This is a genomic window from Arthrobacter glycogeni (genome assembly GCF_054510815.1).
The window spans coordinates 230,686-344,593 of the sequence record NZ_JBTNDV010000002.1 but is presented as its reverse complement, the minus strand read 5'-3'; the positions used below and the strand labels follow the sequence as shown (position 1 = coordinate 344,593).

Sequence of the window (113,908 nt, the reverse complement as noted above, 5' to 3'; positions counted from 1 at the left end):
CCCCGTTGCTGCCTGTCTCCGGATAGCCAAAGCAGGAAACGCCGTCGTCGAGCTCATCGCCGACAACGCCCATGTAGACCCACAGACCGTTCTTACCGTTTTTGCGCTGGTCGGCAGCGACAACATTTCGCTGGTCTCCGACTCCATGGCGGCCACTGGCCTTCCCGACGGCGCGTACCACCTTGGACCATCGGCGGTAACCGTCAGGGACGGCGTTGCAACGCTCGACCGCACCGGCTCCCTGGCCGGTGGCACGGCGGTGCTGCTCGACATCGTCCGTCGGACTGTCGCCGCAGGGGTTTCACTCGACGACGCAGTGGCCTCGGCTACTACCGTTCCGGCGAACGTGCTGGGACTCGCTGACGAATTGGGCAGCCTGCGACTGGGACTTAGAGCGGACGCTCTGGTAGTCACAGCCGACCTTCGCCTTCTCGCCGTTCTCCGTGAAGGCACTTGGCTCGATCCCCTCTAAATTTCTCCCCAGAATCCGCCGAAAGTCCGTTGACCAGATCGGGCCCCTATGTGATGCTTATTTCAGTCTTTGTGTACGTGTTTTAGCATGCTCGCAAGACCGAGTTGCGAGCGTGTAACTTCCGAACGGAACCGAAATAGCCGGGTGCCGCTAGGTTGTTCCCGTGGAGTGACCCCGGGCCCGCACACAGTGTGTGAGCCTGAACATTTCATTATGGAGGAGAAACAAATGGCACAGGGAACAGTGAAGTGGTTCAACGCTGAAAAGGGCTTCGGCTTTATCACCCCGGATGACTCAGACGGTGATGTATTTGTGCATTACTCCGAGATCCAGACCGGCGGGTTCAAAACCCTCGATGAGAACCAGCGTGTTCAGTTCGAAATCGGACAGGGCGCAAAGGGCCCCCAGGCCACTGGGGTCACAGCCCTGTAACAACCAGGCTTTCAGCAACTCAACAAGTGAGGCCCCCGCGTTCAACGTGGGGGCCTCACTTGCTATCCATGGCGTTAACGCCAGGTGCCGATACCGATCACCGGTCCGGCCTCCAACCAAGAACATAACCCGGCGTAGACGTCAAACTTCATGGCCAGCAACACTTCCTCACCCTCGTAGTCAAGACACACCACGACGGCGCCGGGCTGGATCCTGTGCTTCTCCGCTTCAGTAGGCTGCCGCCATTCCCTAAGCTCCAGAGAACTACGCAGGTACCGATGACGGGGGCGAGGGCTCAGGGACACCATCCTCAACCACTCGAGGTGATGGTCCGTATAGCGACAAACCCCCATCTGCCATCCCTCGGGAGGGAAGCAGATGGAGGCGTCAAAAGTGCCAAGCGCTCCACGGAGCTGAAAACGGCGTAGACCTACTGCCAGAATGGCGAGCACCAGCAGCAGGAACACCGCTGCGAGCGTGATGAAGGCTATACCGAGACCGTCCATCACTGATTCTGTCAGCGAGTCTCCGCGGACACAGGGCCGCCGATCTTCGCATTGTCGGCGACGATGACCACCCGATTGCTGTCAACCGAAAAGAATCCTCCGTCAACTGATACCAGCAGACGTTCGCCTGATACGGGTTCGATAGCCATCTCGCCCTCGGCCAGGATGGCTAGCATCGGAGCGTGCCCGGGCAGGATGCCAATTTCGCCATCGCTGGTGCGGGCCCTGACCATGGTCGCCGCGCCAGACCACACGAAGTGGTCTGCCGCAACGATTTCTACTTCGAGTTCTGCCATGAGAATTACTTCCCGGTCTGCTCTTGGATCTTGGCCCACTGGCGCTCGACGTCGTCAAGCCCGCCAATATTGAAGAACGCCTGCTCAGCAATGTGGTCAAGGTCGCCGTTGGCGATGGCGTTGAAGCCCTCGATGGTGTCCTTGATGCCTACAGTCGAACCCTCGACGCCGGTGAATTGCTTCGCCGTGTAGGTGTTCTGTGACAGGAACTGCTGGATGCGGCGTGCCCGGGAGACAACAATCTTGTCTTCTTCAGAGAGTTCGTCGACACCGAGGATGGCAATGATGTCCTGCAGTTCCTTGTTTTTCTGAAGGATCTGCTTGACGCGCACCGCGGTGTTGTAGTGATCCTGACCGATGTACTGCGGGTCAAGGATCCGCGAGGTTGAGGTCAACGGGTCAATGGCTGGGTACAGGCCTCGGGACGCGATTTCACGGGACAGCTCGGTGGTTGCATCGAGGTGCGCGAAGGTCGCGGCGGGCGCCGGGTCGGTGTAGTCATCAGCGGGCACGTATACGGCCTGCATCGACGTGATCGAGTGACCCTTGGTCGAGGTGATGCGCTCCTGCAAGAGGCCCATCTCGTCCGCAAGGTTCGGCTGGTAGCCCACTGCCGACGGCATCCGGCCCAGCAGGGTCGACACCTCGGACCCGGCCTGGGTGAAGCGGAAGATGTTGTCAACGAACAACAGCACATCTTGCTTCTGGACATCTCTGAAGTACTCAGCCATGGTCAGCGCTGACAGGGCCACCCGGAGGCGCGTTCCTGGTGGCTCATCCATCTGGCCGAATACAAGGGCGGTGTCCTTGAGGACTCCTGCCTCTTCCATCTCAACCCAGAGGTCGTTACCCTCACGGGTACGCTCGCCAACCCCAGCGAACACCGAGGTGCCACCGAAGTTACGGGCAACACGGGTGATCATTTCCTGGATCAGCACCGTCTTGCCGACGCCTGCACCACCGAACAGTCCGATCTTGCCACCCTTGATGTACGGGGTGAGGAGGTCGATGCTCTTGATACCGGTTTCCAGCATCTCGGTGGAACCCTCAAGCTGGGCGAAAGCCGGTGGCTTGCGGTGGATGGGCCACCGTTCGGTGATCTCCAGCGAGGACTCTTCGACGTCGAGCGGCTTGCCCAGGACGTTGAAGATGTGACCCTTGACGACGTCGCCGACGGGTACCGAAATGGCGCTGCCGGTGTCGTGGACAACGGTTCCGCGAACCAGTCCGTCGGTGGCCTGGAGCGAAATAGCACGCACCAGGTTGTCACCGAGGTGCTGCGAGGTCTCGAAGGTGATGGTGTGCGTCTCACCATTGAGTGTGATCTCAGTGGTCAGGGCGTTATAGATGGCGGGAATGGCGTCAGCCGGGAACTCGACGTCGACAACCGGGCCAATGACACGGGCGATTCGACCGGTGCCGCCGGATGCAACTGAGTCACTACCGTGCTCAATAGTCTGGGCAGTCATCTCTCTCACTTCACTAACGTAGATGGCGTGGGGCTAAGTCTAACTAGGATGGAGCGTGTTCAGAAACCTGGGTGATGCAACCGGCTAGGAGGCGCTGAGCGCGTCCGCACCTGCCACGATCTCCGACAGTTCCTGAGTGATCTCCGCCTGGCGCGCAGTGTTGCGGAGCCGGGTGTATTTCTTGATCAGGTCCGTCGCGTTGTCGCCTGCGGACTTCATCGCCCGCTGACGGGCGGCGAGTTCGCTGGCTGCTGCCTGCAGGAGAGCCGCGAAAATCCGGGACTCGATGTAGCGCGGCAGCAGTGCGTCCAGGACCATTTCCGGTTCCGGCTCATACTCGTACAACGGCAGCAGATCCGACTCGGATACTGCTTCCTCTTCGACGACCTCGAGCGGGAGCAGACGGATGACCGTAGGTTCCTGCAACACCATCGACCGGAAGCGGGTGTAGACAACGTGGATTTCGTCGACGCCGCCGTCATCGAACCCCGTGTTGAATTCGGCGAGCAATGCTTTGCCGATCTCACGCGCAGTTTCGAACTCAGGGGCGTCAGTTCCACCAATCCACACGTTCTCAAACGGGCGGTTGCGGAAGTCGAAGTAGGCCTGGGCCTTCCGACCAACAAGGTAGGTCTTGACTTCCTTGCCCTCTTCCCGCAGCAGCTCGATGAGTGACTCGGCCTGCTTCAGAACGCTTGCCGAATACGATCCCGCAAGACCGCGGTCCGAGGTCATGACCAGAACCGCCGACCGGCGGATCTGCTCCGGCTCGGTGGTCAGCGGGTGATCGATCTCCGACTGCGATGCCACTGCTGAGACGGCACGGGTGATCGCATTGGCGTACGGCAGGGACGAGGATACTCGTGCCCTGGCCTTACCAATGCGAGAAGTCGCGATCAGCTCCATCGCCTTAAAGATCTTCCTCATCGACGTGGTCGACGTGATCTTCTGGCGGTAGACCCGGATCTGGGCTCCCATACTTGTCCTTTCCTTCGTAGTCCACCTGGGGATTACGGCTAAGGCTGGGGTGGCACCGGGGCGCCAGAAGCGCCCCGGTGCCGGTTTCCCTAGCGCTTCTGCTTGACGATCTTCTCCTGGTCAACCTCGTCCTCGGAGAGAGCGCTGTACTCTTCGTGCCCTGCGACCAGGCCGTCGTGGCCCTCGCCGAAGAAGCCCTGCTTGAAGTCGGTGATCTGCTTCTTCAGCTCGTCAACGGTGGAGTCTTCAAGGAGGTTGGTCTCCGCCAGGGTAGTCAGCACCGATGACTTGTGGCGCAGGTGTTCGAGGAACTGGCCCTCGAACTTCCTGACGTCTTCAACCGGTACATCGTCCAGGTAGCCGTTGGTACCGGCCCAGATGGACACCACCTGATCCTCAATGGGGAATGGCGCGTACTGACCCTGCTTGAGCAGTTCCATCAGGCGTGCCCCACGGGTGAGCTGCTGGCGTGACGCGGCATCCAGGTCGGACGCGAACATCGCGAAGGCCTGCATGTCGCGGTACTGCGCAAGGTCCAGCTTCAACGTACCGGAAACCTTTTTCATGGCCTTGACCTGTGCCGAACCGCCAACGCGGGACACCGAGACACCGACGTCCACTGCTGGACGCTGGTTGGCGTTGAAGAGGTCCGACTGCAGGAAGATCTGCCCGTCGGTGATCGAGATGACGTTGGTCGGGATGAAGGCCGAGACGTCGTTGGCCTTGGTCTCGACGATCGGCAGACCGGTCATCGAACCCGCACCGAGCTCGTCGGAGAGCTTTGCGCAACGCTCGAGCAGACGGGAGTGCAGGTAGAACACGTCGCCCGGGTAGGCTTCGCGTCCTGGCGGGCGGCGCAGCAGCAGTGAAACTGCGCGGTACGCCTCGGCCTGCTTGGAGAGATCATCGAAGATGACCAGAACGTGCTTACCAGCGTACATCCAGTGCTGGCCAATAGCCGAGCCCGCGTAGGGGGCCAGGTACTTGAACCCTGAGGGGTCGGACGCTGGTGACGCCACAATTGTGGTGTACTCCAGCGCGCCCTTGTCCTCAAGGGTCTGGCGAACAGCAGCGATCGTTGAAGCCTTCTGGCCGATAGCAACGTAGATGCAGCGAACCTGCTTCTTCACGTCGCCGGATTCCCAGTTGGCCTTCTGGTTGATGATGGTATCGACGGCGATAGCCGTCTTGCCGGTCTGGCGGTCACCAATGATCAGCTGGCGCTGGCCACGGCCGATCGGAATCATTGCGTCGATGGCCTTGAGGCCGGTCTGCATTGGCTCGTGGACTGACTTGCGCTCGGTGACACCGGGAGCCTGAAGCTCCAATGCACGCCGCCCTTCAGCCTTGATCTCGCCCAGCTCGTCGATGGGCTGGCCCAGTGGATCAACCACACGGCCAAGGAAGGCGTCGCCCACGGGTACGGAGAGGATTTCTCCGGTGCGGTGAACTTCCTGGCCTTCTTCGATGCCGGTGAAGTCACCGAGGATGACGACGCCGATTTCGCGGGTGTCGAGGTTCTGGGCGAGGCCCAGAGTGCCATCTTCGAAACGCAGCAATTCATTGGCCATCACCGAGGGCAGACCCTCAACCTTGGCGATGCCATCGCTGGCAGTACTTACGCGGCCCACTTCAACGCGCTCTGCGTTGCCGGGTTCGTAGGATGCCGCAAACTCGTTCAACGCATTACGGACGTCTTCGGCGTTGATGGTCAATTCGGCCATCTGCAGTCCCTGCTCTCCTGTGTTGTGATCGCCACTACTTCGCGGCAACCGGTGTGTGATTGAAGTCTGTTGTATGTCTAGGATAGGGCGGCGGACCGTCCTACACCGCAAGCTTTCGCCGCAGTTCAGACAGCCTGGCAATGACAGTGGAATCGACCACTTCATCGCCAACCTGAACGCGGACCCCGCCGATCAGCGACGGCTCCACGGTGACATTGGTCCTGAGCTCGCGTCCAAACAGAGAGTTCAGGCCCTGCTGCAACCGCAGGAACTGCTCATCAGTCAGCGGACGGGTAACACTGACGTTCGCAATCCAACGATCGTGCCGCTTGGCGACGAGTTCAACGAACCGCTTCACCAAGTGGGTGGGCTTGATACCGCGGGGTGCCTGCACTGCCTGGCGCACCAACAGCCGTGCCTCGGCTCCGGCGTTCGGCACCAGTTTCAACGCCAGGTTCACCCTGGCATCGTCACTGGCCTGCCGTTCGGACAGAGCACGCTGCAACTCATGGCTTGACTCGACGGTCCTGATGAAGTCAAAGAGATCGTTTTCGAGACCCTCAAGACTTTCGGCTCCGTAGCCCCGGTTCTCTGCCACCGCAATCGCTGCAGTGGCGCCGAGGGTTTCCAGCGCGTCTCCAAGGTCGCGGGCCGCGGCCCACCGCATGGAGACCAGTTCCCTGACCACCGACGCGGTCTGTTCCGATACCTTGCCGGCTACCAGAGTCGAAACCAGAGCGGCTTTGTCCCTGCCTTCGCGGGATGGGTCGGTCAGTGCGCGGCGGAGTCCGGCGTTGCTGTCCAGCATGTCGAGGACTCCGAAGAGTTCCTCGGCAAGGGTCAGCGGTGCGCCGGGCAGACGGGTTTCGAGATCTTTGAGTGCCGTTACCAGGGACTGGCTGGATACACCTGCCATTACTTCGATGCACCTGCGCTCTGAGTTTCGAGGTCGGCCAGGAATCGGTCAACCACTCGTGCGGACCGCTGATCGTCGGACAGTGACTCTCCGACAATGCGGCTGGCGAGGTCGGTAGCCAGCGTGCCAACTTCGGCGCGGAGCGAGACGACAGCTGCCTGACGTTCTGCTTCAATCTGGACGTGGGCCTGCTCAGTGATGCGAGCTGACTCTGCTGCAGCCTTTTCCTTTAGTTCCGCGAGGATTTGCGCACCTTCGGCGCGTGCTTCCTCCCGGATGCGGTTGGCTTCGGTGCGAGCATCGACCAATTGCTGCTTGTACTCGTCAAGCGCTGCATTCGCTTCGGCCTGTGCTGCTTCGGCCTTGGCGATGCCGCCTTCGATGGCTTCGGTGCGCTCAGCAAACGTCTTTTCGAACGCCGGCATCACGAACTTTTTGACGATGAACATCAGCACCGCGAAGCCCACCAAGGTAACGAGCAGTTCCCACAGGTTCGGGACAAGCGGACTTGAGCCCTCTTCTGCGGCCATAATCGCTGCGTTAAGCATGTTTCACCCGTCTTTCTTTAGCTTGTCTATGGACCGTCTCGGACGCGTAACTACGCGCCGATAACGAACGCGAAGACCAGGCCGAGGATGGCGAGTGCTTCAGTCAGTGCCAGTCCGAGGAAGGCGATGGGCTGGAGTACCCGCTGGGCTTCCGGCTGGCGCGCTACACCGTTGATGTATGCGGCGAAGACGAGTCCCACACCGATACCACCGCCGATTGCGGAGAGACCGTATCCAACGAGGTTGAGGCTACCCTGTACTTCCATTGTGTTCCTTTCAAGATGCCGCTTGCTGCGACAGGTTGTTTGGGATCATCCCCGACGGGGAAGTCTGTATTTGTTTGTCGTGAAATTAGTGTGCGTCGGCGTGGAGTGCGCCTTCGATGTAGATGGCCGCCAGCAGTGTGAACACATACGCCTGAAGGAGCATGATCAGAACCTCGAGCATGTACATCGCTACTGCTCCTACCAGGACCAGCACGCTGGTTCCCTGCAGCAGGATGTTGCCGGTCATTACCATGTACTCGATGGCCGAACCGGCCAGCGTCACGATGAGGTGGCCTGCGAGCATAGTGGCGAACAGTCGGAGGGAGTGAGTGACCGGACGGACGAGGAAGTTCGAAATAATCTCGATCGGGACCACGATCGGCAGGATGTACCAGGGCACCCCAGACGGGACAACAGCCAGTTTGAAGTAGCGAAGCCCATGCTTTTTGATACCAATGCCGACCCAGAGCACGTAAAAAATCGCGGCAATGGCATATGCACTACCTGGGTGGGAGAAACTCGGCAGCTGCAAACCCGGAATCGCACCGAAAATGTTGTTTACCAGGACGAAGAAGAATGCCGTGAAAAGCCACGGCACGTACTTCATGAAGTCCTTGCCACCGATAATGTCCTTACCGATCGAGTTCCGGACAAATCCGTAAGCGGACTCCCCCAGAAACTGCATCTTGCCAGGGACCATCTTCCCCTTGCGGGAGGCAATGACGAAGAAGACGGCAATAAAGATGACTGACAGGATGAGCATCAGCATCTGCTTGCCGAAGCCACCTTCGAACCAGACGCCGTATTCACCGCCCCACGGGAGAATATCCCGATAGTGGGTGTCGTCAATAGTGGGGGCTACGAAACCCTCATCCGTTGTAGTGGCCGGGAGCGCAAGCGCGATCAACGCGTTTCCTCTCTGCAGTGTCCATCATTGGGCAAATTCTGATCGGGCATGGGATTACTGCTCCGACTCATTAAGTTTTTCGACGATCACAAGGGTTTCTCTCCAGCTTTCCCGCCGCTGTCCCGCGGCGTCGAACCGGGATCAGCTGTACTTGAGCGGGTGAGGTTATGCATGTGGGAGAGGTAAAAACCCCCGGTTGCACCCAAGAGACCTCCAGCGAGCACTATCCATTGTGTCCCCAGGAGGTTGTCCAGCCCCCAGCCTATCAAACTCCAGACAACGATCCCGCCAATAATGTAGCTGAAGACTGCCAACCCGGCGTTATAACCACCCTCCCCATACCTGCCCCGGTCGTCGCTGCCAGCAGCATTCGCGGAAGGGGCCTGATGGGGCTCATGTGGGTGGGGTTCAGCCATGGTGATCCTCATTTCCTGGGACCGGCTTGGCCGGCTCCGGGTCGTTGTAGAGCTGGTGCCGGGCTTTGGAGAAAACATACAACTCCACCGTCTGCCAGAGAATTACCGTTCCGACGGCCCCGGCAAAGAACCAGTTCGGATCGAGCCAGGGTGGGGTGCCAAGGACAAACAGAACCACAGCGAACCCAACGACCTTGATCGCGTACGTCACGGCGAAGAGCCCGATGGCCCCCGAGGGGTTGTTGCGCCCCGCGAAATGGCCAACGGCCAGGCTGATCCCAAAGAACGCGACCACCACCAGATACCCGAAAAGTGCGCTCAGCGCATCGGCCGGACCGGAAACCAGCAGGGCGACGATCGCTGCCACCGCAATGAGAGCGCCGGTGACCGCCATGCACATCTTCAGGATTCCCAGCCACAGAGACCCCGATGGGTCTGCGGCAGGGTGGGCGTTGCTGCCGGGGGCACCGACGCCCCGGGGGTCAGGTGTACCCATAGGGAATCCGTTCGTAGATTCGATGTGAGGGAAGTCCCCGGCTCAGCCCCGGAACGATAACCGCGGACTGCCGTCCAATTCTACCGTACAGAGAATTTGCCCTCGGACCCCTGGGAAACACTGGCGTCCGTTCAGCGCGTCTGTTTGGCCTTCAACCGGCCGGCCAGGAGACGCGGAGAGTAGAGGTAGAGCGCCACCACCGCTGCCGCGAGCAGCGAAAAGGCCACCGCGACGAGCGGCGGGGCAGTCGCAGCAACAAAACCGGCAGCACCGGTCAGCACGGAGGCGCCTGTGACCACCAGTGCCGACTGAACATGTGTTAACCCGATGTCAGTCAAACGCTGGTAAACGTGTTCCCGATGGGAGGCATACCACCGGTCGCCGGCCCTGACCCGACGAAGGAAGGTAGTGAACGTGTCGGCGAGGTAGATCAAAACGGGCGAAAGTAGATATTCGAGGTACACACCGGCCAGCAGGCCGGCGACGGCGATAGCTGCAATCGAGGCACCAAGAAGGTAGCTGCCGACGTCGCCGAGGAAAACGAACCCACGGCCCAGATTCCAGGGCAGGAAACCGGCGAAGGCGGCCGCCACGACGAGCCCGGCCACAGTCAGCCACGGCTGGGTACTGAGTACCCCGGCTGCCGCATAGAAGATGCCGACAGCTACTCCGTGCAGGCCGGAGATGCCGTTGATTCCGTCCATGAAGTTTGCTGCGTTGATGTAGGCAGCAACCGCCAGCGCGCCCACCGGAACCCACCAGAAGCTTTGCCCAATGGTCCAGGCCAGTGCTGCGGTTCCCACCGCCCCAATGGCCAGTTGCAGAAGTGCACGCACCTGGATCGAAATCCCCCGGTAGTCTTCGATCCAGCCGAGTAGTGCGGCGGCTGACAGCATCGTGAGGATGATCAGGATCAGCGAGCGATCCACTGCCACGAGGCCGGTGGCCAAAGAGAGCACCAGTCCCCCGGCAATCCCCATCGCGACAGTGATACCGACGCCGCGGATCACGACGGCGGTGTGTGAGGAGCGCTCATTAGGAACGTCCAGCACGCCAAGCCGGGCCAGCAGCGGCTTGAGGGCAAACGGCAGGACTCCGCTCAGCGCCAACGCCACACCAACCACCAGGGCCAGCCGCAGATCAATCACTGGCAATGCCGCCCTTGCGCTTCCAGTCGATCAGGTTGAGCTGGCACGGGTCCAGAGCGGACACGGAGGTGTGCGAGATCTTTGGATGCAGGGGCCGGGCGCCATCCTCGCCGAAGCCGACCAGGTCCTCGTGCATCTTCTCCCCCGGCCGAAGACCGGTGAAAACCACTTCAATGTCCTTGCCTGACATAGCGATCATCCGCCGGGCGACGTCGAGAATCTTGACTGCCTCGCCCATGTCCAGGATGAGGACCTCGCCCGGGCGGCCAATGGCCCCGGCCTGGATTACCAGCTGGCAGGCTTCCGGGATGGTCATAAAGAAGCGGGTGACCTCGGGATCAGTCACGGTAATGGGCCCGCCGACCCGGATCTGTTCGGTGAAAAGCGGCAACATTGAGCCTCGGCTGCCAATCACGTTCCCAAACCGAACCGATACGTAGCTCCTGGCGGTTTGAGTAGCCTGCCAGGCCGTGAGTTTCTCTGCGACCCGCTTGGAATGACCGAGGACGCTGGTGGGCTTCGCTGCCTTGTCGGTCGAAATGTTCACGAAGTGCTCAACCCCTGCAGCCTTGGCCGCGTTGAGCACATTCTGGGTGCCGAGGACGTTGGTCTTCCAGGCCTCTTCAGGGTACTGCTCCAGGAGCGATACATGTTTAAGAGCAGCGGCATGGAAGACCACCTCCGGCGTACGCTCCGCAAAGATGCCAAGCAGGGTCTCGGCGTCACGGATGTCGGCAAGCACCGTGTCCTTGCCGGTCAGCAGACCGCGGCCCGTCATCGACAGCTGGGTGGTTTGCAGCCCGGTTTCGTCGCGATCCAGCATGATCAGCTCGGCTGGGTTGAACTGCGCCAGTTGGCGGCACAGTTCGGACCCGATGGACCCGCCAGCCCCCGTCACGAGGACCTTCCTCCCAGTGATGTACCCGGCCACCTCATCGGCGTGGATGTCTACCGGTCGACGGCCAATCAGGTCCTCGACGGCAACTTCGCGGAAATCGGAGAACCCGGCGCCGGAACCTCCCGTGGCGAGCATGTCGCGTAGCGGTGGGAGCACCAGGACCCGGATATTCATCCCCGCCACCAGGTCCGAGACCTTGCGGACCTGGGCGGCCTCGACGTCGGCGAAGGCAATGACGAGCACGGACGCGCGGGTGCGGGCGATGATGCTCGGAAGATCTTCGAGGCGGCCCAGCACGGGAACAGTTGCCAGGCGCAGGTGTTTCTTGGCCGGATCGTCGTCGATCAACCCGACAGGGAAGTACGGGGATTCGCGGTCCTGGATCATCCGCCCCACCAGGGAACTGCCGAGGAAACCGGCGCCGTAAATCAGCGTGCGCTGAGCGTCCTCCCCCGGTTTGGCTTTACTTTCCACGAACATGCGCTTGAGGTACCGGGTGGATGCCATGAACATACAGGCGAAAGGGAAAGCGATGATGGCGATGCTGCGCGGAATCTCGATGATGGAGAAAAACACAACGCTCACCAGCAGCAGGATGACGGAAACGATGACGGTCACGATGACCAGTAGCTTCGCCTCATGGAAACTGCCGAAACTATAGCGTCCGCGGTAGAGCGCGAAGCTCAGACCGACCGCCAGCTGCGCGGCGAGGGCCACTGCGCAGAACGCCACGACGCCGGCCATGTTGATCTGGTTGATCAGCAATTCGTACCGGAGCACCAGTGCCAGAAGAATTGCGACAACCCAGGCCACCGAGTCGAAAATGAACTGCGACCACAGCCACAGTGCTGGCTTCTCCGAACGGGTCGTGGTGCTGTCTCCGGACCCGTCCCGGGCTGGATCCACGCGGTCAGCGGGTTTCATGGTTCCTAACAACGGGTCGACGATGATGGCAGACGTGCTGTTCGAGTCCGCACGGCCAACTCTCAGCTCGTGCTGGTGTAATAGACTTTCTCTACCCGAGAATACTAACCTCACTACCCGGCCCCGACCGCTTTCAAGGCGTGTGGTGAGTGGACCGGAAAGGACTGACTTGCAGGATACCGTGGCCGTTGCGGCAGTAACATTTGACCGCCCCGACGACCTCCGTACCCTCCTGCTGGCACTGTCCCAGCAGAGTGTCCCCCTCACATCGGTTGCGCTGGTAGATTCCGGAACGCAGAGTGTTGAGGCAATCGCCACTGAGTCCGCTGCGCCCGTCAATTACATCCGCTCCCTGAGCAACCTCGGTGGCGCAGGCGGTTTCTCGCTAGCAATACTTTCGGCCATGGCGAGCGGTGCCGAGTGGGTCTGGATCATGGACGATGACGCCCATCCCGAGGACCCCGAGGCGCTCGCCACGCTGATGGCTGCCGCGAAAACCGAGGGCCTCGACGTCGTCGTCCCGCTGATTGTGGCGCCGGGCGAACCGACCAGGCTGTCATTCCCTTTCCGGGTCGGCGGTCGTTCGGTCCATGACCGGGCAGAAGTGGAGAAGCTGGGGATCATCCCCGGCGTCGGCCAATTCTTCAACGGCGCACTGATCCGCACTGAGGTGTTTTTTCGGGTCGGGCTTCCTGACCTGCGGCTGTTCATCCGCGGGGACGAGACCGACTTCATGCTGCGCCTGCGCCGGGCCGGGATCCCGTTCGGCACGGTCACGACCGTTGCGCTCAGTCATCCTCCCGGCTGGGCCGAAACACAGCAGGTCCTTGGTGACCGGCTGCACGTGCTGGTCCCCGAGACGGCGTTCAAACGGTTCTACTACTACCGCAACCGCGGATACCTCACCCGCCGGTATGGGCGCGTGAAATCCCTCGTTGCGGACGGCGTGGGCTACCCGCTGTACTTCCTCAAGCGCCGCGACCCGCGCGGGCTCGCCGAATGGTTTGCCGCGTACTCCACTGGAGTACGCGCGCGCGGCTTCGGACCGCCGTCGGACCGGGGTTTTTGACATGTCTGCAGCCGACGTGACCTTGGTGGTGACAACGTTCAATCGTGCCAGGTATCTGCGCGTCCTGTTGCAGACGATCTCGCGGCTGGACCCGGCGCCCCGCGGCGTCATCGTGGTGAACAACGCAAGCACCGACGACACTGATGAGGTCATCGCCGCCGCCAATCTCCCGGTTCCGCTGATTCACCACCGGCTGCAGAAAAACGTTGGCGGGTCCGGCGGATTCTCCGTGGGTGCTGACCGCGCTCTCGCCGAAGGAGCGGAATGGCTGTGGCTGATGGACGACGACGTCGAGGTGCTACCCAACGCGCTTGCGGCGTTCCAGCCCTGGATGGATACCTACCGGTGCCTTCATGGCCGCCGCTACGACCACGCGGGCAAGCCGTTCTTCTGGCAGCACCGCTTCAACGCCTTCCTGGGCGTCCACTTCCCGGTTCGGGGGAACGTCTTCCGTCACCGTCCGGTATTCCACACCAACGTTGGCTGTTTCGAAGGAATGCTGGTGCATGCCGATGTGGTGCGCCTCGTGGGTCTGCCCGACCCCCGCTTCTTCCTCAATGGTGACGACACCACGTACGGCTGGCTGATCGCGCAGTCCGAACCCGTCGCCTACATCAATCAGTACGTGCTGAAAAAGGCCCGGGAGCAGAAACAGATCGACCTCGGCGTCCGCCACCTCAATGACTCAAACGACCTTGGCCGCTACTGCGGCATGCGCAACCGGGGACACCTGGCCCGCTATCTGGTAGTCAACGGCCAGTTCAATCGTTGGGGATTCGGACTGGGAACCCTGCTCACCGCGGCAAAGGAGGTCCTGCGCCTGGTGGCAGTTGAACACTCCCTCTCCGGGCTGGCCCCACTCTGGCGTGGCTGGCGGGAATCGCGCGGCATCCTGAGGGATCCCGAGTGGCAGCCGATGCCGCGGCTGGATTCCGATCGGTCCGAAAGTCTGAAGGGAACCCACTGACGATGTCCTGGCTGATCCTGGGTGCCACCGGCTTCGTCGGTTCAGCGGTACTGCGGGCCGCCGAGGCGGCGGGCCTCAACGTCACTGCCCTCCCGGCGCCCCGACTCACCACCGACGCCACAACGGTCGCCGACATTGCGCGTGAAGCCGCCGCCCACCCCGCCCTGGCCGGTCTCACCACCGCACTGGCTGGCGCGTCGGTGGTGGTCAACGCTGCTGGCCTTGCCGTTCCCCGAAGCGGCGACACGGCGGCCCTGCGGGGTGCCAACGCACTGCTGCCCGCCCTCCTGGCCCAGGCCTGCGCTGCGGCAGGGGTCGGGCGCCTGATTCAGCTGAGCAGCGCCGCCGTTCAGGGCCAGCGCGATGTGCTCGACGAAACCCTGGATGTTTCCCCCTTCTCGGCCTACTCCCGGAGCAAAGCGCTGGGCGAACAGGCCCTCCAGGTTGCACCGCCCGGCCCCTCCACTGTGGTGGTTCGGGCCACCTCGGTGCAGGGCATCGACCGTCCGACGACGACGGCGCTTGCCAGACTGGCCGCCTCTCCGCTGGCTTCGGTCGCAGCTCCCGGCACAGCCGCAACGCCGGTGACGTCAGTCCAATCGCTGGCCGATTTTGTCGTCACGGTGGGCACTTTCGATGGGCCCGTCCCGGGTGTGGTGCTGCAGCCATCCGAGGGGATGACCGTCCGATCCGTTCTCGAGGCCTCGGGTGGTACCCCCATCGTGTTGCCGCGGCTGCTGTGCCGTGGGTTACTGCGGGCCGGTTACGCCGTGTCGGCGTTGGCTGGGGAGCGCCTGCACGGCAGCCTGCGCCGGGTGGAACTGATGTGGTTCGGGCAGGCGCAGGAGCCGGGCTGGGCCGAGGCACAGGGAATCCAGGTCGAGCAAAGGGTCAGCGCGGTGCTGGAGAGTGCTGCGTCCCGGCGTCGTCGGGGTCGGGCTGGGCGTCAGGCGACCCGGTAGCATTTTCGGCATCATCATCGGCTGGGCCTCTTAACCCCGGAACAACCTCCCGCAGCTGGTCAAGAGTAATGCTGCCCGCACGGACCAGGGTAAGCTCCTGTCCGGTCGCGTCGACGATGGTCGACGAGGTGGCACTGCGTGGCCCGCCGTCCAGGTAGACCTCCACCGCGTCGGCGAGCTGCTTGAACGCTTCCGCTCCAGTGGTTGCCGCTGACGCGCCAGTGCGGTTGGCGGAGGAGACTGCCAGCGGGCCGGTAAGGATCAGCAGGTCAAGGGCCAACCGATCGTCGGGTACGCGCAGCGCCACGGTGCCGAGGGTGTCGCCGAGGTCCCAGGTCAGTGAAGGCTGTGCCCGGAAGATCAAGGTCAGCCCGCCGGGCCAGAACGCCTCGGCCAGCTTCCTGGCATCGGGGTGAACCTCGGCTGCCAGTCCATCCATCGTCTGGATCCGGGGAATCAGCACCGGCGGGGGCATACTCCGGCCCCGCCCTTTCGAAGCCAGCAGCGTAGCAACAGCCTGGGGTGAGAAGGCGTCGGCGGCGATGCCGTAGACCGTGTCGGTGGGAATCACCACGCACTGGTGGGCGGCCAGCGCGCGTTGGGCATGCGCCAATCCGTCGCTGCGCCGGGCCGGGTCTGAGCAGTCGTAGCTGGTGGTCACAGGATTATTCTTTCACTGGAGCGTCAGGATTGGCACGTTGGCTGCGCAGGGCCGAGGTGGAGCGGTCACGACCGGTGAGGTCCTGGTGGGTCCGCACTGTTGACCACCGAGGGTCGGACCTCATCAGGGCCGCCATCGCCGGGGCCTGCACCTCGGCGTGTTCCAGTACAAAGTACCCGCCGGCAACAAGCAGCCGGGCGGCACTGAGCATGGCGGCGACCGGCAGTTCGAGCCCGTCCTCGCCCCCACCATACAGGGCAATCTTTGGGTCGTGATCGGCCACTTCGGGTTCGCGGGGTACGGCCGCCGAGGGGATGTAGGGCGGGTTGGACACGACGACGTCGAACGTCCCGTCCTCGTCCCCCAACGCGTCCCGCAGGTCTCCCAGGATGAGCGTCACCCCCCGGCCGGCAAGGTTGCGTTCGGCCCACGCGTGAGCCAACGGGCTGTACTCCACCGCGTACACGTCGGCCGACGGCACCTCATCGGCGATGGCGGCGGCAATCGCGCCGCTTCCCGTTCCCAGGTCAACCACCCTGGGCCGGGCCACTGTCAGCGCGTGATCGATCGCGAGCTGCGCCACGGACTCCGTTTCGGGCCGCGGAATGAACGCACCGGGCCCCACCTCTAGCGCCACCCGCCGGAAGTGGGCGATGCCGGTGATGTGCTGCAGCGGGATCCTGCGGCACCGCTCCGCCACCAGATCGAAATAGCCGTCCGGGGGTGCGGCCCCAATCAGGGAGAGAGTCTTGACGCGGCCCACCGCTTCCCCGAGCAGATGGGCGGCGAGGAGGTGGGCGTCGACGCCGGGGCTGGGCACACCGGCGTCAGTTAGTAAGGCAGTGGCCCGCCGCAGGGCGTCCTCAAGGGACTCGGCCGGGTCCTGGCTGTCGGGCGCCGTTACGTCAGAGTTCACCGTGTGCTCGTTCAGTCGTCCTCGCCGATCGCATCCAACCGGGACTGCTCGTCCATTTCGATGCCCGCCTGGACCACCGCTTCGAGGTCGCCGTTCATCACTGCGTCAAGGTTGTAGGCCTTGTAGCCGGTGCGGTGATCGGCGACGCGGTTTTCGGGGTAATTATAGGTACGGATGCGCTCGGAGCGGTCCATGGTACGGATCTGCGACTTGCGGATATCGGAGTTCGCTGCGTCGATCAGTGCCTGTTGGTGGGCGAGGATACGGGATCGGAGCACCCGCATGCCCGCTTCGCGGTTCTGCAGCTGCGACTTTTCGTTCTGCATGGCCACCACAATGCCGGTCGGGAGGTGGGTGATCCGCACCGCGGAGTCGGTGGTGTTCACTGACTGGCCGCCGGGGCCTGAGGAGCGGTAGACGTCGATCTTGAGATCGTTCTGGCTGATCTCCACTTCCTCGGGTTCGTCGACCTCTGGAAGGATGAGAACCCCAGCCGCTGACGTGTGGATCCTGCCCTGCGATTCGGTGACCGGGACCCGCTGGACCCGGTGCACACCTCCTTCGAACTTGAGACGGGCGTAGACACCCTCCCCCGGCTCGTTGGAGGAGCTTTTGATCGCCATCTGGACGTCCTTGTACCCGCCGAGGTCTGACTCGTTGGCCGAGATGATCTCGGTCTTCCAACCGCGCGACTCTGCGTAACGGGTGTACATGCGCAACAGGTCCCCGGCGAACAGCGCTGCCTCATCGCCGCCTTCGCCGCCCTTGACCTCAATGATGACGTCGCGGCTATCGTTGGGGTCGCGCGGGATCAGCAGCCGGCGTAGCCGTTCCTGGGCGGTGGCGAGCTGTTCCTCCAGCACCGGGACTTCGGCGGCGAACTCGGGGTCATCAGCCATTTCCTGAGCTGCTTCCAGGTCGTCCTTGAGCGCTTCCCACTTGGTGTGCGCGTCGACAATACCGCTCAACTCGGCGTACCTGCGGCCGAGCTTGCGGGCCAGCACCTGATCGGAGTGCACTGCCGGGTCGGAGAGCCGTAGCTGCAGCTCGGCGTGCTCGTCGAGCAGGTTCTGGATCGACTCAAACATCAGGGAAATACCTCTTTCACACGAATTCCATTCAACAGATATGACCGATATTGGGTGGTTTGCCCGTCATTTCTGTTGACTCGATGGGTTAAGCACAGCCGCCCACGCACCGTCCGGCGGACCGGTAGGGCGTGGGCGGCGGGTGGTTTGCTAGTCGTCGTCGTTCTTGGAACCCAGCGTGGTCTTCTGCACCTGCATCAGGAACTCGACGTTTGACTGGGTTTCCCGGATCTTGTTGGTGAGCAGCTCAAGGGACTGCTGTTCGCCCAGTCCGGAAAGGACCCGGCGCAGCTTCCACATGATCTTGACCTCGTCCGGGGAGAGCAGCTTCTCTTCGCGACGGGTACCTGACGCGTTGACGTCCACCGCTGGGAAGATCCGCTTGTCAGCGAGGTTCCGGGACAGGCGGAGCTCCATGTTGCCGGTGCCCTTGAACTCCTCGAAGATGACCTCGTCCATTTTGGATCCGGTCTCGACGAGTGCGGTGGCGAGAATGGTGAGCGAGCCACCGTTCTCGATGTTGCGTGCTGCACCGAAGAAGCGCTTCGGCGGGTAGAGCGCTGCCGAGTCAACACCACCGGAAAGGATACGTCCCGAGGCCGGCGCCGCCAGGTTGTAGGCACGGCCCAGGCGGGTCATCGAATCGAGGAGCACCACCACGTCCATTCCCATCTCGACGAGGCGCTTGGCGCGTTCGATCGAGAGTTCGGCGACAGTGGTGTGGTCATCGGCCGGACGGTCGAAGGTGGAGGCAATGACCTCACCCTTGACCGTGCGCTGCATGTCGGTGACTTCCTCGGGGCGTTCGTCGACCAGCACCATCATGAGGTGGACCTCAGGATTGTTGATGGTGATCGCGTTGGCGATGGCCTGCAGGATGAGCGTCTTGCCAGCCTTCGGCGGGGAGACGATCAGGCCACGCTGGCCCTTGCCGATGGGCGCCACCAGGTCGATAACGCGGGGGCCGATCTTCTTGGCCTCGGTTTCGAGGCGCAGGCGCTCGGTTGGGTACAGCGGAACCAGCTTGGCGAACTCCACCCGGTCCTTGAGTTCCTCGGCTGGCTTGCCATTGACCGAGGTCACGCGGATCAGCGCGTTGAACTTTTGGCGGGTGTTGTTCTGGTTCTCCCCGTCGCGGGGAGCGCGGATGGCACCCACCACTGCGTCGCCCTTACGCAGATTATGCTTCTTGACCTGTGCCAGGGAAACGTAGACGTCGTTGGGGCCGGGCAGGTAGCCGGAGGTCCTGACGAACGCATAGTTTTCGAGGACGTCCAGGATGCCCGCGACCGGCAGCAGAACGTCGTCCTCGGTGACCTCGACGTCATCGACCTCAGGGTTCTGGCTACGGTTACGCCGACGGTCGTTCCGGTCGTTGCGGTCACGGAACCGGCTGCCGCGGTCGTTCCCGTTGCTGCGGTCATTGCCACGATCATTCCCGCGGTCGTTTCCACGATCATTCCCGCGGTCATTCCCGTTGGTACTGCCGTTGTCATCGCGGGAGTTGCGGTTACGGCGGTTGCGGTTGCGTCCGCGGCTGTCATCGTCCCGGTTGTCGTTATTCCGGTTGTCGGTGTTCTCGCTCCGGCTGTTCTCGGTCCGGTTCTCGTTGCGACCGCGACCGCCGCGATCGTTACGACTGTTCGACTCATTCTGCTCGGAGGACTCAGTGGTTGAATCTCCCGCTCCTTGGTTGGCTCGATCGCCGCCGCGTGAGGAATCGTCAGACGAGACCGCCTCCGGGGATTCGTTCGCTGCGGCGTCGGAGCGTTCTTCGCCACGACGGCCACGTCGGTTTTCTCGGGGTGCGCGGCCACGGGACCGCTCGCTGCTGTTTTCACGACCGCCGTTGTCCCGACTGTCGTTGTCCCGGCTGTCATTGCCTGGGCTGTCATTGTCCCGGGACTCGTCGCCAGTGGGCGCGTCAGTCGACTCCGACTGCGTGTCAGCAGCGGGCAGGCTCACGACGCCGTCGGAGCCGGCGCGCCGGTTCCGGTTCCGGGTGCGCGATGGACGTTCGGTCTGCTCCGGTGCAGTGTCCTCGCTGCCCTGCGGAGTCTCAGCATCGCTGCTTGCTGGGCGGCCTGATGACCGGGTGGAACCGTTCGACTGGCCGGAGTCCGCCGGGGCAGCTCCGTTTCCCTCGGCCGGTGCGGCGTCTTTGGGGCGGTCGGCAACCGCTGAACCACGCTGATGATCGGAGATGGCTGAGACCAGGTCGCCTTTGCGCATTCTGGATCCGCCGGTGATACCAAGCTGTCCGGCAAGAGCCTGGAGCTGGGCTAGCTTCAGTCCGGCAAGGCCGGAGCTTTTGGAAGCGGGAGCGTCGGCTGCGCCGGCGTTTGATGTATCCACACCTGATAACAGGTCAGTGGTTTCAGTCACGAAGGATCCTTCCCCCTCGTCGGGCGGTCCAACTCTGATGTGGACCGCGTTTGGTTAGCCCCTCCGCCGTAGACGAACTGGGCGGATAGGGTTCGGTCCTGCCGGAAGAGTCCGGCCTGGCCGTGTGTGCTTGGAACCTTCGGAAGTAAGCAGACTTCGGTTTATCTTCAAACCGCTGGTGCTTTTTAGTTCTGGGAGGTTACACCGGAGGTGACGCGACTGCTGAAAACCGTGCAGCTTTGCGGCGGTCCAAAAGGAAATGACGGCCAAATCAGCAGGTTACGGTTCATTCCGTTGGTGCACCACCAGTTTAGCACCCTCAAAGGTCCCGTCTACCCGATGAACACGCCGGCGACGCAGCACTTCGCGCGGTAGCGAAGGGGGTCATCGGCTTCCGATCCTCACCGGTCGGTGGATTCATCGAGCACGGTCCTCACTTTCGGGAGTGCAATCTTCACCCGATCAGCAAGGCTTAGACCATCCTCGACCTCCAACCACTCCAACATCTGGCTCCGGAAGAGAGCAAACCCTATCGATGACAACACCGCGGAGGCAGTCGTCTCAAATCCCCGTGAGACCAGCGCCGCTGCTATCTCCTTTTGCCAGCGGGCCTGCTTGGCCAATTCCCTTCCGGTCAAGGACAGCTCTGAATCAATGATCTGCTGTCGACGCCGCAACGAAACCCGCGCCGGCTCTACCGTCTGAGCCAAACTCACCAGCACCTGATCCATCAGCGTCCCGGCTGACACCGGCCCCGTGGAAGCCGCAATGGTATCGAGCATCAAGGGTAGGAGCTCGTCGTCGTCGGCAAACAAGACCTCGTCTTTGTCCGGAAAATACCGAAAGAAGGTACGTGCAGTCACTCCTGCCCGAGCGGCAATGTCGTCGACAGTCGTCGCCGTGTACCCATCCCTGTCGAAGAGGACAAGTGCGGCGTCGACCAGGCGACGTCGGGAATCTTCGGGCCAGCGGGGCATTCACCCACCCTACCCTTGTGTCATAAACTGACATCACCTACCATGAGGTTATGGCAGTTTCTGACATCACTTCTCCAGTGGTTCTACTGACCGGTCCTACCAGCGGGATCGGTGCAGCCATGCTCAACCACCTCAAGTCACATCCAACCCGGCCCGTGATCCTCCTCCTATCGAGGGATGGTCCGGCGCTGAAGGAAGCCGCCGCCAAAGTGCGCAGTGCCGGTCTCACCGCCCGCAGCATTCCGGTCGACCTTGCCGACTTTGACAGCGTCCGGCGCGCTACGGACCAGGTGGCAGCCTTGGTCCGCTCGGGAGGCATCCCACCGATCGACGCTGCAATCCTTAATGCTGGAACACAGTTCAGCGACCGTCGGCACACCGGCGCGCAAGGGTATGAGCTGACGTTCACTATCAACGTGATTGCCCAACATTTACTGCTCCTTGGACTCCAGCCATTACTTGCCGCTGCGGGTCACACGGTGCTGCTGGGATCGACCACCCATCGTGGCAAACGCGAATCCTTCAACCTTGTGCCCGATCCGCACTGGCAAAAACCCCACCTGATGGCCACCGCGACCCAGCCGTCGGCGGAAGACACCCGCCCTTCGCTTGAGCGGGAGCAGGGTGGCGTCGCCTACGCGACAAGCAAACTCGCTCTCGTTACGCTCTCCCACGTTTGGGCTGCACGGCTCGCAAAGGAGGGGCAGCGGCTCAATACCTATGATCCAGGACTTGTTCCCGGCACCGGATTGGGCAAAGACATGCCCGGGTATCGGTACTGGGTGTGGAAACATCTCATGCCCGCCATGAGTATCCTCCCAGGCGCGGCACGCCCTATGACCACGGCGCGGCATGCCGTCGCTCTCGCCCTCAGCGATGCGCACGCTACAGTTTCCGGCGGATACCTGGAGATTGGGAGGCTGGCGCAGGCTGCGTCCACCACTCTCTACGCGTCGAGGCAACAGGACCTATGGGACTGGCTTAGCCTCGCCGTCGCGCCCTATGTCGAGGCACCGTCCGAGCGCTAGCGGTGCGCAGGCTGGAGGGTGGCGCCGTCCGGCTCTACGGCCAGACGAAGGACGCGCCAGTCCTGATCCTGCCCGGGAGCAGTAGTCAGCTCCGCGATCAGCCGCTCAACAGCCGCCGCCTGCTGCTCGCCGACAGCAAGGGTCATCACGGTTGGACCGGCACCCGAGATGACCGCCGGATAGCCCTGCGCTCGGAGTTGGCGCATCAGCGTGGCGCTGGGCAGCATCACCTGGGCCCGATAGTCCTGATGCAGCGCGTCCTGCGTGGCGTCCAGCAGGAATTCCGGCTTCCTGGACAGCGCATGGACCAGCAGCGCGGCGCGACCGGCATTCGAGGCAGCGCTCGAATGGGCGACCGAGGCAGGAAGGAGGGCACGTGCCGTCTCGGTCGACAGACCGGTGGCCGGAATCGCCGCGACGGGGATGATCGAGGGGTGCACCGGAACACTGGCGCTGTGAAAGACCCTGCCCGTCTCCCAGGAGATAGCCAGCGAGCCCAGCAGGGCGGGCGCGACGTTGTCAGGGTGACCCTCGAGGGTGGAGCACAGCTGCAGTAGCCCCGCCGGATCCATCCGATCGGTGTCGGGCAGCAGGAAGTTGGCTGCCAGGACCGCAGAGACAATCGCTGCCGCGGAGGAACCCAGTCCCCTGCCATGCGGGATGAGGTTCTGTGTTTCGAGTTCAAGCCCCGGGCAGCCGAACCCTGAGCGTTCGAGCGTATCCAGCAGCGTGCGTGCCACCAGGTGGGTTTCGTCAGTCGGGAGGTCATCGGCTCCCTCGCCGGTGACCCGCACGGTGACGATGCCGCTCGTGGTGGTCCTCACCCTGACCGTGTCGAATAGTGACACCGAGAGGCCCAGGGTGTCGAAGCCAGGGCCCAGGTTGGCGCTGGTGGCGGGCACCCGGATGGTTGCCTCCTGACCAGTGGCAACCATCCGGCTCCCACTGGTCAGCCGGCTGATCTCCGCGGGGGGCACCAGGTCACTCACCGGCTGTGCCTTCAAGGCCCAGCGCCGTGGCGACACTGACGACGTCGAAATCCACTGTAGTGGGCTCAACGTCGGACCCGTCGGCAGCCTTTAACGCCCACTGCGGGTCCTTGAGGCCATGGCCCGTCACAGTGATCACGATGGTCTTGCCGACCGGCGCCAACCCTGCGGCATGCTTTTTCAGAAGCCCCGCCACCCCGGCTGCCGACGCCGGCTCGACGAAAACGCCTTCGCGTGCCGACAGCCAGCGGTGCGCGTCAAGAATTTCGTCGTCGGTGACTGCTTCAATCAGCCCGCCGGATTCGTCCCGGGCCGCGATGGCCTGGTCCCAGGACGCCGGGTTGCCGATCCTGATTGCCGTCGCAATGGTGTCGGGTTCGCTCACCGGGTGGCCCTTGACCAGCGGCGAGGCGCCTTCGGCCTGGAAGCCCCACATCACCGGGCGCCTGGTGGCCACCGGCGGGAGCACGGCGCCGCCGTCGGGACCGTGCGGGTTGGTGTACGGCTCGGAGTATTCCCGATAACCCTTCCAGTAGGCGGTGATATTGCCTGCGTTTCCGACGGGCAGCAGGTGGTAATCAGGCGCGTCCCCCAGGACGTCGACCACCTCGAAGGCCGCGGTCTTCTGGCCCTCGATGCGGGCCGGGTTCACTGAGTTGACCAGGAAGACCGGGTACGCCTCGGCCAGCTTCCGTGCGACGTCGAGACAGTTGTCGAAGTTGCCGTTGACCTGCAGCAGTTCGGCACCGTGAGCGATCGCCTGGCTGAGCTTGCCCAGAGAGATTTTGCCCTCCGGGACCAGCACGGCGCAGGTAATGCCCGCCTTGGTGGCATAGGCAGCGGCGGACGCTGACGTGTTACCCGTGGAGGCGCAGACCACTGCCTTCGCCCCCGACTCGATGGCAGCGGTGATGGCCATGGTCATCCCCCGGTCCTTGAAGGACCCGGTGGGGTTCATCCCTTCCACCTTGAGGTAGACCTCCGACCCGGTAAGTTCGGACAACGCCGTCGCATGGACCAGTGGTGTCCCGCCCTCCCCCAGGGTGATGATCTCCGTGGTGTCCGAAACGGGCAGCCGGTCGGCGTATTCGCGGATAACGCCGCGCCATTGGTGAGCCACTTAGGCCCCTTCCACTCGGAGGACACTCGTCACCGAATTGATGACGGCGAGATCCTGGATCTGTTCAACTGTCGCGGCAAGGGCCGCCTCGGTGGCACGGTGCGTCACGATGCGCAGTTCCGCTGTGGCCTGGCCCGGAGTGTCGGAGGGGTGAATGCTTTGGCGCAGAGTCTCGATCGACACGCCCTGCTCAGCGAACAGCTGCGCGATCCGCGCAAGGACACCCGGCTGATCGGCCACATCAAGTCCGATCGAATAGCTGGTCCGCACGGCGTCGATACTCATCGACGGGACATGGCCGGTGGTCGTTTCGGTGCGGCCGGGCCCGCCGAGCACCATGCGGCGCGCGGCGCTGACGACGTCGCCCAGCACCGCCGAGGCGGTGGGTGTGCCGCCAGCGCCCTGGCCGTAGAACATCAGTTCGCCGGCGTTCTCGGCCTCGATGAACACGGCGTTGAACGCACCGTGGACCGCGGCCAAGGGATGATCGCGTGGCAGCAGGGTGGGGTGGACCCTGACGCTGACGCCCTCGGTGCCCGCGCCGTCGGCGTTCTCCCGCGGCAGCAGCTCGGCGATGGCCAGCAGCTTGATCACGAACCCGGCATCCTTGGCCGCTACGATATCCGCAGCGGTGACCTTGGTGATGCCTTCGCAGTAGACATCCTCCAGCGCGAAGCGGGTGTGGAAGGACAGCGACGCGAGGATGGCGCCCTTCGCGGCGGCGTCGTGACCTTCGACGTCGGCGGTGGGATCCGCCTCCGCGTAACCCAGGCGCTGCGCTTCGGCCAGGGCGTCGTCGAACTGGGCGCCGGTGGTGTCCATCTGGTCGAGGATGAAGTTGGTGGTGCCGTTGACGATGCCAAGGACCCGGGTGATGCGATCGCCGGACAGACTGTCCCTGATCGGGCGCAGGATGGGGATGGCGCCCGCCACCGCCGCCTCGTAGGAGAGCTGGACCTTTGCGGCGTCGGCCTTCTCGTAGAGGGTGGGGCCGTCCAGCGCCAACAGCGCCTTGTTGCCGCTGATCACTGTTGCTCCATGGTCGATGGAGCGCAGGATCAGCGATCGGGCGGGTTCGATCCCGCCCATCAGCTCAATCACGATGTCGGCGTCTTCAACCAGGGAGTCCGCGTCGGTGGTGAAGAGCTCCCGCGGCAGATCGACGTCGCGGGGTGCATCGATGGTGCGCACGGCGATGCCGGTCAGTTCCAGGCGTGCCCCGGTGCGGGCTGCGAGCGCCTCGGCGTCCTCAAGGAGGATCCGTGCCACTTGTGACCCCACGTTGCCGCAGCCCAGCAGGGCGACCCTCAGTGTGGACATGGCGCCGGTGTTCGAGGCTGTATCAGGTGAAATGGTGTCGCTCCTGCAATCAGTTGGTGGTGCGGGGGATGTCGCGTGCCAGCAGGTCGTCCTCGGTTTCGCCGCGCACAATCAGTCGTGCGCGGCCGTCCCGGACGGCGACCACGGGTGGCCGGGCCACCCAGTTGTAGTTACTCGAGAGCGCCCAGCAGTAGGCGCCGGTGCCGGGAACGGCAACAAGGTCACCCGCGTCGGTATCCTCGGGGAGGTAGACATCCCTGACCACGATGTCGCCGCTTTCGCAGTGCTTTCCCACCACCCGCGACAGTACGGGGGTGGCAGCCGAGACGCGTGATGCCAGCACCGCCGAATAGTCAGCGTCGTAGAGGACCGGCCGGGGGTTATCGCTCATCCCGCCGTCCACCGACACATATCGGCGGGGTTGGGTTTCAGCACCGTCGACGTCGACCTGAACCGTTTTGGTGGTCCCGGCCGTGTACAGGCTGAAGGTCGATGATCCAACGATCGCCCGGCCCGGTTCAATGGAGATCCGCGGGACGCTCAGTCCGAGCTCGGCGCAGGTCGAGCGGACGACGGCGGCCATCGCCGCGGCGATCTCTGCCGGCGGGCGCGGCTTGTCTGTCTCGGTGTAGGCGATGCCGTAGCCGCCGCCGAGGTCCAGTTCGGGGAGTTCAACGCCGTGACCATCACGAACCTGTGCCAGGAAGACCAACAGCCGGCGGGCGGCAAGTTCAAAGCCTTCGGACTCGAAGATCTGCGACCCGATGTGGCAGTGGACGCCCAGCAGGTTGACCGACCGGTGCTGGAGCGCCGCGGCGACGGCCTGGGCAGCGGGTGAGGCGTTGCCGTCGGCCAGGGAAAGCCCGAACTTCTGGTCCTCGTGGGCGGTCGCAATGAACTCGTGGGTCGAGGCGTGGACGCCTGGGGTGAGCCGGAGCATCACGTTCGCTGTAGTGCCGCGGGCGGCAGCAAGGGCAGCGACCCGTTCCAGTTCGGGGAGGCTGTCCACCACGATGCGACCCAGGTTCAGGTCGAGCGCCCGGCCCAGCTCCGCGTCGGATTTGTTGTTCCCGTGCAGCCCGAGATGTTCGCCGGGGATTCCGGCGCGCATGGCGATCGCGAGCTCCCCGCCGGAACAGGTGTCGAGGCGCAGTCCTTCTTCGGCCACCCAGTGGGCTATTTCGGTGCAGAGGAAAGATTTGCCTGCGTAGTAGACGTCCACTCCTCCACACAGGTCCGCGAAGGCAGCGTTGAACGCGTCCCTGAAGCTCCGGGCACGGGTTCGAAAGTCCTCCTCGGACACGACAAACAGGGGCGTGCCGAACCGCTCAGCGAGGTCACTGACGTGCAGACCGCTGATTCTCAACTCGTCGCGATGACGGTCGACGTCGCGCGCCCACAGGTCGCTGTTCAGCCGGTTGACGTCGTCGGGGTAGCTCAGCCAGCCAGGAGCCAGCGGCGAAGCCTTCGTCCCGCTCACATCCGCTCCGGTGCCGAGACACCGAGCAGGCCCAGGCCGTTGGCAAGGACCTGCTGGGTGGCGTTGTTGAGCCACAGCCGGGTGCGGTGCAGGTCGGTGACCGGCTCACCGCCGAGCGGCGCGATCCGGCAGGCGTCATACCAGCGGTGGTACGTGCCGGCGATGACCTCGATGTGGCGGGCGACGCGGTGTGGTTCGCGGAAGGCCGCGGCCTGCGCCACCATGCCGGGGAACTGGCCGAGCGCTGCCAGTAGTTCACCCTCGGTGGCGTGGCTGAGCTCCGAGGCGTCGAAAGCGCTGGTCTCCACCCCTGCTGCGGCCGCGTTGCGCTCCACTGCGTGGGTCCTGGCGTGGGCATATTGGACGTAGAAGACCGGGTTGTCGTTGGTGCGCCGGGTCAACAGGTCAAGGTCGATGTCGATGTTGGAATCGGCCGAGAAGCGGGCAAGGGTGTAGCGGGCGGCGTCGACCCCGACGGCGTCGACCAGGTCCTCCAGCGTGACGACGGTTCCGGCCCGCTTGGACATCCGCACCGGGACACCATCCCTCATCAGGTTGACCATCTGGCCGATGAGGACCTCGACGGTGTCCGGGTCATCCCCGAGTGCCGCGGCGGCGGCCTTCAGCCGGGCCACGTAGCCGTGGTGGTCGGCGCCGAGCATGATGATATTCAGGTCGAAGCCGCGGCGGCGTTTGTTCACGAAGTAGCCGATGTCGCCGGCAATGTAGGCGGGGGCACCGTCGGACTTGATGACCACCCTGTCCTTGTCGTCGCCGAACTCGGTGGACCGCAGCCACCACGCGCCGTCTTCAAGGAACAGGTTCCCTGAGGTTTTCAACTTCTCCAGCAGGCCCTCGACAAAGCCATCCTGGAAGAGGGAATGCTCGTGAAAGTAGACGTCAAAGTCCACGCCGAAGTCGTGCAGGGACTTCTTGATGTCACCGAACATCAGATCGACGCCGAGTTCGCGGAAGCGCTCAACCGATTCGGCCTGGTCGAGCTCAAGGATCGCTGGGTCGAGGATCAGGACGCGGGAGGCGATGTCATCAATGTAGGCGCCGCCGTAGCCGTCCTCGGGCGACGGTTCGCCCTTGGCGCTGGCCCAGAGGGACCGTGCGAAGCGTTCGACCTGGGCGCCGTGGTCGTTGAAGTAGTACTCGCGGGTCACGTCGGCACCCTGGGACTGGAACAGCCGGGCCAGCGCGTCGCCGACGGCTGCCCAGCGGGTGCCACCCAGGTGGATGGGGCCGGTGGGGTTCGCCGACACAAATTCGAGGTTGATTTTGGTGCCAGCCATGAGGGCGCTCGTACCGAAGGCGGGGCCGGCTTCAACAATGGAGCGCGCCAGTTCACCGGCGGCGGCGGCATCGAGGGTGATATTCAAAAAACCCGGGCCGGCGATCGCGACGCTCGTGACGCCGTCGAGCTGCTCCAGGCGGCTGCTGAGAATCTGGGCGAACTCGCGGGGGTTCATCCCAGCCTGTTTGGAGAGCTGGAGTGCGATGTTGGTGGCCCAGTCCCCGTGTTCCCGGCTCCTGGGTCGCTCAACCCGCACCTCCGACGGAAGGTCGACGTCGAAGTCGCCAGCGGCGACCGCGTCTTTCAGGCATGAGGAAATGGCAGCAGAGAGTTCTTCAGGAGTCACCCGTCCAGCATAACGGGGCGCGCCGCCGCGGCAGTTTCTGTGACGCAACAGCCCCCGGGCACAGCTACCTCACAGGACGGGTCCGTGGCGGTTTTCGTCAAGGGGCGCTTCCCTGATAAGCTCAGTGAGTCCCAATTCGGGGCCGGTCTAACCGGTTTTCCGCCTTCGTAGCTCAGGGGATAGAGCGTCTGCCTCCGGCGCAGAAGGTCGTAGGTTCGAATCCTATCGAGGGCACAGCACAACCCCCGGATTTCAATGAAATCTGGGGGTTGACTGCGTTAACCGAGCGGAATCCCAACCGTCCGCCGGGTGTAGAGGTCCCTCAGGAGGGCAATCTCGGCCAGGTGATGGATCATTTCCCGGTTGATGTGGAGAATGAGGGATCCCATCGGCGCCGCCGCGAAATCGTGCTCCGCCGGTCCGACGGGCCGGTCCAGCCCGGCAGCATCAAGCGACGCGACGCCGGCCATCCACTGGGAGTACAACCCATCCAGCCGCTCCAGCGCCCCGGCCGCAGTTCCGGGAAAGTCAAACGTTTCATAGTCAATCGGCTCACCGCCGAAGTGGTATTCCACCCGCGCTCCGAGCACTCCCACCATCAGGTGACCCAGCCGCCAGGCAATGGTGGTCACCGGCGCCGGCACCGGCTCCGGATACTCGAAGTCAAGGGTGAGGTCGCCGCCACCCAACTGCCGGGCCGCGGTTCCGGCGCCGCGTGGGCGCAAACTCCAGCAGCCAGCCACCGGTTCCCACAAATATTCGTCGTCGGTGAGGCCCACCAGCCGCGGGCGCGCCTGCTCCTCCCAGTGCCACTGCAGCTGCCTCATGAGTTCGTCCTTGATGTCCATGTGCCCAGCATAGAAGCGATTCAGGACAGCTCCTGACCTCATCGAGGAGTAGCTTGGTGACATGTTGGAAACCTCGGCACGACTGCTCCAGCTACTCTCCCTGCTTCAGCTACGCCGCGAATGGACCGGTTCCGCGCTTGCGGGCCGCATGGAAGTCACTGAGCGCACCGTTCGGCGGGACATCGGCAAGCTCCGCACGCTTGGCTATCCCATCCATGCATCTCCGGGGGTGGCCGGCGGTTATCAGCTCGGCGCCGGCGCGCAACTGCCTCCCCTCCTGCTTGACGACGACGAGGCGCTCGCCGTCGCCCTCGGCCTGAGCGCCGTCACGGCAAGCCCCGTCGCCGGGATCGGGGAGGCATCCGTGCGGGCGCTGACCAAACTGGAGCAGGTGCTCCCCAGCCGGCTTCGTCCCCGGTTCGCGGGGCTGCGCAGCGCAGTCACCCGGATGGCGGCCGTCAGCACCCCCGTCCGGCCGGAGATTCTCACCGCCCTGTCCGCCGCGATCACTGAACGCCGCACCGTCGTCTTCAGGTATGCCCGCCAGGATGGGAAATCCTCTCGACGGATCGTCGAACCCTACCGGCTCGTTGACACCGGCAGGCGGTGGTATCTGGTGGCTTGGGACGCCACCCGCGAGGACTGGCGGACGTTCCGCGTGGACCGCTGCCAGAGCGTTCCAGCCCAGCGGGTCCGGTTCACTCCCCGCCCTCTCCCTGCCCGGGATCTGGCCCTGTACGTGCAGCAATCGATTACGCGTTCGCCGTACACGTACGACGTCGTCGTCCGGCTCACGGGGAACATCAGCGACGTCTCGCAGAAAGTGTCGCCGGACACCGCGGAACTACAGAGCGACGGCGATGCGCATACGCTCATGCGGGCGGGCTTTGACTCCCTCGACTGGCCGCTGATGCATCTGGTGGCACTGGACCTCGAATTCGAGATTCTTGAGCCGCCGCTGATGCGTGAACGGGCCCGGATGGCAGCGGAACGACTCACCCGGGCAGCCGGTGATAGTCCTACCGCCTAGAATTGGTACCAACCATGGCACTGACTATTTCCTATCCCCCTGAACTCCCGGTTTCCGAGCGCCGCGCCGACATTATGGCTGCCATCGCCGCCAACCAGGTGACGATTATCGCTGGCGAAACCGGGTCCGGTAAGACCACCCAGATTCCGAAGATGTGCGTGGAGCTGGGACTTGCCGACAGGGGCTTGATCGGCCACACCCAGCCCCGCCGTCTCGCCGCCCGCACGGTGGCCGAGCGCATCGCCGAGGAGCTGGACGTCAAGGTGGGCGCCGAAGTCGGCTTCCAGGTGCGGTTCACCGGCGAGGTCAGCCGCAGCACCAAGATCAAGCTGATGACTGACGGCATCCTGCTGGCGGAAATCCAGCACGATCGGTTGCTGAATAAGTACAGCACCATCATCATCGATGAGGCCCACGAGCGCAGCCTGAACATCGACTTCATCCTCGGATACCTGAAACGGATCCTGCCGCAGCGGCCCGACCTGAAGCTCATCATCACCTCGGCCACCATCGACCCCGAACGCTTCGCCGCACACTTCGCCGCCGACGAGGCAGTAACCGTCAAGCAGCCGGCGCCGATCATCGAGGTTTCGGGCCGCACCTACCCGGTGGAGATCCGGTACCGCCCCCTGAGCCAGCCGGCCGGCGAGGCCGACGACACCGCCGACCCGGGCGACCAGGAGGAAGACCGCGACCCGCTGGACGCCGTCTGCGACGCCGTCGACGAACTGGCCAGGGAAGCCCCCGGCGACATTCTGGTGTTCTTTTCCGGCGAGCGCGAAATCCGCGACGCGGCCGATGCCCTCCGCGCCCGGGTCCAGGTCAATCCCCGTCTGAAGGGCACCGACATCCTGCCGCTGTTCGCCCGGCTGTCCCTCCAGGAGCAGCACCGGGTGTTCCGACCGTCCGGACCGGGCCGGCGCATCATCCTCGCCACGAACGTCGCCGAAACCTCGCTCACCGTCCCCGGTATCAAGTACGTCATCGACACCGGCACCGCCCGTATTTCACGGTATTCGCATCGCACCAAGGTGCAGCGGCTACCGATCGAGCGCGTCTCCCAGGCTTCGGCCAACCAACGCTCCGGCCGCTGCGGCAGGGTCTCGGACGGCATCGCCATCCGCCTCTACTCCCAGGAGGACTTCGAGGCCCGCCGCCCGTTCACCGACCCGGAGATTCTGCGCACCAACCTGGCCGCGGTGATCCTGCAGATGACCGCCATGGGGGTCACCCGTGGACCCAAGGACGTCGCCGACTTCCCCTTCGTCGAGCCGCCGGACTCCAAGGCCATCAACGACGGCGTGACCCTCCTGAAGGAGCTCGGCGCGTTGGAGCCCTCAGGTGGGATCTCGCCGGTTGGCCGCAAACTCGCCCAACTCCCGGTGGACCCCCGACTGGGCCGCATGATCGTCGAGGCGGGGCAGCGCGGCTGCGCCAAGGAAGTGATGGTGCTCGCCGCGGCCCTCACCATCCAGGATCCGCGGGAGCGACCGCAGGCCGATCAGGGCGCGAAGCTCCAGACGGCCACGGCGATGCACAAGCGGTTCCTCGATGAGAACTCGGATTTCACCGGATATCTGAACCTGTGGCGGTATCTGCAAGAACAACAGAAAGAGCTTTCCTCTACCCAGTTCCGCAAGCTGTGCCGCAACGAGTTCATCAACTACCTGCGGGTCCGCGAATGGCAGGATCTCTTCGCGCAGCTCCGGCAGCTCGCCAAACCGCTGGGCATCACTCTCTCCCCCGACCCGGTGGATCCCGTCGGCAACGACACAGCCATCCACATCAGCCTGCTCGCCGGGCTACTCAGCCACATCGGGCTCTACGACCAGCGCAAGCGCGAGTACACCGGAGCGCGCGGCACCCGCTTCGCCGTTTTCCCCGGTAGCGCCCTGTTCAAAAAATCCCCGGACTGGGTGATGGCTGCCGAACTGGTGGAGACGTCGAGGCTCTGGGCGCGGGTCGCGGCGAAGTTCGATCCGCTATGGGCCGAGGAGGTGGCGCCGCACCTGGTGAAGCGCAGCTACAGCGAGCCACACTGGTCCCGCAAGATGGGCGCCGTCATGGCCCACGAGAAGGTCACCCTCTACGGCGTGCCGATCATCCCGCAGCGTCGAATCAACTACGGCCGAATTGATCGTGAACTAGCCCGGGAATTGTTCATCAGGCATGCCCTGGTGGAGGGCGACTGGACAACGCACCACAAATTCTTCCATCGCAACAAGGCGCGCCTTGCTGAGATCGAGGAGCTGGAGAACCGGCTGCGGCGCCGCGACCTGATGGTCGACGACGAGACCCTCTTCGAGTTCTACGACACGCGGGTGGGCCCCGAGGTGGTGTCCGAACGGCACTTCGACTCATGGTGGAAGGAGACCCGCCACCGGCAGCCCGACCTGCTCGACTTCTTACCGGGCGACCTGCTCGCTGAGAACAGTGACCTGGACGAATCGGCGTTCCCGAAGACCTGGCACCAGGGTAGCTTCGAACTCCCCCTGAGCTACGAGTTCTCCCCCGGTGTGCAGGGCGCGTCCGACGGCGTCACGGTCGCGATACCGGTAGTGTTCCTGAACCAGCTCGACGCCAGACCATTCCACTGGCAGATCCCCGGGCTGCGGGTGGAACTGGTGACCGCCCTGATCAAGTCGCTACCCAAACAGGTCCGCAAAAATTTCATTCCCGCCCCCGATGTGGCCCGCAGTGCCGTCGCCGCACTGAATACCGACTTCGACCCGACGAGCGACGATCTTGAGCAGTCCCTTGAGCTGGTGCTACGCCGGATGAAGGGACACATCATCGCGCCGGGGGCGTGGAACCGCGGCACCCTGCCCGAGCACCTGCTGATGAGCTTCCAGGTGGTTGACGGAAAAGGGCAGATCCTCGATGAGGGCACCGATCTGCTGGTCCTCCAGGAGAGGCTCGCCCCCCAAACACGCCGAGCCATCGCCGAGTCGCTCGGCGCCACGCCGGCCACCACCCGGCCAGCGAGGGAACCCGCTCAGGCTTCGTCGGCAGCGACGTCCCCGCCGGCGAAATCCCAGCCGGACAGCCCGGTGGACATCGGGATCACCGAACGCTCCAGCCTCACAGCGTGGACCGTCGGCGACATCCCCCGCCAAGTGACCCGACTGGTGAACGGACACACGGTGACCGGCTATCCGGCGCTGACCGATGAGGGCGCCACCGCAGGGCTCGCCGTGTTCCCCAATCCCGCCGAGCAGGGCGCCGCCATGCGCGACGGGATCATCAGACTTCTCGCCGTGCGCGTACCCAGCCCCGCCAAATACGTCCTTGAGCACCTCAGCAACGCCGAGAAGCTCACGTTCAGCCAGAACCCGCACGGCAGCGTCGCAGGATTGATCGAGGACTGCACGCTCGCCGCCGTCGACAAGCTGACGCCCGAAGCCCTGCCGTGGACCGAGGCGGAGTTCAACTCACTCTACGAAACGGTCCGCGCAGAACTCATCGACACCGTGTTCACTGTCACGGCCACGGTCGAGAAGATCCTCTCCAGCACCCGCAGGGTCGAGAAACTCCTCAAGGGCGCCACCAGCCTGGCCCTGATCACCGCCCTGAACGATGTCAGAAGCCAGCTGGAACAACTGGTCTACCCCGGCTTCGTGGCGAAGACCGGGTACGCCCAGCTGAGCCACCTGCCCCGCTATCTGGCGGGAATCGAGACGCGCCTCGCGAAGCTGGCCGGAAACGTCCAGCGCGATTCGCTCGGCACCGCCGTCGTCCAGCGCCTTGAAGACGAGTACGACGACGCCGTCGCCGCCCTCAGACCCGGCGGCCCGAAAACCCCTCCCGCCCTACTAAGGGTGCGCTGGATGCTTGAGGAGCTGAGAATCAGTCTGTTCGCCCAAGACCTGGGCACCGCCTACACCGTGTCGGAGAAGCGGATCCGGGCGGCCATCGGCGAGGCGATGGCCGCGCAGCGGACCGGGGTCGGCTCCGCGGTTTAGCGGCGCCAAGGCTAACGGTTTCCGGGTTAGCCAGCGTCGGGAACGTACACCCCGTGCCCCGCCGCCCGCAGCGCATCCCGCAGTGCGTCAGCGTTGGCGTCCAGCGTGGCCGGATCGGGGTGGTGATCGACGGCGTGCACGTCGAAGTCTTTCGCGCTTTGCGTTGGCCAGACATGAACGTGCAGGTGCGGCACCTCGTAGCCCTCCATCAGCACGCCCACCCGCTTCGGGGCGAATGCGACTGTCTGCGCCTTGGCGATCGTCTGCGCCACTGCCATCACCTTGCTCAGCAGCTCCGGTTCCGCCTCCACCCAGTGCGCCACTTCCCGGCGCGGCAGCACCAGGGTGTGCCCGTCGGTGAGCGGGGCGATGGTGAGGAACGCGACGACGTCGTCGTCCTTCCAGATGAATCGCCCCGGAATGTCGCCGTCGATAATCTTCGTGAACAAGGTACTCATGCGAAAACTCCCTACTTCGTGGGATCGGTTTTTGAGGTCAGGCGCCCGTGGCGACGGGCAGGTCCGACCGGGACGACCACTGCGACCAGGACCCCGGGTAAAGCGCGGCAGCATAGCCCGCAATCTCCAGGGCAGCGATCTGGTGGGCGGCGGTAACGCCCGACCCGCAGTACACGGCGACGTCGACGGCATCGCTGACGCCCAGCGCCCTGAAGCGTCCACGGAGCTCAGCAGGAGGTTTGAAGCGCTGATCCGGGGCGAGATTTTCGGTGGTCGGAGCACTCACCGCGCCGGGAATATGGCCCGCCTTCGGGTCCAGCGGCTCCACCTCACCACGGAATCTCTCGCCAGCACGGGCATCGAGTAGCACGCCATGCCCGGCGATCGACCGGACACCGCTAATGTCGGTGACCGTCATGGACCCGGAAGCCAGTTCCACGTCGCCGAGGCAGTGCTGTTCCTCACCACCCTCGGTCTCGAAGCCGGCACCGGTCCAGGCAGCCAGCCCACCATCGAGCAGCTGCACCGACTCCATTCCCGCCCAGCGCAAGAGCCACCAGAGCCGGGCCGCTGAGGTGTTGCCCGAATTGTCGTACGCCACCACCACGTCACCGTCGTTGATACCCCACTGGCGGGCCGCTTCCTGCAACCGGTCGATGTGGGGCAGCGGGTGCCGGCCCTCCCGGGCTGACGGCTCTCCACTCAGGGTAGCCTCGAGGTCAACGTACACCGCGCCGGGTATATGGGCTGATTGGTAATGACCGTGGCCGTGGGGATCGCCCAACGACCAGCGGACATCCAGCAGGACCGTCTGCAGGCCGGAGGTCATCCGGTCCCGCAGGGCCTGCACGTCCATCAGAGTCTTCATCAAGATCTCCTTTTGAATGTGACCGGCAACACTGCCGGGCCTTATGCGCACCAGTCCATCACAGGCAGGGCCGGTACTCCAATCCGCCGCCAAACACAGCTTCAGGGCGGGGCAGCGCCGGCCGGTAGGCTGAACCAGTGAACACCCTGAGCTCCCTCTCCGACCGGTCCTGGGCTGCCGAAGCCATCCGCCGGATTGAAGCCGAAAACAACCGGTCGGCCGACACCCACCTGTACGCAGTTCCCCTGCCGGAGCACTGGGGAGTTGAGCTGTTCCTCAAGGACGAGTCGACCCACCGCACCGGCAGCCTCAAGCACCGGCTGGCGCGCTCCCTGTTCCTGTTTGGCCTGGTCAACGGCTGGATCGCCGAAAACACGACAATTGTCGAGGCATCCAGCGGTTCAACAGCGGTCTCGGAAGCCTATTTCGCCCAACTCCTTGACCTGCCGTTCATCGCCGTCATGACCCGGACCACCAGTAAGGAAAAGATTGACCTGATCGAACAGTACGATGGGTCCTGCCACTTCGTTGACCACGCCTCCGAGGTGTACGACGCCGCTGCGGACCTGGCGGCGACGGCGGGCGGCCACTACATGGACCAGTTCACGTACGCCGAACGAGCCACCGACTGGCGCGGCAACAACAACATTGCCGAATCGATCTACGGCCAGCTGGCCCTGGAACAACACCCGGTCCCCGACTGGATTGTGGTGGGCGCCGGAACAGGCGGCACCAGCGCAACCATCGGCCGCTATCTCCGGTACCACCGCCATAGCACCCGCCTCGCCGTCGTTGACCCGGAAAATTCAGCCTTCTACCCGGCGTGGCGAACCCCCGGCACCACCGTCGCGGGCAGCCCCTCCCGGATTGAGGGCATCGGACGGCCACGGTTGGAACCCAGCTTTGTGCCCGGCGTCATCGACCACATGATCCAGGTGCCCGACGCCGCATCGGTGGCGGCGATGCGGCACCTGCGCCAGCTCACCGGCCTCCACGCCGGCCCGTCCACCGGCACGAACCTGTGGGGAGTCTGGACCCTGATAGCGAAAATGATCGCCGACGGGCGACGGGGCAGTGTCGTCTCCCTGATGTGTGATGCAGGAACGCGGTACGCTGGCTCGTACAACGACGATGCCTGGCTGGCCGCCCGGGGCCTCGATCCGGCGCCCTCCACGGCACTGCTGGAGGAGTTCTTCGCCACCGGAACCTGGCAGGACTGAACCCGCCAGAATAGCGACAGCGGCGTGAACCGGGTAGAACTGAGTGATGACTGATTCCCTTGTACTTGGTCCAATGATGCGGTACGTCGATCTGACGTCAGCCAGTATCTGGGTGGAAACCCGAGACGCTGCGCAGGTGACCGTCGACGCTGGCGGCCACTCCTGGACCGCCCGGACCTTCGGGGTCCACGGCCACCATTATGCTCTGGTCGAGGCCGACGGCCTGGAACCGGGAAGCGTCACCGAGTACACAGTGTCAATCGACGGTGTTCGGGTGTGGCCCGGGGAGGGGTCGAGCTATCCTCCCTCGATGATTGCCACCCTGACCCCCGACACGCCGATCAAGATGGCGTTCGGTTCCTGCCGGACCAGTGTCCCGCACGACGAGGCCGGCAACAGCAAGCATGGAGTCGACTCGATGCGCGCTTACGCCCTCAATCTGGCGGCCGGGGTCAACGAGGTGGCCTGGCCCGATCTGGTGGTATTCCTGGGCGACCAGGTGTACGCCGACGTCACCAGTGACGCCATGCAGGACTTCATCAAAGCCCGGCGGGACATCGAGGAAGAACCCGGCGAGGAGCTGAAGGACTACGAGGAGTATGCCCACCTGTACAACCTGGCGTGGTCCGATGACGCCAACCGGTGGCTGCTCTCCACCCTGCCCAGCGCCATGATTTTCGACGACCACGACATTCGGGACGACTGGAACACATCCTTGAAATGGAAGCATGCCATGGAGAAGACGTCCTGGTGGCAAGGCCGCATCGTCTCGGGGCTGGCCTCCTACTGGGTGCACCAGCACCTGGGCAACCTCTCACCCGAACACCGCGCCCAGGACGAGATCTGGCAGCTGGTCGCCTCACACACCGGCGAAACCGAACTGGACCTCAGCGACGCCCTGGACACGTTCGCCGACCGGACCAATCAGGAGCCGTCAACCTACCGGTGGAGCTTCAGCCGCGAGATCGGCGGCGTCCGGCTCGTGGTCCTCGATTCCCGGGCGGGCCGGGTCCTCGACCCTGACAAGCGGTCAATCCTTGATGACCGGGAGTTGGAGTGGCTCGACGGCCAGCTGCAGGGCGGCTTCCGGCACCTGCTGATCGCCACCTCGCTGCCGTTCCTGCTGCCTACCGGCCTGCACCACATCGAAGCCTGGAACGAAGCGCTCTCCAACGGCGCCTGGGGCAAGGTCGGCGCGAGGATCGGCGAGAAGATGCGGCGCACGGTCGACCTCGAGCACTGGGGAGCCTTCCAGCGGAGCTTCAGGGCCGTGGCCGGGATGGCCGTCGAGGTGGCGGACGGCAAGCGCGGCCCCGCACCCGAAACTGTCACCTTCCTCTCCGGCGACGTGCACTTCTCGTACGTCTCCGAGGTGCAGCGGTCGTCGGGCAGCCGCATCATCCAGGCGGTCTGCTCACCGATCCGTAACCCGCTCCCCCGAGCCATGCGTTTCCTCACCGCCATCCTGTCCTACGGCGTCGCCAGCCCGGTGGGAGCCCTGGTGGCCCGCTCCGCCAAGGTCCCCGACCCGCCGTTCCGCTGGTCGGGCCTGAAGGGGCCATGGTTCGACAACAATCTGGCGGGTCTTCAGGACGGCCCGGACGGCCTGCGGTTCTGGTGGGAGCGCGGCGTCGTGGACGACGGCGACCACCTCTCGCCGCGGCTGGAGGAGGTCGCCACGGTGACGGTGTCCCCCAGAGGCTCCACCACGACCTAAAGCAGCACGCTCTCCCCCGGGTCGAGATGGCGGAATTCGGTACCGTAGAGTCCGCCGAGGCGCGCGACATGGCCCTCAACGAGCTGCCGACCGGCGTCGTTGAGGAGCGCATCGTGGATCTGGAAGGCACGGGCGGCCCTGACGGAGGCCACAAAATCGATCACCTCGCCGGTCTTGGACCAGGGAGCATGCACCGGAACGAGTAGCGTTGACACGTCGACGCCATGCGGGACGACGAAAGAATCCCCCGGGTGGTAGAGCGACCCGTCGATGAAGTAGCCGATGTTCGCCACCATGGGAATGCTCGGATGGATCAGCGCATGCTGGCCGCCGAAGGTCTGCACCTCGAAGCCGGCGATACTGTAGCGCTGCTCCGGCTCGGTTGTGTGTACCCTGCCTGGTTCGTCGTCGAGCCGCGCAGAAAGCACCGTGGCTACCGACGCCGGCGCGTACACCACCAGCGCGGCGTCCTCCCGCAGCGCCTTCATCAGGCGTTCCTCGTCGAAATGATCGGCATGCTGGTGAGTGATGAGCACTGCGTGCGCCCCGGCCACAGCGGTCTCCACCTCGGAAAACGAACCAGGGTCGACGACGAGCACTGCGCCGTCCTTCTCCAGCCGGACACACGCATGAGTGTACTTGGTGAGCTTCATCGCGCCAGCCTACCGCCGGACCGCCCCAGCCAACAGGGCCAGCGGCGAGCCGCTGGTAATCTTGGTCGCGACAGTCAGTAACGCCCACGCCGTCAGGAGCGGATTCACCAGTGTCACCAGTAGCAGAACCGGCAGCCCGTAGAGGCTCAGAGCAGCGGGTCACCAAACAGCGTCTTGCGGTCAGCGCTGCGCTCGATGACCTCGATGATTTTGTCAGTACCCAGGAACTTCATCGCCTGCTGCATACTGCAGGGCACGCCGTATCCCTTGCCACTACCTACCGGATCCTACAATCAATGTCCGAGGATGGCCTGGTCGATGTCCTGCGGAACGGCGAGGGCGAGGCCGTGTATCGACGATGCGATGCACCCCACCACCACCACCATTTGCTCTGCCGGAACTGCGGGCGAGCCGTCGAGATTGAGGCGCCAGCTGTCGAGAAGTGGGCGGCTCGCATCGCCGAGGAACATGGCTACACCGCGGTCGCCCACACAGTGGAAATCTACGGTCTCTGCCCGGCCTGCTCCGCCGAACAGGCCTCCGGTTAGACCGGGCGCACCAGCACCGGGACAGATGTGGTCGACGCCGTGCGACGGCCCCGCTGCCAGCTGATCCCCCGGCAGAGAAGGTAGATCAGAAAGGAAATGGTTGTCACGTAGGGGCTGATCGGGATTCGCCCGCCCAGTGCCAGGAGAATCCCTCCCACCACCGAGACGCACGCGAAGACCACGCTGAGCAACACCACAATCCTGGGCGATGACGTCACCTTCAGCGCCGCCGCAGCGGGCGTAATCAGCAGGGCAAGCACCAGCAGCGCGCCGACCACCTGGATGGACAGCGCCACCGACACGCCGAGCAGGAACATGAAGACGATGGACAGCCCGCGCACTGGCACCCCACGCGCTTCCGCCAGGTCGGCGTCGGCGCTGGCAAAAGTGAGCGGCCGCCAGATAGCCAGCAGTGCCACCATCACTGCTACCGCGCATCCTGCCAGCAGGGAAAGCTGGACGTCGTCGACCGACACGATCTGCCCGGTCAGCAGGCCAAACTTGTTGGCTGCCCTGCCCTCGTAGAGGGCAAGGAAGAGGATGCCCAGGCCGAGGCCGAAGGGCATGATCACCCCAATGATCGAATTCCGGTCCCGGGCCCTGATCCCCATGACGCCCAGCAGCAGCGCGGCAAGCACCGACCCCACCAGCGACCCGTAGATCACGTTGGCGCCGATGAGCAGCGCGAACGCCGCGCCAGCAAAGGACAGCTCGGCGATGCCGTGCACCGCGAACGCGAGATCCCTCATCATCACGAAGGTGCCGATCAGTCCACCGAGCAGACCGAGCACGGCTCCCGCCCACAGCGAATTCTGCACCAGGGGAAGGAGGTCAGTGTAGTTGTCAAAATTGAACATCGCGGTGAAGATCTCCTGCAGGTCCACTGTCAGTGTCCTTCCGCGTGGTGGTGGGTGGTGTCATCGGGGAGCCCGACGACGATGATCCGCCCCTTGCTGTGCAGCACCTCGACGTTGCTGTTGTACAGCTCGGAGAGCACCTCGCTGGTCATCACTTCATCGGGCGGGCCAACCCTGAATTGTCCGCCGGCGAGATAGAGTACCCGATCGACGTAGTCGATCACGGGGTTGATCTCGTGGGTCACAAAGACGACAGCTGAGTCGTTGTCGCGGCACTGATCGTTGATGAGACCGCTGACCGCCTGCTGGTGGTGCAGGTCCAGCGAGAGCAGCGGCTCATCGCAGAGAAGTACTTGCGGGTTGGTGGCGAGTGCCTGCGCCGCCCGCAGCCGCTGTTGCTCTCCCCCGGACAGCCGCCCTACCGGCGCGTCGGCGTAAGAGGAGGCACCCACCTTGTCCAGCAGCGCGTCGACTGTGGCGGTGTAGTCCCTGCCCCTCCACCGCAGGCCCCAGCGGTGACCGTCGACGCCGAGCCCGACGAGGTCGCGTGCCCGGAGCGGGGTTTCCGGTGGAAAGGACTTTTGCTGGGGAATGTAGCCGATCTCGCGGCTGCCGCGATGCACCTCGGATCCGTTGATTGTTGCCGACCCGGAGTCCAGTTGCTGAAGGCCGAGCAGCACCTTCAGGAGGCTGGTTTTGCCTGACCCGTTGGGCCCGAGCACGGCGAAGAACTCACCCTTCCGGATGTCGAGGTCGAGGTCGCGCCAGAGGATTCGGTCGCCAAACGAGAGGGATGCCGACCGCAGCCTGACCACCGGTTCGGCGACCGTGCGCTCCCTGGTGGAGGTGTCATGGGTCGAAGCCAGTTGGTTCATCTCCAGCAAAAAGTCAGGGTGGGGTGGCGTTTCCATCAACCGTTGATCAGGGGTTGAGCACACTTTCGATGCCGTCCACATTTGAGGTCATCCAGGACAGGAAGTCTGCCCCATCGGGCACCGTCTCGGTGAAGTTGACGATGTCCACCCCTGCCGCGTCCGCCGCGTCGCGAACGGTCTGGGTCTGGGGACTTTCCGTTTGCTCATTATAGGCAAGGAACGCGAGCGATTCATCTTCCATGAGGGTTGTCATTTCGTTCAGGACAGCTACCGACACATCCGAGCCCTCCTCGATTGCCTCGCTGTAGTCACCTGGTGTGATGTTCTCCAACCCCGCAGCTTCGAGGAGATACACCGGGACCGGTTCGGTAATAGCAACCGTCTGGCCAGGTGTGGCGCCGCTGATGTCGGTGAGCCGGTCGGTCAGCGTGGTGATACCAGCCGTGAATTCTTCGGCATTGGTGTTGTAGGTTTCGGCATTGTCGGGGTCGATTTTCGAGAGTTTGGCGCCTATCTCTTCAGCGACGGCTCCCATTGCAGCCAGGTCATACCAAACGTGTTCGTTGAACGAGCCGTGCGCTGCGTGTTCTTCCTCAGTTTCGCCCTCATGCTCGCCTTCCCCCTCCTCCTCGAAGCCGGCGATGCTGACTGCCGAGATGACAAATTCGCGATCAACCTCCACCTCGTCGGCCAGCCGTTTCAGGAACGGGTCATAACCGCCTCCGTTCCCGATCAGGAGCTGCGCCTCGGACACCACCAGCTTGTCCTGGACTGTTGCCTCATAGGAATGGGGATCCTGCGACAAGCTATCCACAATCGAGGTGACCGAGACACTACCGCCACCAATGGTCTGCGCAATATCGCCATAGACGTTTGTGGAGGCGACAACCTGAATGCTGTCCTCCGGGGTGCCGGCGGCAGCGTTTCCGCCCTCCGATTGCCCGCACCCGGTCAGCGTAAGCGCCATGGCGGCAACTCCGGCCAGCCCTGTCGTTGTGGAAAGCCGTCGCATGTGTCCCTCGATCTACGTGTGGATGAAACCCGGATTCAATCCCCTACTGCCGAGTCTAACGCAAACGCGAATCATTCGCATGTCGCGACGGATTGCCGGCTACCGGGAGCTGTGGTCCACTGCGACTGCTTCCACGCTGGTGCCGGTACGACGATGGCCCTGATTCTGCGTTGCATCCCGGATTTCACCGATCAGCTGCTCGATCACGTCCTCAAGAAACAGGACGCCGTGAGTTGCCCCGTCCGGACCGAGCACCCGAGCCAGGTGCGAACCGGTGCGTTGCATGGTGCTCAGAGCCGTCTCGATTTCGTCGTCAAGGTTCAGGTTCGCCAAGGTTCGCACCTTGTTCTCGGTGATCGGTTTGGAATACATCTCCTCCGAGATGGACATGATGTCCTTGAGGTGCATGTAACCGGTCAGGACGTCGTTCTCATCCATCAAGACAAAACGGGAGAAACCTGTCCGCCCCACTGCCTTCTCAAAGTCGGCGGGGGTGGAATTGGTACTGACGCTGACCAGCTCGCCAAGCGGCACCATGACAGTGCCGGCCGTCTGACCGGAGAACTCCAGGGCACCCGAGATCAATCCCGAGCCGTCGTCGACAAGCCCGTGGCGGGTGGACTCCTGCACGATCGACTGGACTTCCTCCAGGGTGAAGGATGAGGTCACCTCATCCTTCGGCTCCACCCGCATAGCTCGCAGGATATGGTTTGCCAACCAGTTCAGCGACCCAATAATGGGGTTCACTATCCGGGCAATCATCACCAGTGGTGGGGCCAGCAGTAGCGCAGCCTTATCGGCAACAGAGACCGAGATGTTCTTCGGGACCATTTCGCCGAAGGTCACGTGTAGGAAGGTCACGATCAGCAAAGCGATCGCAAACGCAATGATGTCAGCCGGCCCCGCGGGGATACCCACCGATTCCAGCGGCACCACGAGCAGGTGATGGATGGCCGGCTCGGCCACCTGGAGGATCAGCAGCGAGCAGACGGTGATGCCCAACTGCGCACAGGCGAGCATCAGGGAGACATGCTCCATCGCCCACAGTGTGGTTTTAGCCCGCTTCGAGCCTTCGTCAGCCAGAGGTTCAATCTGGCTGCGCCGCGCCGACATGATCGCAAATTCGGCGCCCACAAAGAAGGCATTGCCAATCAGCAGAACAATCAGCCAGACAATTCCAGCCCAGTCGCTCATCGCTGACCTTCCATCGCGGCGGGTGTGACTCCGCCAGTCTCATCAATCGGCTGCATGGGGATAAAGCTGACCCGGTCGATCCGTCGACCGTCCATGCGCTCCACCTCGAGGACGCCACCGGGCACGTCAACCCGGTCGCCAGGGGTAGCAATCCGACCCAGCTGGGCCATGATGTACCCGGCTACCGTTTCGTAGCCGGCTTCATCAGGCACCGAGAGGTGCGGAATCTGGTCGGTGACCTCGTCGGGCCGCATCAGACCAGGGAAGAACCAGTTACCAGAGGCGCTCTGCAGCACCCCCGGCTTCAGCTTGTCGTGCTCATCGGCAACCTCGCCGACAATTTCTTCGACCAGGTCCTCAAGGGTGACGACGCCGGCCGTTCCGCCGTACTCGTCGAGCACAACTGCCAGCTGAAGGTTTGCCTCGCGCAGTTCCGCCAGCAGAGAGTCCAGGTGGACCGTCTCCGGAACGCGCAGGACTTCGGTCATGATGGTGCCGGCCGGAAGACCCACACGCTTGCTGCGCGGCACAGCCACCGCTTTCTTGACGTGGACTACGCCACGAATATCATCGGGTGAATCGGCGATCAGCGGGAACCGGGAGAATCCGGTCCGTCGGGCTAGGTCGACGACGTCTGCGACGCTTTGATCCGATTCGATGGTTTCCATCCTGATCCGTGGAGTCATCACATCGGCGGCGGTCCGCTCGGAGAAACTGAAAGTCCGTGCCAGGAAGTTGGCCGTGCCGGCGTCCAGAGTACCCATCTCAGCCGATCGGCGAACCAGAGAAGAGAGCTCCGAGGGAGTCCGCGCACCGGAAATCTCCTCCTTGGCCTCCAACCCAAACAGATTCAGCACGCGGTTGGAGAAGCCGTTCAACACGATGATCGCCGGTTTGAAGACTCCCGTGAAGATCAGTTGTGGACGCGCGAGTAGCTTGCCGATCTTGAACGGGAGGGCGATGGCGAGGTTTTTCGGCACCAGTTCGCCGATGAGCATTGAGAGCAGGGTGGCGAGGGTCATCGCAATGACAAGCGATACCGTCCCGAGGATCGCATCAGGGATGCCGAGCGCTGTCAACGGACCCTGGATCAGGCGACCAACCGACGGCTCCATGACATAGCCGGTCAGCAGGGTAGTAAGAGTGATGCCGAGCTGGCAGCTCGAGAGCTGCGTCGACAGGGATTTCAGGCACTTGAGCAGGGGCACTGCGCCCTTGTCTCCATTGTCGACGGCACGCTGAACGTAGGTTTGGTCCAAAGCAACGAGGGAGAACTCAACGGCGACGAAGAATCCGGTGCCGAGGACCAGGAGGACACCCGCTATCAGGAAGTAGATTTCCATCCGGCACTCACCGCCGTCCGGGCACTACGATCCTGGTCGCGGGACAAGCGACGCGAATAACCGGGTAACCCCGATCTAGAAGGCTCCGATAGCGGTTCGGCTGAGCGAACACCCGAAACGCGTGACCCGCTGGCGTCCGGTTCGACGGGGCTCATGACTGGTGCGAGGAGATGATGGGCACTGGTGCGGGGTCTGCCGGCGCACGTCGACCGTGCCGCGGAAACCCGCTGCGCACGCATCGAAGGCCGGCCCCTAGAGGAACTGTCCATAAGACCTCCAGTTTACATCAGGGACCCGCGCACACCAGCTTCGCTGCTACCAGCTTTGCGGAAGTGGCCTGCCCTCTTCGTAGCCGGCGGCCGACTGCACACCCACCACCGCGTTCTCTCTGAACTCGGCGAGGCTCCGCGCCCCGGCATAGGTCATCGAGCTGCGCACACCAGCGGTAATCAGGTCCAGTAGGTCCTCCACCCCGGGGCGGGCCGGGTCAAGGTACATTTTCGACGTCGAGATGCCTTCCTCGAACAACCCCTTCCGGGCTCGTGCGAAGACGTCGTCGCCCAGCGTCCGGTTCTGGACCGCCCGGGCCGAGGCCATGCCGAAGCTCTCCTTATATTGTCTTCCGCTGCTGTCCGTCTGCAGGTCCCCGGGGCTCTCATAGGTTCCGGCGAACCAGGATCCGATCATCACCTGGCTGGCGCCAGCCGCCAGCGCCAACGCCACATCGCGGGGGTACCGCACTCCGCCGTCGGCCCAGACCTGCGCCCCGAGTTCGCGCGCCGCCTCCGAGCACTCCCGTACCGCCGAAAACTGGGGCCTCCCCACCGCGGTCATCATGCGGGTGGTGCACATGGCACCGGGCCCGACGCCGACCTTGACGATGGAGGCGCCCGCCGCCACCAAATCACGGACACCGCCGGCGCTCACCACGTTACCCGCCACGATGGGCACCGGACGGGATACCCCGTTGGCGACCGCACGGACAACCTTCAACGCGTCGAGCATTTTCCGCTGGTGCCCGTGGGCGGTGTCGACCACCAAAACGTCCACCCCGGCGTCCAACAACTCGACAGCCTTGGCTTCGACGTCGCCGTTGATGCCCATTGCCGCCGCAACCCGGAGCGACCCATTGAGGTCAAGGGCCGGCCGATAAATCGTCGATCGGAGGGCACCCTTGCGGGTCAGCACCCCCAGCAGTTCACCAGCGTGGGAGACGGGGGCGAGACTGGTGCTTGCGGCGTCCAATTCCTCGAAGGCACGCTGCAGTCCGGCGTCGACATCACCGACGAACCGGGACGATTCGAAGGTGACGAAACTGGTGCGCATCACCGATTCCAGGGAGGCAAACCGGTCAACCCCCTCACAGTCTGACGACCGGACAATCCCGATGCAGCTGTTCTGTTCATCAACCACCATCACTGCGCCGTGGGACCGTTTATTGATCAGGTGCAGCGCGTCGATCACCGTGTTCCCTGGCTGCAGCTTGAGCGGGGTCTCGTACACGGCATGCCGGCTCTTCACCCAGTGCGTTACCTCAGCGATCACCCCGGAGGGGATGTCCTGCGGCAGGACAGCAAGACCACCCCGGCGGGCCACCGTCTCCGCCATGCGCCGCCCGGTCACGGCCGTCATGTTGGCCACGACCAAAGGGATGGTCGTCCCGGTCAGATCGTCGCTGGAAAGGTCCACATCGAAACGGGAGACCACCTCCGACGCGGACGGGACCAAAAACACGTCCGAATAGGTGAGATCGGTGGCCGGCTGATTGATAAAACGCATGGTGTTGCTCCTGGATTGGCTTCCTGAAAAGTCTAGGTGCTTCCCTGACACTTAGGACATTTAAGGGATTGGCTTGTTACCCGCGACTGTCATTAGACTGGCAGCGGGTCTGTATACAGTTTTGTTTCGCGTTGAACACCGCTGCAGACTTTCCACACCGGGCTCAGGGCAACTTACGGAAGAGGCGTATTACTAGTGCCAGAACAACCGAACCACCGCCTACCTGAAGAATTCGGTGGAAACGAGTGGCTTGTCGATGAGCTGTACGAGCAGTTCCAGCGGGACCGGAATTCCGTTGACAAGAAATGGTGGAAGCTGTTCGATTCATTCACGGCAGAGGACTCTGAGGCCGAAAACGGCCGCCACACCGCACCGCGCTCCGCCGTGCAGAACGACACCAGCGGCGTCCACAACAGCAGCGGCGAGCTTGGCCACAACCCGGCCACCCGCGAACTCCCCGTAGTCAACACTGAAGCGAGCGCCCCCAAGTCCTCCGGCGAGTCCCCTGCCAGCTTTGAGGAGTCGGCAAAGCCGCCGGTTCCCAAGGAGACGCACTCCCCGGCTGCCATTGAGGCGGAGGACAACGCTGATCGGGCCCTGGAGAAGGCAGCCCAGGAAAAAGCCGAGAACCCCGCGGCCAAACCGTCAGACAACGCCAAAACCGAGAAGCCGTCGGCGACGCCGATACCCGCCCAGCTTCCCAAGTCCGACCGCAGCACCGACATGGACGAAGACACGGTCAAGGTCCTTCGTGGGCCAGCCAAGGCGATCGCCACCAACATGGACGCCAGCCTGACGGTTCCCACCGCCACTAGTGTTCGCGCGATTCCCGCGAAGCTTCTGATTGATAACCGTGTGGTCATTAACAACCATCTAGCCCGTTCCCGCGGCGGAAAAGTGTCGTTTACCCATCTGATCGGCTACGCCATCATTCGTGCGCTGGCCCAGTTCCCCTCGCAGAACGTCTATTACGACGTCGTCGACGGCAAGCCCTCCGCAGTCCAGCCCGCACACGTCAACTTCGGTCTCGCCATTGACATGCCGAAACCTGACGGATCCCGCCTGCTGGTGGTCCCGAACATCAAGATGGCCGAAACGATGAACTTCTCGGACTTCTGGCATGCGTATGAGGATCTGGTCAAGAAGGCACGCGGCGGCAAGCTCGGCGCCGACGACTATGCGGGCACCACGGTCTCGCTGACCAACCCGGGCGGAATCGGTACCGTCCACTCGGTGCCACGCCTGTCCAAGGGCCAGGCCTGCATCATCGGTGCCGGCGCCCTCGAGTACCCGGCCGAGTTCCAGGGCTCCAGCGAGAAAACCCTGGCGCAGCACGCGATCAGCAAGACCATCACGCTGACCTCCACCTACGACCACCGCGTCATCCAGGGTGCGGGCAGTGGAGAGTTCCTGCGGATCATCCACCAGCTGCTGCTCGGTGAGCAAGGCTTCTACGACGAGATCTTCGAAGCCCTCCGGATTCCTTACGAGCCGGTCCGGTGGAGCGCGGACATTCAGGTCGACCCGATGGACGAGATCAACAAGGTCGCCCGCATCCAGCAACTGATCCATGCGTACCGGGTTCGCGGCCACCTGATGGCCGACACGAACCCGCTTGAATACGTACAGCGCAAGCACGCCGACCTCGATGTGCGGACCCACGGCCTCACCCTGTGGGATCTGGACCGTGAGTGGCCCACCGGCGGGTTCGGCGGCAAGCCGATGCTGAAGTTCCGCACCATCCTCGGCGTTCTGCGCGACGCCTACTGCCGCACCACCGGCATCGAATACATGCACATCCAGGACCCTGAGGAGCGACAGTGGTTCCAGGACGAACTGGAGCACTCCTACTCCAAGCCCAGCCGCGAGGAGCAGATGCGCGTCCTGCACCAGCTCAACGCTGCTGAAGCATTCGAGACGTTCCTCCAGACCAAGTTCGTGGGGCAGAAGCGTTTCTCCCTTGAGGGTGGCGAGTCGCTCATCCCGCTGCTTGATTCGATCATCTCCAACGCCGCCGACGACGGCCTCGACGAAGTGGCCATTGGGATGGCGCACCGGGGCCGCCTGAACGTGCTGACGAACATTGCCGGGAAAACCTACGGCCAGGTCTTCCGCGAATTCGAGGGCACTCAGGACCCACGCTCGGTCCAGGGTTCGGGTGATGTGAAGTACCACCTCGGCACCGAGGGCACGTTCACGTCCGAGAGCGGCAACGAGACCAAGATTTACCTCGCAGCCAACCCCTCCCACCTGGAGGCGGTGGATTCGGTGCTGGAAGGCATCGTCAGGGCCAAACAGGACCGGCTTGACATGGGCGACGCGTTCCCTGTCCTCCCCGTCCAGATCCACGGCGATGCGGCCTTCGCAGGCCAGGGTGTTGTCGCAGAGACGCTGAACCTCTCCCAGCTCAGGGGCTATCGGACCGGCGGCACCATCCACATCATCGTGAACAACCAGGTGGGGTTCACCACCTCCCCCACGTCGTCGCGGTCCTCGGTGTACTCCACCGATGTGGCGAAGATGGTGCAGGCGCCGATCTTCCACGTCAATGGCGACGACCCGGAGGCAGTGGTCCGCGTGGGCCAGCTCGCCTACCAGTTCCGGCAGAAGTTCAACAAGGACGTTGTAATCGACATGGTGTGCTACCGCCGTCGTGGGCACAACGAGGGCGACGATCCGTCGATGACCCAGCCCATGATGTACAACCTCATCGAGGCGAAACGCTCAGTGCGCAAGCTTTACACCGAAGCTCTGATCGGTCGTGGTGACATCAGCCAGGATGAGGCGGAGCAGGCGCTGCGGGACTACCAGGAGCGCCTGGAGCGGGTCTTCGCTGAGACGCATGCCGCCCAGACATCGCCCATCCCGATCGTCACCAAGGACGCTGCAGCGGTATCGGACATCGAGCGTCCCATGTCGCAGCAGTCCGATACCGGCGTGGGTGTTCCGGCGAGCACAGCAATCACTCCTGAGACCCTCGCCCACATCGGCAAGGTCCACACCGCAATCCCCGAAAACTTCACTGTGCACCCGAAGCTGAAGGCCCTGCTCGACAAGCGCGAACAGATGTCTCGCGAGGGCGGTATCGACTGGGGTTTCGGCGAGCTGGTAGCGTTCGGGTCTCTCCTGATGGAGGGTGTTCCGGTCCGGCTGGCGGGCCAGGACTCCCGCCGGGGAACCTTCGTGCAGCGGCACGCGGTGTTCCACGACCGGGCGACCGGCGAAGAATGGTTGCCGCTTGACGACCTCAGCGAAGCGCAGGCAAGGTTCTGGATCTATGATTCGCTGCTGTCGGAATACGCAGCGATGGGCTTCGAATACGGCTACTCGGTGGAACGTCCTGACGCGCTGGTCCTGTGGGAAGCGCAGTTCGGTGACTTCGTCAACGGTGCCCAGACCATCATCGACGAGTTCATCAGCTCTGCCGAGCAGAAGTGGGGCCAGCGGTCGTCGCTGGTGCTGATGCTGCCGCACGGCTACGAGGGGCAGGGTCCTGACCACTCGTCGGCCCGCATTGAACGCTTCCTGCAGATGTGCGCCGAGGACAACATGGTGGTGGCCAACCCGACTACCGCTGCGTCCCACTTCCACCTCCTGCGCCGCCAGGCGTACACCAGGCCGCGCAAGCCGCTGATCGTTTTCACTCCGAAGCAACTGCTCCGGCTGAAGGCTGCGGCTAGCTCGGTTGAGGACTTTACCACCGGCACCTTCCTTCCGGTGATCCCGGACAAGCAGGAAGCCAACGCCAGCGACGTCGATCATGTGATCCTCGTGTCCGGACGCCTGTACTACGATCTGCTGGCCTCACGTCAGAAGACCGATGACCAGAAGACTGCGATTATCAGGGTGGAGCAACTCGCACCCCTTCCAGTTGAGGCGATCAAGGCAGCCGTCGGCACGTACCCGAACGCTGACCTTGTATGGGCTCAGGACGAACCAGCGAACCAGGGACCTTGGCCGTTTATTGGCTTGAACCTTCCTGAACATCTCGACCGGACGCTGCGGCTGGCATCCCGTCCAGCCTCTGCGTCGACTGCGACCGGTTCGGCCAAGCGCCACGCCGTGGAGCAGGAGATCCTGGTGAAGAAGGCATTCGAACGCAGGTAGCACCTGTCGGGCTGGCAGGTACGTATGATGTTGGGTGGGGTGCCGGCGCACCCCACCCACTAGTTTTTTTGAGCTAGGTCCGAACCTCGGATCTTAGTGGCTAAACGAATGGCAAAATAATGAGCGGACAAAGGTAACCAACCAGTGGAACAACGCAGAATCCGGCTCGCAGCCGTAGGTGACGAACTGCTAGCAGGCCTTGGCGATCCCCGCGCGCTTGGCTGGTTTGGCCGTGTCCTCGCCCGGACCGCCCCCGACGGTGTGGCGCTGCAAGCCTTCACCCTGGCGGCGCCCACAGAGGGCACCGAGGCACTCGCCAACCGGTGGCTACAGGAAAGCGGGCGGCGGTTTGGTGAGGGATTCGAAAACAGGCTGGTGATTGGTCTGTCTGACCGGGACCTCGACCTCGATCTCTCAACAGCGCGCAGCCGGCTCAACCTCGCCAACATTCTCGACGGCGCGGCCCACATGAGCATCAAGGTTCTGGTGGTGGGGCCTCCCCCAGGGCTCGACGCCGAACGGAACCGCAGGCTCGCCGACCTCTCGGCAGCCTTCGCCGACGTCACCACGCGCCGGAAGCACGTCTATGTTGACACGTTCACTCCTCTGCAGGCCCATGAACAATGGCGCAGCGACCTCGCAGCCAATGGCGGCGGCCCGGGCCAGGCCGGCTATGGTCTGATGGCCTGGTTGGTCCTCCATCGCGGCTGGTTCCAATGGCTGGAAGTCCCCGCGCCCGAGTAACACCGCTATCCAGCTAAACGACTATGAAACGGACACTGCAGACATGAAGACCACCCCCATGAAAAAAGTTTCAGCCGCCGCCTTCCTCCTCACCGCCTTCTTCCTCGTAGGCTGCGACACTACGAATGGCGAGGACCAGAACCAGGAACAGCAGCAGGAAGACGGTGACCAGGAGGACGGCGAGTCGGAAGACGGCGACGACGATTAGCCCGCAGCCCCGGGTTGGTGTCTGAAGACGATCTTCCCGAATACTTCCCCGTTGAGCATCTTCCGGAAACCCTTTTCGGCCTGATCGAGGGCGAACACCTCATCGATTGTGGGCCGCACGCCGGTGGCAACGAGGAACCGGGTGAGCCTGATCAGTTCCTCACGGGTGCCCATGGTGGAGCCCAGGACTCTCAGTTGCAGGAAGAACACCCGGTTCAGGTCGGCGCTGGGAGCCGGGCCGCTGGTGGCACCGCAGGTCACCACCGCCCCGCCAGGCTTCAACGACTTTAGTGAGTGTGCCCAGGTGGCGTCGCCCACCGAATCAAAGACGACGTCGACCCGCTCCGGCAGGCGCGCTCCGACGTCGAACACGGCAGCGGCGCCCAGGTCCAGCGCACGTTCCTGCTTGGCCGTACTCCGGCTGGTCGCCCAGACCCGGAAACCGGCTGCGCTGGCCATCGCGATGAGGGCGGTAGCGACACCTCCGCCCGCCCCCTGCACCAGGACGGTGGATCCGGGGGCGGCGGGTGAGACGGTGAACAGCATCCGGTACGCGGTCAACCAGGAGGTGGGCAGGCACGCCGCCTCCTCGAAGCTCAACTCGGGGGGCTTGGGAACGAGGTTGCGCTCTGGCACCCACACGACGTCGGCCATGGCGCCCGGCAGCTTCTCGGACAGTAGGGTGCGCCGGGGGTCGAGGGTTTCGTCCCCCTCCCAGCCGGGGCTGGAAATGACTCCATGCACCAGGACCTCATTGCCGTCGTCGTCCACACCCGCGGCGTCGCAGCCGAGGATCATCGGCAGCTTGTCCGCGCCGAGGCCCACCCCCTTGAGGGACCACAGATCATGGTGGTTCAGAGCGGAGGCCCGGACGGTGACCCGACGGTATCCGTCGGGCGGGTCGCTGGCAGCCAGGTCACCAATAACCAGACCGTTCAGGGGGTCCTCTGCGGAAAACGAGTCAACGTATACAGCGCGGGTCACGTGGTACTCCTTCAGTTCGGGTCCTTCCATCCTAGGACCGAAGGCCCGGGCCGGAACATCGGCGGTTTAGGGGCAGCCCGCCGAAGTGTGGGAGACTGGATGGCAGATCAAAATACTTTAGAAGCAAGGAGGCAGCCATGAGCAAGCGAGCACGCAAGAAGCGCGACCGCAAGAAGGGTGGCGCTAACCACGGTAAGCGCCCCAACGCCTGAGCAGTCGGGCTAGCAGCAAGAAGGGAGCCCCCGCAGCCGATCATCGGCTGCGGGGGCTCCCTTCTTTGTTCCGAGCGTCAGTGCTCGGCGGTTTTGAGCTGGCTGATCCGGTCCAGGATACTGGTCTTCAGGGTGGCTGGTGCCACCTCGGTGCAGGACCGCTTCACCACCGAACGGATGACACACTCAAGGTCGTGCTCCTCGGCGCAGTCGGGGCAATCCTCCAGGTGGTTCTTGATCTCCACGAGGTCGTCATGCGATAAGGCCCCATCGAGGTAGTCATACAGGCGCTCGATCCGGGAATCGGCGCAGTCGCCAAGGCTCTGGCAATCGCTCATTTTCCACTCTCCTGTGTCTTTGCCGCGCCACTGCCCGCCGCCACCTTCGCGACACCCAGGCCGCGATCATGAGCGTATTCGGCCAGCAGTTCCCGCAACAGCTTGCGCCCCCGGTGCAGCCGCGACATGACCGTGCCAATCGGCGTGTTCATAATCTCCGATATTTCTTTGTACGCGTACCCCTCCACATCGGAGAAGTACACGGCCAGCCGGAACTCTTCCGGGATGGCCTGCAGCGCCTGCTTGACGTCCGAATCGGGGAGATGGTCCAGCGCTTCCACCTCGGCCGACCGCAGGCCGGTGGGAGTGTGCTCAGCTGCTTTGGCAAGCTGCCAGTCCTCGATCGTGTCAGAGTGAGACTGCAACGGCTCCCGCTGACGCTTCCGGTACAGGTTGATATACGTGTTGGTGAGGATGCGGTACAGCCAGGCCTTCAGATTGGTGCCGGGCTTGTACTGGTGGAACGCCGAGAACGCCTTGGTGTAGGCCTCCTGCACCAGGTCCTCGGCATCAGCCGGGTTGCGTGCCATCCTCATGGCAGCCGAGTACAGCTGATCCACATACTGCATGGCATCGCGCTCGAAGCGGACTTTGCGATCCGCATCCGATTCAGTTGACACATCCAGCTGATCGTCTTCGACTGGGGCACTGCCTGCCGCGGCTGTTGTATTCATTGAGGAAAAGTCTACGCGCCCGGCTCCCGCTGGCCGCACTGGTGTTACCCTCAGCTGGAAATCGGGCGTCTTACTGACTGTTGGGGCTGTTGCCGTCATCATCCGCCTCTCCGTCGTTCACGTGGTTGGTCGTTCTATTCGCTGTCTGATGTGCATAACCGATGGCCTAGTCCGGTTATTCCGACCAAGGGTGCGGGATAACGCCTCTGGCACGACACTTTGAGGCCGCATCCCAGTTACCCATGTCGCCTTACCAAATTAAAAGTGCAAAACTAGGACTCAGGTTCCCAATCAATCCACAGCCAGGAGGCAATCATGACCCTTGTTCGCGTACTAGCCCGCCCAATGCTCGCCAGTTCGTTCGTGGTAGCCGGGATCGACCGGCTGCGGAACGCCGAGGCCGCTGGCACCCAGCTCCGTCCTACCCTCGACCGCATCAACAGGGCGGTTCCCTCGGCGGCATCGGTAACAGCTAACGAGAAGGTCGTCGCACAGGCGCTCGGGGCGGCGCAGGTTGGCGCTGCAGCTTTACTCGGGATCGGGCGTTTCTCCCGGTTGGCGGCCCTCGTGCTGGTCGGCACGGCTGGCCTTAACACCCTTGTCGACTTCAAGTCGGCCGACTCGTCCACTGCTGAGGCACGGAAGAGCCGACGGAACCAGCTTCTGAAGAACGTGTCACTGATCGGCGCCGTACTGTTGGCCTCCGTGGACACCAACGGGCGACCAGGTCTCGCCTGGCGCGCCGAGCACTTCGCCTCCGACGCGAAGCGCAATGCCAAGGCCTTCAGCCACGACACCCGCAAGAGCACGAAGACCATTGCGCGGGACACCGAGAAGCAGCTGAAGAAGGCCAACAAGTCGGTTCGCAAGACTGCCTCCGACCTGGTGGGCTAGCACCACAGTGACCCCCATGGAACTGTCGCATTGGCGGGCACCCCGCGCGACCTCGCCGGTCGATGCGACAGTCCAGGTACCCGGCTCGAAGTCACTGACCAACCGGTTCCTGATTCTTGCCGCACTGGCCGACGGTCCGTCGCGGCTGAGGGCGCCACTGATCTCCCGTGATTCGGTCCTGATGGTCAACGCGCTCAGGGCCTTGGGCGCCGACTGCACCGAGGTTGCCGGGGATGGCGCGTTCGGCCCTGACCTGCTGGTGACGCCCGTCGACTTCGCCGTAGCCAATGACACGTCAATTGACTGTGGGCTGGCGGGCACCGTGATGCGGTTCGTCCCGCCGCTCGCCGCCCTGCGGCGGGGAACCACATCCTTCGACGGCGACCCCCACGCCCGGCAGCGACCGATGGGCGCTGTGCTCCAGGCGCTCCGCGGACTCGGGATCATCGTCGACGACGACGGCGAGCCGCTGTTGCCCTTCTCGGTCACCGGTACCGGGGTCATCCCCGGCGGCAGGCTGGTCGTCGATGCGAGCGCCTCTTCGCAGTTTGTCTCCGCCCTGCTGCTGGTCGGTGCGCGCTTCACCAAAGGACTCCACCTCGAACATGTGGGACCCCCGGTTCCCAGCCTCGACCACATCGCCATGACGGTGAAGGTCCTGCGGGAGGTGGGGGTTGAGGTTGATGACTCTGTCCCCAACCAATGGAAGGTGTCCCCCGGACCCATCAGCGCCTTCGACGTGCGGATCGAACAGGATCTCTCCAACGCCGGACCGTTCCTCGCCGCGGCGCTGGTCACTGCGGGCACCGTGCGAATCCCCAACTGGCCGATGGGCACCACCCAGGTGGGCGACCAGTGGCGACAGATCCTGACGACACTCGGCGCCGATGTGAACCTTACCGGAGGCACCCTGACGGTGACTGGCGGCTCCCGCATCCGGGGTGCCGCGATCGCCGATACCAGCGAACTGGCCCCGACAGTCGCGGCCCTCTGCGCGCTGGCTGACTCGCCGTCGGTCCTCACCGGCATCGCCCACCTGCGCGGCCACGAAACCGATCGCCTGAAAGCACTCGCCACCGAAATCAACCGGCTGGGCGGTGACGTGACCGAGACCGCCGACGGGTTAGCCATCAGGCCTGCGCCACTGCACGACGGACTCTTCAGGACTTATGAGGACCACCGGATGGCGACGGCGGGCGCCATCCTCGGCCTCGCTGTGTCGGGGGTGGAGGTCGAGAACATCGGCACCACCGCCAAGACCATGCCGCAGTTCCCTGACCTGTGGGCCGATCTCGCCGCGACCGGCCACCCACTGACTGGCCAGACCGACCCCTCCAACGGGTGCTGACGTGGCCACTGGAGGCAACCGTGGAGGGTCCAGGTCGTGGGACGAATCAGATATCAGGGTCCGGCCCAACAAGAAGGGCACCCGGCCCCGCACCAAGGAACGGCCCGCCTACGACGACGCCGTCACCGGCAGGATCGTTACGGTCGACCGTGGGCGCTACACAGCAGTCGTCGACGAGGACGCCCTAGACGAGCGGATCGTCATTGCCGCCCGGGCCCGGGAGCTACGCCGGACTCCGGTGGTCGCCGGTGACCTGGTGGCCCTGGTGGGCGACCTCTCCGGAGGGCCGGACGCCCTGGCACGCCTGGTCCGGGTGGAGGAGCGCCGAACCCTGCTGCGTCGCAGCGCCGACGACACCGATCCGGTGGAGCGCGCAGTGGTCGCCAACGCCGACCAGCTGGTCATCGTCGTGGCGGCAGCCAACCCGGAACCAAGGACAGGATTCATCGACCGGGCGCTGGTAGCGGCCTACGACGCTGGCATCCAGCCGATCCTCTGCGTCACCAAGTCTGATCTGCGGGACCCCACCGAGCTGCTCGATAACTACCGACACCTGGACCTGCCGGTCATCATCAGCCGGACCGCTACCGATGCCGACGGGATCGACAGCACCTCGGATGACGGACTGTCCGCCCGGCTCCTCGGCGATGCAGTGAGTCAGCTGCGGTCCCACCTCGATGGCAAGGTCAGTGTGCTGCTGGGCCACTCGGGGGTGGGAAAGTCCACAATGGTCAACGCGCTGACCGGGTCCAACCGTGCCACCGGCGGGGTCAACGCCGTGACCGGGCGCGGGCGGCACACGTCGTCGTCGGCGGTCGCCTTGAAGGCAGGAGATTCCCTGCCAGGAACGTGGATCATCGATACCCCCGGGATTCGCTCGTTCGGCCTCGCCCATGTTGATCCTGACCGGATTCTTCAGGCGTTCCCAGACCTTGAGCCCGGCACCGCCGATTGTGCGCGAGGCTGCCGGCATGACCGGCTCGCGGTGAAGTGCGGCCTGGACCCCTGGGTGCGGGACGGATCGGCAGGGGTCTCGGGTCCTGTCAGGCTCGCCTCCCTACGGCGGTTGCTGGGTGCCAGCGCCCCCGAACCCAAGGGAAATACCCAGGAAGCCAAACAGCTCGGCGAACAGTAGACCTGATACGCTTTAAGGAGTTGCAGTGTTGCGCCTCAAGCTGACATCGCAACGAGAACCCCGAAGCACGGGGGGATTCTCACACACAAGGAATAAGAAAAATGGCAACAGGTACAGTCAAATGGTTCAACGCTGAAAAGGGCTTTGGATTCATTGCTCCTGACGACGGCGGCGCGGACGTATTCGCCCACTTCTCGGCAATCAACTCCAGCGGATTCCGCGCGCTCGAAGAAAACCAGAAGGTCAACTTCGAGACCACGCAGGGCCCCAAGGGACCGCAGGCAGAGAACATCACCGTTATCTGACAACCCCTCAACGTAGCCCGTCCCACTGGACGGCTCCCCGCAGGACACCGAAGCGGCCCACCGCCGTCGGTGTCCTGCGGTGTTTAATCCCGCACTATGGCGACGTTAGGCGATAGGTTGAAGGTATGAACCACCGCCAAAGTTATAACGATGATCTGCGCCTTGCCCACGTCATGGCCGATTCTGTCGACGACCAGACCATGTCGCGATTCAAGGCCCTTGATCTGGTGGTGGAAACCAAGCCTGACCTCACGCCTGTCACCGACGCCGACAAGGCAGCCGAAGAGTCAATTCGGGGCCAACTCTCCCGCGCCCGCCCGCGCGACGCGGTCCTCGGCGAAGAGTTCGGCAGCAGCGGCGCTGGCTCACGCCGCTGGATCATCGACCCCATCGACGGCACCAAAAGCTTTGTGCGAGGCGTCCCGGTCTGGGCCACCCTGATTTCCCTCGTTGACGAGGGGCAGCCGGTTGTCGGTTTGGTCAGCGCCCCCGCCCTGGGTAAACGCTGGTGGGCGGCCACCGGTACCGGCGCCTACATGGGTAAATCGCTGGCCGCAGCAACCCGGCTCAAGGTGTCAAACGTGTCGCGGCTTGAGGATGCCTCGCTGTCCTATTCAAGCCTGTCGGGTTGGAAGGAACGCGGCAACCTGCCGGAATTCCTTACCCTGACGGACGCGGTTTGGCGCAGCCGGGCGTACGGCGACTTCTGGTCCTACTGCCTGGTCGCAGAGGGCGCCGTCGACATCGCCTGCGAACCCGAGCTGAACCTCTATGACATGGCGGCGCTGGTGCCGATCATCACCGAGGCCGGCGGACGCTTCACCTCCCTTGAGGGCGCTGACGGCCCCTTCGGCGGCAACGCGCTGGCCACCAACAGCACGTTGCACAACGATGTGCTGCAAATCCTCAACCCTGATGTGGACGACCTGCTCTAGACGCAGGCCGCCCCGGCCTGCGAAGGAGACCACACCATGCCCCACGGCGGCCCGCGTCTGCACGCCTCCCGGCGGATCCACCTTGCCGGCGGCTACCTCGACGGCGGTGAGCAATACGACAGGGTCCGGCCCGGCTACCCGGCAGCTAGCGTCGACTGGGTCCTGACGGCAGGAGCCCTGACCGCGGCCGACGTCGGTGCCGGCACCGGGCTCTTTACCGCGGAGTTGGTGGCGCGCGGACTGGACGTCACCGGCGTCGACCCCTCACGCGACATGCTTGACGTGCTGCGGACCAAGCTCCCCCAGGTGACCACCGTGGTGGGTACTGCCGAGGCGACCGGGCTGGCCACGGCGTCGGTCCAACTGGTCACGATTGCCCAGGCCTGGCACTGGCTCGATCCAGCGGCGGCGGCCAGCGAGGCGGCCCGCATCCTCGTTCCAGGCGGCCGCATTGCGCTGCTCTGGAATCAGCTGGATGTCTCGCTCTCATGGGTGCACCGGCTCAGCCGGATCATGCACGCCGGGGATGTCTACAAGCCCGATCATCAGCCGACCATCGGCGAGGACTTCGAGCTACCCGAACATCTGGCTACCCGCTGGACGCAGACGTTGAGCACGGCGGACATCGTGGAACTGGCGAAATCCAGGAGCTACTATCGGCGTGCCAGCCCCGTGATTCGCGCGAAGGTGGAAGCCAACCTCGACTGGTACCTCCACGAACATCTGGGATTCACCCCGGAGGCAGCGGTGGAATTGCCGTACTTTACCCATGTCTGGCGGGCGTCCAGGGTGTGACCACCTCGCAGCCCTACCTTTTAGGCCCCCCTTTGCGCTAGGTTTAGGTATGCCGAAATTCTCGATCCCGCTCGCTACGCTGACGGTTTTGGTCCTTGCCGGTTGCGGGGCCAGCCCGGCAGCGCTGGCCAGGCCTGCCGACAACGATGACCGACCCGTGGTCCTGACCACCTTCAGTGTGCTCGCTGACCTCACCGACCAGGTGGGTGGAGGACGGGTACGGGTCGAGTCCATCACCAAGATCGGCGCCGAAATCCACGGTTACGACCCCACCCCGTCCGACCTGGTCAACGCGCAGGACGCCGACCTGATTCTCGACAACGGACTGGGGCTGGAGCGGTGGTTCGAGCGCTTCGTCCTCTCGGTCGACGCCCCCCACGTTGTCCTCTCACAAGGGGTGGAGCCAGTCGATATCCGTTCCGGCGCATACCGGGGCCTGCCCAACCCCCACGCCTGGATGTCACCCGCCGCCGCGCAGGTCTATGTCGACAACATCGTGGCGGCGCTGACTGAACTCAGCCCGGCGCACGCCGCCGAATTCGAGGCCAACGGTCTCCGCATCAAAGCCGAATTGCAGGCCATGCTGGATGACCTGCGGGCAGCCTTCACCGATGCGTCCACGCCCGCCCTGGTCACCTGTGAGGGAGCCTTTTCCTACCTGGCGCGGGACGCCGGACTCGACGAGGCGTTTATCTGGCCGGTCAACTCGGACGCCGAGGGAACTCCCCGCCAGATCAGGGAAGTGATCAGCTTCGTCGAAGCCAACCACGTTCCTGCAGTATTCTGCGAGTCGACGGTCAACCCGTCCGCCCAGGAACAGGTGGCGTTGGCCACGGGCGCCGACCTGACCGGTCCGCTGTATGTCGATTCGCTCTCCGGCCCGGCCGGTCCGGTACCCACCTTCCTCGATCTCCTCCGGTACGACATCGCCATGATTACTGATGGGCTCACCTCATGACCTCCTTCGCTCCCCCACACCCCACGTCCACGGACGCCGGCCCCGTCGCAGCAATCTCCGTCGCCGGGCTCACCGTCAGTTACAACGAGGTGATGGCGCTGACCGATGTCAACCTGACCCTGGCGAGGGCGCGGATCTGCGGCCTGATCGGGGTCAACGGTTCGGGCAAGTCGACGCTCTTCAAATGCCTGATGGGGCTGGTCCAGCCACAGGCCGGTGCCGTGGCGATCTTCGGTAAGGACCACCGCACCGCCCGGCGCAGCAACCTGGTGGCCTATGTTCCCCAATCCGAGGACGTTGACTGGACCTTCCCGCTATCGGTGAGCGACGTCGTTCTGATGGGCCGCTACGGCAGGATGCCGCAGTCCCGCCGTGCCAATCGGGCCGACCGTGACGCCGTCGACGAGGCGCTGGAACGGGTTGGGCTGAGCCAGCAACGCCACCGCCAGATCGGCGAGCTGTCCGGCGGGCAGAAGAAGCGGGCCTTCGTGGCTCGCAGCATTGCCCAGGACGCTCAACTCCTGCTCCTCGACGAACCGTTTGCCGGCGTCGACAAGACCAGCGAGGCAACCCTGATCGACCTGCTCCGGGAGCTGAGGGACGAGGGACGGACGGCGCTGATTTCCACGCACGACCTCGCAGGCATCCCGGAACTGTGCGACGAAGCGGTGCTGCTGCACAACCGAGTCCTCGCCCACGGGCTACCCGAGGACGTCCTGACACATGACAAGCTGGCACTGGCGTTCGGCCCGACGCCGGCCGCCGTACCGTCCAGCGTTCCCCTGGGACAAGCAGCGAACGAACGCTAGGACAACGTTATGGACCTTCTCACCTTCATCATCGAACCGCTCCAATACGGCTTCCTGACCCGGGCCCTGATCGTCACTGTGTGCGCGGCGGTGGTCGCCTCCGTGCTGTCCTGCTGGCTGATCCTGATGGGGTGGTCACTGATGGGCGACGCCGTTTCACACGCGGTGCTGCCCGGCGTCGCCCTTGCCTACATTATCGGCATCCCGTTCTCCATCGGCGCTTTCGTCTTCGGTGCAGGTGCTGTGGCCTTGATTGGGCTGGTGAAATCGACCACTAAGCTCAAATCGGACACCGTCATTGGGGTGGTGTTCACCGGCTTGTTTGCCGTCGGACTGGCCATCGTATCCCGAACGCCATCCCAGGTGGACCTGATGCACATTCTGTTCGGAAACGTCCTGGGCGTCACCAATGGGGAGTTGTGGCAGGTGGTCATTCTGGGTGTCCTGACGCTCGCCATCCTGCTCTACAAACGCCGCGACCTCACCCTCTTCGCCTTCGACCGGACCCACGCGCATGTGATCGGGCTCAATACCCGGCTGCTGTCGGCCCTGTTGCTGGGCCTGCTGGCGCTGAGCGTCGTCGTCGGCCTGCAGGCGGTGGGGATCATCCTGGTGGTCGCCATGCTCATTACCCCCGGGGCGACGGCCTTCCTGCTGACCCGCAGTTTTGATCGGATGCTGATCCTCGCCGCGGCCATCACCGCCGTCGCCTCGGTGGCAGGAATCTATGCCAGCTATTACCTGGACATCTCGACCGGCGCCGCAGTGGTACTCTCCCAGTCGCTCGTTTTCGTCCTGGTTTACCTGTTCGCGCGGCGAACTGGCGTCCTGTGGCAGGTGGGCAACCGGCGCCGCCTCCGGCGCACCATGGCCCTGACCGCCAGACCGTTAACGGCTGTCCGCCCTCTACCGGCCAGCCACCAGCCATTCGGTGGTGCCTGAGGTGGTACGCCGGTCAGCTATCGCCCTCAGCGCGGGATCGTCGAGCGTCCAGGACTATGTCAAGGGCATCTACTCCTTCACCGAATGGCAGGAACGGCCGATCACCGCCTCGCAGCTGGCGTCCCGGCTGTCGGTAGCCAACTCCTCGGTCTCGGAGATGGTCCGCAAACTCATGGATCTGGGCCTCGCCCGGCACGAACCGTACGGCGCGGTTGAGCTGACCGACGACGGGCTGCATCTTGCCCTGGCGATGGTGCGCCGTCACCGTCTCCTGGAGACGTTTCTGGTACGCGAGCTCGGGTACCGGTGGGACGAGGTCCACGACGAGGCCGAGCTGCTGGAGCACACGGTGTCCGACACCTTTATTGAGCGGCTGGACCGGAAACTCGGCTATCCGTCCCGTGACCCGCACGGGGATCCGATCCCCACCGCGGACGGGAAAATTACTGTGCCGAGCGCTCATCCCCTGCGGGAGCTCGACGACGGGCACCGGGGCCGCATCACCCGGATCAGCGACGCAAATCCTGAGTTGCTCAGATTCCTCGCTGCGGAAGCCATCGACCTCGACGCTCCGGTACAGGTTCTGGAACGCAAACCTTTTGGGGGTCCCCTGGTGGTGAGGGTTGGCGATTCCAGCAGCGCCAGGACCTTCGACTTCGGTGAAGAACTGACCGCTGCGCTGTGGATCGAAACCCATGAGGCCCATGCAGGCTGCCGCCTGCGCGAAGCCTCCGGGCGCTAGCCACCCGCCAGGCCGGCGCCCACCAGGACGGCGCCGGCAGCGATACCTGCCGCCGCGGCGATCAGGGCGAGCACCGCCGTTCCGATGGCGTGGACCAATCCACGTCCTACCCGCCCGCTCCGGATCAGCCTCACCGTGTCGACACTGGCTGTGCTGAAGGTAGTGAACCCGCCCAGGAACCCGACACCGGCGGCGAGCTCTAGCTCCAGAGACACCCCGCCGCCCAGGGCCAACCCGGTGAGGAGCCCCATGAACCCGGAACCCACCACGTTGATGGTCACCGTCCCCCAAGGAATGGCCGTGGCAAACCGCGCCCGCACCACGCCGTCGAGTACGAAGCGGGTCACCGCACCGAGCCCACCCGCCGCACCGATCAGCAGGACCACCAGGACGCTCACCGGCCGGCCTTTCCAGTGGTAGACCCCCGATTGGCTTGGCGGCGGGTCAGTGCTGCGGCTAGTCCGATCCCCGCGAAGCTCAGCAGGATTCCCCCCAGGAGGCTGGCTGCCACGTACCCGGCCGCCGGCCAGTAGTCACCCTCGGTTCCCAGCCCGATCGTTTCGATCGCGAAGGTGCTGTAGGTGGTGAATCCCCCCAGAAACCCTGTGCCCGCCAGCAGCCGCACCATGCGGCGTTTCCCCTGGTCCGGTCCGGTGCGCAGCAGGGACTCCAGGAGCAACCCCAGCAGAAACGAACCGCTCAGGTTGATCAGCAGGGTAGGGAGTGGCCAGCCCTGCGGAGCGGGAAGGAGCCCCTCCAGCCAGAACCGACTGAGTGTTCCGCCCATTCCACCAACGAAGACCAGGGCAATGAGGGTTAGGCGATGGTGTGGTTGAGGTGCGGCAGGGTCGGCTGACCGTTCGCCCAGTCTGTGCCGACGGATCACAACGCTCTGCCCCTATCGGGTGTCAAAGGAAGGAACCATCAGCCCTGCGTGGCGGTTCGGGCAATACCCCGGCGGGATCCATCGCCGTAGCCTTGACTATATCGGATCTGTACCGGGAGCCCCCGAAAAGTCACAGTATTAGCCGTCGGCAATTCGGGGGTGCAATGATCACTACCAGCACCGCATGCTCCGCGCCCGCACCCATCTAGGCAAAGGTTCCACATGACAACGCTGGGGATCGAAGAAGAGTACCTCCTGCTGGACCCGCTGTCCGGGTTGCCGGTCTATCAGGCGAATGAGGTGCAGGCCCTCTTGGAGCAATCACCCACCATCGAGGCCGACGACGTTCAGCGCGAACTCCTCAGCTGCCAGATCGAGACTGCCACCCCAGTGTGTTCAACCCTGACCGAAGCGGAAGAATCCCTGCTCCACTTCCGACGACGCATCTCGGCAGCGGCGCGGAAGGCGGGGGTGCGGGCCAGCGGTTCAGCGACGGCGCCCCGGATTGAATCCGCCTACCCGACGCTGACCGATCATCAGCGCTATCACGAGCTGAAGGCCAGCGCCAGCGGGATCGTGGCGGATCAGTTTGTGAATGGCCTGCACGTTCATGTCGCGATCCCCGACCGGGAGACCGGTGTGCAGGCATTGAACCGGATCCGGCCGTGGCTTCCGATGATCATAGCGCTCAGCAGCAATTCACCGTTCTGGTTGGACCGGGACAGCGGCTTCGCGAGTTGGCGGGTGGTGCATTACCGCAGGTGGCCGGTGCAGGGGTGCCCGCCGGTCTTCGCCGATGCCGCCGACTACGAACGCCGCATTGAACGTCTCGTGGGCACCGGCGTCATCATCGACCGCGGTGTTTTGACCTGGATGGCGCGGCTGTCCGATGCCTATCCCACGCTGGAGGTGCGGGCCGGCGACGCCCAGCTCGAAGCCCAGGATTCGGTCCTTCTCGCTGCCCTGGTCAGAGGTCTGGTGTCCACAGCTGTCCGCGAGGCCAAGGCCGGCTTGCCGTTCCTCAACCCGGACCCCGAACTGCTGGACGCCGCCATGTGGCAGGCGGCCCGGCACGGACTGGCCGCCTGCCTGGTTGAGCTGGAGACCGGTAACCTGCTGCCGGCCCGTGAGGTGATGGACCGGCTACTGTTCTACACGGCGGCCGCAGTGGAAGCCGAAGGTGATACCGAGTGGATTGCCGCGGGCCTGGCAACGGTCTGGGAGCGGGGCACCGGTGCCGAACGCCAGCGCCGGGCCATGGCGGACGGCGGCATGGCCTCCCTCCTGGATCTCTACAGCACAACGCTGACCGCCGAACGCTAACCCGGTTTCTGGTTTGCCCGGCCCTCCGCCAGCCGCTGCAGCGTCCTGGCGATCCGCGCGTCCCGGGTGGCAGGACGCTTCGCGGAGGCGATCCACAGCGCGTATTCGCGCTGGCGCGAGTACGCGAGAGCCCTGAACCGGTCCACTGCACCGCCCGCCACCAGTGCCGCCGCCACATCATCGGCGAGTTCCACCACCCGCTCGCTGGTGTCCAGGGTAAGCGACACACGCACCGTGTCGCCGGCGGCTTTACCGATCTGTGCCTGGACGTCGGACCGGACCAACAGCAGGTGATCGTCGCCGTGGGTGACCAGCGAACCCCGGTATCCGACGCCGTCGAACGTGGCACGGACCGGGACCCGCCCGCCTGCACCAAATGTTTCCGGCACGCTGTACGGAAAGGTGACGAACGACGCCGCACCAATCACGGCTGAGTGCTGGATGACTGCGTCGAACTCGATGGGGCCGGGATCTTGATAATGGGCCATCCCTGAAGCTTAGCTAACCCGTCTATGGCCCGGCCGTCCGAAGGACCCGCGCCTCCCACGGACGCAGCCGTCCAGCATCCTCTGTGGTGTCCTCAATGGTGTCCCGTGTGGCGTCCGACCTCGAAACCGGGTAGTTGCCCAGCACGCGCTCCCCGCGGCCCAGCCCCTGCGGCAGGACCAGGTCCTCGCCTGACACGTTGCCCAGGACGGTGAGCGTCTCACCGTTCCGGGTCCGCGTGAATGCGTACAGGGTGGGGTGGTCCTCCTGGATTGGGGTGAACCCTCCGAGGCGCACGACGGCGTTGTCGTGCCGCAGCCGGATCAGCTGCTGGTAGTAACCGTAAACGGATCGATCTGACGCCCGATCCGCCTGGGCGTTGATCGCGGTGTAGTTCGGGTTGACCCCCAGCCAGGGCTCGCCGGTGGTGAACCCTGCGTGGGCCTCGTCCGACCACTGGACCGGTGTTCTGGCGTTGTCGCGGCTCATGATGCGAATGCCCGCGAGCACCTGCTCCGGGTCAAGCCCCAGAACGGTGGTCGCTTCGGTGAAGTAGTTGATCGACTCCAGGTCCCGGAAGTCCTCGATGGCGGCGAACGGCACGTTGGTCATGCCGAGTTCCTCGCCCTGGTAAATGTAGGGCGTCCCCCGGTGCAGGTGGAGCAGGGTCGCCCATAGGGTGGCCGACTCATATCTGAACTCCGAGTCATTGCCGAACCGTGACACCAGTCGCGGCTGATCGTGGTTGTTCAGGTAGAGGCTGTTCCAGCCCGTCGTTGCCAGACCCTGCTGCCACCGGTTCCAAGACACTTTCAGGTCAGCCAGATTCAGGCCACGGTAATCCCACTTGCCGCCGGGCCCGTAGTCCAGTCCAACATGCTCGAACTGGAAGATCATGTCCAATTCGCGACGGGACGGGTCGGTGAAAAGGCGGGCCTCCTCGACTGTTGCACCGGGCATCTCGCCCACAGTAATCAGCTCAGACGACCGTCCGGCGAACACCTCGCGGTGCATTTCCTGCAGGTAGTCGTGGATTCGTGGACCGGAAATGAAGTGCGGCCCGCCGTCGCCCCACAGTACTCCGGGCGGGACAACGCCGTCCGGCAGAGCGGGGTCCTTGGAGATGTAGTTGATGACATCCATCCGGAAGCCATCAACACCGAGGTCGAGCCACCAGTTCATCATCTCGTAGACGGCCGAGCGGACCTGAGGGTTGTCCCAGTTCAGGTCCGGTTGTTGGGGGGCGAACAGGTGCAAATAGTACTGCCCGGTGTGGGGGTCGAGCGTCCAGGCCGGCCCGCTGAAGGCCGATCCCCAGTTCGTCGGTTCGGCACCGGGGCTGCCGGCGTCGAACCCGTCCCGGGGGTCCCGCCACCAGTACCAGTCTCGCTTGGGGCTGTCCACGGAAGCGGACGCCTCCTTGAACCACTCGTGTTCGTGGGAGGTGTGGTTGACCACCAGATCCATCACCAGTTTCATCCCCCGATTGTGCACACCCTCCAGGAGCTCGCGGAATTGTTTGAGGGTACCGAACGCTGGATCGATCCGGCGGTAGTCGCTGATGTCGTAACCATTGTCGTGGTGTGGCGACTGGTAGACCGGGGACAGCCAGAGCACGTCGACGCCGAGCTCCGCCAGGTAGTCCAGCTTGCCGATGATCCCACCCAGGTCGCCCACGCCGTCGCCGTTGGAATCGGCGAAACTACGGGGGTAGATCTGGTAGACAACAGCGCTCGTCCACCAGGCGGGCTGGGTCTGGTCCGTTGCGATGCTCACGAGGGGTTCTCCTTGGCTGGTGTTCGCCGCACTTCGATGAGTACTGATTGTTCGGGGAAAAGCACAGGTGCCTGAACGCCGATGGACCCGAGAACACGACCTGACAGGATGACCGGGCTGCCGAGCAGCGCCGCCTGGTACCAGTCCAGTGAGGACTGGCCGGCACCCGGATGTTCGAGTGCCGGGGCCGCCGGGGCGAGGGTGTACAACGCCGTGGGTTCCAGCCCCGGAAACCGGATCCGGCCTGGCGGATAGGAGGCACTGGATGCGGTGAGGGTATAGGAGTACAACGCCGCGGAACCGTCCCTGGCCACAGTGCCACGGAGATCCATGGCCGGGTCCGGCAGGTCCGCGTGGACCACCCTGCCGCTGTGCAGCAGGCTCCGCCATCGTTTGTGCAGGGCAATCCACGCTGTGAGGTCAGCAGAGTCCTGCTCCCCCAAATCGGAGATATCCCATTCGACCCCGTAGTGGCCAAACACTGCAGTGCTTGCCCGAAGCGACAACGAGTGCGCCCGGTGGGTGGAGTGGGAGACCGGCCCGCCGATGTGCATCCCCATCAGTTCAGGGGCGATCAACAGTCCGGTGTACTTCTGGATGACCAGTCGCTCCAGCGGATCAATGCAGTCGCTGGTCCAGATGCGGTCGGTGCGGGCCAGGATTTCCAGGTCCACCCGCCCGCCACCCGAGGCGCAGCTTTCAATCTCGAGGCCGGGATGGCGGCGTTTGAGCTCCTCGAGCAGCCGGTACAGCGCCGCCACGTTCCGGTGCACCTCGGGCATACCCGAGGTGGCGCCGACCGCTTCCACCAAATCCCTGTTGTGGTCCCACTTGAGGTAGGCGATGTCGTGATCCGCCAGGATGGAGTCCATCCGCTCCAGGAGGTATTCCCACGCCTCGGGGATGGCCAGATTCAGCACCTGCTGCTGGCGGGCCGACGGCGGCAGTCGTCCGTCGGCCTGCAGCATCCAGTCGGGGTGCCGCCGGGCCAGATCGGAGTCCGGGTTAACCATTTCCGGTTCGAACCACAGCCCAAATTCCATCCCGAGAACGCGCACATGGTCGATGATCGGAGCCAGTCCGTCGGGCCACACGTCGTCGTCGACAAACCAGTCCCCCAGGCCTGCCGTGTCGTCGCGGCGTCCCCTAAACCAGCCGTCGTCGAGCACGAACCGTTCGATCCCCACCGCAGCCGCCCGGTCAGCCAACTGGGTGAGCCGCTCGAGGTTGTGGTCAAAGTAGATGGCTTCCCAGGTATTCAGCGTCACAGGTCGCTCCCGCACCGGGTGGGAGGGCCGGCTCCGTTGCTCCTGGTGGAACCGCTGTGCGAGCTCGTTGAGGCCGTTGCCCCACGAGGCCAAAGCATCCGGTGCAGCATAGGAGTCGCCCGGCTGAAGCACAATTTCCTGCGGCAGGAGCAGCTCTCCGGCGGCGATGAAGGTCTCACCGGTGGGTGTCTTCTCCACCAGGAGCTGGTGGTTTCCACTCCAGGCAGCATGCACGGCGTGAACCACGCCGGATTCGAACCCGACTGATGCCTCCCCCGCGGCCAGCAGGAGCGTCGCGTCGAGTCCGGGCCGGCCTCGCCTGCTCTCACGCCGGTAGGTACCGGTGGTCAGGGCGTGCCGTTGCGGGCTGCGCTCCCTCAGGTGGCGTCCGGTGGTGTCAAGGATTTCCACAGCGTCTGATGGAACCGGGAACACCGCCAGCAGGGCGTCCACCTCGTAGGGGGTGTCCCCCACATTCGTCAGCCGTAACCGCTGCCTGAGCAATCCCGCGTCGGTCAGGGTGAGAGTGCCTTCCAGGCGAAGGCCGCCGTGGGGATCGGCTGCCGAGAAACGAAATTCAGCGGTCGACGTCGAACTAGCCGTCGTAGCCAAGCGCGGAAAGAGGGCCCTGCCGGCGCGGTGCCCTATGATTCCCGGGGTGCCCTGCCACCCAAACGATTCCTGCGGAGTCAACGTCAATCGCGGCGGCGAGTCAAGACCGCCCGAAACCCTCTGCGGCCTGGATGCTGCGGCAAAGTCGTCGAGGCTGCCGGTCTCGCCCAGTTCGCTACCCCAGTACAGGATGGCTGGCAGGCCCGCAGCCGTGGTGTCGACAACAACGCTGGTACCGCCGTTGGTGAAATGAAAGACCGTAGTAGACTGCATTAGTTATTTTTACTGCAAAAGTAATTGTAGTGTCAAGCATCGCAGCTGACCCGTTTGACGCATGGCGGACGTCGATCATCGATAGTAAATTGACTTTGGTATCACAGGAAAAATATTCGGGGACGGAGTCCAGTGAAGGCAGTCCGAGCGCTCGCCGCCGATAGTCCCACCCGTGCCATTGCCCGCGAGGTGCTGATCCGTGGCCCCATCTCGCGGAGTGAGCTGGCACGGAAGCTCGGGCTATCTGCCGCCAGCCTCACCCGCCTGAGCAAGCCTCTGCTCGCGGCCGGCATCCTGCAGGAAGGCTCTGATGTGCAGGTGGGGGCGGTGGGCCGCCCCACGAAACCCCTGAACATCTGCTCCGACTCCCACCGGTTCGTGGGCATCAAACTGACCGGTGATGCCGCAAGCGCCGTCTCGGTAGACCTGCGCTGCCGGGTGAACGCTTCGGCGACGCGACCGCTGGCCAGCCATCTGGTGGATGACGTCGTCGACGTCGTCTGTGCCGTGGTGGGCGATCTGGGCCCGGCGAGCAGCTTCAGCGGCATCGGGATCAGCTTGGGCGGCAAGGTGGGATCACCCACCGCATCCGGAACGGTTCAGCGGGCACCCTTCCTCAACTGGCGTGATGTTCCCCTGGCCCAGCTCGTGCAGCAACGCACAGGGCTACCCGTGGTGCTGGAGAACGACGTCATTGCCCTCACCGTCGCTGAGCAATGGTTTGGTGCGGGGCGGGGGGTCCCGAATTTTGCGGTAGTGACCATCGGAGCTGGCGTGGGCTACGGGCTGGTCATCAACGACCAGGTGATTGCTCCCCCGGATGCCGGGCTGGGTCTTGCCGGGCATTTTCCGCTGGACGCCTCGGGCCCGCTGTGCCCCGAGGGCCACCGGGGGTGTTCAACGGCGATGCTGACCATGCCCGGGATCTGTGCCCAGGTGACAGGGGCGACGGGCCTTGCCCACCCCTACGCATCGGTGTTGCAGCTGGCCCGCGAGAAACACCCGGTGGCCCTGCACGTTGTCGAGAGTGCCGGCGCCGCCTTGGGCACCTTGATCGCGGCGATCGCCAACCTGACCATGGTCGAGTTGATGATCCTTTCCGGTGAGGGGATGGACCTGGTCGATGTGGTGCCAGCTGCGGTGGATGCGGCGGTGGCCGCCTATCGGGATCCGGAGGCACAATCGGTACAGCTGGTCCGTGAACACACTGACTTCAGCCAGTGGGCGCGGGGCGCGGCGGCAGTCGTGATCCAGCAGTCAATCGTGGGAACGCTGAGCTGACCGTCAGCGACCCTCATTGCGGCGGACCATTCCGACGATCAGGAGAATCAGCCCGAGCGCCAGAGGGATCAGGGTCACCAGGGTGTGGGTTCCACCGATGAAACTCATGTAAAAGATGAAGATGAAGGATCCGATCACCAGGAACAGCCCGGTGTTCACCAGCGCGCGGCCCCGGTTAGGGGGCGGCAGCGGGGGAAGCCACGATGGAGGATCGTCCGTCCAGTTCATCTGGTCAGTCTACGTCCGGGGACGGACACCCGATGCTCCCGCACCAGTTAACGACAAAACGTCCCTCCCCCAAAGGGGAAGGACGTTCCGCCGTGAAAGGCTTTCCGTGGAGATGGCGGGAATTGAACCCGCGTCCGATGCAGTGTAGTCAGGGCTTCTCCGGGCGCAGTTTGCGTCGGTTTTTCTCAGCTTCAGCCATCTTGCAAACAGGTGACTGCCAAGCTCAGTTACATAAGAGTCCCCCCGAAGCCTGTAACGAGCTTCAGGAGCAGTGGCCCTCTAAATGACGCCAGGATCCGGGACGAGAGCATTCCCGGGCTGACGGACTTGGTCTTACTGCCTAGGCAGCGAGAGCGAAGTCAGTGCGTTTTTGTTCGGCACTTATATTTTTACAAGGAGCGTTAACGAGATAACCTTGTAGATCCTCGGCCCGCTTCCCCTGTCGCGACTAACATCGTCGAAACCTGTCATCCCCGTGTGTAGTTATCAAGTAATACTTCCCGGATTGCCCCGGGTCTCCCAGTATATCGCACTGGGGCACGGTTCGTGGTCCCGGCTGGATGGTCCGCGAAATCCCTAGACGGTGATCCCGAACATGACGATAGGTGATTGCCACAGTGTCACTACCACGAAAGACACTGCCACGAACGCGAGGCCGACGGCGGCCAGGGCGGTGGTTGCCGCCTGCTTTCGTGTGAAGCTCCACCAGAACACCACCATGTTCATCAGCACCAGCAGTGGCGCCACCCAGATGATCACCTGAGCCAGATACAGGTAGATCAGGAAGAAAAAGGGGATCAGCGCGAAAATACCCACCGGCACGATCGCCAGCAGGATGAGCAGATCGACTAAGGCAACCACCGTCACCCACCAGGGGCGCCGGTACCGCAGTTCCAACTCCTCAGTGTCCTCGCGCGGATCCTGGGCATCCCAGAAGACGTCAGTCATACCTCAGGTGCCCCGGTTCTTGTCGCGCATATCGCGCAGCGCTTCGCGGTTGTCTTGCTTTTCCCTCAAGGTCTGACGCTTGTCGTAGTCCCGCTTACCCCGTGCGACGGCGATTTCGACCTTAGCCCGACCGTTCAGGAAGTAGAGCTGCAGCGGCACCAGAGTGAATCCGCTCTCCCGGATCCGCTGCGAGATGCGGGTGAGCTCGTCCCGATGCAGCAGCAGCTTGCGGCGCCGCCGGGCCGCGTGGTTGGTCCAGCTGCCCTGCGTGTATTCGGGGATGTGGATGCCTTCGAGCCACAGTTCGTCGTTGTAGAAGATGGCAAATCCGTCCACCAGTGATGCGCGCCCCGCCCGCAGTGACTTCACTTCGGTACCCATCAGCGCGATGCCGGCCTCATAGGTATCCAGGACCTCGTAATCGTGCCGGGCCTTCCGATTGGTGGCCACTACCTGTCGGCCACTTTCCTTGGGCACGGTACAACTCCTTTTTTTCGGGTGATTCAGCTCCACGGCTCAGGCCTGCGGAACGGAGAATGGTCCCTCCAGTCTACGACGTCGGTCGCTACAGCAGACCCAGCGGGTCAACCAGACTGCCATTGAGGACGGTTTCAAAGTGCAGGTGGCACCCGGTGGAGTTACCGGTGGTGCCCGTGTGGCCGATCAGCTGACCGGCGCTCACCTTTTGTCCCTGGGACACCGTGAAGCTGGCGAGGTGGTAGTAGTTGGTCGCCAGCGCGTTGCCCTTTATCACTCCATGGTTGATGACGATACGGGTTCCCGCGCCGGGGAGTGCATTGGAATCGGCGAACCATACCTCGCCCGCGGCGGGGGCGTAGAGCGGGGTGCCGCACCCCACACCGTAATCGAGTCCGGTATGCGTGTAGCCGCCGGACCCGTCGAAGTCGATGGTGCCAACCGGCGTCGCCCGCCAGCCGAAACCCGATGAGATGGGGCCGCTCACCGGTGCCTGCAACCCGAACGCCGACGGGCTGCCCGACTGGATCGGGGTGACCGGGGCTACCGCTGCGGGGATGATCGGTTCGGGTTTAACCGGCTCAGGGGCTGGCTGCTGCGCGGCAGCCGCTGCCGCTGCTGCCGCGGCGGTGGCTGCCGCAGCCGCATCGGCTGCCGCCTGCGCCCGGCGTTCGTTCTCAATACGGGCACGCTCCTCGGCCTCGGCTTTGAGCCGCGCTTCTTCCTTCTTACGGGCCTCTTCGATGAGCCGCGCCTGGCGGGCAGCGATGTCGGCGGTGACCTTCTCATGTGCGGCTTCCACCTCGGAGAGCTTGGCCTCGATCACCGGCTTCTGCTCCTGAAGCTGATCGGATAGCTCTGAGGTGTCAGCGACAAGAGTGTCAACCTTGTCCTTTTCGGTGGCTGCCTCATCGCGGGCCATCTGCTCCGCGGCAAGGGCTTGCTCTGCCTGCGATTTCAGATCGAGGATCTCGGCTTCAACTGCGGCAAGACGAGCTTCGGAATTGACATTCGTTGCATTTTGCTGGGAAAGCTGATCCATGGCTGCGTTCTGGCTGCGGAGCGCCTGATCCACCATGTCGATCGAATTGGTGAGGCTCTCAGTACCTTCTGACCCGAACAGCAGGGACAAGTTGGAGGGCACTCCCCCGTTCTTGTAGGCCTGGGTGGCGATCTGCCCGATCACCTCACGGGTTTCACCCATGGCTTCCCGGTCGAGTTCGATCTGTTCGTTGATCTTGTTCTTGGTTTCCTGCGCCAGATCAACGCGCTGGGTCAGAGCCGTGACCTGGCTGGTGGCTGTCTCGACCCGCCCCTGGGCGTCGGCCAGTGACTGCTGGGCGCCAGGCAACTGTCCCTGATAGACGCGTAACTGGGCGATAGTCTCGGAAATGTCGGCGTCAAGGTATTCGATTGACTGCTGGACGTCCTGAATTTCCTGCTCGAGAGCGCTCTGGCGGTTATCTAATTCGTCGGCAAACACCGGAGCGCTGAAACCCAAAGCCAAAGCAACAATCACTGCCACCGAAGTACCCGCCACGACCTTGGTCGCGGCTGATTGATTGGCCGGTTTGAACGACCAAGAATTGACGGCAGGCATATGCTCTCTTTCTTTCCTGGTCATCACTCTAAACCCTCAAGTAGCGTCTGAGGGTTAGGAGGGAGGACACCCCGGCAAGAACTCCCCCCAGGAGAATCAGCAGCGGCGCCAGAAGAAGAACCTCGGTTGATGAGATGAACGCCGTTTCCGGATACATCTCGGCGAGCACACCATTGAGCGCGAAGTGAGCTATCGCCCATAACGTGCCGGTCGCGAGAAGACCACCAACCACTGCGGCGATCACTCCCTCCAGCACAAACGGGAGCTGGATCACAGCCTTGCTCGCCCCGACCAGCCGCATGATTCCGGTCTCCCGGCGCCTACTGAAGGCCGAGAGCCGGATGGTGGTCGCGACCAGCAGCACAGCACACAGCAGCATCACACCCGCTATGGTCAACGCAATCGCGGATGCGACGTTCATGTACGTGAAAAGACGCTCCAACAGCTCACGCTGATCACTGACCACGTCAACACCGGGAGTCGAGGAGAACGCTTCGTTGATGACCTCGTACTTCTCGGGGTCGACCAGATTGACTCTGAAGGATTCGGGCAGCTGGTCTGCGGTAACCGAATCGACAATAGGCGAGTTGGCGAACTGGTCCTGGAAATGACCCAGTGCCTGGTTCTGGGATTCGTATTCGACACTCGAGACGTACTCGCTGAAGGAATTGGATTCGAGGATGGCCTGGATGTCGTCACGCTGGTCCTCGGTGACGGGTCCAGCGGCACAGCTGGGTGACGTCGAATTGTCGACGCACAGGAATACAGCCACCTGGACGCGGTCGTACCAGTAACCCTTCATTTGGTTGATCTGCAGCTGCAGCAACCCTGCGGCCCCGACGAAGGTCAGTGAAATGAAGGTGACCAGAACAATGGAAATGACCATCGCCAGGTTCCGGCGGAGACCGGATCCCAACTCTCCAAGAACGAACGCGAACCTCACGGCGCGGTCACCTCGGTTTCGCCGATGTAGATGCCCTGGGCGTCGTCGCGCACTACCGAACCGTTGTGGAGTTCAACCACCCGTTTACGCATCGTGTTCACGATGTCGTCGTCGTGAGTGGCCATCACCACTGTGGTGCCGTTCGAGTTGATGCGGTCGAGGACCTTCATAATGCCCATCGACGTGGTGGGGTCGAGGTTTCCGGTTGGCTCGTCCGCCAACAGGATTCCCGGCCGGTTCACAATGGCGCGGGCGATCGCCACGCGCTGCTGCTCGCCGCCGGAAAGTTCGTGAGGCATCCTGTTGTTCTTGCCCTCGAGGCCCACCGTATGCAGCACGTCGGGGACTGTTTCCCTGATCACTGCCCGGCTTTTTCCAATCACCTGCATGGCGAAGGCAACATTGGCGAAGACCGTCTTGTTGGGCAGCAGCCGGAAGTCCTGGAAGACCACACCAATTCCGCGGCGCAGCTTTGGCACCCGCCAGCTTGGAATGTTGGCAACGTTCTGGCCGGCAACGTAGACGGCGCCACGCGACACCCGGTCCTCTTTGAGGACCAGACGGATAAATGTTGACTTACCGGACCCTGAGGCCCCAACCAGGAAAACGAACTCCCCACGATCCACTTCGAGGCTGACCGCGTCGAGTGCTGGTCGTGAATTGTTGCTGTAGACCTTGGTGACGGTGTCGAATCTAATCATGACTACTCTGCGCCCATATGGTGCTGCCAGTGCACGGGCATTTGCTGGGGGGAAGAAGGTACCGGCCACTAGACTATAGCGACGCCGCTGCGCGTTGCCGGCTCACCGCTGCGGTGTGTCGCTGATCCCTTGGCCGCCCCCAGTGCCCGGCGTGTGCGCCTATTCTGCTGGTGCTGCCCGGTTGTTGGCCCGCCAGCGGATGCCGGCGTCGATGAAGTCATCGATCTCGCCGTCGAACACGGCCGAGGTGTTTCCGACCTCGTGTTCGGTGCGAAGGTCCTTGACCATCTGGTACGGGTTGAGGACGTACGAGCGCATCTGGTCACCCCAGGACGCCTTCACATCACCGGCCATGGCCTTCTTCTCGGCGTTTTCCTGTTCCTGCATCTGTAGAAGCAGACGGGACTGAAGAACCCTGAGTGCCGCCGCACGGTTTTGGAGCTGGGACTTCTCGTTCTGCATCGACACCACAATGCCGGTGGGAATGTGGGTCAGCCGGACCGCCGAGTCGGTGGTGTTCACCGACTGGCCGCCGGGCCCTGAGGATCTGAACACGTCAACCCGGATTTCGTTGTCCGGGATCTCCACCGAATCGGTCTGCTCGATGAGCGGGATGACCTCGACCGCGGCGAAGGACGTCTGGCGGCGGCCCTGATTGTCGAAGGGACTGATCCGGACCAGCCGATGAGTCCCGGCCTCCACTGAGAGGGTGCCGAATGCATAGGGTGCCTTCACCTCAAACGTGGCGGACTTCAGCCCCGCTTCCTCGGCGTAGGAGGTGTCGAGAACCTGCGTGGGGTAACCGTGGCGTTCGGCCCAGCGCAGATACATCCTGAGCAGCATTTCGGCAAAGTCCGCCGCGTCCACGCCGCCCGCGCCGGAGCGGATGCTCACCACTGCCTCGCGCTCGTCGTACTCGCCCGCCAGCAGGGTGACGACCTCCAGCCGGTCCAGTGAGGCGCTCAGCGAGGTGAGCTCCCTGACGGATTCCTCGCGAGACGCCTCGTCATCCTCGTCCTGCGCCAGTTCAACCAGAACTTCCAGATCTTCAATCCGGGAGTGAAGCGTTTCCAGGCGTTCCAGCGCCGACTGGCGGTGGGAGAGTCTGGAGGTGATTTTCTGCGCGGCGGCAGGGTCGTCCCACAGGTTGGGTTCGCCGGCCTGTTCGCTGAGCTCCGCAATGTCGGTGCGGATCGCTTCGATATCAGCTACCTGTTCGATGTTGGCGTACTTGGTGCGGAGCGCGCGGATTTCTGCGGGAAAATCGATATTTGCCATGATAGAACCAGCCTACGTCATGACGCTGACGGCGGCCGTGGGGGCTCCGGCCACCCGAGCGGACTGAGCTGCGTGCGGTCCACGGCGTCGTCGACGACGGCGGTGGGGCCGTGCCGCATCAGCGCTCGCTGCTGGTCCGCCCCGGTTCCCCGGCGCTCGATCTCGCGCAGTTGTCGGCGTACCGTCGCTTCGTCGTCGTAATCGCGCAACGAGGGCAGGACCCGATCGAGCAGGAGATGCACGGCTTCCGCCGCATCGCAGAGCCCACCCAGCAGCGGATTCACGAGCGGCCCCCGAAGCCCGTATCTGCTCGCCGTCCAGCTGGCTGCCCGCAGATCCGCCGCCGTGGCGGCCGGGGCTGGCTCTCCCCTGTGCCAGCTGCGGACCTCCTCTTCGACGAGCGCCCGTGTCAGCGCCGCGATCAGGACGGCGTCGGCACGGTAGAGGCAGACATCGCAGGCGCGGATCTCGACTGTGGGATGTCTGCGGGCCAGCCGCGCGTCGAGGTAAAGCATGCCTTCGTCGAGGATGACCCCATCGTTCAGCCGGGTCTGCACCATTTCCTGGTACGCCTGCACGGATCCGAACGGCTCGTAGGTTCCCGAGGTGGGCCAGCGGAGGTTCATCGGGTAGCGGTAACTGGCGTAGCCGCTATCAAACCCGTTCCAGAACGGTGAATTGGTGCTGAGGGCCAACAGGACGGGCAGCCACACCCGGATCCGATCCAGGACGGCAACTCCCTCCTCTGCCGACTCGATCGAGACGTGCACATGGAACCCGCAGGTCAGGTGGTCCGCGAGCGCCAGCCCATAGAGTTCCCTCATCCGGGCATACCGTCCGTCCGGCGCCAGCCGGAGTGTTGACGGGTGGACGCTGGTGGCGAGCGCGGCGACGCGGGCGCCGACCCGCCGGGCCGCCCGGTCCGCCTGGCGTCGGCCGCGGTGAATTGCAGCCGCGAGATCACGCAGTTCGGTATACGGCCGGCTGATGACTTCCAGCTGTTGCTGCTGCAGCTCCAACGACAGCTCGCTGACGTCGTCATCGAACGACACCACGCCGGAGAGGATCAGCGGTGCGAGCGGGGCTGGTCGCCCGGTGTGCTCGTCGAGGAGGATGAGTTCCTCCTCCACACCAAAGGACCGTCGCGCCGTTGGCCCGTTGAAGGTCGCATTTACTGGCTGCACCGCCTGCCCCCTTCTGGGCCAAGGCTCTGCCGCTCCATCCTCTATGTTTCGGCCAGGGTTTGGGTTTTGGAGTGGAGGATCGAGCGCTTACCGAGAAGGTTCCTCAGATCCAAAAGAGGTGTCAAGTATTGTGCAGCTCAACGGGATAGGCGGCGTTGTCCGCCAGTTCTTGCGGGGACGAGTGTGGGGGTCAGAAGATGAGGTTCAACCCATTCCACCCAGTGCCCACCTGTACTCGGGGCAACCAGGCGCCGGAGCCGTTCCCCGGATACAGCCACAGAACTCCCCGACTGTCCCGTGCCAGGACATCGGCTGTGCGGTCGCCGTTGAAATCACCTGCGCTCATGACCGCCGTCAGGGAGTTCCAGCCGCTGCCGACTCGAACCCGCTGCAGCCATCCGCCCGCGCCGTTGCCCGGATAGAGCCACAGCTCGCCGGTGGTTCTGACCCGGGCGAGAATGTCAGCGGTGCCGTCGCCATTGAAGTCTCCTGGACCGACGATACTGTTGAACGCGTTCCAGCCGGTGCCAACCCTGACCCGCGGCAGCCACCCCCCGGTCCCATTGCGGGGGTAGAGCCACAAATATCCGGTGACCCTTTCACGGGCGAGGACGTCGACCGTCTGATCACCGTTGAAGTCTCCCGGACCGACGATGCTGTTGAAAGCATTCCAGCCGGTGCCGACCCTGACCCTCGGCAGCCACCGCCCTATACCGTTGCCCGGGTACAGCCACAGGTCTCCGGTGGCAGTTTCGCGCGCCAGTACATCTGCAGGGCCGTCGCGGTTGAAGTCGCCGGGCGTCTCCAGAGCGTTGAATCCTTGCCACCCTGCCCCAATCCGGACGCCACCCCATGCAGTGCCGTTCCCCTTCCCGGGGTACATCCGCAGGTCGCCCGTCGCGGTCACACGGGCCAGAATGTCGTTGTTCCAGTCCCCGTTGAAGTCTGCGGTGGAGCGGGACAGCGTCGATGCGGGGATGGCCAGGGGTGTGAAAGCGTACGGCTCGCAGGTCCGGTCGTAGTCCCGGGTGTCGTCGTACCACTGTGAAAGGTAGACCCGGCCGCCGGAAAAGCTCGGCTGCTGGCACCGGTCCAGCGCCTCGTTCGGATAGTCAAGCCGCCCGGCCGTGGCCCACACAGGCACCCCCGGAAGCTTCCAGGATCCAGTGATCTCGGCCCACCCCGAGGTATAGGAGTAGAGGCCATAGGAGAACCCCGCATCGCGTAGCCCGCGCATCAGACCCTCGATGACGAGCCGGTTATCGCGTTGCTGCGCCGTGGTACTGACGGGCCACGGCTGAGCAGGGCGAGGTTCGACGTCGATCCACACCACCGGTGGCCGGAAGCCGATCCGGTTCATGCTGGCGATGGCAAACCGCGCTTCGGAGTACCCCACGTTGGAGAGTCGACCCGCACGGGTATTGCTGGTCCACGGCCCCCGGGTGCCATAGGTGCTCAGCTGGGCGGCAGTGGGAAACCCGGCCATGGCGTAGCCGTGGCTCTTCTTGTTGTGGGTCTTGGTCCAGGTGACTTGACTGGCCAGGCATGGGTTCTCGGTGAACGGCAAACCCCTGGTCAAGCCGACGACGACGAATTGGGTTGAGAGCGGCGGCAGAGGCAGGCCGAAACCGCCGACTGCTGGCGGGCATTGGGGCCAGGAAACATCGTGACCGAATAAAGGAGCTGCCTGGGCGGGTGGTGCGACTGTCACGAAGCCGAACAGAAGCGCCAGCGATGCGACAACTGCCACTACCATCCGCCGGAGCGAGCGAACCACCATGCGAACCACCTCATCCAACGTCACCATTTTACCGCCATTCACCGGAAAGAGCGCTGCTGATGCGGAACAAATCTGCGGTCAGCGAGTGAGCTCGGATCGGGCGTCGGCCGTCACCACGATGGGTATCCCGGCGGGTACCAGGAAGTTCACTATCGGCGGGTGGACGACGGCGGTGAGCACCACGCGTGCGGTCCTGCTGTCAGGCGCACCGGTTGCCGGGTCCACGGTCAGGCCGTCGAACCGCGCCCCGGATCCGGTCAGGTCCAGGTATTCCTGCACCGTGGACCTGACGGTTCCCGGGTCGAGCTCCGGCACCGGTGCGGTTGCTCCCGGCAAGGGTTCGGCCAGTCCGTAGGTGTCTGCGGCGGTGAGGGCTGCGCCGTCGGCCACTGACAAAAGCTTCTGCCGGTCCAGGTAGACGGCCGAAGCCCCCAGCACCACGGTGATCATCAGGAGAGTCAGCAGCACATAGCCAATCACCATGACCACCACCTGCCCGTTTTCCGGGTCAGGGAATTCGCTGTCCCGGCGGGACTGAACGAGCCGTCGCATCACTTGAATCGTTCCACCAGTTGAGTTGCTGTTGCGTCGACGGCAACCGTTGAATCCCCCGCCCCGCGGGAAGCAGGCATGAACGGCAGGGAGATGCCCAACCGTACCTCGACCGTCACGCTTGAACCGGGCGTCAGGCAGTCACCGGTGCAGCGGATGTTGATCTCGGCGGCTGAGGGATCGAACCCGAAGTCGCCCAGCACCAAGAGGGCGGCCTGACGCGCCCGAGGCGCGGCCTGGGCCGTTGATTCCTCAGTGACATAGATCTTCGCTGCCTGATCGGCGGCGCCGACCACCGCGAAGGAACCTGCCTGGAGTTGACCAAGAGTCAGAACGAAATAGATGACTGGCACCAAAAGGACAAGGCCGAGGAAAACAAACTCGACGACCGCACTCCCGCTCTCCTCGTCATTCGTCGGCAGGCTGTCGGGGAAGCGCCGCATGGCCGGTCACCTCCAACGCACCCGCGGGACCGATCAAGCCAATGACTGGCAGCGGCGCCCGCACAGTCACCACCAGCATGGACAGACCGTCGCGGCTGACCTCGCCAACCGAAATGTCGTCGGCGTAGCCGTCGCTGAGGGCAGCAGAAATGATGGATCCGGTCCGCTGTGCAGCATCACCAGCTGATCGGTCGGCCAGAGTTCCGTACCGTGCACCTGACGACGCCGCGTCGATGAGGGTGTTGCGAACGTGGAGCACCAGGGTGAGCTGGATGACCGCAATGAAGATCACCGACAACAGTCCGCCGATCAGGGCGAAGTCCACCACCGCTGCGCCGCGCTCGGAACTGGTTCCTTTGCAGGAATCCACCTGCACGACCGGCCGCCTAGGGATTGACGCGACTGATCGCATCATTGAACATGTTCTCCAGCGCCGGGCCGGCGAGAGCGAGCAGCGCTGCCACCAATACCGCGGACATCAGGGTAATCATGACCCAGCCGGGGACATCCCCCCGCTCCGGTGGGTCGTCGTCAACGCTCGTCGCGGCCCTCGTCACCCGGATCAGGACGAGCGCCAGTAGCAGGTGAACTGCGGAAAGAATCCGCTGGGAGGGTGTGGTCGATTTCACGGTGTTCCTCTTCTGTCGGTTCTGGTATCTGGCCGGACAATCACAGACCCAGGCTGATCAGTGCGATGCCTGGATACACTGCAAAAAGTACTGTCAGGGGAAGCACACCGAATACGAGGGGCACCATCATCGCAATCTCTTTTTTCCCCGCGGATTCCATCAGCTCCCGTTTGGCCACGTCACGAACATCCTGCGCCTGCGCGCGGAGGACATCGGCCAGCGGGGTGCCCCGTTGGACGGCAACGGTGATGCCATCGACAAAACGCACCAATGGCGTGAGCCGGGTGCGGCTGGAGAATTCCTGAAGCGCTGTCATCAGGGGCATTCCCGCCCTGGTCTCGGCGAGCACCCGCTCAAATTCACGGGCAAGTTCACCGTTTCCGGTGCGGCAGATCCGTTCGAGCGCACCCGAGGCGCTCTCGCCCGCGCTGACGGCGAGCGCCATCAGCTCGGCGAGGCTCGGGAACTCGGCCAGCATTCTCGCCTCGCGGCGCTTGATCTGCACGGCCAGGACGTAGTCGCGGAGCGCGTAGCTGCCCACCGTGCAACCGACCACCACCAGCATCGCTGGTATTGGTTCGATACTGCCGGAGACCGCGAGTATTACCATGAGGCTGGCGGACACGCTGAGGCCCAGCGCAGCCCAGAGAATTTGCTCACCGCGGAAGTCGATCACCTGCTGGTGTTTCCCGGCCTGCGCCAGCCGCCTCGCCAGCACCGCCGACGCCGGATTGAACCGGCCCAGCCAGCGAACGACGTCGTTCATCACGGGCCGAACGATCCGCTCGAGCGGACCGAAGGGGATGAGCGCCCCCGGTGGACTGTCCAGCAGCCGGGATCGGACATCCACCGATCGCAACTGCGGTGCAACGCGGTCCACGAAGCGGGTCGGCCGCAAAACGGGAACCCGAACGAGCACCAGCCAGAGACCGACTCCGAGGGACGCACCAATCAGCATCGCGAGCGCCTGAACGTCAATCACCGCAACACCCGCTCGTCCTCAGGAAGCGCCCCGATCCTGAGCATCAACCGGTAACAAACCACCGAAACCACCAGACCGCCCACCAGCACTGCGGCCCCCATGGGAGTGTTGTAGGCCCTGACCGCTTCCGGACGGGTGGCAAGGAGCATCAACACCAGCCAGGGAGCGGCAACGGCGAGGCGCGCAGCATTGATGGTCCAGGATTGGCGGGCCACAAGTTCGCTTCGGGTACGCGCGCTGTCCCGAAGAAACTCGGCGAGTGTCCCCAACAGACGTCCCAGGTCGGAGCCTCCTACCTCACGAGTCATCCTCAGCGCCTCGATGATGCGGTCTGCCACGGGGTCGGCCAGCCTCGCCTTCAGCCGTCCGAGAGCATCATCGAACCGTGCACCCGCCCGATAGTCGATCCCGAAGGTAGTGAAGGCCTGCCGCAGCTCCGCTGGACCCTTCTCACCCAACTGGCTGATCGCTTCCGGCAAGGACAGGCCTGCGCGAATGGCTGATCGTAGGTGATCCACGACGTCGGGCCAGAGTTCGCGCAGGGACTCCGCCCGACGATGGGCCCGCCACCTGACAATACCCAAGGGGACAAGAGTGCCAAATAGGCAGAAACAGCCAGCGATGGGAGGAGACCCGGTGACAATCAGAACTGCTAGGAAGACCAGCGCTCCGACGCCGAGGGAGGATGCCACGAGGCCGCCGGCCGACACTGCTTCGATGCCGGCACGCAGCAGCAGTTCTTCGACCCGTCGGCTCCTCCGGTGGGCGCGCGTGCCCCTGGCGGGTTGCGCCCAACAGGACCACCAGATCAAGAACAGACCAGTACCGAGCACCGCTCCGACGACGGCGGTCACGGGACCGCCTCCAGAAGGCGGGCAACCTGAAATCCGGCGTTGGCAAACTTTTCCGCAGCAGGCATCGCCGTTGCTGTGACCGCCAGGTCACCGTCGATCCGCCGGAAGATGGTCGAGGATTCGATGATCCCGTTCTCCACCCGTCTGCCCAGGGACAGAATTTCGGTGACCCGTCGTCGACCATCGCGGAGGCGTTCGCAGTGGATCACGAGGTCGATGCAGGACGCGACAGTCGGCACCACAAAAGCGCTAGCACATAACGTCGAAGCACTACCAGAGTATGAACGGGAGTCAGAGTTACCCGTTAGGATCACCACATCCCGCCTGGGATGGATCAATCGCCAACGCAACACCACTACAGGAACAGGGTCTCAGCCATGAATACCACCATCGCCAAGCCACGCAAGACGGTCCAGCAGTTCTTCCGCTTTGCCATCGAGATGGACCGCAAGCCCTCGGATCTCCTAGGAGAACTTGAGCAGACACACGGACCTCACTGGCACGAAGATGACGCAGTATGGGTGGAACTGGCTGTCCGGGCATCCAAGTAGCGCGACCACCCGCCTAGTAGGGGCGAACACGAAGGCCCAAGCGACTGTAAAGGTTGCTTGGGCCTCTCACTGTCATCGCGACCCTCAAACTGTCACCGCTCCGAACTATGGTCTTGTGCCGTGGGAGATAGCAAGCGGTACGGCGCCGGCTACGTCGATAAGTGGATAGACGGCTGGGTGATGCGAGAGGAACCCATGATGCTCACCGCCGCCGAACTAGACCTCGACCGGAACCCATCCCACGACTTCCCAGAGCCACGCCGCGTCTATGCCTGGATCCGCTATCCATCTAGAGCTATTCAGGTGAAAGCTCACGCCGTCGCTTGGACTCGGACAGCGGTGAAGATCCGATTCGTTGAGCCCAAGGTTCAGACCCAGCGGGAAGGCTGGGTCTGGACCAACGCGGTGAAGCTAGCGACTACCGGGAGACAGAAAACAACTGATGACCAAACTCAAATCACTTAGGAGTAAGTCGTCCGATTGCCTCGATAATTTGGGTTAGACCTGAAACCGGGACAGTATCCTCGTCCGCCTTATTCGAGAGTTGCGTGACGTAGCTCTTCCCGAAGGCTCGATCAATCAGCTCAAGACGAGCGGTATCCACGTCTTTTTGCTCAGCCACAGTAGCGAGGAATGGACCGAACGTTCGGAGTTCCATTTCCATTCGCTTACTCGCCGTCGCTTCATTAGAGAAACGCCCGCCAAGTCTTATAGCAACGGTAGCGGCAGAGCCAGCGAGTACGCCAAACGAAAGTCGTAGAACAATTCCCGGCCATGAGGTGTCCGACAAGTCGCCTGCCTCGGTCAATAGGATCCCGAATGGCACTGCCGCAGCTATCAAAAATAGAAAGCCCAGGACGAAAAGTCCGAGACTAATCCAACTGGAGCTTGCGGCCTGCTTCATGAAGTGCTGCGCCAAAGTGTCAGCAGCCGAAAGACTGGTTAGCTTTTCATGCTCCGCAACAGTCGCCTTTAGGCTTTCCAGCTCCTCGTCTGCACGCTTACGTTTGGCTGCTATGGCGTCGAAATACTTCTTGTAGTCGTCTCGCCATTCGGCATCGATGCCCTCAACCCAGTCTTGAAACATCTCGGAGTTTTTTTGCTTAAGTCCGTCGATGGTGGTCAGACCGTTCTGCACCACTTCATCGATTCGTCCACTAGCTGCTTCGATCTGTATAGATACCTTCCGACCGACCGTCTCCAGATCTGAGAGGGCGCTACGGACTTCATCTGCCCGCTCATCTCCAGCTTCCTGAAGCTTGTTTAGATGACGTATAACCTCGGCCTGTTTTGACTTGCGCGCTTCAAGCTCCTCGGCCTGCCTTTCGAGAAGATTCTCGAATAGCGTGGACATCTGATTGACTTGACCGCCTTTCGCATACCGACGCGGCCAGGAAGCCATATAGAACAACATGGCTTCAGCCTGTGGAACGGCTTGCGTAGTCTGTGCGCGATGCCCAGCGGTGGCGTGTCGGTATGCGAGCATTTCGTTCACTTGGGTGACGTAGGGAAGCGGCGTATCAAGCATCTGCTGGGTAAAGAATGCTGCGTAAACGGTCCCCATGTCCTGGTGGCTCATTACATAATCCATGATGAACTGGATCCGTTCGAGCTCCTTGCTTTCAACATCGTCCAGCGGCTCGATTTCCCTCGCTCGATCCAGTGCAGTCCTCGTTGCTGCCCATATCTGGTGTGAATCGAATTGCTCGCGCTGCACAGCGGCCTCCCCAATAGTGTTGTGCACGTGAGACTACCGCAGAGCAGGTTCCAAGCTACGGAACTGAAGCCATTGAGTTGGAGGCAGTGCCCGGTTTCCCCCCCCCTCTCACCCTCGGGTTCGCTCCTTTGGCGCAGCGCAAAAAATATCCCCCCGAGGTTTCTTTTCCACAGACGGACAGTGCCTAAGCCCAAAATTGCCCTCTATTGGACTCATGACCTATGGGTGTAAGAGGCAACTAGAGAGATAGGCACTATGGCGTAGGCGTGCCTTGTGGGTGGGCAGGTGGGGGGCCAAGGAGTAAGCGTTGGATCCCCTGTGGAAAAAATGCCATGAGTGAGGATCTAGCTACGCCGGAGGGACGAAAAAGGGGTAGCGGAAGGGTGGCCTGGGGTGTCACGCTGCCGTAGAGAGCCGCTTTACGCGCACGTGAGAAAGGTTTGGATATCGTACGCACTGTCAGGCTCTATGCCGCTAGTGCCGCCGTTATGGGGGCGGGAGGACGCCGAATCGTTGATCTTGTGGTGATGATCGGAAAGGCCAGGTTGCCGCCCTGTTGATGAGGACGGCAACCTATCGATCCTTCTGGGGGTTAGGTGGTGAGGTCGGCGATAGTGGCGGGCATTTCGCCGATCAATTCGGCGCACCTGTCCACGCCGCTCTCGCCCACGATTTTGGATCCTTCGGAGTTGAGCCAGCCGGCGAAGTCGAAGTCCGCGTACCGCAGGTCAGGGATGGCCGGGCCGTTGTATGGGACTCTGTTCGCTGCGTTTTGCGCTCCTGAGCGGAGGGTATTGCGGGCGGCTCGGGAGACGTGCCAGCCCAGGTATCCGTCCCATGCGGTAGTGAAGTCGCGGGCTCGAAGTGCCGCTGTCGCCACTGTCATGGCCGTTTCGCCTTCGGCGACCAGTGCTACCTCAAGTTCTTGGTATCGCTCGAGCAGGTCGTGGCACCAACGGTCTTGTGCGGTGGTGAGTTGATCCTGCCAGCGAGCGGCCTCGACCAACTGATCCTGCTGGCGGCTGGCTAGTTCACGGGTGAGTTCGTCGGTGGAGAGCTTGACGTTCATCAATTTGCTTCTTTCTGTTCTGCTGCGGATTTCGCGGATTCGAGGTAGCCGAGTTCGAGACCGGCGCCGGCAGTGCGCACCGCTCCGTCAGGGAGACTGGACAGGTGTTTGTAGCGGGCCTGCGCTTCGGGTGTCCACATGGCGGCAACGGCGGCGAGGGCAGGCGCGGATTCGATGACAGGTGGGGCGGAGCCGTCCCGGCGGGCGGGTGTGAGCGTTCCGTACCCTGATGCGAGGCGTTCGGCTGGTGTGGGGTCTGTCATTGTCTTATTCCTTTTTTTCGTGGGGATGGTGAATTGGTAACCGGTGAGCCGTTGCTCGCCGGTGAGTGTGGTGTGATGCCGCTTAAGGCGTGGTCAATGAGTTGTTCCACGCTGTGGCAGGTGCAGGTTTCCGGCATCGTGACTCCTTAGATGCTTCGCAGGCGAATGTCGGCTATGTCAACGATTCCGCCCGACACTCTGCCGACAGCAACAGTGAGGTCGCCGGTAAAGTTGGCCGGGATGGTGATTGGCTTGCGGACTTCGACCCAGTTCGGAGACGCGGCGAGAGTGTGATCCTTTGATGCTGTAATGCCGGTTCCGGTGGCGGCAGTTCGGACGACAGCCCCAGTGCCCGCACGAACCTGATAGACGAGTTCGCGTGTTCCGCCGAGAAACGCTTCTTTGCGGGAGAAGCCGATAGCCTGAGTGATCGGCGTCCCAGTCGTTGTCGTGGCGTAAGTGATGCCGCTGACAGTAGTAGTCGCCCATGCGACAGTGTTCAGCCAGCCAGTAAATGCATCCTTGAAGTAGCCGTTGCTTATCAGATTGTGCCGGTAGTCGGATTCCGGGTCAGCCAGCAGCATCCCGGTAGGCGTGAGGACTTCAATCTGCCCCGAATCACGGAGCGCTGCGACATTCGCGAACACTTCGTCAACCTGGGCGGTCGTCATATTGCCGACCGTGTCAACGTTCGCCGAATGCAACATCAGTTGAACACCCATTCGTGAGTTCACTGCCCCCCGGATTACACCGTCAACCCATGCCGGTGTCTGGGCATCAATCGTCGCGTGACCGAATCCAATAGGCAGATCCGCTGGCAGTGGACGATACAAGCCGGGAATGTAGCCGCTCACCGCTGCATGGTAGGCGAGTACCAGTTGGCCCGCGTACGTGTTCCAATGCTGCTCAAGTGTTTCGGCCGGCGCGTATCCATCGAACCCGCCAGCAGCAACGCCCGGTGGAGCCCAGCCTTCAACAATCAGGGCAGGCATCCCAGCCTTCAACTCATCCAATGCGGTGACAATCTCTTTGAAGATAGGCTCTGGGCCGGATGCGCTGGCGTGATCCCTGCCGTGGTTCCAGACTTCCCCGCCGTCGTTGATGCACCACCCCGAGAGTTCGAGGAAACTGGATGTATTGCCGGCATTCGCCAGTTGGTTCGAGTTCGTAGCCTGCGACCAGGGGATGCCGTACTTTCGCAGGATCGGAAGTACCTTAGTCTCAAAGTTCGTCAGCCCGTGATCGAACCGGAAGGAAACGGCAGACTTACCACTAGTGCCGATAACCCCGCCACGCCGAGCCTTAAACGCTGAAACGAGCATCGCACGGTGAGACTGCGCTTCGCCGGCGTGGAGCTTGTCAATCTTGTCCCACTTAGTCCATAGCCCGGTTGAGCCCTGGGAGCGGTAGAAAATACCAGCACCCGCATATCCGACGAACAAATGTGTCGCTGCTGGAGAATTGGGATTCTCACTACTCCCGACAATCAGCCGACCCGCGATGTCGCCGGGGGCGTTGGTGAAGTTTTGGCCGGTATAGGGAACCGGATACGAACCAGTCTCGGTTAGCGTGTTCCAGTCCGTGTTGGCCGCGATGAACGGGCGGGCGAACTTCTTAGCCGCCAGTTCAGCGTCCGTGTAGGCCTTGGAATCTGCTGTGGACTGTCCCTGAGAACGCCCGAGCGCGTCATCGGTAGCGATCTGTATTGCGCGGGTGTCAGCGACTGTTGCTACCTGCTGATCGCCCGCAATGGTTAGCAGGCCTTTGGTGCCAATAGGAATCAAGTTGGGCATTAGATAGCCTCTTTCACAGTTGGGGTGGTGCACTGGTCGGTCATTGGTTTATTCGCTCTCTGGGTAGATGGTCGGTAGTGCTGGCTCTGAGTTGCCAGCGACATCGGTAAGGCCGTTTCCGTTACGGCGGTTCAGCTCATAAGCGGTTCTGAGCGTCGATAGTCGGGCTTCGGCGATGATTGCCCGGTTCATCCATGTGCGGGCGTCCTTGTGGGCTCCCTGGGCTTTATCGCGGAACGTGTCGGCCAGTTCGATGTACTGATCTTTGGAAAGTTTCATGCTGGAAACGGATTTAGTGCCGTCTGGGACGCATTGGACAGGTTTTCCCGGCGATTCCCTAGAACCATTTCCCGTGAGAATCACTGGGACTATCTGTCCCATCTGTCCCGATTGAGTGTTTTTCCTAGTCAGAGCCATTTCTTTAGTCCTCCTCGATTTTTGCTGCGAGCCCAATTCCGACGTATCCGCGAGAGCCGGCAACCTTGCCCGCCGATACTCCTGGGGTGCGTTTGATAAGTGATCCGAATGCTTTCGCGGTGATTTGGGGCTCTCCGTTTTTCCGCGCCCATTCGGTGTAGGCGTCGAATAGGACAGCGGCCTTGGCACTAGCTGCGGGACTGATGACACATTCGTCTCCGGCAAACGCGCTCACTGGGTCGTTCTCCTGCCGGTAGCTGGAGTCAGCATTGTTCACAGCATCTGGTGCAGCGAGCCCTATCCGCTGGTACTGCCTGAGTCCTTCGACTGCCCAGACGAGAACGGCGTCAATCTCTGCCGAAATGCGGGCATCAAGGGTCGGATCTTCCTTCCCGATGAATGACTCGGTGAAGGGGACGACTCGGATCCTGGCCCATGCCGCTTCTGAGTCGGCGTCTACCGCTGGGAGGTCATTGGTCAGCATGTAAAACGAGTGGCTGGGCTCAAACTCCACGAAGTCTCGGCCCATGAACTTTGCTGTGATCGAATCACCACCGGTCAGCGACTTCATTAGCGATTCATTCATGCGAGCGCCTTTGTCGAGTTCCGACATCTCGGCCCAACGAGCACCACGTAGGACCATCATCGAGGCAAGTTCCCCGGCTGACTTGTGGCCCTGCCGCCCGGTAATCAGTAGGTCATTTGTCGCAGTGACGGCGTAACTGCCGAGTGCGGCTTTCATGGCTCGGGCAATGACGCCTTTACCGTTCCGGCCACTACCGGTAGCGATGACCAGGACATGCTCGATGACTTGTCCAATGAGTGCCAGTCCCGCGTACCGCTGGAGGAATCCCCGTACCTCTGGATCGGGGAGGCTGGAAGTAAGGAATTCTCGCCACGTCTCGCCGCTTGCCGCTGGATCGTAGGACGCGCCAGTGATCTTCGTCAGCATGTCCGCCGGATCATGTGCCCGAAGTTTTAGCGTGTGTAGGTCCAGGGTGCCGTTTTGGCAGTTCAACAGATGCGGATCCATGTCCACGTGCTCGGCAAGGAGTTTTGTGGATGCCAGCGACAGGACGCCGGCACTGCCTGTCGCCGTCATGCTTGCACGTACGTCCGATGCCAGCTCTGCACTGTGCTGGGACTCAGCCCAAGACAAACGCAGTAGTTCTTCCAGCAGTGCGTTTGTCTTGGATGCTCGGATGTCGGGAGCCCAGCGCTTCCCATCCCATGCGTGCCAGCCAGCACCATGAACGTATAGCACTTTGCCTCGGCCAAACTGAGCGTAGCGAGAGGCAATGCGCTGGTGGGATCGTAGGCCCTGGTCTTCCCAAACTGGCGGCTCGGGCTCGAATGTCTCGGCGAGGAAGTATGCGGGGGTCGTCACTTGGCACCACCGCCGACGGTCTGGGGATAACGTGGGTCGCCGTCGCGTGGGATATAGCTCGATCCAGGTTCCCGGCGGTAACGCTCGACTTCCATTGCCGATATGGTCGCGGGGATAAAGGCATCGAGCCAGGTCTGATAGTGCTCTTTGGCATAAAACTTCGACGCGGCGAGCTCTGCCCGGTCCTCCTGGGACTCCTCAGTAGCCTTGATGCCTTCCCGATACCCCGCCGCGTACATCTCCAGGCAGTTGTCGCATGTCCGGGCGCTCACAGGGCTTCACCGCCCATAACTGGGACCAAACGACACAGCACTATTTCCGCTTCATGGCCGGATGCTATTGCCCTGTCGGCGGCACGCTGGGCGCTTTTGACGGTCAGGAAGACGCGGCGTCGTTGCGTGCCGTGTCCCGTATCCACAACGACAACTAATGCGCCGGCAACATGAAGTTGAGCGCCCGTGTAATAGTCGGTAGCGGCGGGTACAATTGGGGTATCTCCGCAAGAGATTTCAGGCCGTCCAGCTCCCCCGACTGGGCGGCTTTCTCGTGGGTGCCTCATTTAGAACCACCACGTAGAAGGACGGATACACGGTCCAGCTGTTCGGGGGTGAGTGGCGGCGCTTGGCTTACTGTGCGCTGTACGTATGCTTCGAGGTTCGCGACGGCCAATTCGCGACGCGCATTTTCAATCTTGACCGGATCGCCATTGCGTGTTGCTACACCTACTGCGGATCTTGCTTTCAAAACCTGAGAGGGCATAAAAATAGCTCCCTATGAGAGGCAACAAACGTTGCTTTTCACTGGGAGCTGTTAGGCTACTTCCCCCTTATGAGGGCCCTGCATTGGCGGAATCCGAGGCAACCGCAACCATGTAATCACAACAGTACCAGAACAACTGGCTTAGGTTCTTATTTGAACTATCGGGCGTGTCCGCTTCGCTCCTGCCAGAGCCTTTAGCGTGGCCGTGAGCATCCATACATTGTTACGTGTCGTGAGTGTTCCGCATGAAGGGCAAGTAAGGCGCAATGGCGCAGCAGGCTCGTCCTTATGCTGAATTCCCCAATGCGGGCGGTCCTTCAGCCCTTCGGGCATTACGTATAAGAGCTTCACTTCGTCCTGCTTGACCCCGAGAGACACAGAATAGCCGGTGAGATGGTTTGCGCACTTGAGTGGAATATCAGCTACCCGGCCAATAGATTTTTTCACCGCAGACTGAACTAAACTCACAATACGGGTGTCTGTCGCGAGCAGCCTGTAATCAGTATTCTTTTCGTCGATTGCAACGAACCACCCATCCATAAAACTGGTTCCGGGCTTAGTATATTTGCCACTCATAATGCTTTCCAATCAATACGGATCCGCTCGGGATCAAACAAGCGAGGTGCCGACTTCTTCACCGGCTGAACATAGATAGTCATTAGCGCGTTGATCACTCCGCGTCTGTCCTCTATGTCTGCGCCGTTCCACCATTCGCGCACCTGTTCCAATGTTCCCGTGCGTCCGGCAAGGGCGCTAACGTGGCGCAAATTTCCTATCTGATTTTCGACCGCTTCAAGATCCACGTTTATGCGGGCACTGATGATGCCCATTTGCTTAGCCGTTATGGAACCGTCAGCGAAACTATTCGCCGCTTCGTCGAGCCTGGAACGTAGTGTGACTGCCCTCTGGCGTAGCTCTGCCGCGTCGTCATCTTCCCTGTGGAAAGCTAGCCCTTCCGTGTTCTCCGAACGGCTTAGAATACCGATCACCACGTGCCCTATCAGGGCTTCGACAGGCGCGGCATTTTGGAACGTATGCCCTTCACCTTGATTCTGGCATTTGTAGTAGTACACCTGACCATGTGCTCCGCTTCGGCTCGATGTTTTCATGGGTTGATCGCATTTACCGCAGAGCATGAGCCCCGCCAGCAAGTGCTTTATCCTGTTGCCGTTCTGCGTCAGCCGCGATGGGTTTCTGAGGGTGCTAGTCACGGCCCGCCATTCGTCCTCAGTAATAATGGGAGGAAACACGGAGGTTCCAACAATGTCACCGCGATAGACCGATAGGCCCGCGTTGGTCGGGCGTAGAAGCATGTTCCGTACTGCGGTGCTGGTCCAGCGCTGGTCGCGCCGGGTCGGTATCCCCCGCTTGTTTAGATCCTTGACGATGAAGCCAATACTGCGTCCCGCCATAGATCCTTGGATAGCCTTTTTGATTTCTGTGGCTTCCGGTTCCTCGATAATGGGTTTGCCGTCGATCATGCGCCATCCGAATGGAACCGGGCCACCACTGAAAGCCCCTGACTGTGCAAGCTGCTGCTTTTTCCTTACGATGCGTTCGCTTTTGTGTTCTGACTCGTACCTTGCCCATGCTCCAAGTGTTCGAGCTACTGCCCTGCCAGATGGTGTGGAGAGGTCAATCTCCCCCGCTTTGACGGTATGGGTGACTATGCCGCTTTTTTCGGATGCGTCTATATACGTTTCGAGTTCACGCGGGGAACGATGGAGACGGTCTGTATGCCATGTGAGAACACCCTTGATGCGCCCGGCTCCCATTTGCGCGAGCAAGTTCTCGTACTCCGGCCTCTTTTTCCCGGAGTAGGCGCTAATGTCGTTGTCCACGTACACGCGAGTAACGTTCCAACCAAGGGATTCAGCGAGTTCCCTGCAGTCCTGCTCCTGGCGCTGCACACCGAGGCCAGCGCCTTCCCTATCGCGGGAGATGCGGCAGTAGATCGCTGCGGCCGTCTTCGTTGTGGTTCCCATGTTCTAAGTCTACTTTCTCGTAGTGACTTGACATAGAAAACACTGGAGATATTGTCCCCGGCGAGGAGCGGGAGGGTGCAAATCTTCGTCACTGCGTCATGGGCATTATTGGCGTGAACGCTGCACATGCCCGGTAGCCCCGAATTGAGCGCTACGAGCATGTCAAGGCTTTCCGCCTCCCGGACCTCGCCCACAATCAACCGATCCGGTCGCATCCTGAGTGCTTCCTTCACTAGCCTCCGCAAGGGGATCTCCCCCTGCCCTTCAAGGTTGGGTGGCCGGCACTGCATCCCGACCACATCCCTGAGGGGCAGTTGAAGCTCGAAGATCTCCTCGACGGTTACCACCCGTTCCCTCGAACCGATACTCGCACCAAGGCAGTTCAGCAGCGTCGTCTTGCCGGCCTGGGTCGCCCCGGATACCAGAATGTTCAACCCGCTCGCCACCGCCGCATCAAGAAAGCGGGCCGCCTGAGGCGAGAGCGTTCCCAGCTCGACCAGGTGTTCCAGACGGGTTGCCTTCGCGATGAACTTCCGGATGTTTACCGACCAATGGCGCCGGGTCACGTCAGGGATCACCACGTGGAGTCGAGATCCGTCAGGAAGGGCCGCGTCAACGAAGGGTGAGGAAAGATCCAGTCGCCTGCCGGAAGACTTCAGCATCCGCTCGACAAGGTCATGGATTTGTTGTTCTGAGAGGGTCAACGATGTTAGTTCGGACTCGCCAGAGCGTGCCACATAAATTTCCGCTGGAGAATTGATCCAGACCTCCTCGATGGTGGGATCATCCAGCAGCGGCTGCAGCGGCCCGAATCCCGCCACCGCGTCAAACACGTGTTTTCGCACCAGATCGAGCTGCCCCAGTTGCGGCAACGTGCCGAGAAGTGAGCGTTCGTCGTAGTCGTTGACTGCAGCTTCAACCAGCCGCAACACCTCGCCGCCCTGCCGGGCGGGATCAAGTCCGTGCCGGCGGATGAGCTCGCGTACCTCATCCTCGATCATGCGTACGGCGTCCATAAGACTCCCTGAAATCAGGGCGCCCGGTCATAGGCCGGGATGCCCGAGACCGTGGGTGTAACCGGTGAATGCACTACACCCTAGGGGATGCGGCGTTCCACGCCCACCCCCTGGTGACCCACCTGTGGATAAGGATTCACCCAACAGCAACATCTTTACCTGTAGTCACATCAGCCACAGTGGGTTAGTCTCAAGGGGACGACGCCCTCCCTCTCGCCTCGGGCTCGCATTAATCGGAGAATTTTCTGTGACTCACTCTCGCGCTTCCTCTGTCCTTTCCGCCGTGCTCCTGACGGCCGCCCTCGCCGCCGGATCATTGCCCGCCGTGGCCGCTCCACAGGTCGAACCACCGGTGCCAGCCGTCTCGGCTCCGGCCGAGCCAATCCCGGTTGGCCCAGTGCCGACCGAGCCGTCGCCCACGGTCCCGACGACGCCAGTCCCGGCTGAGCCCGCGACTGTCGATCCGCCCCGGGAGACTGCAGTACCGGTCCCAGCACCTCAGCCGGCCGAACCTGTTGCGCCCGCGGTGGCCGCCCCGGAGGAACTTACTGCTGCTGAGCTGGCTGCAGACCCGGGGGCTCTTGCCGAGTTGATCGGCCCCCACGGTGCCACGCTTGGCCAAGGTGTGGAACGCATCGCCGAGTCGGGCGACCCCCAGGTCCCCACCGCCCGGGAACTTCAGGACCAGTCCTCGCCGAGTGAATCCTCGCCTAGTGAAGCATCTGCGGCGGCGGTGAACACCTGGCGCCCCCAGGGCATCGTCGGCGTCGACGTCAGCAGCCACCAGGGCAACGTCAACTGGTCGGCCGTCTGGAACCAGGGCTCCCGCTTCGCCTATACCAAAGCCACCGAAGCCATGAGCTACCGGAACCCTTACTTCAACCAGCAGTACACCGGGTCCGCCAACACCGGCATGGTGCGCGGTGCCTATCACTTCGCCATTCCGAGTATCTCCTCGGGCGCCGAACAGGCCAACTATTTCATCAACAACGGCGGCGGCTGGGCGGCGGACGGTAAAACCCTTCCCCCACTGCTCGACGTCGAGTATAACCCGTATCCCTCGCTCGGCAACTCCTGCTACAACATGAGCACCACCCAAATGGTCAATTGGATCAGGGACTTCTCCAACACCATGCTGAACCGCACCGGCCGGGTGCCGATGATCTACACCACCACCGATTGGTGGAACAAGTGCACGGGCAACTCGACAGCCTTCACCAACCACCCCCTGCACATTGCCGCCTACAACAACATCGGCGCGGGCACCCTCCCCGCCGGCTGGAACGACTACAGCCTGTGGCAGTACACCAGCGAGGGCCCGGTCGTGGGCGACTGGAACGTTTGGAACGGCACAGCCGCTGCGTTGCAGACTTTCACCCGCAACGCTGCTCCGCCAGCACCACTGGCGCCGCCAGCACCGCCACGTCCCACCGGGCCTTCTATCAGATCCGCAGCCGATATCATCGCCATCGACCGCACCGGCAGACTCTTCAACTACCCGGCCACGGGACGCGGTGATGTGTCCTCAAAGATCCAGATTGGGTTCGGCTGGTCAAACACCCGGTCCATCCACTCAGTGGACTGGAACGGCGACGGCGTCGTCGATATCCTCGCGCAGTGGACCAACGGTCGCCTTAGCGTTTACCTCGGCAAAGCAAGCGGCGGGTTCAACTCTCCGCAGATCCTTGCCGCCTCGGGCTGGAGCGGCATGAAAATCACCGTGGGACCATGGCTGCGGGGCGCCCGGCCGGCTATCGTCGGGACACGCTCTGATGGGTCCATTCACTACTGGTCCCAGTCGAACAATGGGAACCTCGATTTTCCCCGCCAGATAGGCCACGGCTTCGGCAGCATGTCAGTAGTGATGACCGACTACGATGGCGACGGTCGCCAAGATCTATTGGCCCGGAATGCCGCCGCCAAATTGGTCCTTTACCGTGGCTCCGGCGCAGGTGGATTCCAGTATGAATCCCGGCGCTTTGTCGGTACCGGCTGGCAGTCCGCTCACACCATGGACAGTGTCGGCGGTTTCGCTGGCTCGGACAGCCGGGGCATCATCGCGAAACGTTACGACGGCACAATTCACTACTACCCTCTCAAATCCGGTGGAGGATGGGACACCTGGGCCCAGTTCGGCCATGGTTGGACCTCACTCACGCTTGCCGGCACCCAGTTGAACTAATCTCGGCTCCCATCTAATTCAGGCTCCGTTCCCCTTCAAGTCGAAGGGAACGGAGCCTGAGCCCGTTTACAGCTGTGCTCCAGCCGATAAACCATTCACCCAGTCAGGAGACGCCGGCCAGCTTCTTGACCGCCGCAATCCACGGTGCAGCAACATTCTCGGCGCTGAGGGTCCGGGCGGCCAGATGAGATGCCTGCTTCATCTTGTCGACCTGCTGGGGCGTCAAATCGATCAGAACGCGGGCCGCAGATTCGGCGTCGAAATCCTTCGACACCACGCCGAACCCGTGTTCCTCGACAACGCGCTTCATTTCCGGTGACGGGCCGATGAGCACTGCAAGCCGAGCCTGAACGAATTCGAAGAGCTTGTTAGGCAGGGCGTGGAGCATATTGAAGTTTACTGGAGGGCAAAGGTAGAAGCCAATGTCGTAGCCATGCAGCAGCCCAACGATCTCCTCGAATTTCACCGGGGGCAGCATCCTGATGACGCCACCGGGTACGGCCGCCGCTTTAACTGCCAATTCGTCGATGTAGTCTTGATCTCCGGGGACCAGGACGACGTCAAAGGTCACGCTGCCAGGTTTCAACTCGTTGGCGCGGGCGACGGCGTCGATCATGGTTTCGATCTTGCGGCCACGGCCAGCTGCACCAGCGTGGATCAACCTGAGAGGCACTCCTACCGGAGAAGGATTGTAGCGGGCGTCGTAGTACGACGCGTTAGGAACGACTGCCGGCTGGGCAATGCCGTAGACGGAAGCGTATTCTTCTGCGATACCCTTGGCGACCGTCGACACCGAGTCAGCCTTCGTGACGTACTTCCGGCAGGCCCAATCCATCAGCGGACCGACTAGAAGCTTCCATTGCAGCTTGTCCTCGCCCTGGCGTGGCGCATACTCGTGCAAGTCAGCGTGGATACCCTTGCGGGGCCGGAGTGCGACCGCGGCCGGCACTGCTAGGGCGTCGTTGGCGACAATCACGTCGACGCTGCCTGCGGGGATGTTCCGCAGGACATATTTGACTCGGTCGGAGTCGAAGTACAGTCGTTCGTGGAACCGGGCGCCGAGAAGTATAGCTACCTTCTTGAAGTCCGGCCGCCACGGTTTGTAATCGCTGGGAATTTCAACGTGCTCGACCACTCCTTCAGGAGCGGCACCATAACCGCAGGAAAGCACATCGGCGAACTCGCTGAAAAACTGAATCTGTCGCAGGACCCGGGGATCCCGGTGGATAGGTGAGAAGGACAGCACGAGAATGCGCGGACGAGCTCCGGGAAGGTTTCCCTCGGTCATGGTTTTACTCCAGAATTAGTTGGATTGCGGTCTGGGGGCTGTGAAAACTAGGTCAGTCCCGCCAGGGCGGCCTGCTCGGCAAAGTCTGGCATCTGCGCTATGACTTCGGCGAAGGTTCCCTGGGCGGCCAGCTTGCCATCCGCGAAGAAGAAGACCACGTCGCTGTCCCGGATTGTCGACAGGCGGTGGGCGACCGTAATGGTGGTAACGCTTCCAGTGAGATTGCGGACGGCCTGGGTGACGGCGGCCTCGGTCGCCGTATCGAGTGCGCTGGTGGCCTCGTCCATCACGAGTACCGCGGGATCGGCGTACAGCCCACGGGCGATGCCGAGGCGCTGGCGCTGCCCACCGGACAGCGCCATTCCTCGTTCACCAACAGCGCCAAGAATGCCGTCGGGGCGTCTCTCGACCGTCTCAAGCATTTGCGCTCGTTCCAATGCTCGCCGAACGCGATCCGCATCTACCTGATCGGGATCCCAGGTCAGGGCCACGTTCTGGGCGATCGAAGCATCAAAGAGTGACACTTCCTGCGGCACGTAGCCGACTCGGGATCGCCAGGAATGAAGAACAGCCCGCATTGGGACTCCCCCTACCAATACTTGGCCGGAGCTGGGCAGCAAAAGCCCCAGCAGTAGATCGATCAGCGTGGACTTGCCTGCGCCCGACGATCCCACTACGGCTACCCGCGAGCCGGATGGAATCGTCATGGTCACGCCGTTGAGTGCAGGTATATCCGCCCCGGGGTAGGTGAACGACACATCTGTCAGCACCACGTCGGGCACCCCTTCAGGAAGCTCCGATTGATCTGGTTCTTCCTGGTCCTTAGCGCTAGCCTCAGCCTCTTTGATGTCAGAAAGCACCTGTTCAGCGAAGGGAGAGTTGGAGTGCACCATGGACAGAATGGCCTGGAACCGCGTCAGCGACGGGATAATCCTGAAGCCGGCGACACCGAACAGCGCGACAGCCGCCAGGGCATTGGTGACCGGATCGACGCTGGATGGGCTAGTGACCAGTCCCACCGCACCCACCAGCATAAAGCCACCGATCAGCCCGGCTTCAAGGACGAAGCGCGGTACTTGGCCGAGGAAAATCGCCAGCGCCCTAGCTTTTGACGAATGAATGCGGTTGTTGTGGACCGCTTTCTCGACGTCCGGAGAGGCGCCGCGGAGGGTGACTTCCTTCAGCGCGCCAACCGCTTCAGTTAGAAGACGGACGGTCCTGAACGAGAACTGACGGTTGCGTCGCCCGTTGGCCACAGCACGCTTGGAGATGCCGCGCGAGAGCAGGAGCGCGATCAGGCCCAGGTAGATGATTGCTGTTACCGCTGTGATCCAATTACTGACGAACAGCACGCTCACAACTGCGATCACCGAGACAATCTCGCCCGCCAACCCCATCGACGGCATCAGTACCCCGGAGACGGTTAGGGACACCCCTGAATCCACTGAACGAACGAGCTCAGCCGAGTTCCGCTTCAGACGGTCAACCCAGGGAGCCCTCATGTAAGCAGCTAGCAGCCGATCACCAATTGCTACTTCGTGGGAGGCGAAACGAGAGGTCGCATACCGCAGCAAGAGGATATTTAGCCCACTCTTGATGATGACCAAAGTGCAAAACACTGCCAAGACGGCAATGTAGTGGCTCACTTCATCGATCTGTCCGAACGGCCCGAGGTTGACCGGGGTACCGGTGATGATGCTCGACATCACGATGGCAAGTAGTCCCAAGGCGACCACATCAATGAGTGATAGCAGGGAGGAAAGGATTGCGTAGCGCAAGAGGAACCTGCGCGCGCTGGGTGGCAGGACCGCCAAAAGCTGGCGGTTAATGCTGATAAGTGATTTCATGGCTCCCGCAAGATTAGCTTAGTTGGGTCTGCGGAGGGTCGTCCGATGGGGCTCCGGGCAAGCTCTGCGCACCGGTTTCCGACTCCCAGACGTGAGGTGTTTCATCCAACGCGACCCTGCGGGCCAGCCTGGTCAGTGAGTCCTCCATGTGACGGTTGCGCTGGGCGGAGGACGCCATGAAGACCATGAAGCAGACGATAAACCCGTACAGGACTAGGTCAGTCCCCCGGCCGATGCCGAACAGGTTCGCCAGGCCGGTTAGGAGCCCTGGCAGGAAGATGGACAGGACCGCGACCAGAGCGAAGCCCAGCAGGAGGATCCTGCGGATCGCCAGATGGCTGGCGTTCGCGCCACCCCTCATCAGGACCAGTGAGCCGAGGATCACAGCGAGGACTAAGACGAACTGGACGATAAGGAGCATGGGGTTCACCTGAAGAAGAGGTCGGCAAGGATGTTGACGCCGTTAAGGAGGGACTGGCCTTTGGCCTTCGAATAGTCGGTATAGATGATCTCGACGGGGTGCTCAGCGAGCCGTGGTTTGATCTCGGCCAACTGGTGGATCAATTCGGACGCGTGGGCCATCCGGTTCTGCTTCAGGTGAATCCGCCGGGCGACGTCAGCGTTGATCACCCGGAGGCCGTTGTGGGCGTCAGTTAGTTCGAGGCCCGTCGACATCCTCGACTGGAACGCTACGGTGCGCAACACGAGGCGCTTGAGCGGTGAGATTTTGGTGCGCCCGTCGAGGAATCGTGATCCCAGGACCACTTCCAGCTCGCCGGAACGTACTCGGGCGAGCATTTCCTGTGCATCCTGCACACGGTGCTGGTTGTCGGCGTCGAATGTGATGACCGCGTCCAGCGCGGGATCCTGCAACGCGTACTCAAGACCGGTCTGGAGGGCTGCGCCCTGCCCCAAGTTGAAGGGGTGAAGAACGACGACGGCACCCGCCGCTGCTGCTGCCTCCGGAGACCCGTCAGTGCTCCCGTCATCGACGCACACGACGTGGGGGAAATGTGGGAGCAGTCCCTTGATCACACCACCAACTACGGTGGCTTCGTTATACATTGGTATGACGACCCAGGAGCGACTCACAGGGGTAAGTATTCCATATCTTCCTCGACCCGATCCTCAGCTTCACCACAGGGGGCACGCCGCCGCACCGGGCCGGGAAGCCCGGCCGAACCGCTAGGCTAGCGCTCATGACCCTCCGCATCCTCTGCATCTCCTTTTCGGATATCAACGCTGATTCCAGGGTGCTGCGACAGGTGAAAGTCCTTGCCGAATGTGGAACGGTCACGACGGCGAGCTATGGTTCGGCCCCGCCCGGGTCGACCACCCACCTTGAGGTTGACTCGGCTCTTCCCTCCCTACCCCAGACGGTTAAGGGTGTGATTGGTCTGGCCCTGCGGCGTTTCAATACTGCTGGTCAACAGGCGCCTGCCGTCCGACAGGCGCGTGAGCTCATCGGGGAGACGCGATTCGATTTGGTGGTGGCCAACGAGGCGCGCGCGCTGCCATTGGCCCACGCTGTCGCTGGGACGGCTCCAGTCCTCGGTGACATGCATGAGTGGGCACCCGAGGAGCGGTCCCATGTGCTCTCCTGGAAGTTGCTGGTGAAGCCCTACATGACCTGGGTGTGCCGGACCTATTTGCCTCTCTCCGCCGCGGTCCTCACTGTCAACGACTCCATCGCCCGCCTGTATACGGAGCGGTTCGGCTGCCCGGTGGAGGTGGTGCGCAACGCCGGCCCGCTGCGTGAACTGGAGCCGTCGGCCATGGTGCCCGGGCTGATCCGCCTGGTGCACAGCGGTGCAGCGGTCCCCGGACGGAATCTTGAGGGAATGATCGAAGCCGTTAAGATGCTTGATGAGCGTTTCAGCCTTGACCTCTATTTGGTCAAGGCACGCGACGGTGGCAGGTACTGGGACTCACTGCGTGCCGCTGCCGGCACACTTGACCGGATCACTTTCCACGACGCGGTGTCCCCTGATGAGTTACCTGCCACCCTCAACGGGTACGACGTGGGAGTGTTCAGCCTCCCGCCACGAACCACCAACCACGCACTGATGCTCCCGAACAAGTTTTTCGACTTCGTCCAGGCACGGTTGGCGATCGTGTTCAGCCCGTCACCCGAGACGTCTAGACTGATAAGGGACCATCGGCTTGGCGCAGTGACCCGGGGCTTCACGGCCGACGACCTCGCGAGGACCCTGTCCGCGCTCACAGAGGCCGAAGTCTCCCAGTTCAAGCGGAACTCCCATATTGCGGCGCCGGAGCTGAGCAGCGCAACAGACGAAACGGTGATTCGGGCCGTCGTGGAACGGCTTACCGCTCCCCGGACATAACTGCGATGACCCAGAAAAAGGTGAAGTACTGATGAGTTGGTGGCAGGCGGCCCCCATCATCCTGATGGCAGTGGTCATCCTGACGGTGCCGGGATTTTTGGTGGCAAGGGCCTGCGGTGCCCGCGGGCTCACCTCGGTGACCCTCGCGGCACCAATTTCTGTTTCCCTGGCCTCCGTTGGCGCGATCCTGGCCCCTTTCCTTTCCATTCCTTGGTCTCCCGCGGTCCTGATCGGGATGACCCTGGTGACTGCCGCCGGCGGACTGCTGATTCGATTCCTCTGGCAGCGTTCCCGGGGTCGGGAACTAGTCCTCGTGTATCGCCCCACCAGGGCTGGGCTACTGACCGCTGGCCTATGCGCCTTGGCCGTTGCCGTTCCCGCGTTGATCATCGGGGCTCGGTTCGCCGAAATGTTTGTCGGTCCAGAGAATATCTCCCAGTCCTACGACAACATTTTCCACCTGAACTCGCTACGCTACATTCTCGACACCGGATCCGGGTCTTCCCTGACATTGGGTAACCTCACCAACGGCGGAACGGGGTTCAGCTTCTACCCTGCGGCGTGGCATGACCTCATCACCCTGGTGGCCCTCACCAGCGGTGCTCCGATTGCTGTTGCAGTGAACGCTACGAATATCGCTATTGGCGCCGTCGTCTGGCCACTGTCGGCCCTATTTATGGTCACCCGTATTGCCGGGGAAAAGCCCCTGCCGATCCTGTTGACCGGGGCCCTGGCGGCCGCGTACCCCACCTTCCCCTACCTAATGGTGGACTTCGGCGTCCTGTACCCGTATCTCCTCTCGATTGCCCTTCTCCCCGTGGGAATAGGGCTTGCCGGCACCATGCTGGGTGTGGTCCAGGATCCTTTGAATGGCCGGTTTCTGGCGGGGATCGGGCTGCTGGCCGTTCTGCCGGCGATAGCCCTCTCCCACCCGAGCACCATGATCGCCCTCTTCCTCTTCGCCGTCCCCCTGGCTGGCCTGGTGCTATGGCGCACCACCCGGCAATTGGTCCGCCGTGGCGCCCCATGGTACCGCCACCTCGCTCGCCCAGCTTTGTTCATGGCTTACGTGGCGTTTACCTACTACTTCTGGATTTCCTTTCGCCCGTCGCTGCAAAACTCTCTGTGGGCACCATTCCTGAGTACCACTCACGCCGTCGGTGAGGCTCTCGCCGTTGCACCTATGCGCGGTCAAATCAACTGGATCATGCTGGTGCTAACCCTTATAGGCCTTGCGGCAACTATCAATAACCGCAAGTACTGGTGGGTGCTCGGCATCTACGCAGCTAGTGCCCTGCTGTACGTCAATGTTGCCAGCGTTGAAAAGGGCGATCTGCGCAGCTTCTTCAGCGGCCTCTGGTATAACGACAGCAACCGGCTAGCCGCCCTGCTACCCGTCGCTGCCATCCCCTTGGCGGTATTGGGCGGAACCGCCATTCTCTCGGCCATCGTTCGACGGACGACGAACTGGCGGACCCAGCAGGTGGCCGCCTGGCTGGTGATCGTCATTGGTTGCACTACTATCGGATTCCTCGGTCAGGGTGAGGCTATCGAGAATGCCCAGGCGAAGGCCCGCAAGGAGTACGTCCTAGACCGCAACTCGGAATTGATCACCAATGACGAACTTACCCTCATTGAGCGGCTGGACCAGTCAGTTCCCGAGGGCGCGGTCGTGGTCGGGAATCCGTGGACCGGAGCCTCTCTTGCGTACGCGCTTGGAGATCGAAATGTTCTTCTGACCCATGCCTCAAGCCGCGCGGCCGGCGACGCCGAACTGCTGATGAACCAGCTGGATGAGGCTGCGGTACAGCCTGAGGTATGCCGTGCCGTGCAGGAACTGGGCGCATTCTATGCCCTCGAATTCGGCGATGTTGAGGTGCATGCCGGATCCCATCCGTTCCCTGGTCTGGACAACCTTGCCACTGCCCCGGGAGTCAAATTAATCGACCGCGAAGGGAAGGCGAGGCTGTACGAAATCATTGCCTGCCGGTAGACCCGTTACGCCGTCACCTTTTCCTAGAACGTTCTTGTCACAGGCGTGTCGGCCGGTCGATCCCGGCACGCAAATCCACCCCGAGCCGCTGATCGGGCTCTCTGCGTCCATGTTCGCCGCATTCAATCAGATCATGATGCCGACACGGGCCGAACACCTTTCAGCTCTGCGCTGACAACCGGACGACGTCACACGCAGACCGGGGAACCCGTGGAGGCCCGGGTCCTGACGGCGTCGCACCCGTGACCCGCCGGCCTGGGACTTCTATTATGGGAGAACACTCAAGCCGGCGGGGCAATGAGAAACTCAAACGCGCAATGTTCCTCCCGGCGTTCGTCGCGTTGCACCACCCGCCCACCTCGGCCTATGGCGACCGCGAACGAACCGAGAAGGACCCCCTTAGGCACGCATCCTCGACACCACGTCGGCTACCGGGGCATCCATGACAATGCGTCCGTGTTCAAGCAGCACCCCCCGCGAGCAGACCTGCACCACGAGGTCGAGATCATGACTAACGACGACGAGGGTCTTACCCGCGGCAGCCAGTTCCTTGATCTTGGCGAGACACTTCTTCTGGAAGGGCTCGTCACCGACGGCAAGAATCTCGTCGACCAGGAAGACCTCAGGATTGGTGTGCACGGCGACGGAGAAAGCGAGGCGCAGGTACATCCCCGACGAGTAAAATTTCACCTCGGTGTCGATGAACTGACCGATCTCCGAAAAGTCGACAATCGATTCGAACAGGTCGTCGATCTGCTGTTCGGTCATACCGAGGATGGCACCGTTTAGGTACACGTTGTCGCGTCCGCTGAGGTCAGGATGGAAACCGGCACCCACCTCGATGAGGCCCGCCACCCGTCCCCGGGTCCGCACGGTACCGCTATCGGGCAGCATAACCCCAGAGATGTGCTTCAGCAGGGTCGATTTGCCCGATCCGTTAAGCCCCAGCAGAGCCACTGACTCACCCTGGCGAACCACAAGCGATACGTTGTCGAGGGCATGGAATTTTTGGGAGAGGTCACCCTTGCGCCCCTTGACCAGCCAGACAAACGCTTCCTTGATGGAACGGGTATGGCGCAGCACAAACTGCTTCGAAATCCCTCTAACTTCAATGGCGGTGGTCACGGGTCACAACTCCTGGGCAAAGCGGCCTTCGAGCCGCCGGAAGGTCCATTGGCCCAGAACAGTAACCAGAAGGGCGGTGACCAATCCGATCGGAAGCCACATATCGAGCAGGTCGGACGGGACGGCGATGGTCGCGTCGGTGATTTCCGACGTCGTCGGAAGCCAGAAGGCGAAATGGAACAGCTCGACGGCAATCGTCAGCGGATTTGCCTGATAGACCACGAGGAGTACCGATGCCGTTCCGGCGGAGAACGCCGTCGCCAGTCCGTCCCGGACCATGATCCAGGTGTAGAGCACTGGCGAAGCCCAGGTGGCGATCATCAGTAACATGTCGACGAAGTTCTCGCTGTCCCTGAAGTACACGTTGGCGGCACCAAAGAACAAGCCGAGGCCGGTAGCCAGCAATGCCACGATCACGAAACCAGCCAATGCCGCGATGAGCTGAAAGATGCCGGGGGTCCACCCGGCGACGAGGCAAGCAACCAACAGCACCAGGAGTTGCGGCAGGAAATGTACCGCCGATACCCAGACCGAGGCGACCGGGAACAGCTCCCGGGGCAGATAGATCTTCTTGATCAAACCACCGTTGCCCACCACTGAGCGGGAAGCGTTGCCGAGCGCCTCGTTGAAGAAGTTGATCAGGACAATGCCCGAGAACAGGTAGATGGCATAGTTTTCGGTGTTCCGGTTCATCCCGAGGAAGACCCCAAGCGCAAACCAAAACACCAGGAACTGCACTCCCGGCTTGACGTAGGACCAGAGGATTCCCAACACCGAACCGCGGTACCTGACCTTGAGTTCCTTGGCAACCAGAAGCTTCAGGAGGAAGCGGGACCGCAGGACGTCGCGCAGACCAGCACCCAGGCCGGGTGTGGTGAGTTCACTGGTGCTCAACCGCTATCCACTCTTCTCGGAGTTTTCTTCAAAGGTCTTTTTCCAGGCCTCGAAGGACGTGATCTCCTCGGCAGCTGCCTTGTACCGGGCGCTAAGTTGCGGCCAGCTCCGAAGGATTTCGGCGTTGAGTCGGCCCGCCTCGGCGAGCATCGCGCGCAACTTTTTGGGATCGCGCTGGTACCAGGAGGCACCACTGCCCTCGGCGTTGGACACCACAGCACTGTCGTACTGCGACATCCGCCACCACTTGTTGTCCTGGTGGGCGACAAAGGCCTGCGGGCGTTCCCTGCTTGAATCCTGGACCGGCTTGCTGAGCTGGCGGAAAAGAGTCTTCGCAGCCCAAGGCACCAGGGTGGCGTAAGAAGGCGCCCGGAAGCCCTGCCCCTGCCGTGGTGGCTTGTCCATCCGTGCGCCGGGGAAAGCATCGGGGTCAGTCTTGACCTGGGAATCGGGGAAGTCCTTGGTCATCGCCCGGATATCGGTGAGCTTCGTAGGAAGGACGTCATGAAGCTGCTCCGGGCCCTTGAGGATGTCCTGGAGGGCCATGATCCTGCCGCGCGCCGTGTAGTACTGCATGGAGATCAGGTGCTTGATGTCCATGTACCCGGATTCACGCACCACGCGACCACCGCGCTCATACGGGCTGTGGATCAATGCTGTGATCATCCGGTTACGGGTATGGAAATAGGCCTGCCAGCCCACCAGGTCGTCCTTGTCGATCCAGGACACATGCCAGACCGCTGAACCCGGCATCGACACCGTCGGGTAGCCAGCAGCCTTGGCTCGCAGTCCGTATTCGGCGTCGTCCCATTTGATGAACACGGGCAGGGACAGGCCGATGTCCCTGATGACTGCCGTCGGGATTAGGCACATCCACCAGCCGTTGTAATCGACGTCGACGCGTCGATGCAGCCACGGGGTGTGGCGAAGATTGGACCGGACGAAGTCGTGGCCCAGGACCTGTCCAGCCACCGGTTGGTCCGGCTGGAACCGCCACGGGTTCACCGTCTCGCCGAAGGTGTGCAAGACGGTCCGGTTGTAAAGGTCGAACATGTGTCCGCCGACGATGGTCGGGGTTTTGCAGTGATCGGCGAACGTCAGCAGCCGGGCAATGCTCTCCGGCTCGATGACGACGTCGTCATCGAGCAGTAAGGCGTAATCGCTACCATTTTCGACTGCCTCATACATGCCGCGGGCAAAACCGCCCGAGCCGCCCAGGTTGGCCTGGTTGATGATCCGCAGCTTGCCGTGGAGGGCCGCTTCCACCTCCGCGAATCCTGGCTGGTCCGCAACCTTCTGAGTGCCCTGATCCACGACGAGGATTTCCTTTAGAGGGGCAAGCGAATCAGGGTGGTTGGCCAGAATCGACAGGTTGTTCAGGCAGAAGTCGGGCTTGTTCAGGGTGGTAATCTCCAGGGTGATCGACCCCTGGCTCTCGACGGAGTGGGGCGCCTGCCACTCGGCCTCGTCCAGGATCAGGCGGCCCGAGCCTGCTACCAGATCGAACCAGTACCAGCCACCGTCGCCGAAGGGTGCGAGGGACAGGTCAAAGGTGGTCACAGTAGAGTCGGTGACCCGCTTGGTCTCGACGTGCTGAAGAGAACCTCGTGCGTTCGACTTGTACACGCTGATCCCGCCGTCGCCGGTGGTCGCAACGCTGAGCCTGACGGACTGGACGGTGGTCCAGCGGCGCCAGTAACTGGCGGGAAAAGCGTTGAAATAGGTGCCGAAGGAGACTCGCTCACCGGACCGCACCAGGGTCGAGCGCCGGGACTTGAAGTCCTCCGCATGGATTTCCTTCGAATCGCCGCCGCGCGACGATCCCCCGCCCTGGCTAGAAACGCTGCCATCCATCGTGTTGAGCTGCACGCTGAGCGCGCTTCCCGTGTCCAGGTAAAGCGGAGCCGTGTCAAGGTCGCTTTGGTTAGGCAGGACGACGCGCTGCAGGGTTTGCCAGTTCATCTCGGTGGCGTGGTCTTTGGCGATAGTGGCGGGGTTGCTCATGCGTCCACTCCTCCGCTTTCGAGCGTGGCGCCGTCAGTGAAGTGCGGCTTGAGTTTGTTGTCAAACATCGACAGGGCCGACCCGATGGCCATATGCATGTCAAGGTACTTGTAGGTGCCGAGGCGACCGCCGAACAGGACCGACTTCTCGCCCTTCGCCAGGTCACGGTAGGCGCTCAGCTTGGACCGGTCCTCGCTGGTGTTGACCGGGTAGTACGGCTCATCCTCCTTCTCCGCGAACCGGGAGAACTCGCGCATGATGACCGTGGCGTCCTTGGTGTAGTCCCGTTCGGGGTGGAAGTGGCGGAATTCATGGATCCGTGTGTAGGCGGTATCCTCATCGGGGTAGTTCATGACTGAACAGCCCTGGAAGTCCTCAACGGGGAGAACTTCCTCCTTTAGGTCGATGGTCCGCCAGGATAGGTCACCCTCGGCGTAGTCGAAGTAGCGGTCCACCGGCCCGGTGTACACGACGGGGACCTGGCCCAGGGTGGCGGCGCGGGAGAACTTGTGGTTGTCGTCAAAAAAATCTGTGTTGAGCTGCACGGTGATGTTGGGATGGTCGGCCATCCGCTCGATCCAGGCCGTGTATCCGTCCACGGGCAGACCCTCGTACTTGTCGTTGAAGTACCGGTTGTCGTAGGTGTAGCGGACGGGGAGCCGGGAAATGATCTCCGCTGGCAGGTCACGGGGATCGGTCTGCCATTGCTTGCCCGTGTAGTGCTTGATGAAGGCCTCGTAGAGCGGCCGGCCGATGAGCTGAATGCCCTTGTCGTTGAGGTTCTGCGGGTCTGTTCCGGCGAGCTCCCCGGCCTGCTCCTGGATCAGGGCACGTGCTTCGGCGGGACCGTAGGAGGCCCTGAAGAACTGGTTGATCGTGCCCAGGTTGATGGGCATCGGGTACACCTCGCCCTTGTGGCTTGAGTACACCTTGTGGACGTAATTGGTGAACTCGGTAAACCGGCTGACGTAGTCCCAGACCCGCTCGTTGGAGGTGTGGAACAGGTGCGCACCGTAGCGGTGCACCTCGATGCCGGTCTGCGCTTCCTTCTCGCTATACGCGTTACCGCCAATGTGGTGGCGACGGTCGAGGACCGCCACCTTCAGGCCGAGCTCGGTGGCCGCCCGTTCAGCAATGGTCAGGCCAAAGAAGCCCGACCCTACGACAACGAGGTCAACGTTCACAAACACTCCTGAATTGTTGGGGGCAACGCCAGCTACTCGGCGCTCTGCCTGCACAAGATTACCGGAGAATCGGGTTGCGGCTTGTATTTAGGCAACAAGCGCAACAGCTAAAGTGGAACCCATGCGTATCCTCAGCGTCGTTGGCGCACGCCCACAGTTCGTGAAGCTCGCTCCCATTGCCGCAGCCATGAAGGGCCGGGCAGAGCACCTCATAGTCCACACCGGCCAGCACTACGACTCGCTGATGTCGGACGTGTTCTTCCAGGACCTCGCCATTCCTGCACCCGATTACAACCTGGGTGTCGGGTCCGGTAAGCACGGTCAGCAGACCGGAACCATGCTGGCGGGGTTAGAGGAGATCTTCGAGCGGGAGCGCCCCGACATGGTGCTGGTCTATGGGGATACGAATTCCACCCTCGCTGCCGCGCTAGCCGCCGTGAAGCTGCACATCCCGGTAGCCCATCTTGAAGCGGGCCTGCGGTCCTTCAACCGCCGGATGCCCGAAGAACACAACCGGGTCCTGACCGACCACGCCTCCGATACGCTGCTGGCGCCGACCGAAGTCGCGATGGGTCATCTGGCCGCTGAGGGGCTGGCTGACAAAAGCGTGCTCGTGGGCGATGTGATGACCGATGTCCTCTTCAAAACCCGGGATTCGCTGTTGGCCCGGGATGAACCGCTTCCAGCCGGGCTGCTCCCGGCCGGGTATTACGTCAGCACTATCCACCGCCCGGACAATACCGATGATCTGGGGCGGCTGCAGCAGATCATCACCTCCCTGTCCCGGTTGGACAAACCCGTACTTCTTCTTGCCCACCCGAGGCTGGTGGATCTGGCGGCTGCTCACGGTATCGAGCTGGAGACCGGAGCGATCCGGGTGGGCCAGCCCTTGGCCTACCCAGGGTTGATCAACGCGGTCATGAACAGTGCGGGCGTGATTACCGACTCGGGCGGACTGCAGAAGGAAGCTTTCCTGTTGCGAGTGCCGTGCACAACGATCCGGCCGGAAACCGAATGGGTCGAAACGGTTGAGCTGGGCTGGAATGTCCTCGTATCCGAGCACCTCGACACCCTTGCAGACGTCGTGCAACGCCCCCAGCCTGAACCAACGTCAGCGGTCCCCTATGGCACAGGCGCTGCTGCCACTGCCGTCCTTCATGCGCTGACCACCCGGTAAGACCGCCCGACCGGTTGGTCAGTCGCGGGCGGCAGCCTCAATGACTGTCGCAGCCTTCTCGCCCACGCTGGTCAGCGAATAGTTTTCTTCAACCCACCGGGAAATGCGCTGGCGTTCGGCTGCCTGCCGCGGCCAGGCGAGTGCATCCCGCATTGCCGCAGCGACCGCAGCGGCGTCCCACTCGACGCTGACCCCAAGATGTTCGCCGGTAATGATGTCCTTCAGCGGTCCGACACCCGCGTAGATGACTGGCGTACCGCAGCTGAGGCTGACCAGGGCTTTCGTCGCGAAGGCGAAGTCGTAGCCGCGCGCCGGACGCACCGAGGCGAGGCCCGCGACGCTCCCCCGCAGCGCGGCGGACACCTGTCCGCCGTTGACATTGCCCCTGAATTCGATGGGGGCTGATGCCTCCTGGGCGCGGGTCCGCAAAGCATCGAGTTCCACACCCTGGCCCAGCATCACCAGCCGGACGTCGGGAAATTCGTCAGCAATCCTGATGAATCCGTCGACGAACACGCCGGCACCCTGAATCTCGGACATGGTGCCGGCGTAGACGAAGTAGCGCCCGGTGTCGGAGCCGGCTGGCCCGTCAATAGTGAACTGGTCGGTGTCGACTCCGGTTCCCACGTTCACGATCCGCTCAGAAGACCCCACTAGGGAGGCAACAGCGGTTGAAACCCCCTCAGACACCGTTAGGATACGGCGCGCCCTGGACAGGGTCCAGCGCTCGACAGCGCGAAGCACCCGAACTACTGCTGGCGAGACCCCAATCCCCTCGGCAGCTACCGAGCTGACGTCGGCGGCAAAATAGACGAAGGGCTTGCGCCGCAGAGCCGTGGCTACCCGGACGACCACGCCCGTAGTGGGCGGCGGCTCCACGACCACCAGATCGAAGGCTGGGGCCGTCAGCAGTCTGAAAAACAGGGGAATGTCGAAGCTGGCGTACTGCACATAGCCGCGTACCGCCCCTGCCTTATCCCGCAGGACCGGCCAGCGGCTGACGGTCGGTGAGGACTTTTTACCGCCCGGCGACGAGGTGGTCAGCACGGTGACGTGGTGGCCCCGTCCTTCCAGGGCTTTCACCATGGCTGCCAGCCGAAAAGCGGCAGCCCCCGTCTCCGGGGCATAGATGCGCGTCGCAACAAGAATTCGATGAGGCATCCCTAAAGCTTTATCGTTGAGCCGGCACGGGCCGATTCGATGATGGCTTCGGCCACTCTGAGGGTGTTGAGGCCTTCGCGCATGGTGACGATGGTGTTCGAGTTGCCTAGCACTGCGTCCCTGAAAGCCTCGTGTTCGGACCTGAGAGGTTCGCGTTTGGTCAGGGCGAGGCGGGTGATGTTGCCTTCGGACACTCCCCTGAAGTTGGAGACGGCTTCCCATTCGGTATTGATGGTGCCGTTCTCGAAGAACGTCAGGTCTGCAGTCAGGGTGTCAGCGACGAACGCGCCCTTTTCTCCGGTGACTACGGTGAGGCGTTCCTTCATCGGTGAAAGCCAGTTCACTAGGTGGGAGGTGATGACACCGTTTTCCAACTGGCAGGACGCGGTGACCATGTCTTCGTGCGGGCGACCGGACCGGGTGCTGGTCAACGCTGACACCGAGGCGAAGGGTGATTGCGCCAGCCAGGCGGTGAGATCGATATCGTGGGTGCCGAGGTCCTTCACGACGCCGACGTCGGCAATCCGGGACGGGAACGGGCCCTGACGTCGGGTGGCGATCTGGTAAACGTCGCCGAGGTCCCCGTTTTCGATCCTGGCCCGCAGGGACTGGAGTGCCGGGTTAAACCGTTCGATATGCCCCACGGCACCGACCAGGTTCGCTTCTTCAAAGGCCTCAACGAGGCGCTGTCCGCCGTCGATGGTCGACGCGATGGGCTTCTCAACCATGGTGTGGATACCCGCAGCAGCCAAGGCCAACCCGACTTCCTCGTGCAACCCGGTCGGCACCGCGCAAACTGCCATGTCGATGCCCTGGGCGATGAGTTCAGCGACTGACCCGCACACCGGTAGGGATCCGGCGACGCCGTGCGGGTCGCCGAACGCGTCAGCGACGGCGACCAGTTCCAGGCCGTCGACTTCCCGGATCACCCGGGCGTGGTGACGGCCCATCATGCCGAGCCCGATCAAGCCGACTTTCAGATCCGCCATGCTCAGGCCCCCGCCGTGGTCAACGCGTTGACCGCTGCGACAATCCGCTCAAGATCTTCCTGGTCCAGCGACGGGTGCACTGGCAGGGACAACACCTCCTGGGCAGCGATTTCCGTATTGGGAAGATCCTCTTCGCGCATGAAGGAGGGCAACCGATGGTTTGGGATCGGGTAATACACTCCCGATCCGATCTGGTAGTCCTCCTTCAACGCCGCGGCGAGCTTGTCCCGGGCAGCGGCGCCGCCGTCGACCCGCACCGTGTACTGGTGGTAGACGTGCTCGGCACCAGGAGCCACCACCGGGGTGGCGACCCCGGTGAGGTTGGCGTCCAGGAACGCCGCGTTGGCCTTGCGCTGAGCGGTCCAGCCGATCACCTTGGTCAACTGGACCCGCCCAATGGCAGCGTGCAGGTTGGTCATCCGGGCGTTGAAACCCACCAGCTCGTTCTCGTACTGTCGTTCCATCCCCTGATTCCGCAGCAGCCGAAGGTTACGTTCTATGGTTCCGTCGCCGGTCGACACCATGCCACCCTCACCGGAGGTCATGTTTTTCGTCGGATACAGCGAGAACATCGCGAAGTCCCCGAACGTGCCCACCTTGCGACCATCCAGGCCCGCACCGTGGGCTTGCGCGGCGTCTTCGAACAACCCAATCGAGTGCTTATCTGCCAACGCACGGAACGCAATAATGTTCGCCGGGTGCCCGTAAAGGTGCACCGGCATGATGCCCTTGGTCCGCTCGGTGATCAGCGACTCCACATG

The 113,908-nt window shown here is 62.9% G+C and carries 109 protein-coding genes, 1 tRNA gene, 1 other RNA gene, 4 pseudogenes and 1 riboswitch (2 of these 116 running past the window's edge); of the genes and pseudogenes, 36 read left to right on the top strand and 79 right to left on the bottom strand.

Going from position 1 to position 113,908, the window contains the following annotated elements; translation table 11 throughout:
• Both ACX80G_RS03825 and ACX80G_RS03820 read left to right on the top strand, forming a co-directional pair.
• A protein-coding gene (locus ACX80G_RS03825) for an N-acetylglucosamine-6-phosphate deacetylase (RefSeq protein ID WP_459305704.1) crosses the window boundary here: on the top strand, positions 1–472 show its end. 758 nt of this gene lie to the left of the window's left edge; 472 of the gene's 1,230 nt are visible here — the last part of the coding sequence; its start codon lies beyond the left edge, outside the window; its stop codon occupies positions 470–472.
• A 228-nt stretch (positions 473–700) separates the two neighbouring features.
• The gene (locus tag ACX80G_RS03820) at positions 701–904 is read left to right on the top strand and encodes a cold-shock protein (protein WP_019481284.1); all 204 of its coding nucleotides are present in this window, start codon (positions 701–703) and stop codon (positions 902–904) included.
• 74 nt (positions 905–978) lie between these two features.
• Here the strand turns inward: ACX80G_RS03820 and ACX80G_RS03815 are convergent, their stop codons facing one another.
• The 13 genes from ACX80G_RS03815 to ACX80G_RS03755 all read right to left on the bottom strand — a co-directional run bounded on the left by ACX80G_RS03815 (position 979) and on the right by ACX80G_RS03755 (position 12,396).
• Positions 979–1,410, bottom strand: coding sequence for a DUF2550 domain-containing protein (locus ACX80G_RS03815; RefSeq protein WP_459305702.1), 432 nt, complete (start codon positions 1,408–1,410; stop codon positions 979–981).
• A gap of 11 nt (positions 1,411–1,421) precedes the next feature.
• Positions 1,422–1,706, bottom strand: a complete 285-nt coding sequence (locus ACX80G_RS03810; protein WP_019481286.1) for a F0F1 ATP synthase subunit epsilon — start codon at positions 1,704–1,706, stop codon at positions 1,422–1,424.
• A gap of 5 nt (positions 1,707–1,711) precedes the next feature.
• The gene (atpD, locus tag ACX80G_RS03805; protein WP_459305700.1) at positions 1,712–3,175 is read right to left on the bottom strand and encodes a F0F1 ATP synthase subunit beta; all 1,464 of its coding nucleotides are present in this window, start codon (positions 3,173–3,175) and stop codon (positions 1,712–1,714) included.
• A gap of 84 nt (positions 3,176–3,259) precedes the next feature.
• Positions 3,260–4,153, bottom strand: coding sequence for a F0F1 ATP synthase subunit gamma (locus ACX80G_RS03800; RefSeq protein ID WP_459305698.1), 894 nt, complete (start codon positions 4,151–4,153; stop codon positions 3,260–3,262).
• Positions 4,154–4,242: 89 nt separating this feature from the next.
• On the bottom strand, positions 4,243–5,877 hold the full coding sequence (atpA, locus tag ACX80G_RS03795; RefSeq protein WP_196841718.1) for a F0F1 ATP synthase subunit alpha: 1,635 nt from the start codon (positions 5,875–5,877) through the stop codon (positions 4,243–4,245).
• Between the two features lie 100 nt (positions 5,878–5,977).
• Positions 5,978–6,793, bottom strand: a complete 816-nt coding sequence (locus ACX80G_RS03790; RefSeq protein WP_459305697.1) for a F0F1 ATP synthase subunit delta — start codon at positions 6,791–6,793, stop codon at positions 5,978–5,980.
• Positions 6,793–7,341 (bottom strand): F0F1 ATP synthase subunit B, encoded by a 549-nt coding sequence (locus ACX80G_RS03785; RefSeq protein ID WP_459305695.1) that lies wholly within the window; start codon positions 7,339–7,341, stop codon positions 6,793–6,795. The genes ACX80G_RS03790 and ACX80G_RS03785 overlap by 1 nt, the downstream gene beginning before the upstream one ends.
• Positions 7,342–7,391: 50 nt before the next feature.
• The gene (locus ACX80G_RS03780) at positions 7,392–7,607 is read right to left on the bottom strand and encodes an ATP synthase F0 subunit c (RefSeq protein WP_019481292.1); all 216 of its coding nucleotides are present in this window, start codon (positions 7,605–7,607) and stop codon (positions 7,392–7,394) included.
• A gap of 85 nt (positions 7,608–7,692) precedes the next feature.
• Positions 7,693–8,514: a F0F1 ATP synthase subunit A gene (gene atpB, locus ACX80G_RS03775; protein ID WP_459305693.1), complete on the bottom strand. Its 822-nt coding sequence runs from the start codon at positions 8,512–8,514 to the stop codon at positions 7,693–7,695.
• 86 nt (positions 8,515–8,600) lie between these two features.
• On the bottom strand, positions 8,601–8,930 hold the full coding sequence (locus ACX80G_RS03770; protein WP_459305691.1) for a hypothetical protein: 330 nt from the start codon (positions 8,928–8,930) through the stop codon (positions 8,601–8,603).
• The gene (locus ACX80G_RS03765) at positions 8,923–9,426 is read right to left on the bottom strand and encodes a Cg1360 family ATP-synthase-associated protein (protein ID WP_459305690.1); all 504 of its coding nucleotides are present in this window, start codon (positions 9,424–9,426) and stop codon (positions 8,923–8,925) included. The genes ACX80G_RS03770 and ACX80G_RS03765 overlap by 8 nt, the downstream gene beginning before the upstream one ends.
• A gap of 131 nt (positions 9,427–9,557) precedes the next feature.
• Complete coding sequence (locus ACX80G_RS03760; protein WP_459305731.1) at positions 9,558–10,574, bottom strand: MraY family glycosyltransferase; 1,017 nt, start codon at positions 10,572–10,574, stop codon at positions 9,558–9,560.
• Complete coding sequence (locus ACX80G_RS03755) at positions 10,567–12,396, bottom strand: polysaccharide biosynthesis protein (RefSeq protein WP_459305689.1); 1,830 nt, start codon at positions 12,394–12,396, stop codon at positions 10,567–10,569. Before ACX80G_RS03755 ends, ACX80G_RS03760 begins: the two co-directional genes overlap by 8 nt.
• A 169-nt stretch (positions 12,397–12,565) precedes the next feature.
• On the opposite strand from ACX80G_RS03755, the gene ACX80G_RS03750 reads away from it, so the two are divergent.
• Genes ACX80G_RS03750 through ACX80G_RS03740 form a run of 3 tightly spaced genes read left to right on the top strand, consistent with a single transcriptional unit; the run spans position 12,566 to position 15,394 of the window.
• On the top strand, positions 12,566–13,465 hold the full coding sequence (locus tag ACX80G_RS03750) for a glycosyltransferase (RefSeq protein ID WP_459305688.1): 900 nt from the start codon (positions 12,566–12,568) through the stop codon (positions 13,463–13,465).
• A 1-nt stretch (position 13,466) separates the two neighbouring features.
• Entirely contained in the window at positions 13,467–14,432 is a 966-nt protein-coding gene (locus ACX80G_RS03745; protein WP_459305686.1) for a glycosyltransferase, read from the top strand.
• A 2-nt stretch (positions 14,433–14,434) separates the two neighbouring features.
• On the top strand, positions 14,435–15,394 hold the full coding sequence (locus ACX80G_RS03740) for an NAD-dependent epimerase/dehydratase family protein (protein WP_459305684.1): 960 nt from the start codon (positions 14,435–14,437) through the stop codon (positions 15,392–15,394).
• Here ACX80G_RS03740 and ACX80G_RS03735 read toward each other — a convergent pair.
• From ACX80G_RS03735 to ACX80G_RS03715, 5 genes are all read right to left on the bottom strand, one after another.
• Positions 15,324–16,055 carry an L-threonylcarbamoyladenylate synthase gene (locus tag ACX80G_RS03735; protein WP_459305683.1) on the bottom strand — a complete coding sequence of 244 codons (732 nt, stop codon included), beginning with the start codon at positions 16,053–16,055 and terminating at the stop codon, positions 15,324–15,326. The genes ACX80G_RS03740 and ACX80G_RS03735 overlap by 71 nt on opposite strands.
• 4 nt (positions 16,056–16,059) lie before the next feature.
• The gene (gene prmC / locus ACX80G_RS03730) at positions 16,060–16,971 is read right to left on the bottom strand and encodes a peptide chain release factor N(5)-glutamine methyltransferase (protein WP_459305682.1); all 912 of its coding nucleotides are present in this window, start codon (positions 16,969–16,971) and stop codon (positions 16,060–16,062) included.
• Between the two features lie 11 nt (positions 16,972–16,982).
• Positions 16,983–18,059, bottom strand: coding sequence for a peptide chain release factor 1 (gene prfA / locus ACX80G_RS03725; protein WP_459305680.1), 1,077 nt, complete (start codon positions 18,057–18,059; stop codon positions 16,983–16,985).
• A 150-nt stretch (positions 18,060–18,209) separates the two neighbouring features.
• A complete protein-coding gene (rho, locus tag ACX80G_RS03720; protein WP_459305678.1) occupies positions 18,210–20,444 on the bottom strand; it encodes a transcription termination factor Rho in 2,235 nt (744 codons plus the stop codon).
• Positions 20,445–20,845: 401 nt separating this feature from the next.
• Positions 20,846–21,421: a TetR family transcriptional regulator gene (locus tag ACX80G_RS03715; RefSeq protein ID WP_459305676.1), complete on the bottom strand. Its 576-nt coding sequence runs from the start codon at positions 21,419–21,421 to the stop codon at positions 20,846–20,848.
• A gap of 50 nt (positions 21,422–21,471) precedes the next feature.
• Between ACX80G_RS03715 and ACX80G_RS03710 the strand changes: the two genes are divergently transcribed.
• Positions 21,472–22,449, top strand: a complete 978-nt coding sequence (locus tag ACX80G_RS03710; RefSeq protein ID WP_459305674.1) for an SDR family NAD(P)-dependent oxidoreductase — start codon at positions 21,472–21,474, stop codon at positions 22,447–22,449.
• On the opposite strand, the gene thrB is transcribed toward ACX80G_RS03710, so the two are convergent.
• Genes thrB through argS form a run of 5 tightly spaced genes read right to left on the bottom strand, consistent with a single transcriptional unit; the run spans position 22,446 to position 29,004 of the window.
• On the bottom strand, positions 22,446–23,384 hold the full coding sequence (gene thrB, locus ACX80G_RS03705) for a homoserine kinase (RefSeq protein WP_459305730.1): 939 nt from the start codon (positions 23,382–23,384) through the stop codon (positions 22,446–22,448). The genes ACX80G_RS03710 and thrB overlap by 4 nt on opposite strands.
• Positions 23,385–23,430: 46 nt before the next feature.
• Positions 23,431–24,558, bottom strand: a complete 1,128-nt coding sequence (thrC, locus tag ACX80G_RS03700) for a threonine synthase (RefSeq protein ID WP_459305673.1) — start codon at positions 24,556–24,558, stop codon at positions 23,431–23,433.
• Positions 24,559–25,878 (bottom strand): homoserine dehydrogenase, encoded by a 1,320-nt coding sequence (locus tag ACX80G_RS03695; protein WP_459305671.1) that lies wholly within the window; start codon positions 25,876–25,878, stop codon positions 24,559–24,561. It lies immediately after the preceding gene.
• 49 nt (positions 25,879–25,927) lie between these two features.
• Positions 25,928–27,358 carry a diaminopimelate decarboxylase gene (lysA, locus tag ACX80G_RS03690; protein ID WP_459305669.1) on the bottom strand — a complete coding sequence of 477 codons (1,431 nt, stop codon included), beginning with the start codon at positions 27,356–27,358 and terminating at the stop codon, positions 25,928–25,930.
• A complete protein-coding gene (gene argS / locus ACX80G_RS03685; protein ID WP_459305667.1) occupies positions 27,355–29,004 on the bottom strand; it encodes an arginine--tRNA ligase in 1,650 nt (549 codons plus the stop codon). Before argS ends, lysA begins: the two co-directional genes overlap by 4 nt.
• A 161-nt stretch (positions 29,005–29,165) precedes the next feature.
• On the opposite strand from argS, the gene ACX80G_RS03680 reads away from it, so the two are divergent.
• Positions 29,166–29,238, top strand: a tRNA-Arg gene (locus tag ACX80G_RS03680).
• Positions 29,239–29,282: 44 nt separating this feature from the next.
• Here the strand turns inward: ACX80G_RS03680 and ACX80G_RS03675 are convergent.
• Positions 29,283–29,852, bottom strand: coding sequence for a DinB family protein (locus ACX80G_RS03675; protein WP_459305665.1), 570 nt, complete (start codon positions 29,850–29,852; stop codon positions 29,283–29,285).
• A 61-nt stretch (positions 29,853–29,913) separates the two neighbouring features.
• Between ACX80G_RS03675 and ACX80G_RS03670 the strand changes: the two genes are divergently transcribed.
• Both ACX80G_RS03670 and hrpA read left to right on the top strand, forming a co-directional pair.
• Complete coding sequence (locus ACX80G_RS03670) at positions 29,914–30,882, top strand: helix-turn-helix transcriptional regulator (RefSeq protein ID WP_459305663.1); 969 nt, start codon at positions 29,914–29,916, stop codon at positions 30,880–30,882.
• 14 nt (positions 30,883–30,896) lie between these two features.
• On the top strand, positions 30,897–34,844 hold the full coding sequence (hrpA, locus tag ACX80G_RS03665) for an ATP-dependent RNA helicase HrpA (RefSeq protein WP_459305662.1): 3,948 nt from the start codon (positions 30,897–30,899) through the stop codon (positions 34,842–34,844).
• 26 nt (positions 34,845–34,870) lie between these two features.
• Here hrpA and ACX80G_RS03660 read toward each other — a convergent pair whose 3' ends face one another.
• Together ACX80G_RS03660 and ACX80G_RS03655 are read right to left on the bottom strand one after the other, a co-directional pair.
• Complete coding sequence (locus ACX80G_RS03660) at positions 34,871–35,302, bottom strand: HIT family protein (protein ID WP_459305661.1); 432 nt, start codon at positions 35,300–35,302, stop codon at positions 34,871–34,873.
• Positions 35,303–35,339: 37 nt separating this feature from the next.
• The gene (locus ACX80G_RS03655) at positions 35,340–36,170 is read right to left on the bottom strand and encodes a sulfurtransferase (RefSeq protein WP_459305659.1); all 831 of its coding nucleotides are present in this window, start codon (positions 36,168–36,170) and stop codon (positions 35,340–35,342) included.
• Between the two features lie 137 nt (positions 36,171–36,307).
• Between ACX80G_RS03655 and ACX80G_RS03650 the strand changes: the two genes are divergently transcribed.
• The gene (locus tag ACX80G_RS03650; protein ID WP_459305657.1) at positions 36,308–37,390 is read left to right on the top strand and encodes a PLP-dependent cysteine synthase family protein; all 1,083 of its coding nucleotides are present in this window, start codon (positions 36,308–36,310) and stop codon (positions 37,388–37,390) included.
• A 46-nt stretch (positions 37,391–37,436) separates the two neighbouring features.
• Complete coding sequence (locus ACX80G_RS03645) at positions 37,437–39,107, top strand: alkaline phosphatase D family protein (protein ID WP_459305656.1); 1,671 nt, start codon at positions 37,437–37,439, stop codon at positions 39,105–39,107.
• On the opposite strand, the gene ACX80G_RS03640 is transcribed toward ACX80G_RS03645, so the two are convergent.
• Positions 39,104–39,760 carry an MBL fold metallo-hydrolase gene (locus ACX80G_RS03640; RefSeq protein ID WP_459305655.1) on the bottom strand — a complete coding sequence of 219 codons (657 nt, stop codon included), beginning with the start codon at positions 39,758–39,760 and terminating at the stop codon, positions 39,104–39,106. The two genes, ACX80G_RS03645 and ACX80G_RS03640, sit on opposite strands and share 4 nt — an antisense overlap.
• A gap of 110 nt (positions 39,761–39,870) precedes the next feature.
• Here ACX80G_RS03640 and ACX80G_RS03635 point away from each other — a divergent pair, with 110 nt between their 5' ends.
• A complete protein-coding gene (locus ACX80G_RS03635) occupies positions 39,871–40,308 on the top strand; it encodes a Fur family transcriptional regulator (RefSeq protein WP_459305654.1) in 438 nt (145 codons plus the stop codon).
• On the opposite strand, the gene ACX80G_RS03630 is transcribed toward ACX80G_RS03635, so the two are convergent.
• From ACX80G_RS03630 to guaB1, 6 genes are all read right to left on the bottom strand, one after another.
• Positions 40,305–41,165 (bottom strand): metal ABC transporter permease, encoded by an 861-nt coding sequence (locus tag ACX80G_RS03630; RefSeq protein WP_459305728.1) that lies wholly within the window; start codon positions 41,163–41,165, stop codon positions 40,305–40,307. The genes ACX80G_RS03635 and ACX80G_RS03630 overlap by 4 nt on opposite strands.
• A 29-nt stretch (positions 41,166–41,194) precedes the next feature.
• On the bottom strand, positions 41,195–42,040 hold the full coding sequence (locus ACX80G_RS03625; protein ID WP_459305727.1) for a metal ABC transporter ATP-binding protein: 846 nt from the start codon (positions 42,038–42,040) through the stop codon (positions 41,195–41,197).
• 46 nt (positions 42,041–42,086) lie between these two features.
• Positions 42,087–43,052 carry a metal ABC transporter solute-binding protein, Zn/Mn family gene (locus ACX80G_RS03620; RefSeq protein WP_459305652.1) on the bottom strand — a complete coding sequence of 322 codons (966 nt, stop codon included), beginning with the start codon at positions 43,050–43,052 and terminating at the stop codon, positions 42,087–42,089.
• Positions 43,053–43,151: 99 nt separating this feature from the next.
• Positions 43,152–44,246, bottom strand: coding sequence for a hemolysin family protein (locus ACX80G_RS03615; protein WP_459305650.1), 1,095 nt, complete (start codon positions 44,244–44,246; stop codon positions 43,152–43,154).
• A complete protein-coding gene (locus ACX80G_RS03610) occupies positions 44,243–45,589 on the bottom strand; it encodes a hemolysin family protein (protein ID WP_459305649.1) in 1,347 nt (448 codons plus the stop codon). Before ACX80G_RS03610 ends, ACX80G_RS03615 begins: the two co-directional genes overlap by 4 nt.
• A gap of 315 nt (positions 45,590–45,904) precedes the next feature.
• Positions 45,905–47,368 (bottom strand): GMP reductase, encoded by a 1,464-nt coding sequence (gene guaB1 / locus ACX80G_RS03605; protein WP_459305648.1) that lies wholly within the window; start codon positions 47,366–47,368, stop codon positions 45,905–45,907.
• Positions 47,369–47,563: 195 nt separating this feature from the next.
• Between guaB1 and ACX80G_RS03600 the strand changes: the two genes are divergently transcribed.
• From ACX80G_RS03600 to ACX80G_RS03590, 3 genes are all read left to right on the top strand, one after another.
• Positions 47,564–51,475 carry a multifunctional oxoglutarate decarboxylase/oxoglutarate dehydrogenase thiamine pyrophosphate-binding subunit/dihydrolipoyllysine-residue succinyltransferase subunit gene (locus ACX80G_RS03600; RefSeq protein ID WP_459305646.1) on the top strand — a complete coding sequence of 1,304 codons (3,912 nt, stop codon included), beginning with the start codon at positions 47,564–47,566 and terminating at the stop codon, positions 51,473–51,475.
• Between the two features lie 144 nt (positions 51,476–51,619).
• Positions 51,620–52,219, top strand: a complete 600-nt coding sequence (locus ACX80G_RS03595) for a GDSL-type esterase/lipase family protein (RefSeq protein ID WP_459305645.1) — start codon at positions 51,620–51,622, stop codon at positions 52,217–52,219.
• Between the two features lie 43 nt (positions 52,220–52,262).
• Entirely contained in the window at positions 52,263–52,427 is a 165-nt protein-coding gene (locus ACX80G_RS03590) for a hypothetical protein (protein ID WP_459305644.1), read from the top strand.
• Here ACX80G_RS03590 and ACX80G_RS03585 read toward each other — a convergent pair.
• A complete protein-coding gene (locus tag ACX80G_RS03585) occupies positions 52,424–53,410 on the bottom strand; it encodes a zinc-binding dehydrogenase (RefSeq protein ID WP_459305642.1) in 987 nt (328 codons plus the stop codon). The genes ACX80G_RS03590 and ACX80G_RS03585 overlap by 4 nt on opposite strands.
• Positions 53,411–53,547: 137 nt before the next feature.
• Between ACX80G_RS03585 and ACX80G_RS03580 the strand changes: the two genes are divergently transcribed.
• Positions 53,548–53,622, top strand: a complete 75-nt coding sequence (locus tag ACX80G_RS03580; protein WP_116778527.1) for a 50S ribosomal protein bL37 — start codon at positions 53,548–53,550, stop codon at positions 53,620–53,622.
• A gap of 77 nt (positions 53,623–53,699) precedes the next feature.
• Here the strand turns inward: ACX80G_RS03580 and rsrA are convergent, their stop codons facing one another.
• Both rsrA and ACX80G_RS03570 read right to left on the bottom strand, forming a co-directional pair.
• Positions 53,700–53,960: a mycothiol system anti-sigma-R factor gene (rsrA, locus tag ACX80G_RS03575; protein WP_459305641.1), complete on the bottom strand. Its 261-nt coding sequence runs from the start codon at positions 53,958–53,960 to the stop codon at positions 53,700–53,702.
• Entirely contained in the window at positions 53,957–54,736 is a 780-nt protein-coding gene (locus ACX80G_RS03570) for a sigma-70 family RNA polymerase sigma factor (RefSeq protein WP_459305640.1), read from the bottom strand. The genes rsrA and ACX80G_RS03570 overlap by 4 nt, the downstream gene beginning before the upstream one ends.
• Positions 54,737–54,949: 213 nt before the next feature.
• On the opposite strand from ACX80G_RS03570, the gene ACX80G_RS03565 reads away from it, so the two are divergent.
• The 10 genes from ACX80G_RS03565 to ACX80G_RS03520 all read left to right on the top strand — a co-directional run bounded on the left by ACX80G_RS03565 (position 54,950) and on the right by ACX80G_RS03520 (position 63,497).
• Positions 54,950–55,528 carry a DoxX family protein gene (locus ACX80G_RS03565; protein WP_459305638.1) on the top strand — a complete coding sequence of 193 codons (579 nt, stop codon included), beginning with the start codon at positions 54,950–54,952 and terminating at the stop codon, positions 55,526–55,528.
• 16 nt (positions 55,529–55,544) lie between these two features.
• Positions 55,545–56,876, top strand: a complete 1,332-nt coding sequence (aroA, locus tag ACX80G_RS03560) for a 3-phosphoshikimate 1-carboxyvinyltransferase (protein ID WP_459305636.1) — start codon at positions 55,545–55,547, stop codon at positions 56,874–56,876.
• A gap of 1 nt (position 56,877) precedes the next feature.
• Complete coding sequence (gene rsgA / locus ACX80G_RS03555) at positions 56,878–58,011, top strand: ribosome small subunit-dependent GTPase A (RefSeq protein ID WP_459305635.1); 1,134 nt, start codon at positions 56,878–56,880, stop codon at positions 58,009–58,011.
• Between the two features lie 101 nt (positions 58,012–58,112).
• Positions 58,113–58,316 carry a cold-shock protein gene (locus ACX80G_RS03550; protein WP_019483099.1) on the top strand — a complete coding sequence of 68 codons (204 nt, stop codon included), beginning with the start codon at positions 58,113–58,115 and terminating at the stop codon, positions 58,314–58,316.
• Between the two features lie 125 nt (positions 58,317–58,441).
• Positions 58,442–59,251, top strand: coding sequence for a histidinol-phosphatase (gene hisN / locus ACX80G_RS03545; RefSeq protein ID WP_459305634.1), 810 nt, complete (start codon positions 58,442–58,444; stop codon positions 59,249–59,251).
• Positions 59,252–59,287: 36 nt separating this feature from the next.
• A complete protein-coding gene (locus ACX80G_RS03540; protein ID WP_459305633.1) occupies positions 59,288–60,046 on the top strand; it encodes a class I SAM-dependent methyltransferase in 759 nt (252 codons plus the stop codon).
• A gap of 49 nt (positions 60,047–60,095) precedes the next feature.
• The gene (locus tag ACX80G_RS03535; protein WP_459305632.1) at positions 60,096–61,004 is read left to right on the top strand and encodes a metal ABC transporter substrate-binding protein; all 909 of its coding nucleotides are present in this window, start codon (positions 60,096–60,098) and stop codon (positions 61,002–61,004) included.
• A complete protein-coding gene (locus ACX80G_RS03530) occupies positions 61,001–61,813 on the top strand; it encodes a metal ABC transporter ATP-binding protein (protein ID WP_459305630.1) in 813 nt (270 codons plus the stop codon). The genes ACX80G_RS03535 and ACX80G_RS03530 overlap by 4 nt, the downstream gene beginning before the upstream one ends.
• A gap of 9 nt (positions 61,814–61,822) precedes the next feature.
• Positions 61,823–62,755 (top strand): metal ABC transporter permease, encoded by a 933-nt coding sequence (locus ACX80G_RS03525; RefSeq protein ID WP_459305629.1) that lies wholly within the window; start codon positions 61,823–61,825, stop codon positions 62,753–62,755.
• Positions 62,756–62,774: 19 nt separating this feature from the next.
• On the top strand, positions 62,775–63,497 hold the full coding sequence (locus tag ACX80G_RS03520) for a metal-dependent transcriptional regulator (RefSeq protein ID WP_459305725.1): 723 nt from the start codon (positions 62,775–62,777) through the stop codon (positions 63,495–63,497).
• Here ACX80G_RS03520 and ACX80G_RS03515 read toward each other — a convergent pair.
• Both ACX80G_RS03515 and ACX80G_RS03510 read right to left on the bottom strand, forming a co-directional pair.
• Complete coding sequence (locus ACX80G_RS03515) at positions 63,494–63,895, bottom strand: fluoride efflux transporter FluC (RefSeq protein ID WP_459305628.1); 402 nt, start codon at positions 63,893–63,895, stop codon at positions 63,494–63,496. The two genes, ACX80G_RS03520 and ACX80G_RS03515, sit on opposite strands and share 4 nt — an antisense overlap.
• Positions 63,892–64,383: a fluoride efflux transporter FluC gene (locus ACX80G_RS03510; protein ID WP_459305626.1), complete on the bottom strand. Its 492-nt coding sequence runs from the start codon at positions 64,381–64,383 to the stop codon at positions 63,892–63,894. Before ACX80G_RS03510 ends, ACX80G_RS03515 begins: the two co-directional genes overlap by 4 nt.
• 22 nt (positions 64,384–64,405) lie before the next feature.
• A riboswitch (Fluoride riboswitch) is annotated at positions 64,406–64,478 on the bottom strand.
• A 127-nt stretch (positions 64,479–64,605) separates the two neighbouring features.
• Between ACX80G_RS03510 and ACX80G_RS03505 the strand changes: the two genes are divergently transcribed.
• Complete coding sequence (locus tag ACX80G_RS03505; RefSeq protein WP_459305625.1) at positions 64,606–65,706, top strand: carboxylate-amine ligase; 1,101 nt, start codon at positions 64,606–64,608, stop codon at positions 65,704–65,706.
• Here the strand turns inward: ACX80G_RS03505 and ACX80G_RS03500 are convergent.
• Genes ACX80G_RS03500 through ACX80G_RS03490 form a run of 3 tightly spaced genes read right to left on the bottom strand, consistent with a single transcriptional unit; the run spans position 65,703 to position 70,121 of the window.
• Positions 65,703–66,194 (bottom strand): YdeI/OmpD-associated family protein, encoded by a 492-nt coding sequence (locus ACX80G_RS03500; RefSeq protein WP_459305624.1) that lies wholly within the window; start codon positions 66,192–66,194, stop codon positions 65,703–65,705. The genes ACX80G_RS03505 and ACX80G_RS03500 overlap by 4 nt on opposite strands.
• Before the next feature lie 22 nt (positions 66,195–66,216).
• The gene (locus ACX80G_RS03495; protein WP_459305622.1) at positions 66,217–67,968 is read right to left on the bottom strand and encodes an alpha-glucosidase; all 1,752 of its coding nucleotides are present in this window, start codon (positions 67,966–67,968) and stop codon (positions 66,217–66,219) included.
• A complete protein-coding gene (locus ACX80G_RS03490) occupies positions 67,965–70,121 on the bottom strand; it encodes an alpha-galactosidase (protein WP_459305621.1) in 2,157 nt (718 codons plus the stop codon). The genes ACX80G_RS03495 and ACX80G_RS03490 overlap by 4 nt, the downstream gene beginning before the upstream one ends.
• A gap of 132 nt (positions 70,122–70,253) precedes the next feature.
• On the opposite strand from ACX80G_RS03490, the gene ACX80G_RS03485 reads away from it, so the two are divergent.
• On the top strand, positions 70,254–71,402 hold the full coding sequence (locus ACX80G_RS03485) for an ROK family protein (RefSeq protein WP_459305619.1): 1,149 nt from the start codon (positions 70,254–70,256) through the stop codon (positions 71,400–71,402).
• Positions 71,403–71,405: 3 nt separating this feature from the next.
• Here ACX80G_RS03485 and ACX80G_RS03480 read toward each other — a convergent pair whose 3' ends face one another.
• The 17 genes and pseudogenes from ACX80G_RS03480 to ACX80G_RS03400 form a co-directional block, all read right to left on the bottom strand.
• Positions 71,406–71,630, bottom strand: a complete 225-nt coding sequence (locus ACX80G_RS03480) for a hypothetical protein (RefSeq protein ID WP_459305617.1) — start codon at positions 71,628–71,630, stop codon at positions 71,406–71,408.
• A 104-nt stretch (positions 71,631–71,734) separates the two neighbouring features.
• Positions 71,735–72,105, bottom strand: a transfer-messenger RNA (tmRNA) gene (gene ssrA / locus ACX80G_RS03475).
• A 101-nt stretch (positions 72,106–72,206) separates the two neighbouring features.
• A complete protein-coding gene (locus ACX80G_RS03470) occupies positions 72,207–72,578 on the bottom strand; it encodes a hypothetical protein (RefSeq protein WP_459305615.1) in 372 nt (123 codons plus the stop codon).
• A gap of 3 nt (positions 72,579–72,581) precedes the next feature.
• Positions 72,582–73,055 carry an SsrA-binding protein SmpB gene (gene smpB, locus ACX80G_RS03465; protein WP_459257751.1) on the bottom strand — a complete coding sequence of 158 codons (474 nt, stop codon included), beginning with the start codon at positions 73,053–73,055 and terminating at the stop codon, positions 72,582–72,584.
• Positions 73,056–73,143: 88 nt separating this feature from the next.
• Positions 73,144–74,655 (bottom strand): M23 family metallopeptidase, encoded by a 1,512-nt coding sequence (locus ACX80G_RS03460; RefSeq protein ID WP_459305614.1) that lies wholly within the window; start codon positions 74,653–74,655, stop codon positions 73,144–73,146.
• Positions 74,656–74,683: 28 nt separating this feature from the next.
• On the bottom strand, positions 74,684–75,598 hold the full coding sequence (ftsX, locus tag ACX80G_RS03455; protein ID WP_459305612.1) for a permease-like cell division protein FtsX: 915 nt from the start codon (positions 75,596–75,598) through the stop codon (positions 74,684–74,686).
• The gene (ftsE, locus tag ACX80G_RS03450) at positions 75,595–76,299 is read right to left on the bottom strand and encodes a cell division ATP-binding protein FtsE (protein ID WP_459305610.1); all 705 of its coding nucleotides are present in this window, start codon (positions 76,297–76,299) and stop codon (positions 75,595–75,597) included. The genes ftsX and ftsE overlap by 4 nt, the downstream gene beginning before the upstream one ends.
• A gap of 159 nt (positions 76,300–76,458) precedes the next feature.
• A complete protein-coding gene (gene prfB, locus ACX80G_RS03445; protein ID WP_459305609.1) occupies positions 76,459–77,577 on the bottom strand; it encodes a peptide chain release factor 2 in 1,119 nt (372 codons plus the stop codon).
• Between the two features lie 17 nt (positions 77,578–77,594).
• Positions 77,595–78,761 carry a carboxylate-amine ligase gene (locus ACX80G_RS03440; protein WP_459305608.1) on the bottom strand — a complete coding sequence of 389 codons (1,167 nt, stop codon included), beginning with the start codon at positions 78,759–78,761 and terminating at the stop codon, positions 77,595–77,597.
• 190 nt (positions 78,762–78,951) lie between these two features.
• The gene (locus ACX80G_RS03435) at positions 78,952–80,550 is read right to left on the bottom strand and encodes an FG-GAP-like repeat-containing protein (RefSeq protein WP_459305724.1); all 1,599 of its coding nucleotides are present in this window, start codon (positions 80,548–80,550) and stop codon (positions 78,952–78,954) included.
• 69 nt (positions 80,551–80,619) lie between these two features.
• Positions 80,620–81,093: a Tad domain-containing protein gene (locus ACX80G_RS03430; protein ID WP_459305607.1), complete on the bottom strand. Its 474-nt coding sequence runs from the start codon at positions 81,091–81,093 to the stop codon at positions 80,620–80,622.
• Positions 81,093–81,536: a hypothetical protein gene (locus ACX80G_RS03425; protein WP_459305605.1), complete on the bottom strand. Its 444-nt coding sequence runs from the start codon at positions 81,534–81,536 to the stop codon at positions 81,093–81,095. The genes ACX80G_RS03430 and ACX80G_RS03425 overlap by 1 nt, the downstream gene beginning before the upstream one ends.
• A complete protein-coding gene (locus ACX80G_RS03420; RefSeq protein WP_459305604.1) occupies positions 81,502–81,951 on the bottom strand; it encodes a TadE/TadG family type IV pilus assembly protein in 450 nt (149 codons plus the stop codon). The genes ACX80G_RS03425 and ACX80G_RS03420 overlap by 35 nt, the downstream gene beginning before the upstream one ends.
• On the bottom strand, positions 81,923–82,114 hold the full coding sequence (locus tag ACX80G_RS03415) for a hypothetical protein (protein WP_459305722.1): 192 nt from the start codon (positions 82,112–82,114) through the stop codon (positions 81,923–81,925). The genes ACX80G_RS03420 and ACX80G_RS03415 overlap by 29 nt, the downstream gene beginning before the upstream one ends.
• Before the next feature lie 91 nt (positions 82,115–82,205).
• On the bottom strand, positions 82,206–83,147 hold the full coding sequence (locus ACX80G_RS03410) for a type II secretion system F family protein (RefSeq protein ID WP_459305602.1): 942 nt from the start codon (positions 83,145–83,147) through the stop codon (positions 82,206–82,208).
• On the bottom strand, positions 83,144–84,001 hold the full coding sequence (locus tag ACX80G_RS03405) for a type II secretion system F family protein (RefSeq protein ID WP_459305601.1): 858 nt from the start codon (positions 83,999–84,001) through the stop codon (positions 83,144–83,146). Before ACX80G_RS03405 ends, ACX80G_RS03410 begins: the two co-directional genes overlap by 4 nt.
• A pseudogene (locus tag ACX80G_RS03400) lies at positions 83,998–84,255 on the bottom strand (CpaF family protein); the annotation flags it as partial. The gene ACX80G_RS03405 and the pseudogene ACX80G_RS03400, both read right to left, overlap by 4 nt.
• Before the next feature lie 123 nt (positions 84,256–84,378).
• Here ACX80G_RS03400 and ACX80G_RS03395 point away from each other — a divergent pair.
• Positions 84,379–84,552 (top strand): hypothetical protein, encoded by a 174-nt coding sequence (locus tag ACX80G_RS03395; protein WP_459305599.1) that lies wholly within the window; start codon positions 84,379–84,381, stop codon positions 84,550–84,552.
• 120 nt (positions 84,553–84,672) lie between these two features.
• Positions 84,673–85,017 carry a hypothetical protein gene (locus ACX80G_RS03390; RefSeq protein WP_459305598.1) on the top strand — a complete coding sequence of 115 codons (345 nt, stop codon included), beginning with the start codon at positions 84,673–84,675 and terminating at the stop codon, positions 85,015–85,017.
• Here the strand turns inward: ACX80G_RS03390 and ACX80G_RS03385 are convergent.
• From ACX80G_RS03385 to ACX80G_RS03355, 7 genes are all read right to left on the bottom strand, one after another.
• Positions 85,010–86,296: a hypothetical protein gene (locus ACX80G_RS03385; RefSeq protein WP_459305596.1), complete on the bottom strand. Its 1,287-nt coding sequence runs from the start codon at positions 86,294–86,296 to the stop codon at positions 85,010–85,012. The two genes, ACX80G_RS03390 and ACX80G_RS03385, sit on opposite strands and share 8 nt — an antisense overlap.
• Before the next feature lie 565 nt (positions 86,297–86,861).
• A complete protein-coding gene (locus ACX80G_RS03380) occupies positions 86,862–87,338 on the bottom strand; it encodes a hypothetical protein (RefSeq protein WP_459305595.1) in 477 nt (158 codons plus the stop codon).
• The gene (locus tag ACX80G_RS03375; protein ID WP_459305594.1) at positions 87,338–87,601 is read right to left on the bottom strand and encodes a hypothetical protein; all 264 of its coding nucleotides are present in this window, start codon (positions 87,599–87,601) and stop codon (positions 87,338–87,340) included. Before ACX80G_RS03375 ends, ACX80G_RS03380 begins: the two co-directional genes overlap by 1 nt.
• A gap of 146 nt (positions 87,602–87,747) precedes the next feature.
• A complete protein-coding gene (locus tag ACX80G_RS03370; protein ID WP_459305593.1) occupies positions 87,748–89,394 on the bottom strand; it encodes a hypothetical protein in 1,647 nt (548 codons plus the stop codon).
• Positions 89,395–89,442: 48 nt separating this feature from the next.
• Positions 89,443–89,673 (bottom strand): hypothetical protein, encoded by a 231-nt coding sequence (locus ACX80G_RS03365; protein ID WP_459305591.1) that lies wholly within the window; start codon positions 89,671–89,673, stop codon positions 89,443–89,445.
• Between the two features lie 142 nt (positions 89,674–89,815).
• Positions 89,816–91,198, bottom strand: a complete 1,383-nt coding sequence (locus ACX80G_RS03360) for a DNA primase family protein (protein ID WP_459305590.1) — start codon at positions 91,196–91,198, stop codon at positions 89,816–89,818.
• Complete coding sequence (locus ACX80G_RS03355) at positions 91,195–91,470, bottom strand: hypothetical protein (RefSeq protein WP_459305588.1); 276 nt, start codon at positions 91,468–91,470, stop codon at positions 91,195–91,197. The genes ACX80G_RS03360 and ACX80G_RS03355 overlap by 4 nt, the downstream gene beginning before the upstream one ends.
• Between ACX80G_RS03355 and ACX80G_RS03350 the strand changes: the two genes are divergently transcribed.
• On the top strand, positions 91,455–91,628 hold the full coding sequence (locus ACX80G_RS03350) for a hypothetical protein (RefSeq protein WP_459305586.1): 174 nt from the start codon (positions 91,455–91,457) through the stop codon (positions 91,626–91,628). The two genes, ACX80G_RS03355 and ACX80G_RS03350, sit on opposite strands and share 16 nt — an antisense overlap.
• 901 nt (positions 91,629–92,529) lie before the next feature.
• Here the strand turns inward: ACX80G_RS03350 and ACX80G_RS03345 are convergent.
• The 3 genes and pseudogenes from ACX80G_RS03345 to ACX80G_RS03335 form a co-directional block, all read right to left on the bottom strand.
• The gene (locus ACX80G_RS03345) at positions 92,530–93,438 is read right to left on the bottom strand and encodes a recombinase family protein (protein ID WP_459305720.1); all 909 of its coding nucleotides are present in this window, start codon (positions 93,436–93,438) and stop codon (positions 92,530–92,532) included.
• Positions 93,439–93,534: 96 nt separating this feature from the next.
• Positions 93,535–93,942 (bottom strand): annotated as a pseudogene (locus ACX80G_RS03340) (recombinase family protein); the annotation flags it as partial.
• A 20-nt stretch (positions 93,943–93,962) separates the two neighbouring features.
• Positions 93,963–94,958, bottom strand: a pseudogene (locus ACX80G_RS03335) (ATPase, T2SS/T4P/T4SS family); the annotation flags it as partial.
• Between the two features lie 247 nt (positions 94,959–95,205).
• On the opposite strand from ACX80G_RS03335, the gene ACX80G_RS03330 reads away from it, so the two are divergent.
• Entirely contained in the window at positions 95,206–97,140 is a 1,935-nt protein-coding gene (locus ACX80G_RS03330) for a GH25 family lysozyme (RefSeq protein WP_459305585.1), read from the top strand.
• Between the two features lie 103 nt (positions 97,141–97,243).
• Here ACX80G_RS03330 and ACX80G_RS03325 read toward each other — a convergent pair whose 3' ends face one another.
• The 4 genes from ACX80G_RS03325 to ACX80G_RS03310 are packed head-to-tail and all read right to left on the bottom strand — an operon-like array spanning position 97,244 to position 101,367.
• Entirely contained in the window at positions 97,244–98,428 is a 1,185-nt protein-coding gene (locus ACX80G_RS03325; protein ID WP_459305584.1) for a glycosyltransferase family protein, read from the bottom strand.
• A gap of 47 nt (positions 98,429–98,475) precedes the next feature.
• Entirely contained in the window at positions 98,476–100,275 is a 1,800-nt protein-coding gene (locus tag ACX80G_RS03320; protein WP_459305582.1) for an ABC transporter ATP-binding protein, read from the bottom strand.
• A gap of 13 nt (positions 100,276–100,288) precedes the next feature.
• Positions 100,289–100,696, bottom strand: coding sequence for a DUF2304 domain-containing protein (locus ACX80G_RS03315; protein ID WP_459305580.1), 408 nt, complete (start codon positions 100,694–100,696; stop codon positions 100,289–100,291).
• Between the two features lie 5 nt (positions 100,697–100,701).
• Positions 100,702–101,367, bottom strand: a complete 666-nt coding sequence (locus ACX80G_RS03310; protein WP_459305579.1) for a glycosyltransferase family 2 protein — start codon at positions 101,365–101,367, stop codon at positions 100,702–100,704.
• Between the two features lie 107 nt (positions 101,368–101,474).
• Between ACX80G_RS03310 and ACX80G_RS03305 the strand changes: the two genes are divergently transcribed.
• The 3 genes and pseudogenes from ACX80G_RS03305 to ACX80G_RS03295 all read left to right on the top strand — a co-directional run.
• Positions 101,475–102,620 carry a glycosyltransferase gene (locus ACX80G_RS03305; protein ID WP_459305578.1) on the top strand — a complete coding sequence of 382 codons (1,146 nt, stop codon included), beginning with the start codon at positions 101,475–101,477 and terminating at the stop codon, positions 102,618–102,620.
• A 31-nt stretch (positions 102,621–102,651) separates the two neighbouring features.
• A complete protein-coding gene (locus tag ACX80G_RS03300; protein ID WP_459305576.1) occupies positions 102,652–104,613 on the top strand; it encodes a DUF6541 family protein in 1,962 nt (653 codons plus the stop codon).
• Positions 104,614–104,843: 230 nt separating this feature from the next.
• Positions 104,844–105,002: pseudogene (locus ACX80G_RS03295) on the top strand (transposase); the annotation flags it as partial.
• Between the two features lie 10 nt (positions 105,003–105,012).
• On the opposite strand, the gene ACX80G_RS03290 reads toward ACX80G_RS03295, so the two are convergent.
• From ACX80G_RS03290 to glf, 4 genes are read right to left on the bottom strand one after another with little or no spacing between them, the layout of a single operon-like run.
• Positions 105,013–105,738 carry an ABC transporter ATP-binding protein gene (locus ACX80G_RS03290; RefSeq protein WP_459305575.1) on the bottom strand — a complete coding sequence of 242 codons (726 nt, stop codon included), beginning with the start codon at positions 105,736–105,738 and terminating at the stop codon, positions 105,013–105,015.
• Positions 105,739–105,741: 3 nt separating this feature from the next.
• Positions 105,742–106,632 carry an ABC transporter permease gene (locus tag ACX80G_RS03285; RefSeq protein ID WP_459305573.1) on the bottom strand — a complete coding sequence of 297 codons (891 nt, stop codon included), beginning with the start codon at positions 106,630–106,632 and terminating at the stop codon, positions 105,742–105,744.
• A gap of 3 nt (positions 106,633–106,635) precedes the next feature.
• Positions 106,636–108,636, bottom strand: coding sequence for a glycosyltransferase (locus ACX80G_RS03280; RefSeq protein WP_459305572.1), 2,001 nt, complete (start codon positions 108,634–108,636; stop codon positions 106,636–106,638).
• On the bottom strand, positions 108,633–109,820 hold the full coding sequence (gene glf, locus ACX80G_RS03275) for a UDP-galactopyranose mutase (protein WP_459305570.1): 1,188 nt from the start codon (positions 109,818–109,820) through the stop codon (positions 108,633–108,635). The genes ACX80G_RS03280 and glf overlap by 4 nt, the downstream gene beginning before the upstream one ends.
• 121 nt (positions 109,821–109,941) lie before the next feature.
• Here glf and wecB point away from each other — a divergent pair, with 121 nt between their 5' ends.
• A complete protein-coding gene (gene wecB, locus ACX80G_RS03270) occupies positions 109,942–110,997 on the top strand; it encodes a non-hydrolyzing UDP-N-acetylglucosamine 2-epimerase (protein WP_459305569.1) in 1,056 nt (351 codons plus the stop codon).
• Positions 110,998–111,015: 18 nt separating this feature from the next.
• Here wecB and ACX80G_RS03265 read toward each other — a convergent pair whose 3' ends face one another.
• The 3 genes in view from ACX80G_RS03265 to ACX80G_RS03255 are tightly spaced (at most 2 nt apart) and all read right to left on the bottom strand, a layout consistent with a single transcriptional unit that may run on beyond the window.
• The gene (locus ACX80G_RS03265) at positions 111,016–112,158 is read right to left on the bottom strand and encodes a glycosyltransferase (protein WP_459305568.1); all 1,143 of its coding nucleotides are present in this window, start codon (positions 112,156–112,158) and stop codon (positions 111,016–111,018) included.
• 2 nt (positions 112,159–112,160) lie between these two features.
• Complete coding sequence (locus tag ACX80G_RS03260) at positions 112,161–113,147, bottom strand: Gfo/Idh/MocA family oxidoreductase (protein WP_459305566.1); 987 nt, start codon at positions 113,145–113,147, stop codon at positions 112,161–112,163.
• 2 nt (positions 113,148–113,149) lie between these two features.
• Positions 113,150–113,908 carry the 3' portion of a DegT/DnrJ/EryC1/StrS family aminotransferase gene (locus tag ACX80G_RS03255; RefSeq protein WP_459305565.1) on the bottom strand. Its footprint extends 342 nt past the window's final position, so the window shows 759 of its 1,101 coding nt (coding positions 343–1,101); its start codon lies beyond the right edge, outside the window — the gene reads right to left on this strand; its stop codon occupies positions 113,150–113,152.

What these genes read in the sequence shown, in the direction of transcription:
- ACX80G_RS03820 (WP_019481284.1), top strand. Translation starts at nt 701, where the DNA reads ATGGCACAGGGAACAGTGAAGTGGTTCAACGCTGAAAAGGGCTTCGGC.
- ACX80G_RS03815 (WP_459305702.1), bottom strand. Translation starts at nt 1,410, where the DNA reads ATGGACGGTCTCGGTATAGCCTTCATCACGCTCGCAGCGGTGTTCCTG.
- ACX80G_RS03810 (WP_019481286.1), bottom strand. Translation starts at nt 1,706, where the DNA reads ATGGCAGAACTCGAAGTAGAAATCGTTGCGGCAGACCACTTCGTGTGG.
- atpD (WP_459305700.1), bottom strand. Translation starts at nt 3,175, where the DNA reads ATGACTGCCCAGACTATTGAGCACGGTAGTGACTCAGTTGCATCCGGC.
- ACX80G_RS03800 (WP_459305698.1), bottom strand. Translation starts at nt 4,153, where the DNA reads ATGGGAGCCCAGATCCGGGTCTACCGCCAGAAGATCACGTCGACCACG.
- atpA (WP_196841718.1), bottom strand. Translation starts at nt 5,877, where the DNA reads ATGGCCGAATTGACCATCAACGCCGAAGACGTCCGTAATGCGTTGAAC.
- ACX80G_RS03790 (WP_459305697.1), bottom strand. Translation starts at nt 6,793, where the DNA reads ATGGCAGGTGTATCCAGCCAGTCCCTGGTAACGGCACTCAAAGATCTC.
- ACX80G_RS03785 (WP_459305695.1), bottom strand. Translation starts at nt 7,341, where the DNA reads ATGCTTAACGCAGCGATTATGGCCGCAGAAGAGGGCTCAAGTCCGCTT.
- ACX80G_RS03780 (WP_019481292.1), bottom strand. Translation starts at nt 7,607, where the DNA reads ATGGAAGTACAGGGTAGCCTCAACCTCGTTGGATACGGTCTCTCCGCA.
- ACX80G_RS03770 (WP_459305691.1), bottom strand. Translation starts at nt 8,930, where the DNA reads ATGGCTGAACCCCACCCACATGAGCCCCATCAGGCCCCTTCCGCGAAT.
- ACX80G_RS03765 (WP_459305690.1), bottom strand. Translation starts at nt 9,426, where the DNA reads ATGGGTACACCTGACCCCCGGGGCGTCGGTGCCCCCGGCAGCAACGCC.
- ACX80G_RS03755 (WP_459305689.1), bottom strand. Translation starts at nt 12,396, where the DNA reads ATGAAACCCGCTGACCGCGTGGATCCAGCCCGGGACGGGTCCGGAGAC.
- ACX80G_RS03745 (WP_459305686.1), top strand. Translation starts at nt 13,467, where the DNA reads ATGTCTGCAGCCGACGTGACCTTGGTGGTGACAACGTTCAATCGTGCC.
- ACX80G_RS03740 (WP_459305684.1), top strand. Translation starts at nt 14,435, where the DNA reads ATGTCCTGGCTGATCCTGGGTGCCACCGGCTTCGTCGGTTCAGCGGTA.
- prfA (WP_459305680.1), bottom strand. Translation starts at nt 18,059, where the DNA reads ATGTTTGAGTCGATCCAGAACCTGCTCGACGAGCACGCCGAGCTGCAG.
- ACX80G_RS03715 (WP_459305676.1), bottom strand. Translation starts at nt 21,421, where the DNA reads ATGCCCCGCTGGCCCGAAGATTCCCGACGTCGCCTGGTCGACGCCGCA.
- ACX80G_RS03710 (WP_459305674.1), top strand. Translation starts at nt 21,472, where the DNA reads ATGGCAGTTTCTGACATCACTTCTCCAGTGGTTCTACTGACCGGTCCT.
- thrB (WP_459305730.1), bottom strand. Translation starts at nt 23,384, where the DNA reads ATGGTTGCCACTGGTCAGGAGGCAACCATCCGGGTGCCCGCCACCAGC.
- ACX80G_RS03695 (WP_459305671.1), bottom strand. Translation starts at nt 25,878, where the DNA reads ATGTCCACACTGAGGGTCGCCCTGCTGGGCTGCGGCAACGTGGGGTCA.
- ACX80G_RS03675 (WP_459305665.1), bottom strand. Translation starts at nt 29,852, where the DNA reads ATGGACATCAAGGACGAACTCATGAGGCAGCTGCAGTGGCACTGGGAG.
- ACX80G_RS03670 (WP_459305663.1), top strand. Translation starts at nt 29,914, where the DNA reads ATGTTGGAAACCTCGGCACGACTGCTCCAGCTACTCTCCCTGCTTCAG.
- hrpA (WP_459305662.1), top strand. Translation starts at nt 30,897, where the DNA reads ATGGCACTGACTATTTCCTATCCCCCTGAACTCCCGGTTTCCGAGCGC.
- ACX80G_RS03660 (WP_459305661.1), bottom strand. Translation starts at nt 35,302, where the DNA reads ATGAGTACCTTGTTCACGAAGATTATCGACGGCGACATTCCGGGGCGA.
- ACX80G_RS03655 (WP_459305659.1), bottom strand. Translation starts at nt 36,170, where the DNA reads ATGAAGACTCTGATGGACGTGCAGGCCCTGCGGGACCGGATGACCTCC.
- ACX80G_RS03645 (WP_459305656.1), top strand. Translation starts at nt 37,437, where the DNA reads ATGACTGATTCCCTTGTACTTGGTCCAATGATGCGGTACGTCGATCTG.
- ACX80G_RS03640 (WP_459305655.1), bottom strand. Translation starts at nt 39,760, where the DNA reads ATGAAGCTCACCAAGTACACTCATGCGTGTGTCCGGCTGGAGAAGGAC.
- ACX80G_RS03630 (WP_459305728.1), bottom strand. Translation starts at nt 41,165, where the DNA reads ATGTTCAATTTTGACAACTACACTGACCTCCTTCCCCTGGTGCAGAAT.
- ACX80G_RS03625 (WP_459305727.1), bottom strand. Translation starts at nt 42,040, where the DNA reads ATGAACCAACTGGCTTCGACCCATGACACCTCCACCAGGGAGCGCACG.
- ACX80G_RS03620 (WP_459305652.1), bottom strand. Translation starts at nt 43,052, where the DNA reads ATGCGACGGCTTTCCACAACGACAGGGCTGGCCGGAGTTGCCGCCATG.
- ACX80G_RS03615 (WP_459305650.1), bottom strand. Translation starts at nt 44,246, where the DNA reads ATGAGCGACTGGGCTGGAATTGTCTGGCTGATTGTTCTGCTGATTGGC.
- ACX80G_RS03610 (WP_459305649.1), bottom strand. Translation starts at nt 45,589, where the DNA reads ATGGAAATCTACTTCCTGATAGCGGGTGTCCTCCTGGTCCTCGGCACC.
- guaB1 (WP_459305648.1), bottom strand. Translation starts at nt 47,368, where the DNA reads ATGCGTTTTATCAATCAGCCGGCCACCGATCTCACCTATTCGGACGTG.
- ACX80G_RS03590 (WP_459305644.1), top strand. Translation starts at nt 52,263, where the DNA reads ATGAAGACCACCCCCATGAAAAAAGTTTCAGCCGCCGCCTTCCTCCTC.
- rsrA (WP_459305641.1), bottom strand. Translation starts at nt 53,960, where the DNA reads ATGAGCGATTGCCAGAGCCTTGGCGACTGCGCCGATTCCCGGATCGAG.
- ACX80G_RS03570 (WP_459305640.1), bottom strand. Translation starts at nt 54,736, where the DNA reads ATGATGACGGCAACAGCCCCAACAGTCAGTAAGACGCCCGATTTCCAG.
- ACX80G_RS03565 (WP_459305638.1), top strand. Translation starts at nt 54,950, where the DNA reads ATGACCCTTGTTCGCGTACTAGCCCGCCCAATGCTCGCCAGTTCGTTC.
- aroA (WP_459305636.1), top strand. Translation starts at nt 55,545, where the DNA reads ATGGAACTGTCGCATTGGCGGGCACCCCGCGCGACCTCGCCGGTCGAT.
- ACX80G_RS03550 (WP_019483099.1), top strand. Translation starts at nt 58,113, where the DNA reads ATGGCAACAGGTACAGTCAAATGGTTCAACGCTGAAAAGGGCTTTGGA.
- hisN (WP_459305634.1), top strand. Translation starts at nt 58,442, where the DNA reads ATGAACCACCGCCAAAGTTATAACGATGATCTGCGCCTTGCCCACGTC.
- ACX80G_RS03540 (WP_459305633.1), top strand. Translation starts at nt 59,288, where the DNA reads ATGCCCCACGGCGGCCCGCGTCTGCACGCCTCCCGGCGGATCCACCTT.
- ACX80G_RS03535 (WP_459305632.1), top strand. Translation starts at nt 60,096, where the DNA reads ATGCCGAAATTCTCGATCCCGCTCGCTACGCTGACGGTTTTGGTCCTT.
- ACX80G_RS03530 (WP_459305630.1), top strand. Translation starts at nt 61,001, where the DNA reads ATGACCTCCTTCGCTCCCCCACACCCCACGTCCACGGACGCCGGCCCC.
- ACX80G_RS03525 (WP_459305629.1), top strand. Translation starts at nt 61,823, where the DNA reads ATGGACCTTCTCACCTTCATCATCGAACCGCTCCAATACGGCTTCCTG.
- ACX80G_RS03505 (WP_459305625.1), top strand. Translation starts at nt 64,606, where the DNA reads ATGACAACGCTGGGGATCGAAGAAGAGTACCTCCTGCTGGACCCGCTG.
- ACX80G_RS03500 (WP_459305624.1), bottom strand. Translation starts at nt 66,194, where the DNA reads ATGGCCCATTATCAAGATCCCGGCCCCATCGAGTTCGACGCAGTCATC.
- ACX80G_RS03490 (WP_459305621.1), bottom strand. Translation starts at nt 70,121, where the DNA reads ATGCAGTCTACTACGGTCTTTCATTTCACCAACGGCGGTACCAGCGTT.
- ACX80G_RS03480 (WP_459305617.1), bottom strand. Translation starts at nt 71,630, where the DNA reads ATGAACTGGACGGACGATCCTCCATCGTGGCTTCCCCCGCTGCCGCCC.
- ACX80G_RS03470 (WP_459305615.1), bottom strand. Translation starts at nt 72,578, where the DNA reads ATGACTGACGTCTTCTGGGATGCCCAGGATCCGCGCGAGGACACTGAG.
- ACX80G_RS03460 (WP_459305614.1), bottom strand. Translation starts at nt 74,655, where the DNA reads ATGCCTGCCGTCAATTCTTGGTCGTTCAAACCGGCCAATCAATCAGCC.
- ftsE (WP_459305610.1), bottom strand. Translation starts at nt 76,299, where the DNA reads ATGATTAGATTCGACACCGTCACCAAGGTCTACAGCAACAATTCACGA.
- prfB (WP_459305609.1), bottom strand. Translation starts at nt 77,577, where the DNA reads ATGGCAAATATCGATTTTCCCGCAGAAATCCGCGCGCTCCGCACCAAG.
- ACX80G_RS03430 (WP_459305607.1), bottom strand. Translation starts at nt 81,093, where the DNA reads ATGCGACGGCTCGTTCAGTCCCGCCGGGACAGCGAATTCCCTGACCCG.
- ACX80G_RS03425 (WP_459305605.1), bottom strand. Translation starts at nt 81,536, where the DNA reads ATGCGGCGCTTCCCCGACAGCCTGCCGACGAATGACGAGGAGAGCGGG.
- ACX80G_RS03420 (WP_459305604.1), bottom strand. Translation starts at nt 81,951, where the DNA reads ATGATGCGATCAGTCGCGTCAATCCCTAGGCGGCCGGTCGTGCAGGTG.
- ACX80G_RS03395 (WP_459305599.1), top strand. Translation starts at nt 84,379, where the DNA reads ATGAATACCACCATCGCCAAGCCACGCAAGACGGTCCAGCAGTTCTTC.
- ACX80G_RS03380 (WP_459305595.1), bottom strand. Translation starts at nt 87,338, where the DNA reads ATGAACGTCAAGCTCTCCACCGACGAACTCACCCGTGAACTAGCCAGC.
- ACX80G_RS03375 (WP_459305594.1), bottom strand. Translation starts at nt 87,601, where the DNA reads ATGACAGACCCCACACCAGCCGAACGCCTCGCATCAGGGTACGGAACG.
- ACX80G_RS03370 (WP_459305593.1), bottom strand. Translation starts at nt 89,394, where the DNA reads ATGCCCAACTTGATTCCTATTGGCACCAAAGGCCTGCTAACCATTGCG.
- ACX80G_RS03365 (WP_459305591.1), bottom strand. Translation starts at nt 89,673, where the DNA reads ATGAAACTTTCCAAAGATCAGTACATCGAACTGGCCGACACGTTCCGC.
- ACX80G_RS03350 (WP_459305586.1), top strand. Translation starts at nt 91,455, where the DNA reads ATGTCCGGGCGCTCACAGGGCTTCACCGCCCATAACTGGGACCAAACG.
- ACX80G_RS03345 (WP_459305720.1), bottom strand. Translation starts at nt 93,438, where the DNA reads ATGATCGACGGCAAACCCATTATCGAGGAACCGGAAGCCACAGAAATC.
- ACX80G_RS03325 (WP_459305584.1), bottom strand. Translation starts at nt 98,428, where the DNA reads ATGACCGAGGGAAACCTTCCCGGAGCTCGTCCGCGCATTCTCGTGCTG.
- ACX80G_RS03320 (WP_459305582.1), bottom strand. Translation starts at nt 100,275, where the DNA reads ATGAAATCACTTATCAGCATTAACCGCCAGCTTTTGGCGGTCCTGCCA.
- ACX80G_RS03315 (WP_459305580.1), bottom strand. Translation starts at nt 100,696, where the DNA reads ATGCTCCTTATCGTCCAGTTCGTCTTAGTCCTCGCTGTGATCCTCGGC.
- ACX80G_RS03305 (WP_459305578.1), top strand. Translation starts at nt 101,475, where the DNA reads ATGACCCTCCGCATCCTCTGCATCTCCTTTTCGGATATCAACGCTGAT.
- ACX80G_RS03300 (WP_459305576.1), top strand. Translation starts at nt 102,652, where the DNA reads ATGAGTTGGTGGCAGGCGGCCCCCATCATCCTGATGGCAGTGGTCATC.
- ACX80G_RS03280 (WP_459305572.1), bottom strand. Translation starts at nt 108,636, where the DNA reads ATGAGCAACCCCGCCACTATCGCCAAAGACCACGCCACCGAGATGAAC.
- wecB (WP_459305569.1), top strand. Translation starts at nt 109,942, where the DNA reads ATGCGTATCCTCAGCGTCGTTGGCGCACGCCCACAGTTCGTGAAGCTC.
- ACX80G_RS03265 (WP_459305568.1), bottom strand. Translation starts at nt 112,158, where the DNA reads ATGCCTCATCGAATTCTTGTTGCGACGCGCATCTATGCCCCGGAGACG.
- ACX80G_RS03260 (WP_459305566.1), bottom strand. Translation starts at nt 113,147, where the DNA reads ATGGCGGATCTGAAAGTCGGCTTGATCGGGCTCGGCATGATGGGCCGT.